Origin of the sequence: Metabacillus sp. KUDC1714 (assembly GCF_014217835.1) — a bacterium.
In the GTDB taxonomy this organism is placed as follows: Bacteria; Bacillota; Bacilli; order Bacillales; family Bacillaceae; genus Metabacillus; species Metabacillus rhizosphaerae.
In genome coordinates this window covers 4,142,987-4,258,329 of the sequence record NZ_CP055263.1, presented here as the reverse complement: position 1 = coordinate 4,258,329, position 115,343 = coordinate 4,142,987, and the positions used below count along the sequence as shown (strand labels likewise).

Annotated in this window: 108 protein-coding genes, 1 pseudogene and 1 other annotated feature (2 of these 110 running past the window's edge); of the genes and pseudogenes, 12 read left to right on the top strand and 97 right to left on the bottom strand. The window is 35.9% G+C overall.

Annotated elements, in window-relative coordinates:
* The 13 genes from pknB to HUW50_RS19510 all read right to left on the bottom strand — a co-directional run.
* Positions 1-697 carry the start of a Stk1 family PASTA domain-containing Ser/Thr kinase gene (pknB, locus tag HUW50_RS19570; protein WP_185653127.1) on the bottom strand. It extends 1,298 nt beyond the left edge of the window, so 697 of the gene's 1,995 nt are visible here — the first part of the coding sequence; its start codon is at positions 695-697; its stop codon lies off the left edge, out of view.
* Positions 691-1,449, bottom strand: a complete 759-nt coding sequence (locus HUW50_RS19565) for a Stp1/IreP family PP2C-type Ser/Thr phosphatase (protein ID WP_066338025.1) — start codon at positions 1,447-1,449, stop codon at positions 691-693. Before HUW50_RS19565 ends, pknB begins: the two co-directional genes overlap by 7 nt.
* Before the next feature lie 5 nt (positions 1,450-1,454).
* Positions 1,455-2,543 carry a dual-specificity RNA methyltransferase RlmN gene (gene rlmN, locus HUW50_RS19560; protein WP_066338021.1) on the bottom strand — a complete coding sequence of 363 codons (1,089 nt, stop codon included), beginning with the start codon at positions 2,541-2,543 and terminating at the stop codon, positions 1,455-1,457.
* An 11-nt stretch (positions 2,544-2,554) separates the two neighbouring features.
* Positions 2,555-3,904, bottom strand: coding sequence for a 16S rRNA (cytosine(967)-C(5))-methyltransferase RsmB (rsmB, locus tag HUW50_RS19555; RefSeq protein ID WP_066338024.1), 1,350 nt, complete (start codon positions 3,902-3,904; stop codon positions 2,555-2,557).
* Entirely contained in the window at positions 3,885-4,838 is a 954-nt protein-coding gene (gene fmt, locus HUW50_RS19550; RefSeq protein WP_066337882.1) for a methionyl-tRNA formyltransferase, read from the bottom strand. Before fmt ends, rsmB begins: the two co-directional genes overlap by 20 nt.
* 5 nt (positions 4,839-4,843) lie before the next feature.
* Entirely contained in the window at positions 4,844-5,326 is a 483-nt protein-coding gene (gene def, locus HUW50_RS19545; RefSeq protein WP_066337888.1) for a peptide deformylase, read from the bottom strand.
* Positions 5,327-5,516: 190 nt separating this feature from the next.
* On the bottom strand, positions 5,517-7,931 hold the full coding sequence (priA, locus tag HUW50_RS19540) for a primosomal protein N' (protein WP_066337891.1): 2,415 nt from the start codon (positions 7,929-7,931) through the stop codon (positions 5,517-5,519).
* Positions 7,931-9,142, bottom strand: coding sequence for a bifunctional phosphopantothenoylcysteine decarboxylase/phosphopantothenate--cysteine ligase CoaBC (gene coaBC, locus HUW50_RS19535; protein ID WP_066337894.1), 1,212 nt, complete (start codon positions 9,140-9,142; stop codon positions 7,931-7,933). The genes priA and coaBC overlap by 1 nt, the downstream gene beginning before the upstream one ends.
* Before the next feature lie 221 nt (positions 9,143-9,363).
* Positions 9,364-9,564 carry a DNA-directed RNA polymerase subunit omega gene (gene rpoZ, locus HUW50_RS19530; RefSeq protein WP_066337896.1) on the bottom strand — a complete coding sequence of 67 codons (201 nt, stop codon included), beginning with the start codon at positions 9,562-9,564 and terminating at the stop codon, positions 9,364-9,366.
* A gap of 1 nt (position 9,565) precedes the next feature.
* The gene (gmk, locus tag HUW50_RS19525; RefSeq protein WP_066338026.1) at positions 9,566-10,180 is read right to left on the bottom strand and encodes a guanylate kinase; all 615 of its coding nucleotides are present in this window, start codon (positions 10,178-10,180) and stop codon (positions 9,566-9,568) included.
* Positions 10,181-10,195: 15 nt separating this feature from the next.
* Positions 10,196-10,459: an extracellular matrix/biofilm regulator RemA gene (remA, locus tag HUW50_RS19520; protein ID WP_066337900.1), complete on the bottom strand. Its 264-nt coding sequence runs from the start codon at positions 10,457-10,459 to the stop codon at positions 10,196-10,198.
* A gap of 74 nt (positions 10,460-10,533) precedes the next feature.
* On the bottom strand, positions 10,534-11,409 hold the full coding sequence (locus tag HUW50_RS19515) for a YicC/YloC family endoribonuclease (RefSeq protein ID WP_066337902.1): 876 nt from the start codon (positions 11,407-11,409) through the stop codon (positions 10,534-10,536).
* A gap of 153 nt (positions 11,410-11,562) precedes the next feature.
* Positions 11,563-14,253, bottom strand: coding sequence for a calcium-translocating P-type ATPase, SERCA-type (locus HUW50_RS19510; protein WP_066337904.1), 2,691 nt, complete (start codon positions 14,251-14,253; stop codon positions 11,563-11,565).
* Positions 14,254-14,572: 319 nt separating this feature from the next.
* Here HUW50_RS19510 and HUW50_RS19505 point away from each other — a divergent pair, with 319 nt between their 5' ends.
* Entirely contained in the window at positions 14,573-16,288 is a 1,716-nt protein-coding gene (locus HUW50_RS19505; RefSeq protein WP_066337906.1) for an Rqc2 family fibronectin-binding protein, read from the top strand.
* 146 nt (positions 16,289-16,434) lie between these two features.
* A complete protein-coding gene (locus tag HUW50_RS19500; protein ID WP_066337907.1) occupies positions 16,435-17,346 on the top strand; it encodes a DMT family transporter in 912 nt (303 codons plus the stop codon).
* 81 nt (positions 17,347-17,427) lie between these two features.
* Here HUW50_RS19500 and HUW50_RS19495 read toward each other — a convergent pair whose 3' ends face one another.
* The 7 genes from HUW50_RS19495 to HUW50_RS19465 all read right to left on the bottom strand — a co-directional run bounded on the left by HUW50_RS19495 (position 17,428) and on the right by HUW50_RS19465 (position 25,451).
* Positions 17,428-20,136: an SH3 domain-containing protein gene (locus HUW50_RS19495; RefSeq protein WP_185653126.1), complete on the bottom strand. Its 2,709-nt coding sequence runs from the start codon at positions 20,134-20,136 to the stop codon at positions 17,428-17,430.
* Positions 20,137-20,390: 254 nt separating this feature from the next.
* Positions 20,391-20,891, bottom strand: a complete 501-nt coding sequence (locus tag HUW50_RS19490; protein WP_066337911.1) for an NAD(P)-dependent oxidoreductase — start codon at positions 20,889-20,891, stop codon at positions 20,391-20,393.
* Positions 20,872-21,660, bottom strand: a complete 789-nt coding sequence (locus HUW50_RS19485; RefSeq protein ID WP_066338027.1) for a sirohydrochlorin chelatase — start codon at positions 21,658-21,660, stop codon at positions 20,872-20,874. Before HUW50_RS19485 ends, HUW50_RS19490 begins: the two co-directional genes overlap by 20 nt.
* Before the next feature lie 192 nt (positions 21,661-21,852).
* Positions 21,853-22,458 carry an adenylyl-sulfate kinase gene (cysC, locus tag HUW50_RS19480; protein WP_066337917.1) on the bottom strand — a complete coding sequence of 202 codons (606 nt, stop codon included), beginning with the start codon at positions 22,456-22,458 and terminating at the stop codon, positions 21,853-21,855.
* A 13-nt stretch (positions 22,459-22,471) separates the two neighbouring features.
* A complete protein-coding gene (gene sat, locus HUW50_RS19475; protein WP_066337919.1) occupies positions 22,472-23,611 on the bottom strand; it encodes a sulfate adenylyltransferase in 1,140 nt (379 codons plus the stop codon).
* A 57-nt stretch (positions 23,612-23,668) separates the two neighbouring features.
* A complete protein-coding gene (locus tag HUW50_RS19470) occupies positions 23,669-24,736 on the bottom strand; it encodes a sulfate permease (RefSeq protein ID WP_066337921.1) in 1,068 nt (355 codons plus the stop codon).
* A gap of 13 nt (positions 24,737-24,749) precedes the next feature.
* Entirely contained in the window at positions 24,750-25,451 is a 702-nt protein-coding gene (locus HUW50_RS19465; protein WP_066337924.1) for a phosphoadenylyl-sulfate reductase, read from the bottom strand.
* Between the two features lie 472 nt (positions 25,452-25,923).
* On the opposite strand from HUW50_RS19465, the gene HUW50_RS19460 reads away from it, so the two are divergent.
* Positions 25,924-26,199, top strand: a complete 276-nt coding sequence (locus HUW50_RS19460; RefSeq protein WP_066337926.1) for a hypothetical protein — start codon at positions 25,924-25,926, stop codon at positions 26,197-26,199.
* 323 nt (positions 26,200-26,522) lie between these two features.
* Here HUW50_RS19460 and HUW50_RS19455 read toward each other — a convergent pair whose 3' ends face one another.
* The 46 genes and pseudogenes from HUW50_RS19455 to HUW50_RS19225 all read right to left on the bottom strand — a co-directional run bounded on the left by HUW50_RS19455 (position 26,523) and on the right by HUW50_RS19225 (position 77,242).
* Positions 26,523-27,095, bottom strand: a complete 573-nt coding sequence (locus HUW50_RS19455; RefSeq protein ID WP_066337927.1) for a thioredoxin family protein — start codon at positions 27,093-27,095, stop codon at positions 26,523-26,525.
* Between the two features lie 191 nt (positions 27,096-27,286).
* Positions 27,287-27,919 (bottom strand): orotate phosphoribosyltransferase, encoded by a 633-nt coding sequence (pyrE, locus tag HUW50_RS19450; RefSeq protein WP_066337928.1) that lies wholly within the window; start codon positions 27,917-27,919, stop codon positions 27,287-27,289.
* Positions 27,916-28,632: an orotidine-5'-phosphate decarboxylase gene (gene pyrF / locus HUW50_RS19445; RefSeq protein ID WP_066338033.1), complete on the bottom strand. Its 717-nt coding sequence runs from the start codon at positions 28,630-28,632 to the stop codon at positions 27,916-27,918. The genes pyrE and pyrF overlap by 4 nt, the downstream gene beginning before the upstream one ends.
* A 2-nt stretch (positions 28,633-28,634) precedes the next feature.
* The gene (locus tag HUW50_RS19440) at positions 28,635-29,546 is read right to left on the bottom strand and encodes a dihydroorotate dehydrogenase (protein WP_157094489.1); all 912 of its coding nucleotides are present in this window, start codon (positions 29,544-29,546) and stop codon (positions 28,635-28,637) included.
* Positions 29,543-30,322, bottom strand: coding sequence for a dihydroorotate dehydrogenase electron transfer subunit (locus HUW50_RS19435; RefSeq protein ID WP_066337932.1), 780 nt, complete (start codon positions 30,320-30,322; stop codon positions 29,543-29,545). Before HUW50_RS19435 ends, HUW50_RS19440 begins: the two co-directional genes overlap by 4 nt.
* On the bottom strand, positions 30,319-33,531 hold the full coding sequence (gene carB / locus HUW50_RS19430) for a carbamoyl-phosphate synthase large subunit (protein WP_066337935.1): 3,213 nt from the start codon (positions 33,529-33,531) through the stop codon (positions 30,319-30,321). Before carB ends, HUW50_RS19435 begins: the two co-directional genes overlap by 4 nt.
* A complete protein-coding gene (locus HUW50_RS19425; protein ID WP_066337937.1) occupies positions 33,531-34,616 on the bottom strand; it encodes a carbamoyl phosphate synthase small subunit in 1,086 nt (361 codons plus the stop codon). The genes carB and HUW50_RS19425 overlap by 1 nt, the downstream gene beginning before the upstream one ends.
* The gene (locus HUW50_RS19420) at positions 34,613-35,899 is read right to left on the bottom strand and encodes a dihydroorotase (RefSeq protein ID WP_185653125.1); all 1,287 of its coding nucleotides are present in this window, start codon (positions 35,897-35,899) and stop codon (positions 34,613-34,615) included. Before HUW50_RS19420 ends, HUW50_RS19425 begins: the two co-directional genes overlap by 4 nt.
* The gene (locus tag HUW50_RS19415; protein WP_066337942.1) at positions 35,883-36,800 is read right to left on the bottom strand and encodes an aspartate carbamoyltransferase catalytic subunit; all 918 of its coding nucleotides are present in this window, start codon (positions 36,798-36,800) and stop codon (positions 35,883-35,885) included. The genes HUW50_RS19420 and HUW50_RS19415 overlap by 17 nt, the downstream gene beginning before the upstream one ends.
* A gap of 157 nt (positions 36,801-36,957) precedes the next feature.
* A complete protein-coding gene (locus HUW50_RS19410) occupies positions 36,958-38,193 on the bottom strand; it encodes a solute carrier family 23 protein (RefSeq protein WP_066338035.1) in 1,236 nt (411 codons plus the stop codon).
* A 227-nt stretch (positions 38,194-38,420) separates the two neighbouring features.
* On the bottom strand, positions 38,421-38,966 hold the full coding sequence (gene pyrR, locus HUW50_RS19405; RefSeq protein ID WP_066337944.1) for a bifunctional pyr operon transcriptional regulator/uracil phosphoribosyltransferase PyrR: 546 nt from the start codon (positions 38,964-38,966) through the stop codon (positions 38,421-38,423).
* 232 nt (positions 38,967-39,198) lie between these two features.
* Positions 39,199-40,113 carry an RluA family pseudouridine synthase gene (locus HUW50_RS19400; RefSeq protein ID WP_066337946.1) on the bottom strand — a complete coding sequence of 305 codons (915 nt, stop codon included), beginning with the start codon at positions 40,111-40,113 and terminating at the stop codon, positions 39,199-39,201.
* The gene (lspA, locus tag HUW50_RS19395; protein ID WP_066337949.1) at positions 40,114-40,581 is read right to left on the bottom strand and encodes a signal peptidase II; all 468 of its coding nucleotides are present in this window, start codon (positions 40,579-40,581) and stop codon (positions 40,114-40,116) included. It lies immediately after the preceding gene.
* A gap of 189 nt (positions 40,582-40,770) precedes the next feature.
* Positions 40,771-41,133, bottom strand: coding sequence for a TraR/DksA family transcriptional regulator (locus tag HUW50_RS19390; protein WP_396652550.1), 363 nt, complete (start codon positions 41,131-41,133; stop codon positions 40,771-40,773).
* Positions 41,134-41,415: 282 nt separating this feature from the next.
* On the bottom strand, positions 41,416-44,178 hold the full coding sequence (ileS, locus tag HUW50_RS19385) for an isoleucine--tRNA ligase (protein ID WP_066337951.1): 2,763 nt from the start codon (positions 44,176-44,178) through the stop codon (positions 41,416-41,418).
* A 193-nt stretch (positions 44,179-44,371) separates the two neighbouring features.
* Positions 44,372-44,601: a binding site (T-box leader), on the bottom strand.
* A gap of 241 nt (positions 44,602-44,842) precedes the next feature.
* Positions 44,843-45,349: a DivIVA domain-containing protein gene (locus tag HUW50_RS19380; protein WP_066337955.1), complete on the bottom strand. Its 507-nt coding sequence runs from the start codon at positions 45,347-45,349 to the stop codon at positions 44,843-44,845.
* A gap of 136 nt (positions 45,350-45,485) precedes the next feature.
* Entirely contained in the window at positions 45,486-46,262 is a 777-nt protein-coding gene (locus HUW50_RS19375; RefSeq protein ID WP_185653124.1) for a YlmH family RNA-binding protein, read from the bottom strand.
* 83 nt (positions 46,263-46,345) lie between these two features.
* Positions 46,346-46,609, bottom strand: a complete 264-nt coding sequence (locus HUW50_RS19370; RefSeq protein ID WP_066337959.1) for a YggT family protein — start codon at positions 46,607-46,609, stop codon at positions 46,346-46,348.
* A 7-nt stretch (positions 46,610-46,616) separates the two neighbouring features.
* The gene (locus tag HUW50_RS19365) at positions 46,617-47,063 is read right to left on the bottom strand and encodes a cell division protein SepF (RefSeq protein ID WP_066337961.1); all 447 of its coding nucleotides are present in this window, start codon (positions 47,061-47,063) and stop codon (positions 46,617-46,619) included.
* A gap of 1 nt (position 47,064) precedes the next feature.
* Entirely contained in the window at positions 47,065-47,751 is a 687-nt protein-coding gene (locus HUW50_RS19360) for a YggS family pyridoxal phosphate-dependent enzyme (protein ID WP_185653123.1), read from the bottom strand.
* Between the two features lie 18 nt (positions 47,752-47,769).
* A complete protein-coding gene (gene pgeF / locus HUW50_RS19355; protein WP_066337968.1) occupies positions 47,770-48,591 on the bottom strand; it encodes a peptidoglycan editing factor PgeF in 822 nt (273 codons plus the stop codon).
* 93 nt (positions 48,592-48,684) lie between these two features.
* A complete protein-coding gene (locus HUW50_RS19350; RefSeq protein WP_066337972.1) occupies positions 48,685-48,942 on the bottom strand; it encodes a YlmC/YmxH family sporulation protein in 258 nt (85 codons plus the stop codon).
* A 345-nt stretch (positions 48,943-49,287) separates the two neighbouring features.
* A pseudogene (ltrA, locus tag HUW50_RS19345) lies at positions 49,288-50,541 on the bottom strand (group II intron reverse transcriptase/maturase).
* A gap of 590 nt (positions 50,542-51,131) precedes the next feature.
* Positions 51,132-51,953 (bottom strand): RNA polymerase sporulation sigma factor SigG, encoded by an 822-nt coding sequence (gene sigG / locus HUW50_RS19335; protein WP_185654080.1) that lies wholly within the window; start codon positions 51,951-51,953, stop codon positions 51,132-51,134.
* Positions 51,954-52,055: 102 nt separating this feature from the next.
* Positions 52,056-52,775 (bottom strand): RNA polymerase sporulation sigma factor SigE, encoded by a 720-nt coding sequence (sigE, locus tag HUW50_RS19330; RefSeq protein ID WP_066335840.1) that lies wholly within the window; start codon positions 52,773-52,775, stop codon positions 52,056-52,058.
* A gap of 261 nt (positions 52,776-53,036) precedes the next feature.
* Positions 53,037-53,969: a sigma-E processing peptidase SpoIIGA gene (gene spoIIGA / locus HUW50_RS19325; RefSeq protein WP_066335843.1), complete on the bottom strand. Its 933-nt coding sequence runs from the start codon at positions 53,967-53,969 to the stop codon at positions 53,037-53,039.
* Positions 53,970-54,396: 427 nt separating this feature from the next.
* On the bottom strand, positions 54,397-55,542 hold the full coding sequence (gene ftsZ, locus HUW50_RS19320) for a cell division protein FtsZ (RefSeq protein WP_066335849.1): 1,146 nt from the start codon (positions 55,540-55,542) through the stop codon (positions 54,397-54,399).
* 41 nt (positions 55,543-55,583) lie between these two features.
* Positions 55,584-56,870, bottom strand: coding sequence for a cell division protein FtsA (gene ftsA / locus HUW50_RS19315; RefSeq protein WP_066335852.1), 1,287 nt, complete (start codon positions 56,868-56,870; stop codon positions 55,584-55,586).
* Positions 56,871-57,038: 168 nt separating this feature from the next.
* On the bottom strand, positions 57,039-57,401 hold the full coding sequence (locus HUW50_RS19310; protein ID WP_066335864.1) for a small basic family protein: 363 nt from the start codon (positions 57,399-57,401) through the stop codon (positions 57,039-57,041).
* Between the two features lies 1 nt (position 57,402).
* A complete protein-coding gene (locus HUW50_RS19305; protein ID WP_232329060.1) occupies positions 57,403-58,131 on the bottom strand; it encodes a DUF881 domain-containing protein in 729 nt (242 codons plus the stop codon).
* Positions 58,132-58,193: 62 nt separating this feature from the next.
* Positions 58,194-58,898 carry a DUF881 domain-containing protein gene (locus HUW50_RS19300; protein WP_066335969.1) on the bottom strand — a complete coding sequence of 235 codons (705 nt, stop codon included), beginning with the start codon at positions 58,896-58,898 and terminating at the stop codon, positions 58,194-58,196.
* Positions 58,888-59,676, bottom strand: coding sequence for a cell division protein FtsQ/DivIB (locus HUW50_RS19295; RefSeq protein ID WP_066335869.1), 789 nt, complete (start codon positions 59,674-59,676; stop codon positions 58,888-58,890). The genes HUW50_RS19300 and HUW50_RS19295 overlap by 11 nt, the downstream gene beginning before the upstream one ends.
* Positions 59,677-59,984: 308 nt before the next feature.
* Positions 59,985-60,893, bottom strand: a complete 909-nt coding sequence (gene murB / locus HUW50_RS19290; RefSeq protein WP_066335872.1) for a UDP-N-acetylmuramate dehydrogenase — start codon at positions 60,891-60,893, stop codon at positions 59,985-59,987.
* Between the two features lie 19 nt (positions 60,894-60,912).
* Positions 60,913-62,007, bottom strand: a complete 1,095-nt coding sequence (gene murG, locus HUW50_RS19285; RefSeq protein ID WP_066335875.1) for an undecaprenyldiphospho-muramoylpentapeptide beta-N-acetylglucosaminyltransferase — start codon at positions 62,005-62,007, stop codon at positions 60,913-60,915.
* Between the two features lie 231 nt (positions 62,008-62,238).
* Complete coding sequence (gene spoVE / locus HUW50_RS19280; RefSeq protein WP_066335881.1) at positions 62,239-63,339, bottom strand: stage V sporulation protein E; 1,101 nt, start codon at positions 63,337-63,339, stop codon at positions 62,239-62,241.
* An 88-nt stretch (positions 63,340-63,427) separates the two neighbouring features.
* Positions 63,428-64,783, bottom strand: a complete 1,356-nt coding sequence (gene murD, locus HUW50_RS19275; protein ID WP_066335886.1) for a UDP-N-acetylmuramoyl-L-alanine--D-glutamate ligase — start codon at positions 64,781-64,783, stop codon at positions 63,428-63,430.
* Positions 64,784-65,758 (bottom strand): phospho-N-acetylmuramoyl-pentapeptide-transferase, encoded by a 975-nt coding sequence (mraY, locus tag HUW50_RS19270; RefSeq protein ID WP_066335890.1) that lies wholly within the window; start codon positions 65,756-65,758, stop codon positions 64,784-64,786. It abuts the gene before it with no gap.
* A gap of 245 nt (positions 65,759-66,003) precedes the next feature.
* The gene (locus HUW50_RS19265; RefSeq protein WP_066335899.1) at positions 66,004-67,473 is read right to left on the bottom strand and encodes a UDP-N-acetylmuramoyl-L-alanyl-D-glutamate--2,6-diaminopimelate ligase; all 1,470 of its coding nucleotides are present in this window, start codon (positions 67,471-67,473) and stop codon (positions 66,004-66,006) included.
* Positions 67,474-67,800: 327 nt separating this feature from the next.
* The gene (locus tag HUW50_RS19260; RefSeq protein WP_066335905.1) at positions 67,801-69,744 is read right to left on the bottom strand and encodes a stage V sporulation protein D; all 1,944 of its coding nucleotides are present in this window, start codon (positions 69,742-69,744) and stop codon (positions 67,801-67,803) included.
* 159 nt (positions 69,745-69,903) lie between these two features.
* Positions 69,904-72,093, bottom strand: a complete 2,190-nt coding sequence (locus HUW50_RS19255) for a penicillin-binding protein (RefSeq protein WP_066335910.1) — start codon at positions 72,091-72,093, stop codon at positions 69,904-69,906.
* 114 nt (positions 72,094-72,207) lie between these two features.
* The gene (ftsL, locus tag HUW50_RS19250) at positions 72,208-72,576 is read right to left on the bottom strand and encodes a cell division protein FtsL (protein WP_066335916.1); all 369 of its coding nucleotides are present in this window, start codon (positions 72,574-72,576) and stop codon (positions 72,208-72,210) included.
* Between the two features lie 78 nt (positions 72,577-72,654).
* Positions 72,655-73,593: a 16S rRNA (cytosine(1402)-N(4))-methyltransferase RsmH gene (gene rsmH, locus HUW50_RS19245; RefSeq protein ID WP_066335920.1), complete on the bottom strand. Its 939-nt coding sequence runs from the start codon at positions 73,591-73,593 to the stop codon at positions 72,655-72,657.
* Between the two features lie 74 nt (positions 73,594-73,667).
* Positions 73,668-74,099, bottom strand: a complete 432-nt coding sequence (gene mraZ, locus HUW50_RS19240) for a division/cell wall cluster transcriptional repressor MraZ (protein WP_066335924.1) — start codon at positions 74,097-74,099, stop codon at positions 73,668-73,670.
* A gap of 124 nt (positions 74,100-74,223) precedes the next feature.
* Positions 74,224-75,852, bottom strand: a complete 1,629-nt coding sequence (gene bshC / locus HUW50_RS19235; RefSeq protein ID WP_066335928.1) for a bacillithiol biosynthesis cysteine-adding enzyme BshC — start codon at positions 75,850-75,852, stop codon at positions 74,224-74,226.
* A 114-nt stretch (positions 75,853-75,966) separates the two neighbouring features.
* Positions 75,967-76,338, bottom strand: coding sequence for a DUF3397 domain-containing protein (locus tag HUW50_RS27610; protein WP_396652648.1), 372 nt, complete (start codon positions 76,336-76,338; stop codon positions 75,967-75,969).
* Between the two features lie 13 nt (positions 76,339-76,351).
* Positions 76,352-77,242, bottom strand: a complete 891-nt coding sequence (locus HUW50_RS19225; RefSeq protein WP_066335943.1) for a 2-dehydropantoate 2-reductase — start codon at positions 77,240-77,242, stop codon at positions 76,352-76,354.
* Between the two features lie 268 nt (positions 77,243-77,510).
* Between HUW50_RS19225 and HUW50_RS19220 the strand changes: the two genes are divergently transcribed.
* Positions 77,511-77,975 (top strand): N-acetyltransferase, encoded by a 465-nt coding sequence (locus HUW50_RS19220; RefSeq protein ID WP_066335948.1) that lies wholly within the window; start codon positions 77,511-77,513, stop codon positions 77,973-77,975.
* Between the two features lie 129 nt (positions 77,976-78,104).
* On the opposite strand, the gene HUW50_RS19215 is transcribed toward HUW50_RS19220, so the two are convergent.
* The 4 genes from HUW50_RS19215 to HUW50_RS19200 all read right to left on the bottom strand — a co-directional run bounded on the left by HUW50_RS19215 (position 78,105) and on the right by HUW50_RS19200 (position 80,627).
* A complete protein-coding gene (locus HUW50_RS19215) occupies positions 78,105-78,719 on the bottom strand; it encodes an RsfA family transcriptional regulator (protein WP_066335951.1) in 615 nt (204 codons plus the stop codon).
* Between the two features lie 148 nt (positions 78,720-78,867).
* A complete protein-coding gene (locus HUW50_RS19210) occupies positions 78,868-79,635 on the bottom strand; it encodes an enoyl-CoA hydratase/isomerase family protein (RefSeq protein WP_066335961.1) in 768 nt (255 codons plus the stop codon).
* A gap of 222 nt (positions 79,636-79,857) precedes the next feature.
* Positions 79,858-80,031 carry a 50S ribosomal protein L32 gene (gene rpmF / locus HUW50_RS19205; RefSeq protein ID WP_066335963.1) on the bottom strand — a complete coding sequence of 58 codons (174 nt, stop codon included), beginning with the start codon at positions 80,029-80,031 and terminating at the stop codon, positions 79,858-79,860.
* A gap of 77 nt (positions 80,032-80,108) precedes the next feature.
* On the bottom strand, positions 80,109-80,627 hold the full coding sequence (locus HUW50_RS19200) for a YceD family protein (RefSeq protein ID WP_066335964.1): 519 nt from the start codon (positions 80,625-80,627) through the stop codon (positions 80,109-80,111).
* A gap of 394 nt (positions 80,628-81,021) precedes the next feature.
* Here HUW50_RS19200 and HUW50_RS19195 point away from each other — a divergent pair, with 394 nt between their 5' ends.
* Positions 81,022-82,239 carry a nucleotidyltransferase gene (locus HUW50_RS19195; protein ID WP_066335966.1) on the top strand — a complete coding sequence of 406 codons (1,218 nt, stop codon included), beginning with the start codon at positions 81,022-81,024 and terminating at the stop codon, positions 82,237-82,239.
* A 91-nt stretch (positions 82,240-82,330) separates the two neighbouring features.
* On the opposite strand, the gene ltrA (HUW50_RS19190) is transcribed toward HUW50_RS19195, so the two are convergent.
* From ltrA (HUW50_RS19190) to HUW50_RS19180, 3 genes are all read right to left on the bottom strand, one after another.
* A complete protein-coding gene (ltrA, locus tag HUW50_RS19190; RefSeq protein WP_185653122.1) occupies positions 82,331-83,590 on the bottom strand; it encodes a group II intron reverse transcriptase/maturase in 1,260 nt (419 codons plus the stop codon).
* Between the two features lie 581 nt (positions 83,591-84,171).
* A complete protein-coding gene (locus HUW50_RS19185; protein ID WP_066330460.1) occupies positions 84,172-85,197 on the bottom strand; it encodes a SepM family pheromone-processing serine protease in 1,026 nt (341 codons plus the stop codon).
* A complete protein-coding gene (locus HUW50_RS19180; RefSeq protein ID WP_066330461.1) occupies positions 85,187-85,987 on the bottom strand; it encodes a patatin-like phospholipase family protein in 801 nt (266 codons plus the stop codon). Before HUW50_RS19180 ends, HUW50_RS19185 begins: the two co-directional genes overlap by 11 nt.
* Positions 85,988-86,308: 321 nt before the next feature.
* Between HUW50_RS19180 and ylbJ the strand changes: the two genes are divergently transcribed.
* Positions 86,309-87,532 carry a sporulation integral membrane protein YlbJ gene (gene ylbJ / locus HUW50_RS19175; protein WP_066330462.1) on the top strand — a complete coding sequence of 408 codons (1,224 nt, stop codon included), beginning with the start codon at positions 86,309-86,311 and terminating at the stop codon, positions 87,530-87,532.
* A gap of 41 nt (positions 87,533-87,573) precedes the next feature.
* Here ylbJ and coaD read toward each other — a convergent pair whose 3' ends face one another.
* On the bottom strand, positions 87,574-88,059 hold the full coding sequence (coaD, locus tag HUW50_RS19170) for a pantetheine-phosphate adenylyltransferase (protein WP_066330463.1): 486 nt from the start codon (positions 88,057-88,059) through the stop codon (positions 87,574-87,576).
* 2 nt (positions 88,060-88,061) lie between these two features.
* Complete coding sequence (gene rsmD / locus HUW50_RS19165) at positions 88,062-88,631, bottom strand: 16S rRNA (guanine(966)-N(2))-methyltransferase RsmD (protein ID WP_066330464.1); 570 nt, start codon at positions 88,629-88,631, stop codon at positions 88,062-88,064.
* Positions 88,632-89,101: 470 nt separating this feature from the next.
* Between rsmD and HUW50_RS19160 the strand changes: the two genes are divergently transcribed.
* On the top strand, positions 89,102-89,491 hold the full coding sequence (locus HUW50_RS19160) for a DUF7147 family protein (RefSeq protein ID WP_066330466.1): 390 nt from the start codon (positions 89,102-89,104) through the stop codon (positions 89,489-89,491).
* Positions 89,492-89,760: 269 nt separating this feature from the next.
* On the opposite strand, the gene HUW50_RS19155 is transcribed toward HUW50_RS19160, so the two are convergent.
* From HUW50_RS19155 to ylbD, 5 genes are all read right to left on the bottom strand, one after another.
* Complete coding sequence (locus HUW50_RS19155) at positions 89,761-90,033, bottom strand: YlbG family protein (protein WP_066330470.1); 273 nt, start codon at positions 90,031-90,033, stop codon at positions 89,761-89,763.
* Between the two features lie 145 nt (positions 90,034-90,178).
* Positions 90,179-90,628, bottom strand: a complete 450-nt coding sequence (locus HUW50_RS19150) for a YlbF/YmcA family competence regulator (protein WP_066330472.1) — start codon at positions 90,626-90,628, stop codon at positions 90,179-90,181.
* Positions 90,629-90,702: 74 nt separating this feature from the next.
* Positions 90,703-91,131, bottom strand: a complete 429-nt coding sequence (locus HUW50_RS19145; protein WP_185653121.1) for a hypothetical protein — start codon at positions 91,129-91,131, stop codon at positions 90,703-90,705.
* Between the two features lie 377 nt (positions 91,132-91,508).
* Positions 91,509-91,748 (bottom strand): YlbE-like family protein, encoded by a 240-nt coding sequence (locus HUW50_RS19140; RefSeq protein WP_066330477.1) that lies wholly within the window; start codon positions 91,746-91,748, stop codon positions 91,509-91,511.
* 61 nt (positions 91,749-91,809) lie between these two features.
* Positions 91,810-92,202, bottom strand: coding sequence for a YlbD family protein (gene ylbD / locus HUW50_RS19135; RefSeq protein WP_066330482.1), 393 nt, complete (start codon positions 92,200-92,202; stop codon positions 91,810-91,812).
* A 212-nt stretch (positions 92,203-92,414) separates the two neighbouring features.
* Between ylbD and HUW50_RS19130 the strand changes: the two genes are divergently transcribed.
* Positions 92,415-92,903, top strand: a complete 489-nt coding sequence (locus HUW50_RS19130) for a PaaI family thioesterase (protein WP_066330483.1) — start codon at positions 92,415-92,417, stop codon at positions 92,901-92,903.
* Positions 92,904-93,321: 418 nt separating this feature from the next.
* On the opposite strand, the gene HUW50_RS19125 is transcribed toward HUW50_RS19130, so the two are convergent.
* The 3 genes from HUW50_RS19125 to safA all read right to left on the bottom strand — a co-directional run bounded on the left by HUW50_RS19125 (position 93,322) and on the right by safA (position 95,915).
* Entirely contained in the window at positions 93,322-94,398 is a 1,077-nt protein-coding gene (locus tag HUW50_RS19125) for a CAP domain-containing protein (protein WP_066330485.1), read from the bottom strand.
* A gap of 449 nt (positions 94,399-94,847) precedes the next feature.
* The gene (locus HUW50_RS19120; protein WP_066330487.1) at positions 94,848-95,273 is read right to left on the bottom strand and encodes a CBS domain-containing protein; all 426 of its coding nucleotides are present in this window, start codon (positions 95,271-95,273) and stop codon (positions 94,848-94,850) included.
* 18 nt (positions 95,274-95,291) lie between these two features.
* Positions 95,292-95,915: a SafA/ExsA family spore coat assembly protein gene (gene safA / locus HUW50_RS19115; protein ID WP_066330489.1), complete on the bottom strand. Its 624-nt coding sequence runs from the start codon at positions 95,913-95,915 to the stop codon at positions 95,292-95,294.
* A 296-nt stretch (positions 95,916-96,211) separates the two neighbouring features.
* Between safA and HUW50_RS19110 the strand changes: the two genes are divergently transcribed.
* On the top strand, positions 96,212-96,568 hold the full coding sequence (locus HUW50_RS19110) for a YugN family protein (RefSeq protein WP_066330491.1): 357 nt from the start codon (positions 96,212-96,214) through the stop codon (positions 96,566-96,568).
* A gap of 156 nt (positions 96,569-96,724) precedes the next feature.
* Here the strand turns inward: HUW50_RS19110 and HUW50_RS19105 are convergent, their stop codons facing one another.
* The 9 genes from HUW50_RS19105 to cyoE all read right to left on the bottom strand — a co-directional run bounded on the left by HUW50_RS19105 (position 96,725) and on the right by cyoE (position 105,434).
* Positions 96,725-97,900 carry a GNAT family N-acetyltransferase gene (locus tag HUW50_RS19105; protein WP_185653120.1) on the bottom strand — a complete coding sequence of 392 codons (1,176 nt, stop codon included), beginning with the start codon at positions 97,898-97,900 and terminating at the stop codon, positions 96,725-96,727.
* An 89-nt stretch (positions 97,901-97,989) separates the two neighbouring features.
* Positions 97,990-98,505, bottom strand: a complete 516-nt coding sequence (locus HUW50_RS19100) for a GNAT family N-acetyltransferase (protein WP_066330495.1) — start codon at positions 98,503-98,505, stop codon at positions 97,990-97,992.
* Positions 98,506-98,655: 150 nt separating this feature from the next.
* Positions 98,656-99,123 carry a DUF420 domain-containing protein gene (locus HUW50_RS19095; protein ID WP_066330496.1) on the bottom strand — a complete coding sequence of 156 codons (468 nt, stop codon included), beginning with the start codon at positions 99,121-99,123 and terminating at the stop codon, positions 98,656-98,658.
* 104 nt (positions 99,124-99,227) lie between these two features.
* Complete coding sequence (gene ctaG, locus HUW50_RS19090; protein ID WP_066330497.1) at positions 99,228-100,130, bottom strand: cytochrome c oxidase assembly factor CtaG; 903 nt, start codon at positions 100,128-100,130, stop codon at positions 99,228-99,230.
* 325 nt (positions 100,131-100,455) lie between these two features.
* The gene (gene ctaF / locus HUW50_RS19085; protein ID WP_066330498.1) at positions 100,456-100,788 is read right to left on the bottom strand and encodes a cytochrome c oxidase subunit IVB; all 333 of its coding nucleotides are present in this window, start codon (positions 100,786-100,788) and stop codon (positions 100,456-100,458) included.
* Between the two features lie 4 nt (positions 100,789-100,792).
* Complete coding sequence (ctaE, locus tag HUW50_RS19080) at positions 100,793-101,419, bottom strand: cytochrome c oxidase subunit III (protein WP_066330504.1); 627 nt, start codon at positions 101,417-101,419, stop codon at positions 100,793-100,795.
* On the bottom strand, positions 101,419-103,284 hold the full coding sequence (ctaD, locus tag HUW50_RS19075) for a cytochrome c oxidase subunit I (protein WP_066330505.1): 1,866 nt from the start codon (positions 103,282-103,284) through the stop codon (positions 101,419-101,421). Before ctaD ends, ctaE begins: the two co-directional genes overlap by 1 nt.
* 32 nt (positions 103,285-103,316) lie before the next feature.
* Positions 103,317-104,402, bottom strand: a complete 1,086-nt coding sequence (gene coxB / locus HUW50_RS19070; RefSeq protein ID WP_066330506.1) for a cytochrome c oxidase subunit II — start codon at positions 104,400-104,402, stop codon at positions 103,317-103,319.
* Between the two features lie 102 nt (positions 104,403-104,504).
* Positions 104,505-105,434: a heme o synthase gene (cyoE, locus tag HUW50_RS19065; RefSeq protein ID WP_066330508.1), complete on the bottom strand. Its 930-nt coding sequence runs from the start codon at positions 105,432-105,434 to the stop codon at positions 104,505-104,507.
* A gap of 583 nt (positions 105,435-106,017) precedes the next feature.
* On the opposite strand from cyoE, the gene HUW50_RS19060 reads away from it, so the two are divergent.
* Entirely contained in the window at positions 106,018-106,968 is a 951-nt protein-coding gene (locus HUW50_RS19060; RefSeq protein ID WP_185653119.1) for a COX15/CtaA family protein, read from the top strand.
* A 43-nt stretch (positions 106,969-107,011) separates the two neighbouring features.
* Here the strand turns inward: HUW50_RS19060 and pyc are convergent, their stop codons facing one another.
* The 3 genes from pyc to HUW50_RS19045 all read right to left on the bottom strand — a co-directional run bounded on the left by pyc (position 107,012) and on the right by HUW50_RS19045 (position 112,202).
* Positions 107,012-110,458, bottom strand: a complete 3,447-nt coding sequence (gene pyc / locus HUW50_RS19055; protein ID WP_185653118.1) for a pyruvate carboxylase — start codon at positions 110,456-110,458, stop codon at positions 107,012-107,014.
* A 90-nt stretch (positions 110,459-110,548) separates the two neighbouring features.
* The gene (locus tag HUW50_RS19050; RefSeq protein WP_066330515.1) at positions 110,549-111,772 is read right to left on the bottom strand and encodes an FtsW/RodA/SpoVE family cell cycle protein; all 1,224 of its coding nucleotides are present in this window, start codon (positions 111,770-111,772) and stop codon (positions 110,549-110,551) included.
* Positions 111,773-111,920: 148 nt separating this feature from the next.
* Positions 111,921-112,202 carry an Fpa/YlaN family protein gene (locus HUW50_RS19045; RefSeq protein WP_066330517.1) on the bottom strand — a complete coding sequence of 94 codons (282 nt, stop codon included), beginning with the start codon at positions 112,200-112,202 and terminating at the stop codon, positions 111,921-111,923.
* Positions 112,203-112,437: 235 nt separating this feature from the next.
* On the opposite strand from HUW50_RS19045, the gene HUW50_RS19040 reads away from it, so the two are divergent.
* Complete coding sequence (locus HUW50_RS19040) at positions 112,438-112,935, top strand: molybdopterin-binding protein (RefSeq protein WP_066330521.1); 498 nt, start codon at positions 112,438-112,440, stop codon at positions 112,933-112,935.
* Between the two features lie 67 nt (positions 112,936-113,002).
* Here the strand turns inward: HUW50_RS19040 and HUW50_RS19035 are convergent, their stop codons facing one another.
* The gene (locus HUW50_RS19035; RefSeq protein ID WP_066330522.1) at positions 113,003-114,331 is read right to left on the bottom strand and encodes a PhoH family protein; all 1,329 of its coding nucleotides are present in this window, start codon (positions 114,329-114,331) and stop codon (positions 113,003-113,005) included.
* A 209-nt stretch (positions 114,332-114,540) separates the two neighbouring features.
* On the opposite strand from HUW50_RS19035, the gene HUW50_RS19030 reads away from it, so the two are divergent.
* On the top strand, positions 114,541-115,146 hold the full coding sequence (locus tag HUW50_RS19030) for a YhcN/YlaJ family sporulation lipoprotein (protein ID WP_066330524.1): 606 nt from the start codon (positions 114,541-114,543) through the stop codon (positions 115,144-115,146).
* A 133-nt stretch (positions 115,147-115,279) separates the two neighbouring features.
* Here the strand turns inward: HUW50_RS19030 and HUW50_RS19025 are convergent, their stop codons facing one another.
* On the bottom strand, positions 115,280-115,343 hold the 3' end of the coding sequence (locus HUW50_RS19025; protein WP_066330528.1) for a pyridoxamine 5'-phosphate oxidase family protein. 395 nt of this gene lie beyond the right edge of the window; only the last 64 of its 459 coding nucleotides appear in the window; its start codon lies off the right edge, out of view; it ends in the stop codon at positions 115,280-115,282.

The following is a 115,343-nucleotide window of genomic DNA, read 5'->3' as shown; positions in this document are numbered from 1 at the left end:
ATCTTTTCGGTGATGGTGTCTCTGATTGCAAATGCTTTAAGGCAATCGAAATAGCAGATTCACCATCGAATGGCAAACGTCCAGTTAATAACTCAAATAATACGATTCCAATTGAATAGATATCAGATTTGTTATTTGCTAATCCACCTCTAGCTTGTTCAGGTGATAAATAGTGGACAGACCCTAGTACAGAATTGGTTTGTGTGATTGTTGTTGAGCTAAGTGCCATCGCAATTCCAAAATCTGTTACTTTCACATTACCATGATGGTCAATCAATATATTATGTGGTTTTATGTCACGATGAATAATATGATTATCATGTGCGTGTTGGATCGCTGATACAATCTGTACCATTATGTTAACCGCTTTTCTCGGGTGAATAGGAGCAAACTGCTGTATGTATTGCTTTAAGGTTTGACCATCTACATACTCCATTACAATATAGTAAATCCCATCTTCTTCTCCGACATCATATATGCTTACTACATTAGGATGGGCCAAGCTTGTTGCAGATTGTGCTTCTCTTCTAAATCTTTTAATAAATTCGTCATCGTTAGAAAAGTCAAATCGCAATACCTTCATTGCAACTTCTCTTTCTAGAATCATGTCCTTGGCTAGATAGACGTTTGCCATTCCACCTCCGCCAATAACTTCTAGAATTTTATAACGACCACTAATTCTTTTACCTATTAGCACGGCGCTTCACCTAATTCAAGATTTGCCGTCTTTTTTATAATGACTAGAGAAATATTATCCTCTCCACCGTTATCATTTGCTGACTTAACAAGCGAATTCGCAATTTCCGGAAGAGAATGACTTTTTAAAAGTTCTTCTTGCATTTCTTCATCAGAAACTTTGTTTGACAACCCATCAGAGCATAATAAAAGCACATTATCTTGTTCAAATTCAATCGTGGAAAGATCAAGTTCTACTGTTTGTTCTGTGCCTAATGCCCGTAAAAGGACATTTTTCCGAGGATGATGTTCAGCATCTTCTTTTGAAATTTGTCCTGACCGTACCAATTCATTTACGAGTGAATGGTCTTGGGTCACTTGCTTGTAACCACTGTGGTTTAATAGATAACACCGACTATCTCCAATATGACCAATGGTCGCGAAGCTTGGGGTTATAATTACACCAACAATTGTTGTTCCCATGCCTTGACATTCTGGATTCGATAAAGAATGGTCATAAACAGCTTTGTTTACCTCTGAGACCTTCTCAATAAACCAAGCCTCAGCATCTTTAGGGCTATCAATATGCTTCACTTGCTCCCATAATCCTTTAAAGGTAGAGATGGTCATTTGACTAGCAACATCTCCAGCCAGATGACCTCCCATTCCATCAGCAACAATCGCCAACACACCAGCTTCGTTTTCAAAAACACCAACACAATCCTCATTATGTTGTCTAACTCTTCCCCTATCTGACAAATAGAAAGTATCCACCTTGGTCACCTCGTCTCCTCTTTACGCTCCTTAGCTCGAAGTTGTCCACATGCTGCATCAATATCATGGCCTTGTTCTCTTCTTACTGTTACATTAACTCCATACTTTTTAAGCGTATCTTCAAATAACTTAATCTGGTCTTTCGGTGTACGTACATAATTTCTTTCAGGTACGTAGTTTACAGGAATTAAATTAATGTGGCACTTTAAACCCTTAACTAATTTTGCTAATTCTTCGGCATGTTCAACTTGATCATTTTCTCCACCAAAAAGTCCGTACTCGAAGCTAACACGTCTTCCTGTTTTATCTACATAATACTTTACAGCCTCCATTAGATCGGGCAATTTATATGCTTTATTAATAGGCATAAGTTGAGTCCGTAATTCCGAATTTGGAGCATGTAATGATATAGCAAAATTGATTTGTAACTTTTCATCAGCAAACTTATAGATCTTCGGAATGATCCCACTTGTTGAAACAGTAATATGGCGAGCACCTATATTCAAGCCTTTATCATGATTAATAATTTTTAAGAAAGACATCATCTCATCATAATTATCAAATGGTTCACCAATTCCCATTATAACAACATGACTTACTCGCTCATCAAATTCATCAAGTGCCTGTTGTACTTTTACGACTTGAGCAACAATTTCTCCTGCTTCTAAATTTCTTTTTAATCCTCCTAATGTTGAGGCACAAAATGTACAACCAATCCGGCAACCTACCTGAGTTGTTACACATACAGAATTACCATATTCATGTCTCATTAAAACCGTTTCAATCGAATATCCATCATGTAATTCAAAAAGAAACTTAATTGTTCCGTCTTTTGATGTTTGTTGAATAAGAGTATTAAGTGTTGTTAAAGTAAAGTTTTCACTCAAAAGCGTTCTAAGGTTTTTTGAAAGGTTTGACATGTCCTCAAAACTAGTTGCACGTTTTGTATATAACCATTCAAATATTTGATTTGCTCGGAATGATTTTTCTCCATTATTCTTTAACCATTCTTCTAACTCATGAAGTTCTAATGAGTAGATAGACGGGTTACTCTTCTTTTCTTCGCTGTCTTTTTTTGTCCTAGTTGCTTTCATCTGTTCCAATTTTAACCCTTCTTTCGTAAACATGCTATATAAAAACCGTCTGTTCCAAAGTAATGTGGCAGCAACTGTACTTCCCCATTTTGAAAAATAGGCTGAAGTTTTTCAGGTAAATATTTTACTGAAGCTTGATCCCGCACGAACTCTGGATGGCTTTCTAAAAACGTCTGAACGACGTCGCTATTTTCTTCTTTATCAATTGTGCATGTACTATAAACTAACACACCATCTCTTTTTAATAAAGGGGCAACAGCCTGTAAAATATTGTGTTGCAGGTCGGCCAGCTTTAATACATCTTCTTGATTTTTCGTATACTTGATATCAGGCTTTCTTCGAATAACTCCAAAACCAGAACATGGAGCATCAACTAAAATTCGATCAAAGCTCTCCTTTTCAAAGCGGTTACCGGCCAACCTGGTATCTAATGCTTCAGGTATAATATTTTCTAGCTGCAATCGGTCTGCTTGTTGTTTAATAAGCTTTACCTTATGCTCATGTAAATCAAGGGAATGAACAGTACCTGTGCCTTTCATACGTTCAGCTATATGTGTAGATTTTCCTCCAGGAGCTGCACATGCATCTAAAACCTTCTCACCTTCTTGTGGATTTAATGCTCTAGCAACTAACATTGAGCTTTCATCTTGGATGGTAAGTAGTCCTTTTGAAAACGCCTCAGTTAAGGCTAAATTTCCTTTCATACCCTTTATTGCATCCTCAGATAAATCTCCATGCTCAACCATTATCCCTTTGTTTGTAAGGTCATGAAAAAGCTCATCAACAGTTGTTTTCGTTTGATTAACTCGTGCTGTTTGCGAAGGTGGCATTAAATTTACTTCACACATTTTTTCGGTTTCTTCATAACCAAATTGTTTTACCCATTTGTCAACTAGCCATGAGGGGTGACTTGTTTTAATTGCTAGTCTCTCCACAGAATCAGATATATCATCAAATGTAGGTAGACCTTCTCGTTGAACAGATCTGAGCACGCCATTCACAAAAGCAGCAATCCCTTTATGACCTCGTTTTTTCGCAATTTCTACTGCCTCGAAAAAGATTGCTCTTTCTGGGATTCGATCAAGATAAACCATTTGGTAAATGGAGATCCTTAATAAAATTTGTACCCAAGCCTCAATTTTTTTTGCCTTTTTTAAAAAGCCTGCTAAAAAATAGTCGAGTGTTTCACGTCTTTGCAATGTTCCGTAAACGATTTCGGTGAGTAATGCTATATCCTTCTCATTTACTTTATGTTTTTTTATCATTGAGTTTAAAAGCAAATTACTATATGCTTGATTTTTCTCAACTTGTAATAAGATTTCTACTGCTACATCTCGTACACTATTTGGTTGTTTTTTCATCATCATCGCCTAATTTATTCCCTACGGAAATTGTTGTCCCTCTCAAATAGTCTTCTCCACTCATTTTCTTTTTACCAGATGGTTGAAGTTCAGTGATTTTTATCGCTGTTTTATTTCCAGTTGCGACAACAAAACCATCCTGATCAATTCCGATAATTGTTCCCGGAGATGAATCGTTTTTACTCGGCATCTTTTCTCCCCACCATACCTTGAGAGGTTGATTCTCATATGTGGTAAACGCAACAGGCCAAGGATTAAGACCTCTAATTTGGTTATAGATTTCTTCCCCTGTTTTGGTCCAATCAATCTTTTCTTGCTCACGTTTAATATTAGAGGCGAAGGTTGCTTTTGAATCATCCTGCTTTTTTGGTGTGAGCTTTCCTGCAAGTAATTGAGGAATTGTTTCAGACAAAAGCCTTACTCCTGCTTCGCTGAGCTTGTCATGTAATGAACCAACTGTGTCTCGCTCCTCAATTCTAATCTCGACCTGAGTAAGGATATCACCTGCATCAAGTTTTTCTGCCATATACATGATCGTGATTCCTGTTTTATCTTTCCCTTGAAGAATAGAATAATGAATTGGTGCACCACCTCTTAATTCCGGTAAAAGTGAAGCATGTACATTTATACAGCCAAATTTAGGCGCTTCTAATAATTCCTTTGGTAAAATTTGTCCAAAAGCTGCCGTGACAATAAGGTCTGGCTCCAATGAAAGAACATCCTCAACCTCATTTCGAATCTTTTCAGGCTGTAACACTTTAATACCATGATTCTCAGCTTCTACTTTTACTGGTGGCGGAGTAAGAGTTTTTTTACGCCCTTTTGGTCGATCTGGTTGGGTTACAACACCAACAATATCATAGCCTGCTTTTACAAGACTCCGTAAAATCGGCACAGAAAAATCAGGTGTTCCCATAAATACGATTTTTGTCATACGTGTCATCCTTCCGCACTTTCTAAATCATTTTCTTCTAAGTATTTTTCTACCTTTTTTGTGAATAACACTCCTTCAAGATGATCCATTTCATGTTGGATCGCTCGAGCAAGAAATCCTTCAGCTTCAATGATTTTCACTTTTCCTTTTCGATTAAATGTTCTAACCTTTACATAGTTTGCTCTCGTTACTTCACCGTACAGACCAGGAAAGCTTAAACATCCCTCAGGTCCAGTTTGTTCACCACGTTCTTCAACAATAACTGGATTGATTAATTCTATTGTTCCATTATGATCATCAATATCAACAATAGCTATTTGCTGTGAAATTCCTATTTGTGGTGCTGCTAGTCCAACACCATCATTTTCAATCATCGTATCATACATATCTGCTAAAAGCTTTGTTAGCTTCCGATCAAAAATAGTTACCTTTTCACAAGGTGTTTCTAAAACATCTGCCGGAAACATAACGATTGGTTTTACCGCCAAAAAGACTCCTCCAAACATACACTAAAGCGCAATTGCCTTGTTCAGCCTCGGGCAATAAGACACTAATGAATAGAATACATTCTTTACCTTCAATTCATTAGTGAGACTTATGACCTCGAGAGGCTAGGCATTGAATACCGAGCGCTTATACAGTATAAAAATTTTATTATTCATTAAACAAAAGTCCAACTCACATCATCGTATTTGGACTTAGATCAATTGCGATGATTAAGTCATTTGAACTCATTTCTTGTTGAAAGTGTTCAATGATTTTTCTTAATGTTTCATGTAAGTTTTTTTCCCGTTTGTATTTTACCATGCATTGGTATCGATATCTATCTTTAATCCGCGGGATCGGTGAAGCTACAGGTCCTAATATCTTTGTTTCATTTTCAACATTTCTTCTTAAAAATTGAACTATTTTCTCTGTCACAGAAACAACCTTTGTTATTTCTGGATGTGAGACCGTAAGTAAGGCTAGATAGTAATAAGGTGGATAAGCATGATTTTTACGAAGCTGCATTTCATGATTATAAAATGAGTCATAATCATATTGACTTGCCAATTGAATACTATAATGCTCAGGAGTATAAGTTTGAATGATAACCTCACCTGGAAGCTCATGTCTTCCTGCTCTACCACTTACTTGTGTTAATAGCTGAAATGTTTTTTCAGAGGCTCTAAAATCAGGTAAGTGAAGCATCGTATCTGCTGTTAACACACCAACAAGGGTGACATCTGGGAAATCAAGACCTTTTGCAATCATTTGAGTTCCCAATAAAATATCAGCTTCTTTGTTACCAAATCTTGTTAAAAGCTTTTCATGCGCACCTTTTCTCCCTGTCGTATCCACATCCATTCGAATGATTCTCGAATGCGGTAATACCTTGACTAATTCTTCTTCTACTTTCTGTGTACCTGTTCCAAAAAAACGAATATGTTCACTTTGACATTCCGGACATACATTTGGCATCTGTTCCTCGTGTCCACAGTAATGACATTTAAGCTGTTGCCCATGTCTATGGTAGGTTAATGAAATGTCACAATGTGGACATTGGATAACAAAACCACAATCTCGACACATAACAAACGAAGAATATCCCCTTCTGTTAAGGAATAAAACCGACTGTTCCCCTTTTTCTAGTCTTTCGGTTAATTTCTCAATTAACGATGTTGAAAACATACTCCGATTGCCACTTCTTAACTCCTCTCGCATATCGATTATGTCAACTTGAGGCATTGATCTTTTGTTCACTCGCTCCTTTAATGTAAGTAGCTTATAAACATTTTTTTTAGATCGTGCAAACGATTCTAGGGTTGGTGTTGCACTCCCTAACACAACCGGACATTTATGAAGTTTCGCACGGTATATAGCAACATCACGAGCGTGATAACGTGGGTTCTCTTCTTGTTTATAACTCGATTCATGCTCCTCATCGATAATAATCATACCTAGATTTTCAAATGGAGCAAAAATAGCAGATCTTGCACCAACGACGAGTTGAACCTCTTTTCTTTGGATTTTTCGCCATTCATCATATTTTTCACCAGTAGAAAGTCCACTATGTAGGACAGCCACTTTTGATCCAAAGCGACCTTTAAAACGATGAACCATTTGCGGGGTAAGAGAGATCTCTGGCACGAGGACGATTGCTTCTTTACCATTATTCAACACTTCTTCGATTGACTGAAGATAAACCTCTGTCTTTCCACTTCCTGTTACCCCGTACATAAGAAATACATCATGTACATTTTCGTTGATTGTTTTTATTAGTGGTGTTATCGCCTGCTGTTGCTCATTGTTTAATATTAGTCTTTTAGTTTTCTCAAAATGACGATCTTGATAAGGATCACGATAAACCTCTTTAATCTCTTCTTTTAAAATTCCTTTAGATATAAGTGCTTTAACAGATGCATCTGACGTATTAGCTTCTATTAATAAGTCCTGTAAAGCTATTTCATTTATTTCATTGGTCGTAAAATAGGAAATGATTTCAATTTGTTTTTTTGCATTCGCAGGGAGTTCTTTTATAAGCTCTGTAAGCCTTAATAACGATTCATTCCGTTTAATGATTTTGATCGTTTTTTTATTTCCCTTTTGTTTCACTTTGTAGATGACTTCTAAATGACCTTGTTCAATTTCCTTTTGTATCATCTTTAATGAAACAGTTTGTTCAAGCTCTTTTAAATCGACTTGATTGCCGTTCTTAAAAAAAGGCTGTAGTTGTTCTACTAATTCCGTTACATCATCTGTAGTAAGTCCTAATGCTTTTTCATATTTTGCTTTCATTGCAGCCGGTAACATTGCTTGAAATGCAGATATTTTAAAGCATAATGTTTTCTCTGTTAACCATTGTCCTAGCTGTATAAGCTCACTAGTCAAACATGGAGTTAAATCTAATAATTCTGAAATAGCCTTTAAGCGTTTGAACTCTGAGTGATTTTTTATCTCAATCACAAATCCTTGGATCTTTCTAGGTCCAAATGGAACAATTACTCTCATACCTGGTGTTACTAACTCTTGCCACTCTTCTGGAATTTTATAATCAAACGCTCGATCAGTTTGCATAGCAGGAACATCAACAATAACACTTGCGTATTTCATTATCTTGCTCCCTTTAATAGCACATGGACTTTTTCTAATAGATGTTTTGCTACTTCCTGTTTAGTCAAAAGTGGTAGCTCAAGACTTACTTGATTACGGTCATAAATCGTCACAATATTCGTATCTGTTCCAAACCCTGCACCTTCATAGGTTACATTATTAGCTACAATTAAATCTAAATTCTTCGTCGCTAGCTTTTTCTTTGCATATTCCTCAACATTGTTTGTTTCAGCTGCAAAGCCTACTAGAAGTTGATGTGTTTTCAGTTTACCTAATTCCTTTAATATATCCGTTGTTCTTTCCATTTTAATATGTAAGTCATCATTTTGTTTCTTTAGTTTTTGCTCATATGTGTTAATTGGTCGGTAATCTGCTACTGCAGCAGATTTGATCACTACATCCGATTTTGGGTATAGCTCGATGACGCGATCATACATTTCTTGAGCTGACTCTATTTGGATAGTTGTAACAAATTCTGGTGGGGTAAGCGAGGTTGGACCTGTAATTAGCGTTACATTAGCACCAAGCTTTTCCGCCATTTCTGCGATCGCATATCCCATTTTCCCAGAAGAATGATTGGTAAAATAACGAACTGGATCAATCTTTTCTCTAGTTGGACCTGCAGTAATTAGTATTTCCACATTGTTTAGCGGTCTCCCTAACGCATTTTTTTCAAAATAATGATTGAGCAAGTTGACGATTTTTTCTGGCTCTTCAAGCCTACCCTTTCCAACATAACCACAAGCTAAAAACCCTTCACTTGGCTCAATAAACTGATATCCAAAGTCAAAAAGTGTTTGGATATTTTTCTTTACTGCTGGATGATCATACATATGTACATTCATGGCTGGAGCTATCCAAACGCCTGCAGTTGTTGCAAGTAACGTTGTTGTCAGCATATCGTCTGCAATACCATTAGCAAGCTTTCCAATAACGTTAGCTGTGGCTGGGGCAACAAGGACTATATCTGCCCAATCAGCCAAATCAATGTGGGCAATCACTTTTGAATTTTTCTCATCAAACGTATCATAAAAAACATCATTACGGGAAAGAGCTTGGAAGGTTAAAGGAGAGACAAACTCCATCGCTGAATCGGTCATAATCACCTTTACTTCAGCTCCAGCTTGTACTAATTTACTAGTTAGGATACACGCTTTGTAAACTGCAATTCCGCCGCTAACACATAATAATATTTTTTTCCCTGATACCATATTCTCCACCCACTTTGAAAGATCTTTTTTAAGGTAAGCGGACGAGATCCGCTTACCGTTTCTGCATTACTGACTCTATAAAGACTAAAAATCTATTTTAACTGTTTTTTTGTTGATGATTGTAATTAATAAATCTTTGGAGGTTATATCATTTATTGTACCAATAAATGTTTACATTGAAAAAAATAACAACCTATAACCTAGGTTGTTATTTTAAGGCATTATTTCTCTGGTCTTTGATAATTAAGAAGGCCTGCATTTATTTCTTCTAATGCTTTTCCAACATATTTAAACGAAACAGGTTTTGCAATTTGTTGATCACTAAGTTCCTGCATTTCACGTGCACGTTTAGCAGCAACTGTTACAAGTGTATATTTTGAATCTAATTTATTCATTAGTACATCAATAGATGGGTATAACATATTATTCAACCTCCAGTATTTTTTTATATCGTGGTGCTACTCTTTCGCGTCTACAATGCTCTGCAGTCACGATTGCCTTAATACGATCACATGCGAATAGAACATTTTCGTTTTCAACAACGTAATCATATGCATCCATCATGACAATTTCCTCTTTTGCCACTTTCATACGATTATTAATTAATTCCTCTGTTTCCGTTCCTCTTGTAACGATACGGTTTTTCAGTTCATTTAAACTAGGCGGGCTTAGGAAAATAAACAATCCTTCAGGGAACGCATTGCGGACTTGAAGTGCACCTTGGACTTCGATTTCAAGAAATACATCCTTTCCCTCGCTTAATGTCTTCTCTACATAATCAACAGGTGTACCATAATAATTTCCAACGTATTCAGCCCACTCTAGAAGTTTATTTTGTGAAATCAATTTCTCAAATTCTTCCCGAGATTTAAAGAAATAATCGATCCCATCAACTTCTCCTTCTCGCGGTTTTCTTGTTGTCATTGAAATCGAATATTCAAATGCAGTGTCTTCTTGTGAAAATAATTCTTTTCTTACCGTGCCTTTTCCTACACCAGAAGGACCCGATAGGACGATTAACAATCCTCTTTCTTTTATCAACGTTTCTACTCCCTACCCTTCATCTGATAGATCATCTTTATTTGAAAGCCTCTGAGCCACTGTTTCAGGCTGTACAGCTGAAAGAATAATATGATCACTATCCATTATAACAACAGCTCTGGTACGACGACCATATGTTGCATCTATTAACATGCCTCTGTCTCTTGCGTCTTGAATGATTCTTTTGATTGGAGCTGATTCAGGACTAACAATCGAAATTATACGGTTGGCTGATACTATGTTGCCAAATCCGATATTGATTAGTTTAATGCTCATATGTATGCTCCCCCTAATAAAGGACAAATCTATTTTTGCCTTATAAGCCCTTTTATAATCAATGGTATGTTAACCTATTCAATATTTTGGACTTGTTCCTTTAATTTTTCAATAATACTTTTTAATTCGACAACATTTTTTGCAATATCTCCATTATTTGCTTTCGAACCAATTGTGTTTGCCTCCCTATTTAGCTCTTGTACTAGGAAGTCTAGCTTACGACCAATCGGGCCACTAGCTTTTAGGGTTTCGCTAAACTGATGGTTATGGCTATGTATTCTTGTTAATTCTTCACTGATATCAGCTTTTTCAGCAAACAGTGCAACTTCGGTTAAAATGCGATTTTCATCGACTTTACCTGACACGTATTCTGCTAATCTTTTCTCAATTCGTTCACGGTATTGTTCAACAACAGAAGGTGCTAACTTTTCCAGCTCAACCGTTAAAATACTAATATCCTCGAGCCTTTGTTTTAAATCAACAGCAAGTTGATCGCCCTCTATTTTTCTCATTTCTACTAATTGTTTAATCGCAGCTTCCACAATAAGAAGGAGTTTGTTTTCAACATTCTCACTTGAAATTGACTCTTCAAGAATATCAATTCCCTGGCTTAGTCCAAGAATTTGATTTAAGGTAACTTCATCCTTAAGAGAAAAACGTTCTTTTATTTGGTGAAGTGAGTTCACAAATTGCTCTAATAATTCCCAGTCAACATGAATTGATTTATCAACTAATGACTCACCTTCTAAATTGACATAAATCTCAATTCGCCCTCTACTCACAGATTGAGAGATAAGTTTTTTTATCTTATCTTCGCTACTCATGAACTGTTTTGGCATTTTTAGACTAACATCTAAAAATCTGTGGTTCACTGATTTCATTTCAACTGTAAGAAGACATGAATCAATTTGCCCACTTGCACGACCAAATCCAGTCATACTTGCTACCACTATGGATCACATCACTTTCTTTCTATAAGCTTAATTGTTGTGAGACGTCTATGTAAAATCGATATACAAATAACTATAATGCTTCTTTTAAAAATATCATGATCTTGATCCAACAAGCAAAAGGGATGACTTTGTGGGTCACCCCCTTCTGGATTATACCATAGTCTTCGTTGATTTTCTTGTTAAAAGTGATCCTGCTAGTAAAAAAGTTGGAATTGCAGATAATCCTAAAATTAATAACCAATCTCTAAGCAGGATTGGAATTGTATGGAAAATCGGTTGAAGTGGTGGATAATAAATAACAACAAGCAATAACAAGACCGATGAAATGACCGCACCAATTAAATATAAATTCTCAAATGGATTTCGTTCAAATATCGACTTTTCACTTCGACAATCAAATACATGGATAAGCTGAGCCATAACCAGAGTTGCAAATGCAATGGTTTGTGCGTAAGCAAGATCATCAGGATTACGATAATACACAATCATAAAAGCAGCAAGTGTGGCAATACCAATTAAAAAGCCGCGCGAGATTACTTTCCAGCCTAGACCTCTAGCAAAAACTCCTTCTTTAGGATGACGTGGCTTCCGTTTCATTAAGTCACCTTCTGGTTGATCCAAGCCTAATGCCATAGCAGGTAAGCCATCAGTTACTAAATTCACCCAAAGGATTTGAATTGGAACTAATGGTAATGGCAATGCAAGTAACATTGCAAAAAGCATCACAAGAATCTCTCCAACATTTGAAGCAAGAAGATATCGGATGAATTTTCGAATATTTTCATAAATATTTCTTCCTTCTTTTATTGCGGATTTAATGGTCGCAAAATTATCATCCACTAAAACTAATGAAGAAGCTTCCTTTGCAACATCTGTACCAGTTATTCCCATTGAAATACCGATATCAGCGGCTTTTATAGCTGGGGCATCATTAACCCCGTCACCAGTCATTGCAACAATATGCCCTCTATTTTGGAGTGCCTTTACAATTTTTAATTTATGTTCTGGTGAGACTCTTGCAAACACATAAACTTCATCTACAATTTCCTCTAGCTCTTCAACAGTAAGTGCTGATAGGTCTTTCCCTTCCATCACCTTGCCGTTCGTTGGTAAAATATTTAGCTGTTTTGCGATTGCCTCTGCCGTTATGATATGGTCCCCTGTTATCATAACAGTCTTAATACCCGCATCTCTACATTCCTTAACAGCTTGTTTTACCTCAGGTCGTGGTGGATCAATCATCCCTTGTAATCCAATAAAGACTAATTCCTTTTCAGCTTCAAAGCTAGTATTGACTTTTTCCCTTTCTTGCAAAGGTTTAAAAGCAATTGCAATCGTACGTAGAGCTTGAGATGCAAGTGATTCTATTGCATTTTTCACTTTGGTTTCATAAACACTACTTAGGTCTTCTTGTCGTTCATTCCATAAAATGCTTTTTGAAACACCTAGTAGTACATCTGGTGCTCCCTTTGTTACAACAAAGCGTTTACCTGCTTTATCTTTTACAACTACACTCATCATTTTCCGTGTAGAATCAAAAGGGAACTCTTCAACAACTTCAAAATTCCGAAGCAACGATTCCTTTTTCAGCCCCGCTTTCATTGCGGCCACAATTAGAGCTCCTTCAGTTGGATCACCATCTAAAATAAATTGACCATCTCGTTCAACAATGCCTGCACTATTACACAATGTACCAAAGGTTAGGATTTGTTGTAATGTTTTTGTTTTTGGTACATCAACTACTTTATCTTGATGTAAAAATTCCCCGTGTGGATGATAACCGGCACCACTTACATTCCATAGTTTATCACCAGACCAAACTTGTGTTACAGTCATTTTGTTTTGTGTTAATGTTCCTGTTTTATCAGAACATATTACTGAAGCACAACCCAGTGTTTCTACTGCAGGTAATTTACGAACAATTGATTTTTGCTTGATCATTCGTTGTACACCGAGTGATAATGCAACGGTAACAATTGCTGGCAGGCCTTCAGGTATCGCTGCAACCGCAAGTGATACACCTGCTAAAAACATATTGTAAATGTCATGACCTTGTAACACACCGATGCCGACAACCAGTACCGTTAAGAAAAGAGCAACAACGATCAGTATTTTACCCAGCTGTTCCAAACGCCGCTGCAATGGCGTATCCATTGTCTCTGCATTTTGCAGAAGGTCTGCAATTTGTCCCATTGCTGTATTCATCCCAGTTCCAACAACAATACCAATACCAGATCCTCTTGTTACTAATGTTCCCATGAAAACCATATTTGTTAAATCGCCTATTCCAACATCCTGAGCTACAATAGGTTGAACAGATTTTTGCACAGGGAGAGATTCTCCAGTAAGAGCAGATTCTTCAACCTCTAAGCTTTTTGTTTCTATCAAACGCATATCTGCGCCAATCCGATCACCATTTGTGAATTTTACAACATCTCCAGGGACAAGCTCTTTAGAAAGAATCCTCATCCAATCTCCGTCCCTTAAAACCATTACTTGAGGTGCTGAAAGCTCCTTTAAAGCCTCTAATGACTTTTCTGCTTTTCGTTCTTGGAAAAATCCTAATACTCCGTTAACGATCACAATCGCAATAATAGCGATAGCATCAATATATTCTCCCAATAAACCAGAAATTAGAGTTGCTGCTAATAATACTAGAACCATAAAGTCCTTAAATTGACTTAAAAACACCAATATCGCGGAAGGTCGATCAGCCTCTTTTAATTCATTATATCCGAATTTTTGTTCGCGCTTTTGAACCTCCTTACTTGTAAGTCCTGAATCTGCATCCGTATTAATTGAATTCATTACCTCTTCTGATCTCATCTCATGCCATTTCATGAATCACCTACACACCCCTTAAACAGAAAAAATTTTACGTTTGATTAACGGCTATATCTCGCTAGAAGTCTTGCTCCTTTTCCTTTTCACTCCCCGTAAATGTCCGATAATTCTTTCTAACCAACTGTGGGGAAAAGTTCACTCCACTTGTTGGAAGTTTCGCTATAACACAACTTATTCAGACTCGTCCTAAAACATGCTATAATCAGATAGAAAACTTACCTAGTGATCAGGAATCTTAAAAAAACAATTCGAGATTGGTAAGCTATATAAATATTTCATACACTAAAGGTGCATGTTGACAGAAGGAGTTTATGCCATGTCGTTTGATGGTTTATTTACATACACAATTACACAGGAATTAAAAAGAGCACTTTATAACGGAAAAATCGCAAAGATTCATCAGCCATATAAATATGATCTTATTTTCCAAATACGATCAGGAGGAAAAAATCACCGTTTGTTTCTTTCTGCCCACCCAAGCTATGCAAGAATTCATTTAACAAATGAGAGCTATGAAAATCCAAGTGAGCCACCGATGTTTTGCATGCTTTTAAGAAAGCATCTTGAGGGTGGTGTGATCGAAAACATTCAACAACTCGATATGGAAAGAATAATTATCATTGATGTAAAAAGTAGAAATGAACTTGGAGATTTAACAGAAAAGCGGCTAATGATAGAAATTATGGGCAGACATAGCAACATTGTACTCGTCGATAAAGAACGCAATATGATTTTAGATAGTGTGAAACATTTATCACCAGCGGTAAACCGCCATAGAACTGTTCTTCCCGGCCATACGTATGTATTGCCACCCGGACAAGGTAAAGTGAACCCTTTTGAAGCTGATGAAGAAACAATTCTAAAAAAGCTAGACTTTAATTCAGGTAAGCTTGACGGACAGCTTGTCGAACAATTTGCAGGGATATCTCCGCTTTTTGCAAAAGAGGTAATCCACCGTTCAGGGCTCGTTAATCGAACAACTTTACCAAAAACATTTTTAACAATGCTAGATGAATTAAGAAATGAACAGATTGAGCCGCAAATTTTCTATCAAGCGAAAAGAGAAGTATTTTATATGATGAATCTCACACACCTAGATAGTAAAGAGCGCAAAATCTTTACAACCATCTCTGAATTGCTAGATCGTTTTTATTATGGAAAATCCGAACGAGATCGTGTAAAGCAGCAAGGTAATGATTTGGAACGTTTCATTATTAATGAAAAAAAGAAAAATGAAACCAAAATAAAAAAATTAGAAGCGACATTAGATCAGGCTGAAAAAGCCAATCAATTTCAGTTATACGGTGAATTGTTAACAGCTAATTTATATGCTGTAAAAAAAGGAGATAAAACGGCAGAGGTTGTCAATTATTATGATGAAAATAACACGACAATCACCATACCGTTGAATGTACAAAAAACTCCATCTGAAAATGCGCAAAAGTATTTTTCTAAATACCAAAAGGCAAAAAATTCAATTGAAGTTGTACAACAACAAATTGAACTAGCAAGAAATGAAATTGTTTATTTTGAAGGATTGATACAACAAATAGAATCTGCTTCACCTAGAGATATTGAAGAAATTCGTGAAGAATTAATGGAAGGCGGCTACTTAAAGCAAAGACAATCAAAAGCACTTAAAAAGAAAAAGCTACAAAAACCACAATTAGAGTACTATGTTTCAAGCGATGGTACTGAAATTTTAGTTGGCAAAAACAATAAGCAAAATGAATTCCTAACAAATAAATTGGCTGCACGCGATGATGTTTGGTTTCACACAAAGGATATCCCAGGTTCTCACGTCGTGATTAGAAGTAAAGATCCTTCAGAAAAAACGATTTTAGAAGCTGCAAATATTGCCGCCTATTTTAGTAAAGCAAAAAATTCAGGCTCTGTACCTGTTGATTTCACAGCTATAAGACATGTTAAAAAGCCTAGTGGGTCAAAGCCTGGATATGTCATTTATGATCATCAGCAAACCGTATATGTAACACCGAGTGAGGATTTGATATTCCGATTACGGAAAGGATAAATTTCTATTTGGAATTTATTCTTAATGAGGATGACTTAGGATAATCACCCCTTTCTAAGCCATCCTCATTCTATTAACACTATAAACTAAACTTTTCAATATAACTTTTTCTTATAAATTTAGGTCTTTTATGTAGGAGTGGAATTATGGATAAAAAATTAGCCTATCTATATATAGTTACAGGTGCAGCTTTATGGGGTATGATTGGTTTTTTTGTAACCTATCTTTATGAAATAGGATTTACACCAACACAAGTGGTCGCGATCCGTGCTATGTCTGCAATGTTCTTCCTATTTATTTTTGTCTTAATTAAGAATCCACAAGCATTGAAAATAAACATTTCAGATAGTAAGTATTTTATAGGTACAGGAATTTTTAGTATTGTCCTTTTCAATTGGTGTTTATTCCAAGCAATTCAAGAAACCTCTATTTCAATAGCAAGCATCCTTCTCTATACAGCACCTGCATTTGTAACAATTTTTTCAAGGGTCTTGTTTAAAGAATTACTAACACCTAAAAAGGTTATATCTTTAATTACTACTTTTATAGGTTGTTCATTTGTTATTGGTATCTTACCAAACTTAAATGGATCTATTACATTATATGGAGTAATGCTTGGTATTGGATCAGGTGTGTTTTATGCCCTTTACAGTATTTTTGGGAAATTTGCTCTAGTAAAGTATGACACTTTAACAGTTACAGTATATACCTTTATTTTTGCAGCCGCTGCAATAACACCCTTTAGTGGTCTATGGACTGTTTTACCATTATTCAGGAGTTTAGATGTCTGGCTATACATATTAGGTCTAGGATTACTTTCAACAATGCTTGCGTTTATTTTATATACAAAAGGGCTGAATTTCATAGAATCAAGCAGAGCATCAATTATCGCTACTATAGAACCTGTAGTAGCAACAATTGTAGGTATTTTGCTTTTTAATGAAAAATTAAGTATTTGGCAATACTTTGGCATTTTGTTGGTTATTTTAGCGGTCTTTATTGTTCAGGAAACGACTAAACAATCCACTAAAAATATGACCATTAGTAAATCTATTTAAACTATTTCAAAACAATAGACCACTAAATAGAGGGTGACTCAATCTAAGGGATATCCTATCCTGAGTCACCCTCATTCATAATTAATTTTTAAAAGTTGGAACATCTAATACTAATTTATAGGAGTCTATTAAACTATATAAATTATGTATTTGTTTTACTTGCTTTGCTGCCCAGCCTATATCTGTTGCATATTGATTAGAAGCATAGCCATTTGAAGCACTAGAGCTAGGATTCCATCTCATTTTATAAAGGGTATCTTGCCCTGCATTAATATAACCCTGCGCGATAAACTTTGATCCACCAATAATTGCAGCTTCAGGAGTAAACCATCCAGCATTATAAGCATACTGAGCACCACTTGATAGAGCAGATCCATCATATGCACCTATTCCATACATATTATAAACAGTTTTCCCGTTTATTTGGACTCCTGTTGAAAGCTGGGAGGTACCATTACCAGTTTCTAGTAATGCATGTGAGATTAAATAAATTTCATTCACATTATACGCTTTCCCTGCTGTTATAAAAGCAGAAGCTAATCCTTGCAAACTACCTTTTCCAGAAAGGATTTTCTCATTTACCTCAGTTGGATTAAGATTAGCCGGAAGAGATAATTTCAAATATTGAAGTGAATCAACTGGCGTACTTAGAAAATTATTGGGATCTAAGTAATATGTTACATCTTCAGGACTAGCATTTACCCAAGATTTATTATAGCTAACTTGGTACCAATCATATCCATCATTACCCTTTACTTTTGACAAGATTTGCAAAGGTTGTCCTTTACTAACAGTGCCAACTACCCAAAAATTAGTTCCCGCACCTCCACGAACATTCCATCCAGCACCTTTAACTGTAGCAGAAGTAGAATTGTTTATGGTTAAAGCATCTTCCCTAATATAAGTATTATATTTCTTATCTGTTTGTGGATTAACAGCCATTTGAATATCCGTTAATTCGCTCAAAGGAATGTCATAGTAATTTGTTATTTTTTCAGCATCAACATCATTAGGTGTGCTTGGATTATACGGTTCTGTCAATGACAAATATTGTGAACTTACATAGCCTGTTTTCCCGTTAACTGTAACCCTAGCCCAATCATTTTCTTCAGAATAAACTGTAACAATTGTACCTCGAGAAAGTTTCGTTACGATAGACCCACTAGTGGAAGCCTCTGTTCTTAGGTTTAAAGCTGATCCATACATAACATTTACATACTTAGAAATCATTTTGTTCTCATTGGTATCATTTACATCAGATTGTTCACCCGGAACAGCATCAAGTTCTGATCCAGCACTCGGCTTATAGGTAGAGAGGTATTGTGAACTTACATACCCATACTTCTCGTAGGCTTTAACTTTTGACCAGCCATTTGCTTCCGAGTATACAGTTATCTCGACACCTCGAGCAAGTTTAAGGATAATTGATGAATTTGTTGATGCACTATTCCGCATATTCAAGCTGGAACCAAGGTTAACATTAACAAATTTCTTTTCCTCAATTTGTTTAGGCTTTACGATTGTTTCGGAATTTGGTTTTATTACAGTGAGATAAGCGGAACTTACATACCCTTCTTGTCCATTTTCTTCAATCTTCGACCATCCATTTGCCTCAGAATAAACTGTTACTTCTGTTCCCTTTGTTAATTTTGTGACAACCGTTCCACTCACCGAGGCTTTATTTCTTACGTTCAAGCTCGACCTTTCACTTACAATGACATACTTCTTGGTAGGTTGTTGAGCCGAAGAATTTGGTTTAGTAACTTTATCTTTATTTGATATAGATGCAGTTAGGTATTGACTACTAACATAGCCTATTTGTCCAAAAACTTCGACTTTCGACCAGCCATTTGCTTCTGAGTACACCTTAACTTCTTTTCCGTTTGTAAGTTTTAAGATAATAGAAGCATTGGTTGATGCACTTTTCCTCATATTTAACGATCCACTATTTACATTTACATACCTAATTGTTGGTTCAGATGTATGTACTGAGCCAGATCCTGTATCAGAGTTTTTGTTTGTTAAGTAAGCGGAACTCACATATCCGACTTTTCCATTTGCCTTAATTTTCGACCAGCCATTTGCTTCCGAGTAAAAGATCACTTCTGTTCCCTTTTTTAAGGATGTGATTATTGTAGCACTCGTTGACCCACTCTTCCGCAAGTTTAACGAACCGCTGCTTACATTTACATATTTTGTTGTTGATCTCGCAGTTGGTGTTGCTTCGGGTGTTGAACTTGTGCTTTTTTCCAAGTTTTCAGAAGTTAAGTATTTGGAACTTACATATCCTTCTTTCCCATTTGCCACTATTTTCGACCAGCCATTGGCTTCCGAGTAAACAGTTACTTCTGTTCCCTTTTTTAGGGATGTGACCAATTCTGCACTCGTTGACCCACTTTTCCGCAAGTTTAACGTACCACTGTTTACATTTACATATTTTGTTATTGATTCAGAGGTTTGTAGTGTACTAGTGCTTTTGTCTAAGTTTTTCGATGTTAAATATCTAGAACTTACATATCCTTCTTTTCCATTTGCCACTATTTTCGACCAGCCATTGGCCTCCGAGTAAACAGTTACCTCTGTCCCCTTTATAAATGTTGCAATAACCTTTGAACTAGTCGACGCACTTTCTCTTAGGTTTAAGAAACCACTGCTTACATTTACATATTTTGTTGATTTATACACACTTTCGTTATCTATCGTTTCACTTTGTGCAGCAAAAACTGTTTCTTCAAAAGCAATTGTTGATAATACTGCAAAACAAAAAGTAGGTAATAATGCCCTTTTCATAATTCCTCCTTACTAATCTAATATGACTAAATTATGTATCCAAAACTCTATAACTCTATTAAAAAAGTGGTCAATATCATCTTAGCATATATTGTAAATAAAAATGGCGAAATATGTATCAATTAGGTAATATTAACTATAAATATTCTTGAATTTACCATTAACAACATTTACTTTCAGTTTATATTTCTTAGTTTGTTTATATACAAAAAAATGGATGAACTAAGATTAGTCCATCCATTCTCCAAACTATGCTAATTTTTGCGTTTTTTGTTCATACGTATTTTATACATTTGATCTAACTCTTCTATAAACTGATCATCAAACTGCAATGAGAGCTGTTCACAAATTTGTTTGGCAAGTACTGGACTTGCCCCATTTGTTGAAACAGACATGGTTAATCTACCTTTTTTTATAGATTTCGGAACTATTACATTCCCTTTTTCGGCATTACTAGCAACGTTTATTAATTGATTTATTTTAGCATTTTCAGCAATCCATTCATTTATTGCTGGGGCGTTTGTTGCTGCAATAATTATAAACGCATGTTCTAAATCAGATAACTCAACCTCTTTTTCTAGCCAAAGTAGTTTTTTCTGATTGCTTAAATTTTTAATTTCTACAACTACCTCTGGACTAACAACAATGACATTTGCTCCTTCCTCTAAAAAAAGAAGAAGTCGTCTAAGCGCGATCTTGCCTCCACCAACTACAAGTACGTTCTTATCTTTTACATTAATGTGGAGTGGTATCATGGCTTAAACCTCTAGTAAAAGTATATTCACAATCTTTGTTGTCAATTGCTTCATTTACTCGTTCTATAAATAACTCAAGTAGGATTGGGTGAGGACCAAGATATGAACATACCTCGATTTGTCGGTCTCCCCAATCATACTTATTAATCGTTTGGTCGATTTCTCTCTTTAATAAACCTGTAAAGATTAAATAAGGAATCACAAATATCGAATGTTCATTAGAATGGTAAAGATCATCTATCATTTGATCAAATCTTGGACTTGCTGCTGTTAAAAAGCAAGTATGAACTTGTTTTAAGTTTGATTTACCATAAAGTACAGATGAAATTTCATTTAAATCACGAACAACATCCATATCACTACTACCTCTACCAACAAGAATCGCAATTGATGAATTCTTGATATCTGCTTTTTGAATCATTTTGTCAACTAGCATATGTGCTAATTTGTTGTCTACACCTATTGGTCTACCGTATGTTACGAAAACCTTAGGATACATGGCCCTCACATGAGCAAGCTCATCTGGAATATCACTTTTCGCATGGGCAGCTGTTAAAAGAAGTAACGGGACTACTGCAATATGTGTTGCACCTTGATCCACACATGATGTAAAACCTGCCTCGATTGATGGCTCTGCTAATTCCAAAAAGCACACCTCTTGAATTTGTGCTTGTACCTCTGGTTTTACTTTATCAATAAATGCAAATGCTTCCTCGCGAGCCTTTGGAACACGACTTCCATGACAAATATACAATACTGCTTGCTTCATAATGTTAATGCCTCGCTTTGGGTAGTTTTCATTAGCGTAACCTCCCACCAGTCAATCTTATCCATTAATCCATCAGTGAATAATAATAACCATTAAGAAGTAATGCCAGATGTGAAAAAGTAGCAATCGTATAATCACCGATTGCTACCTTTATAGTCTATATACTTACCGAATAATCTTGTGACCTTAACGTTAATTTACCATAATCAATTGTTTTTGGACAAGGTAATCTACAATTTGTTTCACAGATTCTTCAACAGTTTGAGTTTCCGTATCTACTATTATAGCAGGGTTTTCTGGTTCCTCATATGGTGAATCAATTCCTGTGAAATGTTTTATTTCATTATTTCTCGCCTTTTTATATAACCCCTTCGGATCGCGAACTTCACATTCATCTAATGAACATTTAACATACACTTCAAAAAATTCATCATCTGAAAGAATATCTCTTACCTGTTGTCTATCTTCACGAAATGGTGAAATAAAAGCAGTTAACACGATTTGACCACTGTCAACAAATAATTTTGACACTTCGCCAATACGACGGATGTTTTCTTTACGATCTTCATCAGTAAAGCCCAAATCTTTATTTAATCCGTGTCTGATATTATCCCCATCCAAGACATATGTTTGAATATTAGCTTCAAATAAATGTCTTGCAAGCGCATTTGCTAATGTTGATTTTCCTGATCCCGAAAGACCTGTAAACCAAATACACATGCTTTGATAGTTATTTTTCTTTCTTCGTTCTTCTTTAGTGACAGATGAGTCATGCCACACAATGTTGTTCGTTGCCATGTGGGTGACCTCCTTATGAATTTACTGTTTCTTTCATTCCTTTAATCAACACTTCAACAACTTCTTTACGGCTAAACGTGCTTGGTGGTAATTCTCCATTCCGAAGCATTGCACGAACCTTTGTTCCAGATAAAATCACGCGATCTTCATTACCATGTGGGCAAGTTTTTGATGAAGCCATTGCTTCACATTTTGTGCAATAGAAGCTGTGTTCAAAAAATAGCGGTGTAATGCCTAATTCATCTGCAGTAAAGTTAGAGAAAATTTCCTGTGCCTCATACGTACCGTAATAATCACCAACACCAGCATGATCTCTTCCAACAATGAAATGTGTGCAACCGTAGTTTTTACGAACCATTGCATGGAAAATTGCTTCACGTGGACCTGCATATCTCATTGCAGCTGGGAACACAGCTAAATGTACTCGATCTTCCGGATAATAGTTTTTCAGTAAAACCTCATAGCTTTCCATGCGAATATGTGCCGGAATATCATCTGATTTTGTTTCTCCCACTAGAGGATTTAAGAATAATCCGTCAACCGTTTCAAGTGCTGTTTTCTGAATATATTCATGTGCACGGTGCACTGGGTTACGAGTTTGGAAGCCAACAATCGTTTTCCAGTTTAATTCAGCAAATTTCGCTCTTGATTCTTTAGGATCAAAATAATATTCCGCAAATTTCTTTTCTGGACGTTGAACAAGTGTGATTTCTCCTCCAACATAGACATTCCCGCGTTCAAACATTTTTTTAACACCAGGATGTGCAAGCTCATTTGTACGATATACATTTACTGCCTCTTTTTGTTTATCAGGTGTGAAAATGTCTGAAACGTTGATCGTCCCATATGTAACATTTCCTGAAACAAGTCGAACCTCGTCACCGATTGCAAGGGTAGCCGCTTTTTCTTCAGTTATTGGTAATGTGATCGGAATACTCCACACATGACCGTTTTTTAATTTCATATTTTCAACAACAGACTCGTAATCTTCTTGTGTTAAAAATCCTTCAATTGGGCTATAAGCACCAATAGCAATTAACTCTAAATCACTCAATGAAATTGCATCAAGCTCGATCTCTTGTAGAATATGTGAAACATTTGCTCCTAAAGATAATTTTTGAATTAATTTTCCTCCGTGTGGAAGTAAGCTCATTTTAATATCCTCCAATTCAAATTCTGATAAATACAATATATTTAATGGGGATTATAATTAAATCCCCCCACCCTCTTCATGAACAGTACTTCTTTCTTGTTTGCTAGCCTTCATTAAACTAAGAGCTCCAACTGTGGCAAGCAAAAGACTAGCCAAAACAAAAATCGTATATAAATCTGCTTCAATAAACAACTTAACTAAAAAATATGACATCGTAAGTGATATTAGTGGAGAAATCAACCAAACCATTAACATGTTTTTAACAATTTTTTGCTGAAACACATTTGTACCTGATTTTGCGATTCCAATTCCTAAGATTGAAGATGTTGTAATTTGAGTAAGAGGTACTGGGATTCCAAAAATCGATGCGATGGTTACCAAGGTTGCACCAGTACTAGAAATAAGAATACCTTCAATTTTTGAAAAACTAGTAATCTTCTTACCGTTAGTTTCAAGTACTCGACGACCTAACAGAAGTGCACCTAACGCAACAAATAATCCCCCAATCAATGTTCCTTTAGAAACTGATAGGATTTCTGCACTTACTAGAGGTCCGACTGCATTAGCTACATTATTCATTCCTGCTGAAAAGGCCTCGAAAAACCCTGCGAAAATAAGAAGATACGTTATAATCTTTCCTTGAAAAGCATACTTTTCAGTTATTTTAAAGTAATGTAATATTTTTATAAAAATAAACGCGATCCCAAAAGCAATAATCGGAATGATGACCCAATAAAAAACAATCCAAAACAAATTGTTCTCATATAATGCTTGATTAGCAATTCCTACACCAACTACAGAACCAACTGTTACTTCACTTGTTGATAGAGGTATACCTAGTAAATTAGCTAAAAAAAGTGAAAAAGTTGCTGAAAAGAGGATGATGACAACAATTTTTATTGAGATAAGTGACGATGGAATAATTCCTGAACTTATCGTCTTGACAACTTCTCCTCCGCCAATAACTGCTCCTAATATAATGCCTAACGCACATAAAATAAGGGCATTCCTAGGGCGTAAAATCGCTCCTGAACCATATGCGACACCCATTGAAGCAGCTGCGCCACTTGCACCTATATTCATCGCAAAAAAGAAGCTGATCACAATTGCAATTATCTCTAACATCGTTCATTTCCCCCTATTGATGGAGGCCACATTCTGTTTTCATTTGCCCAGACCATCTGCCAGATCTTAAATCATTTTCATCAAAAGCAGGCTTTGTGCAATGAAAACAGCCAATGCTCGGATATCCTCTGTCATGTAATGGATTGTAAATTAAGTCATTTTTATGAACGTATCTCCATACATCCTTCCACGACCAATGAATAAGCGGGCAAATTTTAATTGAATGAAAGCGATCATCCTTGTTTATATAATTAACGTGTTTTCTCGTTTCTGATTGTTCACGTCTTAGACCCGATATCCATGCAGTAGAACCTTGTAGTGTTTCATTTAAAGGAGCAATTTTTCGGATATCACAGCATTTATTTGGAGCAGTTTCCCAGAGCTTATCACCGAATGTTTTAGCTTGCTCTTCTAATGTTAGCTTTGGTTTTTTTAACTCAATATTAAGTGTTGGATATTTCTCCTTCACTTTCTCTATTAGTTCATATGTTTCTTTAAAATGAACATCTGTATCCAAGAACACAATTTTAGCATTAGGCTTTACCTTTGAAATTAAATCGATTAAAACAATACCTTCAATTCCAAAGCTACAAGCATAAACAATTTCTTCTCCATAATGGTCATATGCCCATTTTAATACATTCAAAGCACCTTTATAGGTGTCGTCTACTTCAAACTCCTCGCTCACTTCATTCCAATTCTGAAAAGTTAGCATACTATTCACCTCTTTCTTTCATACTATTTAACTTGGTTTTAAAACCCGTATATTCTTACGTTAATAGTCGGGATTAAAACCAAAAACCAACCATTACAGTATGAATTATACATGTAAGTTTCATTTTTTCAATCATTTAGTATAGTCATCTTAATTTTAGCTGCTCACCAATAAACTTCTTTTATCAGTAAGTTGCTGGGCTTCCTTGGGCCAGTTCCCTTCACCACTATTGATAAGAAATATGCTATTGATTCAAAATTTTAACACAATTCTTTCAAATGTCAACCCGAGTTTATCCATCGGATTAATAATTTTACTAAGAATTATTTTTTTCTTAACAATTTGGACAATTATTAGATTATGCATCACATGAATAGTGATATTCAAGGGTAAAACTTGTTTTGCAATAAGCATATTCCTTTTTGCACCTCGTAAACTAGTACTAATAGACAGAATTGGGAGTGAAGCAAGTATGTGGGGGATCATTCTGAATATTTTATATTCAATTGTTGGTTTTTATCTTTTTTGTTTTTGTATAGCATATGTGTTTATGTATAAACCAAACAGACACTTTTTAAATGAAATAAAATCCACGAAACACGCCTACATTTTTTCTTTACTTGGGCTTGCGTTGTTCGTTGTTTTAGAAAAAGTGAAAATTCCTGATAAATGGTTTAATCTCGTTTACAAAGGATGCTTTTTGACAGGTGCGGTTGCTGCGTTTATTTTTATGGTTTCAAGTTTGTAAAATCACTCTTTACTAAAATAGCAATTTTTTCTGTTCCAAAAAGGCAATCCTCTTTAATTGATTGCCTTCACCCACGCAAATTAACTGCCTATCTGATTTCCCCAAACCATGATAATCAAGACCAATACAACTGTAACCAAGCTTAGGAAAATGGTTAAACTGATATTCAAACATTTTATGATTAACAGGGCATCAATGTAAAAATAAAATTGTTTTCCCCTCTTCAGTTATGTTAAAAAAAGTCAATCACCATAAAAAGCAGTGCATTTCATCTCGTGAAATCCACTGCTCTTCGATTTTGACCTATTATATATTTATCAAATTTATTGATGATGAAGATCCTTACCTTTAAGTAGTGTAATAATACTATAAGAAATCGTTTCCCAGATTGACTCATCATTTAGATAAGAATTCCGGAGCTTTTTATACATCTCCATTTGCTTATCTTTGAAGTCTGGTGAATCGTTTGCTGGTAGTGCCCTTCTTTCAAGATCAACTAAGTTTTGTATCTTCTGTGCTCTTGGTCCCCAAACAGCTTGTTCATCTCCATTTTGATCAATAAAAATAAAGATTGGAATCGCACGAGAAGTACCATTTGTCAAATATTGATCCATTAGCTCAAGATTTTGATCTCTTAGTAAAAATCGCACCTCCATATTAGAAGCTTCTGCAATTTTTAACAAAATAGGATTATTAACAAGTGCATCACCACACCAGTCTTCGGTCAAAACAATTACTCTAAGTTGTTTCCCTTGAATCTTCTCTAAAAGGACATCATCATCTTCATTTAAAATAAAACGGTCATAGATAGAAAGCAACTCATTTTTATTTACAGTCATCTGATTTTTATATTGTTCAAATGTAAGCCCTTTAAAAAACCAATCATTTAAATTCATCTTCATCACCTCAGCATAGAATTAGCACTTCTTTTCATTTTATTAAAGTTATCAAAATTAAATGAGATAATCCAATTATATGCTTAAAAACAAAGTTGTGCTGGCATTAGCGGAGATATTCACAAAAGACAAAGAAAGCCACCCTCTATCACTCAAGAAAATGGCCTTCTAACAGTTTTTTTCTTATGCTTTTAATTTTCTAACCAAGCTTCTGATGAGGGATTTTCTCTCCACATTTTTAACTTGTTAAGCTCTTGTTCACTTACATATCCTTCTTTAGCGGCAACTTCAATTAATGTATCATAATCACATAATGACTTTGCTGCTACGTTTGCATCATTAAGCTTTTCTTCTCCAACTGCAAGACCATAAGTGAAAATCGAAACGATCCCAAGTACTTCACAACCTGACGCACGAAGAGCCTCAACAGCCGTAATTGCACTTCCTCCAGTTGAGATAAGATCTTCAACAACAACAACCTTTTGGTTTTCCGATACTTGGCCTTCGATTTGATTACCTTTACCGTGTCCTTTTGCTTTACTTCGCACATAACACATTGGCAAGTTTAATTTATCACTTACCCATGCAGCATGTGGAATACCAGCTGTTGCAGTTCCAGCAATTACCTCTACTCCTGGAAAATGATCTTTTATTAAGCCGGCAAGGCCTTCTGCAATTTGTGTGCGGATTTCTGGAAATGATAATGTTAGGCGATTATCACAATAAATAGGTGATTTTATTCCACTAGACCATGTAAAAGGTTCATTTGGTTGGAGATAGACTGCCTTGATTTCTAATAGATGTTTTGCAATTGATTGTTTCATGATTCTATTTCCTCCCAAGAATTTTTCACTTTCAGATATGCTTTATATGGATCTTGTTGTTTTGTAATACTTCTTCCAACGACAATTGCTGTAGAACCTAGGCGACGAGCTTGATCTGGTGTTGCGATTCTCGTTTGATCATCAGCAGAATCCTCTCTCATACGGATTCCAGGTGTAACCGTCATAAATGACGAACTGAGCTTTTCATTTATTGCTACAACCTCATGTGTTGAACAAACGACACCATCTAAGCCACTCTCCTTAGCCATATTGGCATAATGAAGAACAACGTTATCTATCTTTTCATTAATTAACAATTCTGTTTCAACCATTGCTTGGGATGTACTTGTTAGCTGTGTAACAGCAATACATGCTGGACGCTGTTTTCCTGCAGGTGTTCCAGCTTCTAAGCCTTCAATTGCTGCTTCCATCATTTTTTTCCCTCCTGCTGCATGTACATTCACAAGATCAACATCAAGTTTAGCTAAACCTCGCATCGCTTGTTTTACTGTGTTTGGAATATCATGTAGTTTTAAATCTAGGAAAATATCATGTCCACGTTGCTTTATATGGGAAATAATCGCAGGGCCTTCTTGATAAAATAGCTCCATTCCTACCTTTACGAAAAGCTTTTCATCATGAAAATGATTCAAAAATTCATCTACTTCTGCGTGATCCTTGAAATCAAGTGCAATAATTAGAGGTCTTTCGATCATTACTTCCAGCTCCTTCCGATACATTCCGTTACATGCTCAAAACCTAGCTCTTTTAATCTGCCAGGTAGTTGATTGATAATTTCTGGGCATACAAACGGATTCACAAAGTTAGCTGTCCCTACTGCTACTGCACTTGCACCCGCATATAAAAATTCGATTACATCATCAACCGTTTGAACGCCACCCATTCCGATAATTGGAATGTTTACAGCTTGGCTTACTTCATAGATCATCCTTATTGCAACAGGTTTAATTGCAGGTCCTGATAAACCACCTGTTTTATTCGCAATAACAGGTTTACCTGTTTTTATGTCAAGCCTCATACCTATTAACGTATTGATCATTGTCAATCCATCGGCACCTGCTTGTTCAATAGCTTTTGCCATGTCAACGATGTTCGCAACATTGGGTGAAAGCTTTACATATACAGGTACATTTGAAACCTCTTTTACTGCTCTTGTTAATTGAGCAGCAATTTCCGGTATCGTTCCGAATGCAATTCCACCAGTTTTTACATTAGGGCATGAGATATTTAATTCAAGCGCATGAACATTTTTTGACTGACTAATCTTATCCGCAACATAGACATAGTCTTCAATTTGCGAACCAGCAACATTTGCAATAATTGGTACATCATATTGTTCAAGCCAGACAAGTTCACTAGAGACTACTTTTTCTACGCCTGGGTTTTGAAGCCCAATTGCATTAAGCATACCAGCTTCTGTTTCAGCTACACGTGGTGTTGGATTTCCAAAACGTGGTTCTTGAGTACTTGCTTTAATCATTATCGAACCAAGTTGACTTAAGTCATAAAGCTTACTATATTCACGTCCAAAGCCAAAGCAACCGGATGCTGGCATAATCGGGTTTTTAAGCGATAACCCAGGTAAGTTAACTTGTAACATGATTATAAAACCACCTCTCCGGCCTTAAACACAGGGCCATCACTACATACCTTTTTATAGCTTGTACCAGTTGGATCATCACCCGTGTGACACACACATGCAAAACATGCACCAATGCCACATCCCATTCTCTCCTCTAGTGACAAAAATAACGGTTTATGTCCATGAAGCCTCTCAAGGGCTTTAAGCATTGGTGTTGGACCACAAGAAAACATCGTATCAAATTGTATGTTATGATCTTTAATCGCATCCGTGACAAAACCTTGATACCCGTAAGTACCATCATCTGTTGAGATTATCGTTTTTCCGAGCATAGTAAATTCTTCTTCAAGAAAGACAGCAGATTTTGATTGAAACCCTAATACATGTTGAACATTTACACCTTTTGCAACCAATTGTCTCGATAATTCTAGTAAAGGTGGAACACCAATACCGCCACCTACTAGTAAGGCCGTTTGACCTTTTTCGATTTCGCCAATTGGAAATCCATTACCTAAAGGACCTAATACATCAACAACATCTTCCGTTTTCTTTTTAGAAAGGAGCTGTGTGCCAGCCCCTTCTGCTCTGTATATCATAGTGAATTGCTTTTTTTCTAGATTAATTTCAGAAATACTGATTGGTCTTCTTAAGAGTGGTGTAGACCCCTCTGTTACCTTTAGATGAACAAATTGACCAGGATTCCCCATTTCTGATACAAGTTCACCTTGAAGTGTTAGCTGAAAAATATGTTCTGCGATTTTCTCTTGTTTAGTAACGACCATCAGCTCTTGTTTGATCACGTTAAGCTCACCTCTAGCTGTTTGTTAATCTTAGGCATTGTGTCAGTAGAGAATGTCATTGACTCAAGGACACGTAAAATAGCTACAGCTGTATCTAATGATGTTAAGCATGGAATACCGTTTTCAACTGATTCACGACGAATTTTAAAGCCGTCTCTTGCAGGCTGCTTGCCTTTGGTTAGCGTGTTGATGACAAACTGTGCTTCCCCTTTACGGATTACATCAAGTAGATTTGGCTCTTCTACGCCAATTTTATTAACAACTTTTGCAGGAATATTGAATGATTTTAAATGTTCTGCTGTTCCGCTTGTTGCAAGAATTTGATAGCCGATTTGATGGAATCTCTTTGCAATCTCCAAGCCTTCTTCTTTATCTTTATCAGCAATTGTTAGAAGAACAGAGCCATGATTTTTAATTTGAATTCCTGATGCAACTAAAGCTTTGTAAAGAGCCTTTTCTAAAGTGCTGTCTTTCCCCATTACCTCACCAGTTGATTTCATTTCAGGTCCAAGCGTAATATCTACGTTGCGAAGCTTTGCAAATGAGAACACAGGTGCCTTAACATAGACGCCTTCACTCTCAGGATAAAGTCCTGTTTCATAACCTAATTTCTCAAGTTTTGCACCTAAGATTACCTTTGTTGCAAGGTTAGCCATTGGTACACCTGTAATTTTACTTAAGAATGGTACTGTACGGCTTGAACGAGGATTTACTTCTAGTACGTAAACCTCCCCCTTGGATAAGACAAATTGAATGTTTAACAATCCAATGATATTTAAACCCTTAGCAAGTTTGATTGTATAATCAATGATATTATTCTTTACTTCTTTTGATAAAGATTGTGGTGGATATACTGCAATTGAATCTCCAGAGTGAACACCAGCACGTTCAATATGTTCCATGATCCCTGGAATAAGTACTGTATTTCCATCAGAGATTGCATCAACCTCAATTTCTTTACCTGTTAAATATTTATCGATTAATACTGGGTGTTGTGGGTTTATTTTTACCGCATTAGTCATGTAATGTAAAAGTTCTGTTTCTTGGTACACAATCTCCATTGCTCGACCACCTAATACATAGGATGGACGTACTAATACCGGATAGCCAATATTACTTGCTATTTTAACTGCCTGCTCAACAGATGTTGCTGTTTTACCAAGTGGCTGTGGGACACCTAAACTCACTAATGTTTGTTCAAATTTATCACGATCTTCCGCACGATCAAGATCTTCAAGCGAAGTTCCTAGGATTTTAACACCTCTAGCCTCTAATTCACTTGCTAAGTTAATTGCTGTTTGTCCTCCGAATTGAACGACAACACCTTTTGGTTTTTCTAAATCAATAATGTGCATAACATCTTCAACAGTTAACGGTTCAAAATATAGCTTATCCGAAATACTAAAATCTGTTGATACTGTTTCAGGATTGTTGTTTACAATAATTGCTTCATAGCCAGCTTCCTTAATTGCCCAAACCGAGTGAACAGTTGCATAATCAAACTCAACACCTTGTCCAATTCGGATTGGACCAGAGCCTAATACAACAACACTTTCTCTATCTGTTACGATTGATTCGTTTTCATCTTCAAACGTACCATAGAAATATGGTGTTGCAGATTCAAATTCAGCTGCACAAGTATCAACCATTTTGTACACAGGGATGATATTTGCTTGCTTACGAAGCTCATAAACTTCACGTTCATTTGAATTCCAAAGGTTGGCGATTTCAGCATCTGCAAATCCCATTTCCTTTGCTTTTTGTAAGGTAGTTAGTTCATAAGGATTCTCTTTAATAATCTTCTCAAATGAGATGATTTTTTCTATTTTCATTAAGAAGAACAAATCAATTTTACTCCACTCATGTATTTGCTCTTTTGTTACACCTCTTCTAAGTGCTTCTGCGATATAAAATAGTCGCTCATCACCTGCTTTGCGAATCCGTTTTTCAACTATTTCATCTGAGAATGTTTCCGCGTCTTTTAAGCGTAAGTACTCTACATCAGACTCTAATGAACGAACTGCTTTTAGAAACGATTCTTCAAGTGTACGTCCGATTGCCATCACTTCACCAGTTGCCTTCATTTGCGTTCCTAAATGACGGTTTCCAGACTCAAATTTATCAAAAGGCCAGCGCGGAATTTTTGATACGATATAATCAAGTGCTGGCTCGAAGCATGCATATGTTTTTCCAGTTACAGGGTTTTCCATTTCATCTAGTGTTAATCCTACTGCAATTTTCGCAGCAAGCTTAGCAATTGGATAGCCTGTTGCTTTCGATGCTAGTGCAGATGAACGACTTACACGTGGGTTTACCTCAATGATGTAATATTGGAAGCTATCTGGATCTAATGCTAACTGAACATTACAACCACCTTCAATTTTTAGCGCACGAATGATTTTTAATGAAACATTACGTAGCATTTGATATTCACGGTCACTTAATGTTTGACTTGGCGCAAAAACGATTGAATCACCAGTGTGAACGCCTACAGGGTCAAAGTTTTCCATGTTACAAACCACAATCGCATGGTCGTTTGAATCGCGCATTACTTCATATTCAATTTCTTTAAAGCCAGCAATACTTTTCTCAAGTAAACATTGTGTAACTGGACTGTTTTTTAATCCACTAGTTACAGTCTCAATTAACTCCTCTTCATTTTCGCAGATTCCACCGCCAGTTCCCCCTAATGTATAGGCTGGTCTAACGATTACTGGATAGCCAATTTGCTTAACAAATGCAAAAGCTTCTTCAAGATTGTGAATAATATCACTTTGTGGTACTGGTTCATTTAATTCATTCATTAAGGATCTGAATAGATCGCGGTCCTCAGCTTGCTTGATAGCAGAAAGCTTAGTTCCAAGAATCTCTACATCACATTCTTTTAAAACACCTGATTCAGCAAGTTCAACAGCAAGGTTAAGTCCTGTTTGACCACCAAGTGTTGGGACAAGTGCATCTGGGCGCTCTTTGCGAATAATGTTACTTAAAAATTCAACAGTAAGGGGCTCAATATAAACTTTATCTGCAATTTCCGTATCAGTCATTATTGTTGCTGGATTTGAATTCACTAGAACAACTTCATAACCCTCTTCTTTAAGAGCGATACATGCTTGTGTTCCTGCGTAATCAAATTCTGCTGCTTGACCAATTACAATTGGGCCTGAACCGATAACAAGAATTTTTTTGATGTCTGTACGTTTTGGCATTATAGAACCCCTTCTTTCTTATTAGCTTCAATCAGATTTAAAAATTGATCAAATAATCCGTTCGCATCCTCTGGACCTGGTGAAGCCTCTGGATGGTATTGTACTGAAAATGCTTTAGCATGTTTATGTTTTAGACCCTCAACAGTTCCATCATTTAGTGCTACATGTGTAATTTCCAATTCTGTATCTTTAATTGAATCTATTTTAACTGTATAGCTATGGTTTTGGGATGTGATGTCAACTTTACCAGTGCTAAGTTCTTTAACTGGATGGTTTGACCCACGATGGCCAAACTTCATTTTTTCTGTATCAGCTCCACAAGCTAAAGCAAATAGTTGATGGCCTAAGCATATACCAAAAAATGGAACTTTCCCAATAATACCTTTAATCATTTCAATTGCTTCTGGAACATCCTTTGGATCCCCAGGGCCGTTTGAAAGCATAATTCCATCTGGTTTAAGCTGCAAAACTTCCTCAGCCGTTACCGAATGTGGAACAACAACGATATCGCAATTTCGTTTATTAAATTCTCTAAGAATGCCGTGCTTCATCCCATAATCGACTAAAACAATACGAGGACCTCTACCTGGACTTGGATAGGCAGTTTTCGTTGATACAACTTGCACTTGGTTGTTTGGAAATTCAGTGCCTTTTAATTTATTTATAACTTCCTCTGGATTTGCATCTGCCGAACAAATGGCACCTTTTAGCGTTCCATGCATTCTAATAATTCTTGTTAATTTACGAGTATCAATCCCTGCAATACCAGGAATATTTTTCATTTTGAAATATTCATCGATTGAATACTCACTTCTCCAATTAGAAGGAAAATCACAATATTCTTTTACAACAAAACCATTAATAAAAGGAGTGATTGTTTCAAAATCATCTCGATTAATTCCGTAGTTCCCGATTAATGGATAAGTTAATGTTACAATTTGCCAGCAGTATGAAGGATCTGAAAGAATTTCTTGATAACCTGTCATACCTGTATTAAATACGACTTCTCCAAATTTTTCTTCATTACTACCAAATGCTTCACCTAAAAATACTGTACCATCTTCTAAAATTAATTGTCTTTTCATACTGTGATGCCCCCTATACTCCAAACTATGTTTCCATCTACGATTGTTAGTGTTGGCCAGCCTTTACAAGCCCAGTCAATAAACGGTGTGTTCTTTCCTTTTGAAAGAAATTCTTTTGGATCAATTTTTGCTTCTGTTTCTAAATCAATCACTGTTAAATCTGCAACCTCACCTACTTGTAATCTTCCACCAGATAATCCAAATGCTTGAGCAGGTTTTATAGTTAAGAAATCAACGATTTGTTTAAGCGAAAATTTCTTGGTTTTTACTAAATGTGTATACAATAACGGAAATGCAGTTTCTAAACCGACAATCCCAAATGGGGCTAATTGCATCCCTTCGGCTTTTTCTTCTGCAGCATGTGGTGCATGATCTGTTGCGATAAAATCAATTGTTCCATCAAGTAAGCCTTCAATCAATGCTTCCTGATCTGCTTTCCCTCTTAAAGGAGGATTCATTTTATAGTTAGGATCTAATCCTGGAATATCATCTTCACACAATAGGAGATGATGTGGTGTTACTTCTGCTGTTACTTTAATTCCTGCACGTTTCGCGTCTCTTACCACACGAACAGATTCCTTTGTACTAATATGACAAACATGGTAATGACAGCCTGCAGCTTCAGCAAGAAGAATGTCTCTTGCGATATGTACAGACTCACATACAGAAGGTATTCCATTGATACCATGTTTCTTTGAAAACTCACCTTCATGTACTGAACCTTTATTGATTAGGGTATTTTCTTCACAATGCGCAACAATTGTTGCGCCAATTGCTGCAGCTTGCTTCATCGCTTCTAGCATTTTTGCAGCTGATTGAACACCAACACCATCATCTGTAAATGCGAACGCACCTGCTTCTTTTAGTGCGGAGAAGTTTGTTAATTCCTCACCAAGCTGTCTTGTTGTAATTGAAGCATATGGTAGCACCTTTACAACCGCTGTTTCTTTAATTCGATTTTGTAACCATTCCATTTGCTTCTTAGTATCTGGAACAGGTCGTGTGTTTGGCATTGGTGCAATCGTTGTAAATCCACCTTTTGCCGCGCTTTTTGTTCCAGTGGCGATTGTTTCTTTATGTTCTCCACCAGGCTCTCTTAAATGGACATGTAAATCAATGAATCCAGTTGATACTAGCTGTCCATCCACAGGAATGACTTCGTAGCCTTCTGTTAGAAGATTTTCTCCGATCTCTGTAATCTTTCCGTTTTCTACTTTTACATCTGCCTTTTTCAACTCACCAAGCTCATCTAAAATAAAACCATTTTTAAGAATAAATAACATTATTGTTTACCTCCTGATTTTGCTCAATTTGTTGTAAAGCTCTTTTTAAAACAGCCATTCTTGCGAAAACACCATTTTCCATTTGCTTAAAGATTCTTGATCGATCACACTCAATAAGATCACCAACGATTTCAACATCTCGATTAACAGGTGCAGGATGCATGATGATCGCACCTTTTTTCATTTGTTTTTCTCTATCTTTCGTTAGTCCATATTCTTGTAAATAATTTTCTGCATTTGATTTTTCATCGTGTCTCTCATGTTGAATTCGAAGTAGCATGACAACATCTGATTTTGCAATTGCTTCATTTACTCCTACATATTGTCCGAATGTGTTTAGTGGGTCACGCCACTCGGAAGGACCAGAGAATAATACGTTTGCTCCAAGCCTTGTTAATACTTCAGCATTTGAACGTGCGACCCGGCTATGTCTAATGTCCCCGTGGATAGATATGGTCAACCCTTCGAATTTACCAAATTCTTGTTTAATCGTTAAAAGGTCTAGGAGTGATTGTGTTGGATGGTGTCCACATCCGTCACCAGCATTAATAATTGGAATCGATACCTTACCAATCAAATCCTCAAAAAAGTGATCCTCTTGGTGTCTGATTACAACTGCATTTGCACCGATAGATTCTAACGTTTTAACTGTATCATATAAGGTTTCACCTTTTTGAACACTTGAATGTTCAGCAGTAAAATTTAGCACCTGAAGCCCTAATTTCTTTTCCGCGACTTCAAAACTGAAACGCGTTCTAGTACTAGGCTCAAAAAAAAGATTTGAGACAAACACCATGTTTGTTGGTGTCCACCCTTTTCCTAATCTGTATTGCTCGGCATCTTCTAGAATCGCGTGAATTTCTTCATTTGATAGCTGATTCATCGTAAGAAGGTTTTTCATACCTTAACCACTCCTTTAATCCTTTTTAGTAAAAAACACCCTGATTCATATCCATCAGAGTGTTTAAAGGTAGAGCAAATTCAGGTATTGGTATACCTTACATTGCCTTACACCCTTCCAAGCCTCTCTGGACTTTCTTTAAAAGATCTAAGCAAATTTATGCTATTTCATTATTATTGATTGTTTCTTCTTTATCATAAGGTAAAACAAGATTTAGGATGATTCCAATGATTGCCGCTAAAGCCATTCCATGTAAATCAAGGTTTCCAATCTTTAAAGTTGCTTCACCAATCCCAATAACTAGAATAACAGATGCGATGATCAGGTTTCGTTTACTACCTAGGTCAAGCTTGCTGTCAATCATCATTCTAAGTCCAGATGAAGCAATTATTCCGAAAAGAAGTATCGATACACCACCCATAACTGGTGTAGGGATTGTGCTAATAAAAGCAGATATTTTTCCGATGAATCCAAAGATGATAGCCAAAACTGCGGCACCTGCTATGATAAACACACTATAAACCCTTGTAATAGCAAGTACGCCAATGTTTTCACCGTATGTCGTATTTGGAGGTCCACCTATTAACGCTGCGATCATTGTTGCGACCCCATCACCTAAAATCGAACGGTGTAAACCAGGATTTTCGATATAATCTCTCCCCACAACTTTCCCTAAGACCAATTGGTGTCCGATATGCTCAGAAATTGTGACAACTACCACTGGTACCATTAATAGAATGATTTCAAATGATATTGATGGAGTGTAGTCGACAAATGGGATAACAAAGTTTGGAGCTTGTATCCAACCAGCAGCAGTTACTTTTGAAAAGTCTATAATGCCAATTGCTAATGAGTATAAGTAACCACCTGTGATCCCTATTAGTACAGGTATTAAGTTGAAAAATCCTTTTAAGAAGATCGAACATAAGATTGTGATTAGCAAAGTTACTAACGCTACTGAAAAGTACTGTAAACTATATTCACCTGTTGGATCATTCGTTGCCATTCCAACTGCAGTGCCAGCTAATCCTAAACCGATAACGATAATAACAGGTCCTACTACAACTGGTGGAAGTATTTTCATAATCCATTTATGACCAGTACCTTTTATAATCAAGGCGATAATCCCGTAAACCAATCCAGCTAAGAAGCTTCCTACCATCGCGGCTCCAACACCACCTGCAGCCTTTGCAACAATAATTGGTGTAATGAATGCGAAAGATGAACCAAGATATGCAGGTACTTTTCCCTTTGTAATAAGTAAGAACGCAATTGTACCTAACCCACTTGAGATAAGTGCCACAGCAGGATCTAATTCTACGAGATATGGTACTAATATAGTCGCTCCGAACATCGCGAATAAATGCTGAAAGCTTAATGCTAACCAAGTCATTGGCTTAGGTGTATCATTTACATCTAGTATAATTTGTTCTTCTTTCACGATTAGGACCTCCGTAATGAGTTTTCATGTTGTTAGAATGTGTGAAGGGTTTACTTTTAAATCAAAAAACCTCTTTGCAAAAAGGTGCAAAGAGGTACAAAAAGATCGTCATTCGCATACTGCGACCTGAGCCTTTTTGTTCCCCTTTGTAGCCTCTCTGGACTATTCTTTAAAGGGTTCTATTCGTTTTCATGGATTGTTACTTGATCATTTTTGTCTGCTTCATGAAGCTCTACTACTATTTTTTCAGAGCCAGATGTTGGGATGTTTTTCCCTACATAATCAGCACGAATTGGTAATTCACGGTGTCCTCTATCAACTAGAACTGCCAATTGTATATTGGCAGGTCTTCCAATATCAACTAATGCATCCATTGCTGCTCTAACTGTTCTTCCTGTATATAAAACATCATCAACTAGAATAACCTTTTGATTTGTAACATCAACAGGGATGTCTGAGCCTTTTACTAGTGGCTCTTGACTGTTTGTCTTTTTTGAAAGATCATCTCGATAAAGCGTAATATCCAGCTCACCAATGGCAATTTTTTTTCCTTCAATTTGTTCAATACGCTCTGCTAGTCTTTTTGCTAAATGGATACCTCTAGTTTTAATACCTACTAAGACGCTATCCTCAATACCTTTATTTCTTTCAATAATTTCATGAGCTATTCTTGTTAAAGCTCTGCGTATTGCCTGCTCATCTAAAACAACTGCTTTTTGAGTCATTGTTCGAACTCCTTTCGTTACTTGTGTCTCCAACTTCATTATGGATTAAAAAGTAACCTTGAAAAACGAAAAACCCTCTCACCGTTTTGGGAGAGGGTTTACGAAGACATAGATAGACTAATGGCATAAATATGACCATAGTCATCATTTCCGTTTTCCTTCTCAGCCTCACGGGACTGTGTTAAAGGTTCTTATTAAGTTAAAACTATTATGCCAAACATGTAGAAATGTGTCAACGATTATTTTTTATTTGATCTAAAACTTGCTCAAATTCATCTGGTAAAGGTGCTTCAAATTCAAGGTATTCTTTAGTGCGCGGGTGTTCAAAGCCTAACACACCGGCATGAAGTGCCTGTCCATTAATAGGCAACGTCTTTTTCGGACCATATTTCGGATCTCCAACTAATGGATAGCCTATATATTTCATATGAACACGGATTTGATGGGTTCTTCCCGTTTCAAGCTGACATTCTACAAAGGTAAAGTTCTCAAAGCGCTCAATTACATGAAAATGTGTTACAGCATCTTTACTGCTCACATTTGTAACAGTCATACTTTGACGATCAACCTTATCACGACCAATTGGAGCATTGATTGTTCCATGGTCATGCGGAATACTCCCATGAACGATTGCTTTATATCTTCTTGTTACAGACTTCTCAACCAATTGCGCAACCAATGATTCATGTGCCATATCATTTTTTGCAACCATTAACAAACCAGAGGTGTCCTTGTCAATTCGATGTACGATTCCTGGTCTAAGTACACCATTTATACCAGAAAGATCCTGACAATGAGCCATTAACCCATTTACAAGTGTCCCACTTAAATGACCAGGTGCTGGATGAACAACCATCCCTTTAGGCTTATTTACAACGAGTACATCTTGATCTTCATAATAAATATCGAGGTCCATATCCTCAGCAATAACGTCTAATGGTTCAGGTTCTGGGATTGATACGACGATTTTATCAGCAAGTTGACATTTATAATTCGTTTTTATTTCCTTATCATTTACTTTAACTGAACCATCTTTTATCCAGAGTTGAACTTGAGAACGCGACCACTCGTCATTGTATGTTGACAAGAATTTATCAATCCGTTCATGTTTATGCTCTTCACTAACTTGTAATTCAATGATGTCCATTTATGCTTGCTCCTTCTCTTGTTTCCCTTCAAAAAACAACATATGAATAAATAACAATACAACACCCACACATAATGCAGAATCGGCAACATTAAAGATTGGGAAGTCATATGAAAAGATATATGTATTTATAAAATCGACAACTTCTTTACGGAATAAACGGTCAATGAAATTACCAATTGCTCCACCTAGCATTAAACCAAGCGCTATTCCCATTACCTTATTTTCCTTTGTATGTTTTTTTATATAATAGATGATACCAACAATCACTATTGTTGTGATGATATAAAAAAACCACATTTGTCCTTGTAAAATTCCCCATGCTGCTCCCCGATTTCGATGGGATGTAATATATAAAAAATTTTCGATTACGGTTATGTTCTCTCCAAGCTGCATATTTTTGACAATAAACCATTTCGTTACTTGATCAATCAAAATTATTATTGCTGCAATTATGTAATAGAACACGAATTCCTCAACTCTCCTCTTTCCTTTTTTGCTAAATGTGACATTTATCCTTATGAATTGTATCATATATTGAGGTTTTAAGCACTACTTGGATAGTGCTAGCTTGTTGCTACTATTTTTTTATCAAAAGTAAAAGCCCAAACCTACTCCTCTTACAGAGAAAATTTGAGCCCCAACGTCGACAGTGACTTAAAAATCACTACCAGTAATATATGTTTCTTCATGTGTATAATCGTATTGTGGGAGAGACTTACGTTCAAATAATTCCTGGAAATAAAAATCATATTTTGTCCTAGCTGTTGGGAGTATCCTTAATTTCTCAAAAGGAATTTCTTCACCTGTTTCTTCGCAATATCCGTAAATACCTTTATCAAATTTCATTAAGGCACGTTCTACATCTTGAAGTTCCTCTTTAATATGATGCATCAAAGTAGTATCTTTTCCTTGATGATCATCACAAGTCATTTCAAACAAACTGTGATCAAACAACCTAGTTCGCAGTTCTTCTCTCATCACTTGCAATTCATAACGGATCCCAAAAAATTGATTCAAGATGGACAACTCCTTATCCTTCTCATGATGTATCTATAGTTTATCCCGAGAAATCCATGCTCACCCTATTAAGAATTTTCCTGTGATTGAAATGCATGCTAAAAAAATTTCGAATAATTTTGGTGAATGGGTATTTTTTACCCTTTGTTTTTATTGTTTAAACATTTTTGATTAAAAATGGGCTTGTTAAACAGACAGGGTCAGACCCCTATAAAGTGTAGACTAAAATACTTAGCACTACGCTCTGAAGGGGTCTGACCCTCGGTCAAAACTAGTTAATACTTAATAATGTTCTTTCACAATCCCTGCACAACGTGGGCAAAGGGTTGGGTGTTCTGAAACCTGGCCTACTTCTGGTGTTACAATCCAACAACGGTCACATGTTTCACCTTCAGCTTGTGTGATGACAATTTTCACTGAATCGAAGCCTTCTGCATTTTCTGGTGCTTCTTCATACGCACCAGCAATTTCAAAACCTGAAACAATAAATAATTGTTTTAAGTCTTCTTCTACAGATTCAAGCAATTCTTTTGCTTCAGCATTAGGATAAAGTGAAATACTCGCAGTTAATGACTTCCCAATTACTTTTTCATTACGAGCTACCTCTAATGCCTTTAAGACATCATCACGTAATGCCATAAATGCATCCCACTTTTTCTCCAGCTTTTCAGCTTGTGGATAGCTTTTAACCTCTGGCATATCAACTAATTGAACACTTTCTTCTGTTACTGAGTCAATATGCTCCCAAACTTCATCAGCTGTATGTGGAAGAATAGGTGTGACTAATTTAACAAGAGACAACAGTGTTTCATAAAGCACAGTTTGAATAGCACGACGTTCTTGGTTTTCTTTTGATTCAATATAAAGTACATCCTTAGCAAAATCTAAGTAGAATGAACTTAATTCAATTGTACAGAAATTATGAACTGCATGATAGATTGCAGCGAATTCATACTGGTCATATGAGTCTTTTACACGCTTTGTTAGCTTATTTAACTTCACAAGCATATAACGGTCGACATCACGGAGATTTTCTAGGCTGACTTTATCTGTAGCCGGATCAAAGTCTGCTAAATTACCAAGTAAGAAACGGAAAGTATTACGGATCTTACGATAAACCTCTGCAACTTGTTTTAAGATCGCATCAGATACTCTTACATCTGCTTGATAATCAACTGATGCTACCCATAATCGTAAAATATCTCCACCTAGTTGTTTCATTACTTTTGAAGGTAATACCGTATTTCCAAGTGATTTACTCATCTTTCGTCCTTCACCATCAAGCGCAAAACCATGGCTTAATACGCCTTTATATGGTGCTTTACCAGTTACAGCAACAGCTGTTGATAAAGAAGAGTTAAACCAACCACGATATTGGTCAGATCCTTCAAGGTATAAATCAGCTGGTCTTTGAAGGTCATCTCTTTCTAAAAGAACTGCTTGATGTGATGAACCTGAATCAAACCAAACATCCATAATATCATTTTCTTTAGTGAATGTACCATTTGGACTTCCTTCATGTGTAAAGCCCACTGGCAGGAGATCTTTTGCTTCAAGTTCAAACCAAATATTTGATCCTTTATCACGGAAAAGGTTTGATACATGTTCAATTGTTTCATCAGTAATAATTGGTTCACCATTTTCAGCATAAAATACTGGAATTGGTACTCCCCATGCACGTTGACGTGAAATACACCAGTCTCCACGATCACGTACCATATTATAAAGTCTAGTTTCTCCCCATGCTGGAACCCATTTTGTTTCATTAACAGCCTTTAATAGATCATCACGGAAATCTTTAATTGATGCAAACCATTGAGCAGTTGCACGGAAGATCGTTGGTTTTTTTGTTCTCCAATCATGTGGGTATGAGTGGGTAATGAATTGCAGCTTTAATAATGAACCAGTCTCTTTTAACTTTTCAGTAATTGGTTTGTTTGCTTCGTCATAGAATAATCCTTCGAAGCCTTCAGCCTCTTTTGTCATATATCCTTTTTCATCAACAGGACATAAAACATCTAAACCGTATTGACTACCAATAATAAAGTCATCTTCCCCATGACCTGGTGCAGTATGAACACAGCCAGTACCACCATCACTCGTTACGTGTTCTCCAAGCATGACAAGAGACTCGCGATCATAAATAGGATGTTTAGCAATCACACGATCAAGCGCTGCACCTTTAATTGTACGATCAACCTCATAATTTTCCCATCCAATAGTGTTTGCCACAGATTCAACTAGGGCTGAAGCAACAACGAATTTTTCACCATCTACAGCTACAACACTATAATCTAATTCTGGGTGGACGGAAATACCTAAATTTGCTGGAATTGTCCATGGTGTTGTCGTCCAGATGATGATTTTTTCATCATTTGTTAAAACACCTTTCCCATCTTGAACTGGGAATGCCACATAAATTGATGGAGAGCGTTTATCGGCATATTCGATCTCAGCTTCCGCTAGAGCAGATTCACTTGAAGGTGACCAATAAACTGGTTTAAGGCCTTTGTAAATATAACCTTTTTTAGCCATCTCACCGAATACTTTGATTTGCTGAGCTTCATACTCAGGCTTTAACGTAACATATGGGTTATCCCAATCACCACGTACACCAAGACGTTTAAACTGTTCACGTTGCCCATTAATTTGTTCCCAAGCATACTCTTCACATAGCTTACGGAACTCAGCGACCGACATTTCTTTTCTTTTTACTTTTTTATTTTTAGTCAATGCAGTTTCAATTGGTAATCCATGAGTGTCCCAACCTGGAACATATGGAGCACAGAAGCCTGTCATTGATTTATAACGAACAATAAAATCCTTTAAAATTTTATTAAGTGCATGCCCCATATGAATATCACCATTTGCGTAAGGAGGACCATCATGCAAAATGAACAGTGGTCGATCTTTCGTTCGTTCTTGTACTTTATTGTAAATATTCATTTGCTCCCATTTTTCTTGCATTAGTGGTTCTCTGTTTGGAAGGTTTCCACGCATTGGAAATTCCGTCTTTGGCATTAACAAGGTATCTTTATAATCCATTTTCATTCCTCCAGCTTTTAATAGTTAATTTTTTCCGAAAAAGTTTGCTGCCTTGTAATAGTGTCTTCACTTCAGGATGAATTTTATTTTTTTGTGAAAGGTCGAAGAGAGACTAACAAGAATCTGACAATTTCCCAATTACCTGTTTTGTGGTACAACTTTCTTTAGAAAACACAAAAAACCCTCTCATCCCACAAGGGACGAGAAGGTTTATCTCGCGGTACCACCCTATTAGATTAATTCATTAAAACTAATCCACTCAAGCATTCGTAACGAGAATGATTCGCCTGTGCTTACTTACAAATATGTTCAGCATGGAACTCTAGGGTGATCTTCATCCTTTTTCCTTATGTCGAGCTTACACCATCCTCGATTCGCTATATAAGAATTGTAAAGGATTACTATCCCTTTCACCGTTTTACTATAAGGTTGTTAATGAACAAAAGCGCAAGCGCCTTGATCAGCCCCGACAAGCATAAGATGATTTAGGATAGAAGGCGTTCTTTGCCTTCAATTCTAAATTAGCTTATGACCTCGAGGGGCTAGGCGCTGGAGCTGGATGTCGTGCGCTTATCCTAAGTTCAAGAATTTTATTATTTCTTAAACGATAAGAAAAACCTCTATGTTTTCGTATTATATGCGAAAAAAAATGAAAAAGTCAAGTTTAGCTTTTAGTTTCTTCTGCTTCACCAAAAATTGGTTCTACTTCATACTCTAATAAATGATCCCAATCATCATTTTTCAATAGATCAAGTTGTGCTTCAATTAACATCTGGAATCGCGTTCTAAATACTTTTGATTGCTTTTTAAGCTCTTCAATTTCCATTGCAATTTTCCGAGACTTCGATAATGATTCATTAATTATACGATCCGCATTTTTCTCAGCCTCTTTAATTATTAGCTTTGATTCTTTCTGGGCATTTCTCTTAACGTCTTCTCCTGCTTCTTGAGCTATGATAATTGATTTATTCAATGTCTCTTCAATATTTGTAAAGTGACCTAATTTTTCAGTTAGTTCTATAACGCGTGATTCAAGCTCTTTCTTTTCGCGGATGATCATTTCATAATCTTTTATTACTTGATCTAAAAATTCATTTACTTCGTCTTCATCATATCCACGAAATCCTTTATTAAACTCCTTATTATGGATATCTAACGGTGTTAAAGGCACGGATGCCACCTCCAATATGTAGTTAAATAGTTAATCCTTGTCAACATTATAAATCATAATTCGACAGGTTTGTTGAAAATCCTGTTATTTAGGCAAAAATATTTTACTTTTATAAGGATAAGGTCATGTAAACTTATTATTTTTGTTTATTAACAATTAATCTCCACTTGTCTTTTTTCGTTTTCCCTTCAACAGCTGTTATTTCACTGCGACCATATCCACGTACGGAGAGTGTATCTCCATCGCGACATTCAAATGATACGGAATCAACCGTTTTCCAATTTACTTTAACAAGTCCATTTGTAATAAGTGGCTGGATTTTTTGCCGTGAAATGTTATAAACCCCTGAGCATACAACATCAAGTCGCAGTGATGATACCGTCATAATTAGCTCTTGCATCTCTTCTATTTGGGGGATTAATTTGTTCAAACATATTTCCTTCAAACTAATTTTAGCTCGACCAATTTCTTGGAAGTTAGCTTTTAAATATTCTGCAATCTCACTTGCACATACTAGCTGCACAATGTCTTGATTAATACGAATATCACCAAATTTTGAACGTTTTAGTCCCAGACTCATAAGCGATCCTAGAACCTGACGATGCTGAAGATTGATAAATTTGCTAGCATATTGTATTTCAAAAAGAGTTAACTTAAAATCCTCTTGTTCTGGCAGAAAATAGTCCGGGTATATTAAAGCTCTTTTTCGTTCAGTGACTTCTACACCACCTAAAAAAGAAACCTTTACATCTGAATTTTCACCAATTACTGAAGCTACAATTTCTTGTTCTCGAGGATCTAAAAAATCTGATAGCTTTGGACTATATTGATTTTGCACGGTTTCCTTCCATTCTAGAACCTGATCGATAAAATGTCGTTCTTCACCACGAAAATGTTGATATATTTGATCCATAGGTTACAACTCCAGTTACACTATATTGCATGGTTAAAATATGTATTATGTTATGTATGAAAAAAGAGGGACCAAAAAGTCCCTTAGCCAATCATTCTAAAAAGTGCAGCCACGCCAGACTGTGCAAATCTCAAAGCCAAAATTGCTACGATTGGAGAGATATCAATCATTCCTAATGGTGGTATTATCTTGCGAAAGGGTTCTAAATATGGATCACATATTTTAGCTAAAAATTGTCCAAAACCAGATTCTTTCGCACCTGGGAACCAGGACAATAAAATGTACACAATAATCGCATACGAATAAAACGTTAACAATGTAACAATTAAATTAAATAATATATTCATCTTGTGATTACCACCTTTGATGTTCTTCTTCTGATACTAACTCTGAAATAGATCCTGATACATCTACATTATCAGGTGTACATAAAAAGATATTCATACCAATTCGTTGAATATCACCACCGATAGCATAGACGGTTCCACTAAGAAAATCAACAATTCGTTTTGCCTGATCTCGTTGAATACTTTGAAGATTCACTACAACAGCTCGGCGATTTTTTAGTTGATCTGCAATTTCTTGTGCTTCCGCATACACTCTTGGTTCACATAAAATAACTTTAGAGGACTTTTGAAGACTTTGCAAACTAACAACATTTTGCTTTTGTGTTTGTGATTGCGGTTTATGTGCGATCTGTTGCTGTTCTTCATATTCGTTTTGCTGATCTTCATTTTCTACATATTCATACTCTTCATCATCTAATGCAAAAAAACTCTTAAATCTATTTTTAATCGACACATTAAACACCTCCGTTTTCATTTCCAACGAGTGAAGTACCTATGCGAATAAAGGTAGCTCCCTCTTCAATCGCCAGTTCAAAATCGTTTGACATCCCCATTGATAGTTCATGACAAGGTGCAAAAGGGAGTTGTAAAGCTTGTACTTCTAATTGGAGATTTTTTAATTGTTTAAAGCATGTCCTAATAAGTTGTCTATCGTCAGTAAATGGCGCCATTGTCATTAATCCTACAATTTGTATATTATTTAAGGACTCAAGCTCTGTTACAAATCTTATGACATCTTCTGGAGAACAACCATGCTTTGATTCTTCTCCAGATACATTTACTTGTACAAAGCACTTCATGGGCTTTTGGGCACGTTTATCAATTTCCTTAGCAAGAGAAAGACGGTCTAATGAATGTATGTATTCTACCTTGTCGATGATATTTTTCACTTTTCTAGTTTGGAGAGAACCAATAAAATGCCATATAGCCTTGTTTTCTATCTCTTCATATTTGTGATGAAGTCCTTCTTCACGGTTTTCACCTAAATGATAAACACCAGCATCAATTGCCGCTTTTGCTCGCTCTACACTCACATATTTTGTTACAGCAATCACTTTAATCTCTTTCGGATTTCGTCCAGTACGTTCACATATGCTGTCAATATTTCTTCTAATGGTTTGATAATTGTCCTGCACGTTCATTTCAAGAGTTAATCCTCCTTAATTTATTCCAATAAAGCTTAACATTCGACCTGTTTTTCCTTTATCTCGACGATGGGAGAAAAACACATCTTCTTCACAGCTTGTACATTGCTGTGAAACCGTTATGTTTTCTTCTTTTACTCCAGATTCAAGTAGTAAGTATTTGTTAAGCTGTTTTAAATCTAATTTATATTGACCTTCAGATACCAAGGTATAAGGTAATGGATATTTCTCAACAATATTTTTATTAATTGCTGAAATTACCCGGTAATCTACAGTGTAGCAGCATGCTCCTATTGAGGGCCCTATCGCTACTCGAATTTCTTTAGGATTAACGCCCTCATCATGAATCCATCTACTAATCATCAAGCCCCCTATATCATTTACTGTTCCTTTCCAGCCAGCATGTGCAACACCTATTAATGACTTTTCGGGAGCAATAAAAAAAAGAGGGACACAATCTGCAAAACATAATGACAGCATAACGCCTACTTCATTTGTATAGAATCCATCACAATTTGAAAGACCATCATCATAAGCTGTTAAACCTCTACCACAATCAAGTTTTGATACTTTTTCAATATGTGTAGAATGAGTTTGTTCAGCAAATACCCAGTTGTTTATCGGAAAGGAAGTTTTTGCAGCTAAAATCCCTCTATTTTTTACAACTGTTTCTTGATGATCATTTACATGAAGGCCAAGGTTTAGAGTGGAGAATGACCCACTGCTAATTCCACCCGTTTTTGTTGAGAATCCAACAGTTAGACCATCTATAAGTTTTTCCCATTGTGACAGTGTTAAAAAGGATGTGTCTATTTGTTGAAATGGTTCTGCTGTCATTTAATATTCAACCCTTTGTTTTCGACATTAAAAAACGATCTTTCGCACTTATTTTACCACATCTTACCCATTACGTTTAGCATGATTGACAAATTATTCATCAGAACTCTCAATTTGTCGATTCATTCTAACAAGAATGACATCTTCACCTATCTTCACTATATTTCGCCATGGAATGACGAATTCCTCGTCTTTTCCGAAAAAACCTAACATTTTTCCATGACCATTAATAATGATTGCTTGTATTTTTCCTGTAGTCACATTTATATCAAAGTCACCTATATTCCCTAGCTTTTTACCGTCAGAAACGTTTACAACATCCTTAGTTTGAAATTCAGATATATACATCAGTCTGCCTCCTTTACCTTATACCCAAAAACGTCACCTATTACATATCTATGTTTAAGGAAGTATAAACTATTCAAATGAATCCAAAAATTTTTATTTGGATGTAAGTACAAAAGCGCAAGCGCCTTGATCAGCCTCAGGAAAATAAGATGATTTAGAATAGAAGGCGTTCTTTGCCTTCAATTCTAAATTAGCTAGACCCTAGAGGGGCTAGGCGCTGGAGCTGGATGTCGTGCGCTTATACACAGTTTAAAAATTTTATAATTTACGCTAATCGAGTAGGAGGGGGTGACTAACCCCCGACCTCTCACACCACCGTACGTACCGTTCGGTATACGGCGGTTCAAATTAAGTGTGACGTAAAGTTTCGTATCGTTCAGATAGACTTTTGAGACCCTCTTTTCTCCAGAAAGAGTTATTGAGGGCACGGTGAAGGATTGGACTACTGGTTATTCGCCAGTAGCCCTTTCTGCTATTTCCCCATTCATATGCTTTGTGTTTATCAATTCCTAGTCCTATAAGTTTCCTTATCCTTGTTTTAGGAAGTTTCCACTGTTTCCAGTAACACAATCTCAGTCTTCTTCGAATCCAACTTTCCAAACCTTTAAAGATACTTGGAGTATCTGCCAATGCGTAATACCCACACCAACCCACTAAATACTGATTTAATTTCTTTATTCTTACATCCATTGGTATCGGTGATTTTCTTGACGTTATTTCCCTAACCTTCTGTTTAAATCTCTTGATACTTTGTTTGGATATACGTATTTTCGGCTCTTTTCTGTTAGTAAAACTAAAGCCTAAGAATTTTCGGTTCCATGGTCGATCTACGGCTGATTTCTCACGATTTACCTTTAAACTAAGCTTCTTTTCAATGAAAGACGTTACACCCGCCATTGTTCGTAAGCCAGCTTTCTTAGATTTCACGTAAATATTACAATCATCCGCATACCTCACGAATTTATGCCCTCTATTCTCTAATTCTTTATCTAACAAATCTAGAATGATATTTGAAAGTAGTGGACTTAGCGGACCTCCTTGTGGAGTTCCCTCTGTATTTTGTGAGACCACGCCACCCATCATAATCCCGACATTGAGATATTTTCGAACAAGATTTAGTAGAACTTTATCGTCAATACGCTTTGACAGTAGCCCCATGAGTTTGTCATGGTTCACTTTATCGAAGAATTTCTCTAAGTCTATGTCGACTACCCACCTATAACCATCTTCGATGTATCTTTTCGCTTTCCGTACAGCGTCATGCCCTCGCCTTTGTGGACGAAACCCATAACTGTTTTCAGAAAATGTTGGGTCATAAATTGGGGTTAATGTTTGAGTAATCGCTTGTTGAATGAAACGGTCTATCACGGTAGGGATTCCTAGTAATCTAACTCCGCCGTTTGGTTTCGGGATTTCGACACGACGAACGGGTTGAGGTTCATAGGTTCCCTGTTGGAGAGACTTTCTCAATTCGTCCCAGTGCTAGACAATATACGAACGCAGGTATTGGGTCGACATCTTGTCTACACCGTGACTGCCTCCGTTACGTTCCACTCGTTTAAGAGCGTTCAGTAAGTTTTCTCGTGATAGAATTCGTTCCATTAACATTAAGATATATCCTCTCTACGTGAATGAGATGTTCTATTTGTGCCATTAGTAGCTCCACCCTCTTGAAGTCCCCTGTGTATTCACCACTTCTTCCTTCAAGTAAGTCTCGTAAGAGATTGTCTGCTTCTACACTACTTATGAACGCCTAGTTCTCATCCTTCCTAACTTGTTCAGTCCTTCCCTTTCATTCTCGAGTTTGAAAGGTACTATGACCTCTGCTGACTTCTGACTGTTCAGCTATCTATCACTAGATAGGTTACCAAGAGTGCTTGGCTTATCAGTCAGACCTCCCCAGGTAAGAGTACAGTCTTTCACTCCATCTATCTGCTTCATTTACTCTATACCACCTTCGGCAGAAAGGACTTTGTTTTGTTAAGCAAACTCATCCAATGGTATCTAGCCTTATATGAAGTTCGTGTTCCTCAGACCGGAGGTTTGCCGCTCGCTTCCTTCAGATTCTGCGTCACCACAGACACCCTTGCGTTAAGCTACTGCTACTTCTGCCTTCACAGTTCGGGACTTTCACCCTATAGACTGCACCCATGCTGGGCACACTTAAAAAAGACCACTCACAAGGAGCAGTCTTAGTTTTGAATATTTTTATTCATTTGTTTAATAGCAGCCTTTTCTAACCTAGAAACTTGAGCTTGAGAAATTCCGATTTCTTCGGCAACTTCCATTTGTGTTTTTCCTTGAAAAAATCGTTTTCTAAGAATTAGCTTTTCACGACTATTAAGTCGTCTCATTCCTTCTTTTAAAGCTAATTCTTCAATCCATTGAATATCACGATTTTTTTCATCACTTAGCTGGTCCATCACAAAGATTGGATCTCCCCCATCATTATAGATAGGTTCAAATAATGAAACGGGATCTTGAATGGCATCAAGCGCAAAAACAATTTCTTCATGTGGAACCTCTAGCACCTTTGAGATTTCCTCAGCAGTTGGTTCTCTTGATGTCTCACTCATAAGTCTTTCTCTAACCTGAAGAGCCTTATAAGCGATATCACGAAGTGAACGGGAGACACGAATTGGATTGTTGTCCCTTAAATATCTACGAATTTCTCCGATGATCATTGGTACAGCATATGTTGAAAATTTGACATTCTGGCCTAAGTCAAAATTATCGATTGATTTCATTAATCCAATACAGCCAACTTGAAACAAATCGTCAACAAATTCTCCTCTGTTGTTAAATCGCTGGATTACACTGAGTACCAATCTTAAGTTGCCATTCACCAGCTCTTCTCTTGCTGATAAGTCTCCGCTTTGCATTTGCTTAAATAGCTCTCTCATTTTCTCGTTCTTAAGGACTGGAAGCTTTGAGGTATCTACTCCACAAATTTCGACTTTATTTCTTGTCACTTCTTTCCCTCCTAACAGGAGTTGCTGTACAGTGTTAAGTATCTCCTCGAGAGGAAAAAATATGCACAAGCTATTCGAGTTAGGAAGGATAGAAATGCGAATTTTAATTGATACAATAAGGAAAAGTTAGGTTAAAATTTTTTTTTAAACCATTTTATTAAATTCCTTTTGTAATCTTTTTATTATCCGTTTTTCTAACCTTGAAATATACGATTGTGAGATGCCAAGCATGTCAGCAACATCTTTCTGTGTCTTTTCTTCACCACCCTGCAATCCAAAGCGAAGTTCCATAATTTGTTTTTCTCGATCATTAAGTTGTTGAAGAGCTTTCATTAATAATTTACGATCGACATTTGCTTCAAGGTCCTTTGTAATAATGTCATCTTCAGTTCCTAATACATCTGATAAAAGTAATTCATTTCCATCCCAATCGATATTCAAAGGTTCATCAAAAGAAACCTCTGATCGCAATTTATTATTTCTTCGTAAATACATGAGAATTTCATTTTCGATACACCTAGAAGCATACGTAGCAAGCTTGATTTTCTTTTCCGGATTAAACGTATTTACAGCCTTTATTAAGCCAATTGTTCCAATACTAATTAAATCCTCGATATTAATACCCGTATTTTCAAATTTACGAGCAATATACACAACTAGGCGTAAGTTTCTTTCAATCAGAATCGCTCTAGCTGCCTGATCACCTGTAGGCAGCTTTTGTAAAAGTACTTCCTCTTCATCCTTTGAGAGAGGTGGTGGTAAGGCTTCGCTGCCACCGATGTAATAAACCTCATCTGATTTGAGTCCTAGCTTGATTAATAGCTTATACCATAGGTAAGTAATGTGTAATTTTAACTTTTTCATTTTCCTCCCCCTTCTTAGAAATGCGGAAGTGCCTAGACTAAGCCCCGACTAGCATAAGACGCTCATGAATAGAAGGTATTCCTTACCTTCCATTCATGAGTGGCTTATGACTCGAAGGGCTAGGCACTGGTGCTAGACATTAGAAATGCAGAAGTGTCTCGCTCATAGTGGTGGAACTAGACACAAACTAAAGTAAAAAAACTTATAATTTCTTAACTTCTAAAATAAAAGAATCAGAGTAAAATAGAAGAAAGTGTTCTTTTAAGATACGTGCTCGATAGATTGACCTTGAAGCATCTTTGGATGGACAATACATTCATATTCATCTTCAGAGGACAATTTTGTTCGATTCAACCCTACAATCGTTTTATGTACCTTAATTTTTTCGTTTTTCGTTTCTATCCACACTTCATCAGGTTTAAAACCTAATAAGAATTGATGCTCACTCCCAACAACTCGATATGGAATTATTCTCACTCGATGTTCCCAAGGGTGACTTTCATTGCCACTCTCACTCATCGATTTCATTACATCATCTTGGATGGCTTGATTTACCAAAGGCTTTGGTATGTAGTTCTGAGCCTTCAAAGTATCAATAATCATTACTGGACTTCTTGTTATCGGATCAAAAAGCTGATTCCCACTATCAACCAACCCATTTAATGTAAACTGAGTTGATTCCACTCTTATCGTAACAGTCACCAATTGATCGAAATGGATTTTTTTTGCCTCTAAACCTTCAAGGCGATTTCTTGAAAAGATCCATACAACTGGAAAACCTATAAGTACAAACAACCAGCTTATTGGGTGTCCGAATCCAGTTGAATTTGTCATTAAAACCCCATCCAAGTAACTCATTTCTGCCTGCAAAAAATAATGTGCACCTATCATGCCGCCACCTACCATAAAAGTGACAAAATAAAAGGTTAGCAAGCTTTGAAAAAAGTAACGAAATCGTTTAAAACCAAATGCTAGTAAAACCATCATCATTGAAATGATCATTTTCCCTATTGGATGTGTAGCTATAAAAGCTAATGGTGAAAACATCATAAGGACAATGCTTGAACCTAAAAGAGCTGATAGAAGTATTCGTAGTTTGAATATTTTCCTTTTCAATGCAATGGCTGTTAATAAAAGCAGAAACAAATCAAAGGAAAAGTTTAAGAGCCAAATAACGTCTAAATAGATAGACATCTGTTACTCCTTTCCCTGTTATAAAAGCGTAAGCTCTCTTGATTAGCCTCGTACATTATAACGCTTATGACCTCGAGGGGAGAGACGCTATAATTAGACACCCAAACTAAGTATTAAACCAATTCTTTTAATCCTTTCAAAAAGCCCAATTAGATTCGGTCATATAAGAGGACCTGTTAGAATTTAGTATAAATCGTCACAGCCATGAAGTCTGTCACTTACTGCCGAGAAAGTGTAAGTATTTTTGATAGATTATTAGAATTTTTGTCGAGTCGTTTGTAAGGAATAAACAGAGACAAAAGTAGAAAAAGTTAAATTTAGAATAAGGAAACTATATTATTCAGCCATTTTCGATAACTTAGCAAATCACATAAAAAAAGAGTGCAATTCATCATTGAATTAGCACTCTTTTTTTATTCATAATCGATTATCGTCGTTTGTTACGATTTCTTAAAAATGTAGGAATATCTAAAGCTTCATCCGATTGTTGAACATTATTACGAGATGTTGTTTCATGAAGTGGTTCTTCACGCTTTATCTCACGTTTTGGCGCTGGGTTTGTACCTGTGTTACTCCCTCCACCAAATTGACGCGTTTGTTGTTTTAAAGGGTTAACATCTTGTTCTGCAAATCCAGTTGCAATCACGGTTACAATAATTTCATCCTTTAGGTTTTCATTAATAACAGATCCAAAGATCATATTAACTTCCTGGTCTGAAGCAGATGCAACAATATCTGCTGCTTCTTGAACCTCGTATAAGCTTAAATTATTGCCACCAGTAATATTCATAAGAACACCTTGAGCACCATCAATTGATGTCTCAAGTAATGGACTTGAAATAGCCTTTTTAGCAGCCTCAGTAGCACGACTTTCTCCAGTAGCTACACCAATCCCCATTAGTGCAGAACCTCTATTAGACATAATTGTTTTGACATCTGCGAAATCAAGATTAATAAGTCCTGGTTTTGCGATTAAGTCTGAAATACCTTGAACACCTTGACGTAATACGTTATCTGCTTCTCTGAAAGCTTCGAGCATTGGTGTATTTTTGTCAACGATCTCAAGTAATCGGTCATTAGGGATTACAATAAGTGTATCAACAGATTCCTTCATTGATGAAATTCCACCCGCAGCTTGCATCGCACGTTTACGACCTTCAAATGTAAATGGTCTTGTAACAACACCAACTGTTAGCGCACCTAAATCCTTTGCAATTTGAGCGATTACAGGTGCAGCACCAGTTCCTGTTCCTCCGCCCATTCCAGCAGTAACGAATACCATATCCGCGCCTCGTAATGCTTCTTCAACCTGCTCTCTACTTTCTTCAGCAGCTTTTTTACCAACCTCTGGATTTGCACCTGCTCCTAATCCACGAGTAAGCTTTGAACCGATTTGCATTTTAATTTCTGCTTTAGATAAATTTAAAGCTTGTGCATCAGTGTTGACAGCAATAAACTCAACACCTTGAACACCATGCTCTATCATTCGATTAACAGCGTTATTACCACCGCCACCTACACCGATTACCTTGATGGTAGCTAAGCCGTCAATATTTGTATCAAACTCCAACATGCGAAATCCTCCTAATCCATCAAATAACTAATTGATGTGAACTATTCAAAGAAGTAGCCAAAGAACTTCTTTACTTTGTTTACTTTTTTATCTTCTGGCTGTTGCTTTTGTGTTGTACGTTGTTGATGTGATGGTTCCTTTGCAGCTGCTACTTCAACAGCATTCACTGAAACGTTAGAACCAATCTTTCTCCCTTGAATTTTAGCATTTTTATGTGCAAATTGTATTAAGCCTACACCAGTCATATATTGAGGTTCTCTCACTCCAATATAATCCGGACTAGCTATTCTTACACTGTTTTGAAGGACAGCTTGTCCTAATTCAAGGACTCCAGACATTCTAACTGTTCCACCAGTTAATACAAACCCACCTGGTAACTCACTTACACCTAGTCTTTTTAATTCATATAGAATTAACTCATATATCTCTTCAAGTCTTGCTTCAATAATATCAGCTATTTCTAATTGATTAAAGTCTCGCTTTTGATCTGATCCAATAATAGTAGCTTCAAACACTTCATCTTCAGATGCATGATCGTAAAAAGCGTGTCCATATTTAACTTTAATTCGTTCGGCTTCATCTGTTGTTGTACGAAGACCGATTGATAAGTCCTTTGTAATATGTTCTCCACCAATTGGAAGAACAATCGTTGCAAAAAGGTGATTTTGCTCAAACACAGAAATGGTTGTAGATCCACCACCGATGTCAATAAGAGCTACTCCAAGATTTTTCTCATCCTTAGACAACGCTACAGAACCAGCAGCTAGTGGTTGTAAACAAATATCAGTAATTTCTAAGCCAGCGCGTTCTACACATCGTAACAAATTATGTAATATCGTTTTAGAACCTGTAATAATTGTGCCTTCCATTTCCAAACGAACACCTAGCATTCCTCTAGGATCATTGATTTCATCTAATCCATCAACAATAAATTGTCTTGGGATTACATCAATTATTTCTCGTTCTGGAGGAATGGAAATTACTTGAGCTGCCTCGATTACTCTTCTTACATCTTCATTAGATATTTCGCGATTTTCGCTTGAGACCGCTACGACTCCATGGCAATCTTGCAAATGCACATGATTCCCTGTTACTCCTACAACTACTCTCTTTAAGGAGATTCCTACCATTCTTTCAGCTTGCTCTACCGCTTTTTTTATAGAATGAACGGTTTCATCTATATCAACTATAGATCCTTTTCTTAAACCTTCTGATTTTACATTACCTACACCTATAATGTTTAAAGCATCATTCGTCATTTCACCAATAATTACTTTAACACTGGATGTACCGATGTCAAGACTTACAAATAATTCATTGTTGTTCATTCTAAGGCACCTCCTTATCTATCAATACTTTCTATTCTATTCGTTGAAGAACAACATGACAATGAATCTAGTTTTACATGTTTGTAACAAAATTATTTTTTGAATATTTTCTTGATTTTGCCTTAATAGTGTTTATTCGTCAAATACTTGATATTCCCTTTTAAATATTCAATTTTTTTTCAACTTTCCTCTAGAAATAGACCATTTTGATATCAAAATTCTTCTAATAACCGCAATATTTTGGAAAAGTCTTACACCAAATGCAAAGACAGCTACTAAGTATAAGTCTACACCAAGATGAACACCGAGAAAAGCTAAACTTGCAGCTAAAATAATGTTAAAGAAAAAACCTGAAACGAACACCGTTTCATCGTAAATATCTTGAAGATGTGCTCGGATTCCACCTAACAATGTATCAAGTGCAGCTAATATAGCTATTGATAAATAATTTGAGTACTCTGGGGGAATACGCATCTCTGATATCAATCCTAAAAAGACACCAAGAATAAGACCTAATATAGGAAGCCACATTTTATTTTCCCCCTTCTTCGATTTCTAATGGCTTCATATTTTTAACACGAATTGTATCTTCATATGCAGGTATTGTCATGCTATCAATTGGGTTAGAAACGGATAGACTCAAGTTATCAATCGCAAAATCTTCGTCAGTTGTCGAAGCGTTCATCCGATTATAGAGCTTATCAGCATTTTCTGAGATTACTTTAATCTCAATTGGATATGTATGTAAGCTATAGTTGTCCATTTTCGTTTGTCCATTAATATCTCTTATCACTGTAGAATTAATTACTCGCCTTCCTTGAATCGAAATTTCTTCGGCATCATAAGAATTTAATTCATTTATTAAGCGTTTTAACAGTTCAGGTGAGATATTTGGTAACGGTTCACCAATCAATTCTTCAGAAAACAATCTGTTAATTGTAATGATAATACCAGGTCCGGTAACTTCAGTTAGACCTGCCTCTTCTTTTAATACATTTAATGTTTCTTTTAAAGCTACTTCTGGATTTTGATTTTCTTCTGCTTCATATGTTTCGATAATTTCATTATATTTTCTTATTTCAGAAAGCAGTTCAACTTGCAATTGTTGTTCCTTTTTTAAGTCTTCCCTAAGCTGCCACATATCACGTGTATCTCGTACAATAGGTTCTTTAATTGTTTGAAATTGAATCGCAAGCATTAATCCAAATATCATCGTTAAAAAAGAAAAACTCATACCCTTTTTCCAATTCGTTTGCTTCAAATCATCCACCTATCTGTCTTTACATGTATTCTTTCTCTCTTTAAAACAGTATGTAGATACTCCTATGACTGGGTCTTTTGCTCTTGTAATAAAGGATCCATTTTAATTTCCTCATTTTTTTCAACTGTTACCACAATATGATCATAAGCTAATTGATCGATAATACCACCAGCAATATTCAACGCTGAGAGTAAGACATTAGGATCACCTATTGCAGAAATAACAAAAGGAGCGGGAAATTGATTTCCATCAACAGTTACAACAGGTCCATTACAATATATATAGGAATCACTTGATAATCTTTGGCCGTTAATGGAGATAGCATCTGCACCTGAAATATAAAGTTCGTTAATAACATTAAATATATGACTCTCATGCACGATATAATTATTAACATTATCGCCTTCAGGTATATAAGATGCATCCTCTAACGTCACTTGCACTCCTTTTCCAACCACTGGTAAATCGCCCACATACATACGATATTTTTCTACATCTTCTACAAGATTATAATAAACCTGCTTTTGATCCTTTAATGATTCTTCAATTTGCTTAACTTCCTCTTGTTTTGCATATAATTCCTTTTGTAAATCTCGATTTATTTCTTCATTGTTAATAAGTAAAGATCTTGTTTCATACTCTTTATCCCATTGTTCAGCAGATATTGTTCGATTTTGATTTCTTTCTTTTGTAAGCTGATATGAGTAAGAAATTAAAAACCCTAAAACGAGAAGGACAAGGGATAAAATAACATAACTACCCCTCAGTTTCATTTTCACTTTCAGCTTCCTCCTCTGTCTGTAGCGGTTTATAGGATTCAAAGTAAGAGCCTACTTCCAAATGAATAACTCCTATGCTGTTTTCATCAAGTTGACTAACAATAGAAGGGTATGCGTCCATTTTCTTTGAAAAAGTACGAACTGAAGCAATCACTTCATAACCATCATTCATATAAAGTCGAACTAACCAAGGATCGGTTTTCCCAGGAGTATGATGGATCTCAGAGATTGAATTAAAAACGCCTGGTGATAGTTTTTTTAATTCACTTATCATAACCTGTATATCTTCATCACGTTTCCAATCAATTAAAACAGGAGCATCTGCAGGAGCTGTCTCCTTTTTATCCTTTAATACTTGTCCATTTTCAAGAATAGGTAAATAGGAACCTTCCTTTTCAAGATAAGCAATACTGTCATGCTCTTCAATAACTAAAACAATATCGTTAGGTAATTTCTTCTCTACCTTTACATCTTTTATTTGTAAAAGACTCTCGACAGCATTTGTTACTTGATCTGTATTGATACTCCAAAAACCAGATGAGGTGGTTATTCCACTCAATTCAATGATCTTTTCCGAATCAACCGTTTTATTTCCTTTAACAGATATACTCGCAACCTTACTTAAGGGAGATTGAAAGTAGATTACAAGCAAAATCAAGAGAAAAAACACGGATAAAAATGAAATTAGTCTACGGTTTGTCTTCTGTTTTCGCTGCTGCTGTAACTTTGGTATGCGGTCCTCTAACGAAACAACTTTTTTTTCCAATCATTTTCACCCCATCCTAGCAGACACTCTAGGCAATCTTTGATTCAATTTTTTGACATTGTCTTTCATAGCACTCGTTTTGATTACGGAAAAAAACAACTTAACAATTGGTTATTTTTTTTCGAAAACATACGAAAAGTCGCTATATATGTTAAACGATAAAACAAACGGCATTTTATATGCCGTTTGTTTTATCTATAAAAAAGTCATTTTTAACGACAAAATATATCATTTTAACGTAACTCATTGACCAATGGATCTTAATGGTTATTATAACACAGGAAATGAAATTATTGGGAGGTTTGTGCCTATTTAAGACCTATTATTTCAACTTCTGTTTCCATCGATACCTCATATTTTTCATAGATGGTTTTTTTGACAAAATCAATAAGATCTAACACATCTTGTGCTGTTGCTCCACCTGCATTTACGATAAAGTTTCCGTGCATTTCTGAGATTTTTGCACCACCGATTTGATAACCTTTCAATCCAGCGTCCTCCACTAGTTGACCTGCATAATTCGGTAGGGGATTTCGAAAAATACTTCCTGCACATGGATAATTCCAAGGCTGAGTATCTCTCCTGTAATCTTTATTTTTTTGCATAACAGCGACAATATTTTCTTTTTCCCCTTTTTGCAATTTTAAAACCGCACCGATGCATATTCCAGGTCTTTCCTCTTGGAGAATAGAAGTTCTGTAGGAAAACTTCATCTCTTCATTTGTTAACCATTCCAACGTACCATCTTCAAACAAAATATGTGCTTTAACAAGAATTTTTGACATATCGGCTCCGTGTGCCCCAGCATTCATGTACACGGCACCACCAATTGATCCTGGTATTCCACTGGAAAATTCTAAACCTGATAAACCTTTTTTACTAATAATTGTTGCAAGTTTTATGATAGAATATCCACCGCCAACAGTAAGGGTATCTCCATTTAATTCAAAATCATCCATTCCTAAACCAAGCTTAATTACAACACCCTCAATTCCCTGGTCTGCAACAAGAAGATTTGATCCCCTGCCAATAGCTCTCCACTTTACATTATGTTTTTTTATAATGCGGAAAGCTTTAGTTAGGTGTTCACTGTTGCTCGGTTCTATAAAAATCTCTGCAGGGCCACCAATTTTCATCGTTGTATGCTTTGCTAAAGGTTCATTCTCAAGGACCTTTCCGATATTCGCTTCAATTAAATCTTGATATAAAGTAGACATAACAACCTCCTAAATGCGTTTATTTCATTGAAATTTCCTTCATTACTTGATAAACTCGCAAAGCAGCATCTGGAATTCCCAATTCTTTTGATGCTCTTTTCATTTCAGTTAATTTCATATCGTTTAGTAAAATTCCTTCAATTTTCGATAGTAATAAGTTTCCATTTAGTTCTTGTTCGCGAAGCATAATTGCAGCTTCATGATCACTTAATGAGCTAGCATTTTTTTCTTGATGGTTAGCTGTTACATACGGACTAGGAATTAATATACTCGGTAATCCTAATGCTGTTATTTCTGCTAATGAGGTCGCGCCCGCTCTAGAGACAATTAAATCAACAGCTGATAAAACCTCTGGCATGTTGTGGATAAACGGTTTAATGATGACATTTGATGAATCCTTTAATGACCTCATTTCCTCCATTACTTTATCATAATGGACCTCCCCAGTGACATAAACGACCTGGTACGGCTTTTTTGCAAGTGCCGGTATCATTTGTAAAACAGCTTCATTAATTGCTTTTGCCCCACGGCTTCCTCCAAAAATTAACACTGTTTTAAGATTGTCTTTTAGACCTAACGATCGTCTCCCTTTTTCTGGGTCTTGACCTAAAACTTCTGAAGCTCTTGGATTACCTGTTAATACTACTTTATGCTCTGGAAAATACTTTTTTGCATCTTCAAAACAGATTGCAATTTTATTGACATAACGTGCTAAAAATTTATTTGTTACACCTGGTAGGCTATTTTGTTCGTGAATAACCGTCGGGATGTTCAGTTTAGATGCTGCATATACAACAGGACCACATACATAACCTCCAGTCCCAATGACAACATCTGGCTTAAAATCTTTTAAGTATTTTTTACTAACTGAGACGCCCTTTAAAAACCGCGTTACTGTTTTTACATTTTCAAATGAAAGCCTCCGTTTAAAGCCCGTAATTTCAATTGCTTTAAAGTCAATTTCTGACCGCTCAACAATGCCTTTTTCTAACCCATTTTCAGTCCCTATATATAAAAATTCAACATTAGAATTATGTTTCTTTATTTCATTTATTAATGCAAGCGCAGGATAAATATGCCCGCCTGTTCCTCCACCACTAACAACTACTTTCATGATAGCTCCCCCATTTTAATGGAATTTTTTTAGTATGTATATCGTTTGACGCCAATGCTTTTCACATGGAAACGTGATTAAGGCTGACTATGAAGATACTAACTAAAGGCATAGATATTAGCCTAAAGTCTGTCTCTTCGCTATCGTCAGCCTCATTATGTCATTATTAAGTGAATCCATACATGAAGGTTCCTTAGATAAATGATAAACCCTTGGTGATTGTTTCTGAAATTAAAATTTAGAGTACCTACTTACATTTAATAAAACACCAATCGCCATTAACATTAAGGTAAGCGATGATCCTCCATAGCTTAGGAATGGCAACGTAATCCCCGTTACTGGCATTAGCCCTGTTACAACCCCCACATTGATCATAACTTGGATTGCGACCATTGTGATAATTCCGATTGCTAAAAAGCTTCCATATAAGTCAGGAGCACCGAGCGCAATTCTCACTCCTCGCCAAAGGAGCAAGCCAAAAAGTAAAAGTACGAGAGATCCTCCAATAAACCCTAGTTCTTCAGCTAATATTGCAAAGATAAAATCAGTTTGTGGTTCTGGCAGGTAGAAAAACTTCTGTCTACTTTGCCCTAGACCTAAACCAAATAATCCACCAGGTCCTATTGCATACAAAGACTGGATGATTTGAAAACCACTACCAAGTGGATCTTCCCAAGGATCTAAAAATGATGTAATCCGTTTAATCCGATATGGAGCAGATAATACAAGTGCAACAAATCCTGCTACACCTAATAGTCCGAGCCAGACAAAATGAATGACTCTTGCCCCTGATACGAAAATCATAACAATACAGGTTCCGACCATAACTGTTCCTGTACCTAAATCTGGTTGCAACATAATGATACCAAACGCAGTAAAAACAAGTCCTAAGGAAGGCACTAGCCCTTTTTTAAATGAAGTGATTTTCTTTTGGTTTTCCGACAAAAATTTCGCTAAAAAAGCGATCATCGCCAGTTTCATAAACTCTGAAGGTTGGATAGAAAATGCACCGACCCCTATCCAACTTCTTGATCCATTTCGCTCCATGCCAATTCCTGGGATCAAAACGGCAATTAAGAGAAAAAAGCAAATAATGATTAACATTTTCGCCCACGATCTCCATGTCCAATAATCAACATTCATTAAGAAGAACATTGCGATGACACCAACCCCGGCAAATAAAAGCTGACGCTTAGCAAAAAAGAAAGAATCATCGAATTTATACGTCGCCCACACCGCACTGGCACTGTACACCATAATGAGACCGATTGTTAAAAGAAGCAACGTAAGGATAACTAATATAAAGTCTGGTGTAGACCTTTTTGCTGTCAACGCCGAACACCCCTGTACCTTTTATTTAAGGGCTATTAAGAAAAGTGCAAGCGCCATTTTCATTGTCTAAAAAAAATTGTACAAGCCCTTACTTAAGCTTATGCACGGCATGAATAAAAATGTCTCCTCTTTCCTCAAAAGTTTTGTACTGGTCCCAGCTTGCACATGCTGGAGATAAAAGTATGACATCTTCTTCTTCGGAAATTTGAAATGCCGCAGATACTGCTTGTTCCACATTATCGACACGTTTGATGACTTCTATTCCACTTTCATTTGCTATTCTTTCTAACTTAGGTGCAGTTTCCCCAAAGAGAACCATTGCTTTCACGTTATCCAAGTAAGGCTTCAGCTCATCAAATTCATTTCCGCGGTCAAGACCACCTGCTAGTAAAATAGTCGGCATAGAAAACGCCTGTAGTGCTTTACTAGTTGCTAGAATATTTGTTGCCTTTGAATCATTATAAAAACGGCGACTTTCAATTGTATCTACAAATTGAAGTCTGTGTTTTACACCTGTAAATGACGTAAGAACCTTTTTAATTGATTCATTTGAAACACCTTTTAATTTGACGGCGGAAACAGCAGCTAATATATTTTCTAGATTATGAACACCTGGTAAAACGATATCTTTTAAATAAATTACGCGTTCATTTTTAAACCAAATACTTTCATCCTTGATATATGTACCACTTTCGAGTTCTCTTGTTGTCGAGAAAAACAGTTTCTCTGCATGAGATTTTTCAGAACGCTCACAAACCTCCTGATCATCTAAATTAATTATTGATACATCAGACCCAGATTGATTCTGATAAATTTTCCCCTTTGCAAACACGTACTCATCTTTCGTTCCGTGATAATCTAAATGTGCTTCAAAGATATTTAAAATAATGGCAATAGCAGGTTTAAATTCAATTGTTCCTAATAGTTGAAAGGATGACAATTCCATCACAATAACATTGTCGCTAGTAGCATTTTGTGCAACTTCACATGCAACTGTCCCAATATTCCCTGCAATTAAAGGTTGTTTTTGATCTTCTTTAAGCATTTCATAAATTAATGTTGTTGTTGTTGTTTTTCCATTTGAACCAGTAATAGCAATAATATCAGCTTCTGATATTTTATAAGCTAACTCCACTTCAGTAATAACTGGGAGATTTTTTTCCACAGCAAGAGCTACCAAAGGGTTTGAATATGGTATTCCAGGGTTTTTCACGACTAAATCAATCGTCTTATCCTTTATTAATGAAAGTGGATGATCTCCACAAACAACCTGAATTCCAAGGTCTCTTAACTCCTCGACCGCTGCATCTGTATCAGTTGCTTTCAAATCATTTACTGTTACATTTGCACCAAGCTGATGTAATAATTTAGCGGACGCTAAGCCGCTTTTTGCTAACCCTATAACTAATACCTCTTTATGTAAATAATCACTAATCCTTTTCACTTACAACCACACCTCGATATAGATTCCAAGCACTGCGAAGACAAGCCCAATTGTCCAGAACGTAACAACTACTCTCCATTCTGACCATCCAACTAATTCGTAGTGATGATGCAGTGGGCTCATTTTGAATACTCTTTTACCTGTTGTTTTAAATGATATAACCTGAATAATAACCGATAATGTCTCAATTACGAACACGCCACCGATTAAAACAAGCAATATTTCTAATTTTGTTAAGATTGCAATCGTTACTATTGCACCACCTAGTGCAAGTGAACCCGTATCCCCCATAAATACCTTAGCAGGATGTGCATTAAAGACTAAAAATCCAAGTACTGCACCAACTACCGCAACTGAAAAAATCGCAACATCATATTGAGATTGATTCCATGCTAGTACGGCAAATGCCCCAAACGCTACTGCAGAAGTTCCTGATAATAAACCATCTAATCCATCAGTTAGGTTAACTGCATTTGATCCACCTACCAGCATAAAGATGACAAGTACAACATAGCCCCAACCTAAATCAAATGAAAGTGAGGTACCAGGTAAACCAATCTCGGTTGAAAATCCATATTGTGTAAAGATAATATAGAAGATGACTGCAATAATCACCTGGCCGAGTAATTTTTGTCTTGAGGTTAACCCAAGGTTTCTTTTCATGACAACCTTTATAAAATCATCTAAAAATCCTAGTAAACCGTAACCAACAGTTACAAACAGTAATAAATACATCTCAACACTTAGTTGAGAAAATTTCCCTGTCATCACAATTGTTGTAATGATAATCGAGAATATGATCATTACTCCACCCATTGTAGGAGTTCCTGATTTCTTTTGATGTGATTTAGGTCCTTCTTCTCTAATACTCTGGCCGAACTTCAACCTCCTAAGAAAAGGAATAATGATGGGAGATAATAGTACACTTATTAAGAATCCCATTACGAGTGTAATTAATATAACCTGCTCTAGCATGTAGGCTCCCCCCCATCTTTATTCGTTTTTCCCCAAATTACGTGTAGGTAATTTACGAGAATATCATATGAGCTATTTTCTTTAATATGTTTCTCAAATCTAAAATCATTCATTTTATCAACTTCTCTTTCTATCCTTTGTTACCTATTCTATGAAAGAAATGAGGCCTGAACTACATCATTTTATTCATTTCATTTCATAAATAGATTAGTTTTCTTGGGTATGAGCACCAGTTTTGCTATTTTTCACTTATTTTGATTATTGATTGCCTTTAACGCAATCTCTTTATCATCAAAATCGAATGTTTCGTTGCCAATGATTTGGTATGTTTCATGCCCTTTCCCTGCAATTAAGATTACATCTCCCTTTTTAGCATGTTCAACTGCGAAGTGGATTGCCTTTTCACGATTAGAAATCAAATGATAATGTTCTCCACTAACTCCAGCTTCCATATCTTTAAGAATCATGGATGGATCTTCACTCCTCGGATTATCAGAAGTGAAAATTGGCTCATCACTATATTCAGTAGCAATTCTAGCCATAAGCGGTCTTTTCGTTCTATCTCTATCTCCTCCACAGCCAACAACACAAAAGATTTTGCCTTCTACAAATTGCTTTATCGTTTGTAAAACATTTTCTAGACTATCTGGAGTATGAGCGTAGTCAACGATAACAGTAAAGTCTTGCCCTCCATCAACAAGTTCAAAACGCCCTCTAACACCCTCCATTACTTCAATTGCTTGGATAATTGTATCTAAGTCAATAGATGATGCTAAACAAGCCGAAACTGCTGCTAGAACATTATAAATACTAAATTTTCCAACCATATTGATCGTTACTTTTTTTGTACCTACTGGTGTAAACAAGTCAAATTCTGTACCTTTTGACGTCATTTTAATTTCTTTTGCCATCACATCTGCAGAGGTTTCAATTCCATACGTCAAAATTTTTGCAGCAGTCATTTTTATAAATTCTTCAGATGCCTCTTCATCGGCATTTAAAACGGCAATTTTTACATCTTCATGATCAAAACGATTACCTAATTGAGCAAAGAGAAGGCCTTTAGCATACTTATAAGATTCCATCGTTTTATGATAATCTAGATGGTCCTGGGTTAAATTTGTAAAGACTGCAACATTGAAATCACAGCCGTGAATTCTTCCTAAATGAAGCGCATGAGAGGAAACCTCCATTATCGCATGTGTTACCTCTTTCTCTCTCATCTCATGGAACGTTTTTTGAAGAGTCAAGCTTTCCGGAGTCGTGTTTTTTACATTTTTTAATTCATCTGCTATTTTTATGTACATGGTTCCGATTAACCCTGTTTTTTTAGTTGCTTCATTAAGTATTTTTTCAATTATATGTGTTGTTGTCGTTTTTCCATTCGTTCCAGTAACACCAATAAGATGCATATTATGTGTAGGCTGACCATAATAAATATCCGCCAACACAGCCATTGCTCTTTTTGAATCTTTCACTAAAACTACTGGAATTTGTAAATCGTCCAATGGTCTTTCAGCAAGAATCGCCACCGCTCCACTTTCTTGAGCTTTTCTGGCATAATCATGACCATCAACTGTATAGCCGTTAATACAAATAAATAAGCTACCCTTCTTAATTTCCCTAGAGTCCATCTCAATTGATGTGATCATCGGATTTTCTTTCGTAACAATTTCATGTTCGTGTAAATATGTAAGCAATTCGTTTAATTTCATTATTATTCCTACTTTCACTACAAGGTCTATGCACGTTTAATTGAATGTAGATAAGAATCATTAACTTATGTTACCATTCATTCAACTTTATAAAGAAAACGAGCTATTTACCAAAGCTTTTTGGTTGATTGAAGCATATACAGAATGTTCTCCGTACTTATTTTATCTTACTTATAAAAAAAGAGCCATCCTTCGTTTCATTTTCTTTTGAAAAAGCAGGTCTATATTTAGAAGTTTTATTATTTAGAATATTAATGCTTAAGAAAATGAAAAACAGAAAGAAAGCGTGACATCTAGAATCAAGCGAATGTCATGCTTTCTTGCAATTTATTCTTTATCATCAAATTTCTTTTCACTTTCACCTAAATAAACACGTAATGTCGAACCTTCTTTCACTTTTACACCAACATTTGGGGATTGCTGCACAACAACATCTCCTTCTCCTGCTACATCAAGCTTCAAATTAACAAATTGCTCCGATAGTTCTTGTTTAGTCAACCCTATAATATTCGGTATTTCGACTAATTTTGTGTCCAGCCATTTATATTCCTTTTCAATTTGTTCCTTTCTAGGTTTTACACCTAGCTCTGGTAATGCATCACGCATAATATTACCTACAATTGGAGCAGCAACAGTACCCCCGAATTGGATCGTACCTTTAGGATTATCAACTGCTACATAGACAACAATTTGTGGATCGTCAGCAGGAGCAAATCCAATAAATGAAACGATATGGTTGTTCTCCATATATCTTCCATCTTTAACCTTTTGGGCTGTACCTGTTTTCCCACCAACTCGATAACCGTCTACATATGCATTTCTCCCTGTCCCAAGTGCAACTACACTTTCAAGTGCATAACGAATCTCTTTCGATGTTTCCTCAGAAATGACTCGTTTCTTCGCTTCCGGTGTTTGTCTACTAATCACTTCATTTGTTACGGGATCTACCCATTCCTTAGCAATATATGGTGTATATAATATCCCCCCATTTACTGCTGCTGATACAGCCGCCACCTGTTGAATCGGGGTAACAGATACCCCTTGTCCGAATGCGGTTGTCGCAAGCTCAACAGGTCCAACTTTTTCCGGATTAAACAAAATACCTCTACCTTCACCCTGTAAGTCAATACCTGTTTTTTGCCCAAAGCCAAAGTCTTTAATGTACTTAAAGAGTGTTTCTTCTCCAAGTCTTTGTCCTAGTTCAACAAAACCAGGGTTACAGGAATTTTGAACGACTTCTAGGAATGTTTGGTGACCATGTCCCCCTCTTTTCCAACACCGTAATCTAGCACCATCAACCTCAACAGATCCACTATCATTAAACGTGTCTTTTTCAAGATTCACCTTTTCTTCTTCAAGTGCTGCCGCTAAAGTAATAATTTTGAATGTAGAACCAGGTTCGTAATTACTCCAAACAGGTAAATTCCGATTGTATACTGTTGGATCAACTTCCTGGAATTTAGCAGGATCAAAATCTGGCCGACTTGACATCGCTAAAATCTCGCCATTATTAGGATTCATTGCAATGGCTATAATACCATCAGGATTATACGTTGCCTGCACATTATCTAATTCACGCTCAATAATTGTTTGGACTCGAGTATCAATCGTAAGCTTTAAATTGTTGCCATCAACTGGTGCTGTATAGTCATCCGCTTCACCTGGCATCCTTTGGCCTTTTGCATCTGAGAAAAATTTCACATATCCTTTTTCACCTTTTAACTGCTTATCATAATAGGATTCTAAACCTAATAAACCTTGGTTATCAATCCCAGCAAAGCCAAGAACATGTGATAAATAGCTACCAAACGGATAGTAGCGCTTGGAATCCTCAGCTATGTAAACCCCTTTTAAATTTAACTCTCTTACTTCATTTGCCTTTGCATGAGATATTTTTCTACCTTCAGGATTAATCCATTCAATCGATTCTTTTTTAGTGACATGTTTATATGCCTTCTCCTCCGACATATTTAACACGGCTGCCAGCTTTTTAGCGGTATCTGCAGGATTTTCAATTTGTCTTGGGACAACATATATGGTAGGAGCACTCATATTTGTTGCAAGTTCAACACCGTTACGATCTAAAATTTCCCCACGCTCAGGTTCAAACGGTATATTTCTACTCCATAGATCTTTTGCACCAGAAGTTAATGAAGATCCAAGAAAAAATTGAACATACCCTAGACGTATATCAATCACTAAAAAAATTAACAAACCGAATAGCAACGTTAATGCAAGACGCTTTCTAACGGTTACATTCGAAACACGCATATCCTCTACTCCCCCTTGTCTAGGCTCGTTCAAATATATGCTTGTACGACAGGAGTTAGAACAATAGAAATAAAGGAAACTCTGGTGTCTTAAAGTCTAATAAACACTTCTAAAAAAAAAGGATTGACCTTATAGTAGGCCAATCCATAAAATCACCATTTAGTCCTCTTCTTTTTCTTCAGTTTGTTTCTTAACTATAGTTGTCTTTAAAGTTACGGATAATACATCGCCTTTTTTCAATACACTATCCTTCTTTATACTTTGCTTAGTAACATAGCCAGAACCTTCGGAATTAACTGATAAATCTATCAGATTACCCAATTTCATTACATCTCTCTTAGACCAACCAGTCATATTAGGCATTTTTACATTTTCAGAAGTTTGCAGTAACACTTTCTCATTTACGATGATAGGTGTTTCTACCTCGGGGTATTGAGCGATAATCTCTTGTCCGTTACCAAGAATGATCGGCTCTAGCCCTAATTCCTCTAACTGGTGTTCTGCATCAGTAGGCTTCATTCCTACCAGTGTAGGAAGCTTGATTCCTTCCTCTACTGTTTTGCTTTTATCTGCGCTCTCCATTTCTTCAGTTGGATCAATTTGCAAATACTGTAAGCTATTCTTCATGACAGTATTGAAAATCATTGAGACAGGAACTGAACCGGCTTTCCCTTCTAATTTCGGCTTTTGCACTGCCACGTAAACGATTAATTCAGGATCATCTTTTGGAGCCATTCCTAAAAATGAAAACACATGATTATCATTTCCTGATAAATACCCACCTGATGGTGAATAAATTTGGGCAGTTCCTGTTTTTCCAGCAACTTTATATCCTTCGATGCGAAATGACTTTCCTGTCCCCTTTTCAGAGCTAACAACGGTTTCTAATATATCTAATACTTCTTTTGCTGTTTTTTCTGAAATAGGCTGACCTACAGCTTTAGGTTTCGTTTCTTTCACAACTGTATCGTCATCTGGGTTAACAATTTTTTCAATTGCATATGGTTTCATCATTTTTCCATTATTTGCAATCGCAGTAGCAGCCTGAATTTGCTGAATCGGCGTAACTGCTGATGCTTGGCCAAATGCTGTTGTTACTTTATCACGATGCATATTATAGTTTATTTTGCTAGTAGCTTCATTCGGAAGATCAATTCCAGTTTTTGATGTGAAACCAAACTTATTTAAATATTGATATAAGCGGTCGACTCCTAGTAGCTTATCGGCAATAATAGAAAACGCGACGTTTGAGGAGCGCTGAACTCCTTCGTTATAGGTGATCGGTCCCCATCCACGCCCACTGTTATGGTCATTAATATCTGGTCCTTCTACATCGTAAGATCCTGACTGGAACATTGCATTCCCATTATAAACGCCTTCTTCAATGGCCGCAGCAAGCGTAAAAATTTTCATTGTTGAACCAGGTTCAAAGGCATAGGATATCACATCATTAGTATAAGATGTAATATTCCTTATATTTGGATCAAAGCTCGGTCGTTGAGCCATAGCCAAGATTTTTCCCGTTTTTGGATCTGCAACAACACCTATGATTTTCTCTGGTGAGAATTCATCAACAACTTGATTCATAGAGTCTTCTAAAAAGGTTTGAATCTTTTGATCAATTGTTAAATAAACATCTTTACCATTTGTCGGAGCAATGATTTCATCATTACTATTTGGCAACTTCCAATTATAATGATCCTTTTCGTATTTTACATAACCGTCTTCTTCTTGTAGGTATTTCTCAAGGGTTTTTTCAAGTCCCATCATCCCTACTGTTTCGCCCGTGTCCTCTTGTTTTTGAGCATATCCTATTAAATGAGAGGCAAATAAACCATTAGGATAAAAACGTTGTGTATCCCGAATAAAAGAAATACCAGGAAGCTCTAATTTAGCTATTTCTTCTTTCATTGTATGACTTATATCACGACCTGCTGCTCCAAATTCGACTTGATCTAAATCCTTTGAAAGAATCTCTTCTACTTTACTAACTTTCATTTCAATTAAAGGAGCAAGCTTTTGAGCAGTTTCCTGTATATCAACAACATGCTGTGGTTTTTTTGGATTAGTTGTCATTTTATCATCAAGAATTGCGACAAGCTTATATGAGGCTTTATCCTCAGCTATAACTTCACCTTTGTTATCTAGTATTTTTCCTCGTTCAGCTTCAATTGTTCGTTGACTTTCATATAATTCCTCTGCTTTTGCCGCAAGGGCTTCACCATGGACAGATCCAGTTGCTTGTATGTAAAAAAAGCGGATAAAAATTGTGAAAAAGAGCAGTGCAAATAGTAAAGATAGAAATGCTGCCCCTCTGTTCATATTTGTGTTTTTCTCTGTTAGCTTCATAAGGACCTCCTACTCGTGTGTTTATTTTACCACATAGAAACAATCGAGTGATGAAAAAAAGCTGGTTACACGTTTATAACTAGTGTAACTCAGCTTTTTCCCCTTATATCTGTGTTATTCTTGTACACTTTTCACATTGTTTTGATCTAATTTCAAACCTAACTCTTTAGCTTTTTCCCAAATTCGATCATATGTACTTAACTCTTCAACCTGTACGTGGAGGTCACTATTTAGCTTTGTTTGTTCTTCTATTTTAGCTTCGGTTTTCTGTATTTCAATATTCGCTTGATATACTGTATAGCTTTTAGTAACAATATTTACTGCAGCTATAATAAAAAGACCAACAACTAAGATCATCAGTATTTTTTCCCCATTTGTTATTGAAGCTCTTCGTTTAATAATAATTGGTTCTGATACAGGCATATGTTGCTGCTGTTGTTTTTCCTGTCTTTGCTGTTCTAATTTCATCGCTAAATTACTCATACATGCAACCTCCTTTTATTTTACTACAATAATATTTGGGGTTTTACCAGCTCAAAAGTCATATTCGACTATGGTGCTTCAGTTTTTAATTTTTTCAGCGATCCTTAACTTAGCTGATCTGGCTCGGTTGTTTTCTTCTAATTCTATTTCAGATGGAACGATTGGTTTTCTTGTAACAATATTTATTTTAGGCTCGTAACCTTCAGGTAAATACGGCATGTTACGGGGAAGCTCAGGTGGAGTTGCCGCTTCCTTGAAGGCTGATTTGCAAATACGATCTTCTAAAGAGTGAAAAGTAATGACACTTACTCTTCCTTCTGGTTTAAGTAATTCAATTGATTGTGCAATTGCCTCCTCAAAGACCTTCAATTCATCGTTTACAGCAATCCTAATTGCTTGGAAAATACGTTTTGCAGGATGTCCACCTTTTCTGCGAGCCGGAGCTGGTATCCCCTCTTTAATAATCTCTACTAGTTCTCCAGTTGTACGAATTGGCTCTTTTTCCCGATGTGCTTCAATTTTTCGCGCAATTTGTTTTGAGAATTTTTCCTCACCATATTTAAAAAAGATTCTTACTAAATCTTCATAAGACCAGTGATTCACAACATCATAAGCAGATACATCTGATTGTTGGTCCATTCTCATGTCCAATGGAGCATCATGATGATAGCTAAATCCTCTTTCTGGATTATCCAATTGTGGTGAAGAGACACCTAAATCAAAAATAATCCCATCAACCTTTTCAATACCATGCTCTGCAAGTTTTTCTGTAAGGTATCGGAAGTTACTTTTTATAAATGTTACCTTTCCTTCATAAGATGATAATTTTTCTTTAGCATTTGCTAATGCGATATCATCCTGATCAAATGCAAATAGGTGCCCATCTTTCGATAATTTAGAAAGAAGATAGCTACTGTGACCAGCACCACCTAACGTACAATCAACATATGTACCATCTTCCTTAACTTGTAAGCCGTCGACTGTTTCCTTCAATAGAACGGTTGTATGTTCAAACATAAGTTGTACCACCTTTTCAAATCAATTTTCTATTAGCTTGTCCACTCTGCTACTCATTTTTGCTTAAGTGAAGATTATATATCAAAATCAATCATATTTTCAGCAATTTCCTCAAAAGAATCTTCTTGTTCAGCAACATAACTTTCCCAGTTGGACTTGCTCCATAGTTCAATTCGATTTGAAACGCCGATCACAACACACTCTTTCTCTAATTTTGCATATTGCAGTAATGGTGTAGCGAGATTGACACGACCTTGTTTGTCTAATTCACATTCAGTCGCACCTGAAAAGAAAAAACGGGTGAATGCACGAGCATCTTTTTTGGTTAGCGGGAGAGCTTTAAGTTTTTCTTCAATTTGCTTCCATTCACTCATTGGGTAACCAAATAAGCATTGGTCGAGGCCTCTAGTGATAACGAACGTTTCTCCTAGTCCATCTCTGAACTTAGCTGGGACAATCATTCTGCCTTTTAAATCGATGGTGTGATGGTATTCTCCCATAAACATGTTCGTTGCCCCCACTTTCTCCCCTCAACTCACCACTTTCCCCCACTTATCTCCACTTCCTATTTTACCTTTGTTTACACAAAAAAAAAACCCTGTAATAACAGGATTTTCAAAAAACTTTTATTTAAATTTTGACAATTTTATGTTTATCATTAAAGGAATATGACAATTTTAGCAATTCTCCAACAAAATCCGGTCCAAATTTATTTAAATAGTAATATACATTCCACATTCTTTCTTGTGGATTTAAATTTGGAACCAAAGATAATTCAATCGCTTTAAACTTCGAAAGCTGAACCTCATGCTGCTGTTGTTTTCTTTTCTCTACGCTACGATTTAAAAAATCTAGTTGTTCTTGAATAAATGCACCATTCTTTTTCAACATCGGTTCTAAGCTATTATCAATTTTTAGAGCCGACTTTATTAGCTTTTCATGGATGTCTGAAACCTGCTTTTTGGCCTCTTCAACAAGCGGATTCATATCAACCGGTGATACTGACTTTAGGTAAGTCTCGATTGATTTTTCTACTCCATTATGTAAAACATCATCTAGCGTCAATTCAGCTTCTGCCATATTTCTTTCAATAGAACGTTCAAGTAAAGTGATCATTATTCGTGGTAAAACAGGTGGCATCTTCAGTTCTACACATGAAAATACACGTTTTAATTCTGCCCAGTATGTAACCTCTCCTGGCCCTGCAATAAATGCGAGTGTAGGAAACAAGTATTCCTGCATAATAGGTCGTGTAACAACATTATTGCTCAGCTTTTGAGGATATGTTTCTATGATATCGTTTAATTCTGCTTTTGATAATGTTAAACCAATACCAGGTACGACAAACTCTTCATTATTTTTTCTTTCTATAAGGAAACGCTCTCCTTCATGATGATAAAAAAGATTTGCACTATTTTCAGGCATTTCTATGATTGGACTGTAGCTTTGTAAGCGCATTTCTTCTTGCTGGATTTTAACTGCATCATACAAACTGCTATTGTTATCGATAATTGATTGAAAACAACACTTCTCCAGCTGACGAAGACCCGAATCCCCTGAATTAACAAGAACTAATCCTTCATTTCGAAAAAGCTTCATAATTACATGTTCAAAAAATTCTACATACGTTGTGGAGCGTTTCACACAGTTTATTAATTGATCTAGTAAATTGTTTGAATAATCTGTTTCTCCAAATGCTTCAAAAACTTGTTCAAGCCAATCCAAGGTCTTAGACTGGTTTAATGTCAAATCACTTACAGATTGTTTTTTAAGAGGAGAATCTTTAATCGCAAATTTCTTAGGAACATGATCCTTAGCAGCGAATATATGATTAATTTCTGCAAAATCATGATCCTCTCCAGCAATCCAAAAAACAGGAATAACAGGAATCCCAAGTTCCTTTTCTTGGTTTTTAGCTAATACGATAATCGAGATAATTTTATGTATTGTATACAATGGTCCGGTTAAAAGCCCTGCTTGTTGACCACCAATCACAACAACACTTTCAGGGTGTTTTAATCTCTCAATATTTTCTAATACTTTCTCATTATTCTCTGAAAATCGTTTTGCGTAATGCTTCAAATAAGCTGAAATCTCTTCACGCTGAAAGGAACGATTTTTTAAATCCGCAACTCTATTATGAAAAACCTCTTTAGTATGAATATTATAATCAAAGAATGTTTCATTGTTTAATTTCTGATCGTTAAAGTCATTCATAAATTGATTTGAAGAGCGCAGGGAGAGTTCAAGAATCTCCATATATGTAACTTCCTTTCTAGGTTAATATTATAACAGGATGAGTATAGCACTTATGTTGCTGAAACGAAAAAACTTTGCTTACAAATCCCCATCAATTTCCTAATTTTTTTACACTTAAATAAATGCATTTTTAATAATTTCAGCTGCAATACCGTATATAGTTAAAAAAAGGTAACTAATAAAAAAGAAGATAAATGAGAGCCGCCATACCTTTTTTGTAACAATGGTCATTGAAGGAGGCTTCGATCTATTGGATTCGAGATAATAAACAAATATGGATAAACATAATAATCCTAAAATGATATAAATTAGAAATGATTGCTCAAATATGGTTATTAAATGAAAATGGACAGATACAATAAAGAATAGGGTTGATAAGTCTAAGGTCAACAAAATGGATTTCTTTTTATTCTTAACAACTATTCGTAATATTAAAAAGAATAGAACGAGATTAACTAAAGGTATAGCAAATGCAAATGAGATCATCCATTTCATTATTTCAATCATTACCTATCTCAATCCCTTTAATAGCATGATATAAAAATGTAATGTGTGGAATTGGTTTTTGAGTGTTAGTTGCTTGCTGAATTAAATAACCTAGAATTGCATCAATTTCCGTCTGACGTCCGTTTTGGATATCTTTATACATTGATGATTGATTCTGTGCGGTGTTTTCACAGATGTTGTATACATGCTCCCAAAGTAGTGCTTCATTCGACAGTCCCAATACTTGTATGACTTCATTAAAAAGTACTTTTAACAATTTCATAAAATGATCGTTTTCGATTAATACACCATTTCTCACTTTTAATACAGATGTTAATGGATTTATTGTAGCGTTAACTACCAATTTTTCAGAAAGCATCTTCCTCCAGTTATCTTCCATTTCAATCGGAAATAGTGATTGTTGATTGATTTGCAATTGTTGAATCAATGAGTTTTGACTGTTATCTCTATTATAATAAGCGATTTTTGTCTTACCTACTCCAGTATGTTGGACTGTGTGATCATCAAGTCGTATTGCACCATGTTCAACGATACCTAATATAATGTGATGCTTTAATAGAGCTGACAAATACGGTAAATGCCCCATACCGTTTTGAAGGAACAATATCGTTCTTGGTGTAAGATTGTTTATTTCTGCAATAATAGAAGCGATATCGTATTGCTTTACAGTCACAATTAAGAGCTCTTCTTTATAATTCCTTGTTGAATCAGCATTTATCATTACCCTAGTGTTTATTCCATCCTTTACCATCAACAAACCATTTGAATTTATCTGATCAGCCTGTTGCTTTTGATTCGTATAAAGGGTAACTGTATGGTTCTTACTGAGATAATAACTATAAAGCAAGCCTAATGAACCCGCACCAATAATTCCTATATCCATTGTTCCCACCTACTATTTACTTTGCTAAGTTTTACATTTATCAGCTCAATCATATCAAATGAAACGTCGAATGTACCACACTTTTGCTTTTTTCCACTAGAAAAAGCAATTGAATCCATTTGTAAATTAATTTACTGGAAGCGGTTAACTAAAAAACTACATGAACAACATTTGTCATGCTATAATAATTGTATTGTTATTATCATTAAAATCAAAATATTCTTTACCAAAACGATATAATTTGATGTGCATCAAGGGGGAATTTGCTATGTTAAAAGTTGAAAGATTGTTAGTTAATTATAAAACCTTAGAGGAATTTAAGAAATTTAGAGAATATGGAATACAAGAGCTTTCTATGCTTGAGGATCTGCAGTCAAATATAATTGAAAATGATAGCGACTCACCGTTCTACGGCATTTATTACGGTGACAAGCTAGTCGCACGAATGAGTCTTTATCGTGTAAACAAGAGATTCGATCAATATTTTAGCCCGCAACAGGACTTTTTGGAGCTATGGAAGCTGGAAGTTTTACCAAATTACCAAGGTAAAGGCTATGGAAGAGCACTTGTCGACTACGCAAAATCATTTAATTTACCTATTAAAACAAATCCACGAGTTAAATCAGGAGACTTTTGGTCTAAAATGAACTTTGAACAAGTTAAATACGAAATGGAACGTGACAAAGGAGAAAACCCATTAGTCTGGTATCCTTCAGGTGTCAGTGAACAATAATATATCCTAGTGCTTGCGAGCTTCTGACAAGTAAATAGCTTCGGAATTGCATATATTGGCAAAATACTAAGTGCTTTTTTATGACAAAGGGGCTGACTTCTACTTGAGAGTCAGCCCCTGCTTAGCCCTTTATTTCTCAACTCTTTCTAAATTTCCGTTTTTATCCATTTGAAATTTCACTTTTCTATTTCTTTCATCCTCTTGAAGAATAACCATCTTTCTTGCACGATCCATAATTTCAATTAATGCATGGTAATCTTCTTCAATTACTTCTAAGTTATTTATGAGTGATTCCTTTTCATGTTGTAATTTGGCCACTTCTTCTTCTAATATCTTAATTTTACCTGTTAATTGTCTATTTTCTTGTTGAATCTCTTGCATAGATGGTGCTTCTTCATATTGTTGGAGAAACGTGATGAGATCCTTAATTGCATTTTTAGATTGTACACTAGGCGATTTGCTTTCTTCTTGAGCGATTGGCTCCTTAAGTGGCTCCTCTTCTTGTTGAGGAACAGTCCTAAGCTCTTTTCTTTGTTTCTTCGCTACCTCAATGCCTGTTTTGTATTGTTTGCGAACATGAGAATTCCACCTAAACCCACAAGCAGCAGCGGTTCTTGATAACTTTCGACCAACCTCTTCAAAGGCAGCAAGCTGTGTTGCACCTTCTCGAATGTGCCTTAGTACAACCTCAGCCAACAATAAATCTTCATCATGAGTCCAAGCATCTTGACGCGTAGTAGTCATCTATAATCCCTCCAATAGTCACTTTTTTTCTATACATATGCAACTAGTAGAATAGATAGACTAAATACAATCTATTACTTTTAAAAAAGACTCTAGATAAGCGAGACTAAGACAAGACCAAAAACACTTTGTAAACAAACTATTTAAGTTACTTCTTTCTATTTAAAAATAAAGTAGCAGCACTAAGATGGTCTTCCATCTCCCATAGTTCAGCACATCTATTGATTTCAGACATCATTCTTACATGTAATTGAGTATTGATCCACTGATTTACTTTTACAGATTTATATGCTCTTAGTACATTAGGGTGATCAACTAATGACTCATGTATAAATTGATATGCCTCGATTCGAGCATTTGTATCTGAAACAATCTTTTGGATAAACCCTAAAGAATGCGCTTCCTCAGCAAGCATTGTTCTTGCAGATAAAAGCATTGTCATTGCCTTATCATATGCTAATTTTTCATGTAACATAGTGGATCCTCCCCACCCTGTCGTTATTGCTAAAGAACCTTGAATAAACCCAAGTGAAATACCTTGTTTTGCGATGCGAAAGTCACAAGCTGTAGCAATTTCACAGCCGCCACCTAAGGCAATTCCATTCATAAAGGCAAAGGTTGGAATTGGAAATGTCATAATTTGATAAAGTAATTCCCCCATTTTCGAAAGCATATGGTAGGCTTCGTCCTTTGTTTTCAAATGATGAAAGGCTTCTACATCACCACCTGAACAAAATGCCTTCTCTCCTTCTCCTGTTATAACCATTGCTTTTATATCGTTTCTTTTATATAAAGAATTAAGACTAGCTTTTAATTCATCCATCATTTCCAGGTCTACAGCATTATACTTCAAAGGCCGATTAAGCTTAAGTTCGATAATTCCTTCTTCATATTCATTCATCACAAGTTTATTCATACATATCCTCCTCTCCATTTACTGATTTTCACAAGAACAAAAGCGCAAGCGCCTCGTTCAGCCTAGGGCAAATAAGACGAATTAGAATAGAAGGCGCACTTTGCCTTCTATTCTAAATTGGCTTATGAATACCCACAGTTCAAGAATTTTATAATTTTCATTAACAATAATAAAAGCGTGAAGATCGATTGATCCTCACGCTTCATTAGCTGTAACAAATAATTATTTGCTTACAACGTCTCTTCCTTTGTATGTTCCACAAGCTTTACATACACGGTGAGCTAGTTTGCTTTCACCGCAGCTTGGGCATTCTACCATACCAGGTACTTGTAATTTAAAATGTGTACGACGTAGTCTTTTTCTTGTTTTAGAAGTTCTTCTAAAAGGTACAGCCATTATTCCCACCTCCTTAAAGAGCATTGCATTGTGAATCCGGTAAAACCGGTTCATTCTGTGCTATAAGCTATAGTATATTAACTTTCTTCATTTTCGAAGAATTTTGCTAATCCAGCAAGTCTAGGGTCAATCTTGTTATTCTGATCTTCCTCAGTAATAACTTCCCAATCTTTCCCTGATTGAGGAGCAGCTCCTTCTTCATTTGCACCATCATCACAGAATACCTGGATCGGAATTTCTAATATAAGGATTTCTTTGATAATAGGTGTTAGATCAACAATATCACCCTCAGCAAGATGAAAATCCTCTTCCGTATCATAGTCTGCTGGTTTTAATAAAAATGTTTCTGTTGTATCAATTGAAAATGGATATTGTACATCCACTAATGTTCGAGAACAAGGCAGAACCATTGAACCTGAAATTGATAAATGGAACGTTACTTTACTTGAGCTAATGTCGGCTCTTCCACTAACGCTTACAGGAGAAATATCACGAATGTCTTGATGACTAGTGACAAGCTCACTTAAATCGATTTCTTCTTCAATTTTCAAACCCTTGCTTTGCAATTGATTTAGTTGACTAATTGTCCATTTCAATGTGTATCACCTCAAGGCAACAAAGGTAATTATAGCCTTCGCAATAATATTTGTCAATATTTTTTCTTTACAGTATAAGTATACATGATTATCGCATTTTTACAAAACGAATATCTTGTACCACTCAAATACGGCTTATTTAGCATGTCTTATTTTAATCATCCTATGACTGCTTTGCAAGTTCTTTCTACAATTTTATTAAAATAAATAGCACTATTAAACTTGGTTGTTGATTTCCGCTGTATGCATTATGCACCAATCGACAAAGTGCCAAAATCAACAGTGAGCTTAAAAAGAGTTAATAAATAATGAGATACAAAGTGTTTATAGTTATCATCGTTTAACCTATAATGGATATCAGCATCTATATAAAATTCTAGAACGTGGTGATCATATGAATGCCTTAGGCCTTATCGTAGAATATAATCCTTTTCATAATGGACATTACTATCATTTAACACAATCCATTAAAGAAACAAATGCAGATATTGTTATTGCTGTCATGAGTGGGAACTTTCTGCAAAGAGGAGAACCTGCTATTGTCTCAAAATGGGATAGAACGAAAATGGCTATACATAGTGGAGTAGATTTGGTTGTTGAATTACCTTATGCATTTGCTACACAAAAAGCGGAGACGTTTGCAAATGGTTCCGTTTCTATCCTAGAGGCCTTACAATGTCAATCACTATGCTTTGGTAGTGAATCTGGAGACATTTCTTCCTTCCTTCTTGCAAATGAATTTCTTATACATAACAAAAAGCAATATGAGGAGTTAATCCAACACCATATTAAAACTGGTGTGAGTTACCCTACAGCATTAACTCTTGCATTCCAATCCTTATCTAACGGACATGAAATTTTAGATTTATCTTTACCCAACAATATCCTTGGATTTCATTATGTAAAATCAATTCATCAACAGCAAGCGAAAATAAAACCTTATACAATTAAACGGTCATCAGCCGGTTACCATGAACAAGATTTTGTCTCTTCTACCATAGCTAGTGCGACAAGTATTCGAAAAGCAATATTTGCAAACAAAGATCAGGTAGCAAATTATGTTCCTAAGGAAACGGTAAAAGTCATGGACAAATACAAAGACCAACAAGATCTCTTACACAATTGGGAATATTATTTTCACTTACTAAAGTATTCTATTATGACCATGAGTGAAGAGGATCTACTCACGATTTATGAAGTAGAAGAAGGTTTAGAAAACAGAATCAAAAAAAACATACATTCTGCTGTTAGTTTTCAAGATTTTATGGAACGTATCAAAACGAAACGGTATACATGGACTAGACTACAAAGGTTATGCACACATTTATTAACGAAAACAACCAAACAACAGATGAGTTATATCGACCAGAGCGAAACATCACCATATATAAGGTTATTAGGTATGTCTTCAAAAGGTCAGGGATATTTAAACTCTATAAAAAAACAGATTGAACTTCCGATTATATCTAAGCTATCAACCTTTCAACATCCTTTGCTGGAGTTAGATATAAAGGCTGCAGCTACATATAATATGATATTTCCTGAACCGCTTCGCTCAAAGCTCTTAAGAACTGAATATGCCACTCCACCGATTAGATTAGAAAATAACTAAATAAAAGTCACTGCAAATCGAGTAGGAGGGGGTGACTAACCCCCGACCTCTCACACCACCGTACGTACCGTTCGGTATACGGCGGTTCAAATTAAGTGTGACGTAAAGTTTCGTATCGTTCAGATAGACTTTTGAGACCCTCTTTTCTCCAGAAAGAGTTATTGAGGGCACGGTGAAGGATTGGACTACTGGTTATTCGCCAGTAGCCCTTTCTGCTATTTCCCCATTCATATGCTTTGTGTTTATCAATTCCTAGTCCTATAAGTTTCCTTATCCTTGTTTTAGGAAGTTTCCACTGTTTCCAGTAACACAATCTCAGTCTTCTTCGAATCCAACTTTCCAAACCTTTAAAGATACTTGGAGTATCTGCCAATGCGTAATACCCACACCAACCCACTAAATACTGATTTAATTTCTTTATTCTTACATCCATTGGTATCGGTGATTTTCTTGACGTTATTTCCCTAACCTTCTGTTTAAATCTCTTGATACTTTGTTTGGATATACGTATTTTCGGCTCTTTTCTGTTAGTAAAACTAAAGCCTAAGAATTTTCGGTTCCATGGTCGATCTACGGCTGATTTCTCACGATTTACCTTTAAACTAAGCTTCTTTTCAATGAAAGACGTTACACCCGCAATTGTTCGTAAGCCAGCTTTCTTAGATTTCACGTAAATATTACAATCATCCGCATACCTCACGAATTTATGCCCTCTATTCTCTAATTCTTTATCTAACAAATCTAGAATGATATTTGAAAGTAGTGGACTTAGCGGACCTCCTTGTGGAGTTCCCTCTGTATTTTGTGAGACCACGCCACCCATCATAATCCCGACATTGAGATATTTTCGAACAAGATTTAGTAGAACTTTATCGTCAATACGCTTTGACAGTAGCCCCATGAGTTTGTCATGGTTCACTTTATCGAAGAATTTCTCTAAGTCTATGTCGACTACCCACCTATAACCATCTTCGATGTATCTTTTCGCTTTCCGTACAGCGTCATGCCCTCGCCTTTGTGGACGAAACCCATAACTGTTTTCAGAAAATGTTGGGTCATAAATTGGGGTTAATGTTTGAGTAATCGCTTGTTGAATGAAACGGTCTATCACGGTAGGGATTCCTAGTAATCTAACTCCGCCGTTTGGTTTCGGGATTTCGACACGACGAACGGGTTGAGGTTCATAGGTTCCCTGTTGGAGAGACTTTCTCAATTCGTCCCAGTGCTCGACAATATACGAACGCAGGTATTGGGTCGACATCTTGTCTACACCGTGACTGCCTCCGTTACGTTCCACTCGTTTAAGAGCGTTCAGTAAGTTTTCTCGTGATAGAATTCGTTCCATTAACATTAAGATATATCCTCTCTACGTGAATGAGATGTTCTATTTGTGCCATTAGTAGCTCCACCCTCTTGAAGTCCCCTGTGTATTCACCACTTCTTCCTTCAAGTAAGTCTCGTAAGAGATTGTCTGCTTCTACACTACTTATGAACGCCTAGTTCTCATCCTTCCTAACTTGTTCAGTCCTTCCCTTTCATTCTCGAGTTTGAAAGGTACTATGACCTCTGCTGACTTCTGACTGTTCAGCTATCTATCACTAGATAGGTTACCAAGAGTGCTTGGCTTATCAGTCAGACCTCCCCAGGTAAGAGTACAGTCTTTCACTCCATCTATCTGCTTCATTTACTCTATACCACCTTCGGCAGAAAGGACTTTGTTTTGTTAAGCAAACTCATCCAATGGTATCTAGCCTTATATGAAGTTCGTGTTCCTCAGACCGGAGGTTTGCCGCTCGCTTCCTTCAGATTCTGCGTCACCACAGACACCCTTGCGTTAAGCTACTGCTACTTCTGCCTTCACAGTTCGGGACTTTCACCCTATAGACTGCACCCATGCTGGGCGCACTTAAAAAGAGAAAGGATGATCATTAATCATCCTTTCTCTTTAAGTTTCGTTAAATATTCTACTGCTTCTTCAAATGTATCAATCGGAATTATCTTCATTTCTGTTTTGATCTTTTCTCCAACTTCTATAGCCTCTTTATAATTTGATGTAGGGCTGTCATTTTCATTTGGTGCAAAGAAAATTTCTATCCCTGCTTTGTCTGCGGCAACAATTTTTTGTGATATCCCTCCGATTGGACCAACTTCTCCTTCTGTGTTAATTGTTCCTGTACCTGCGATATCATAGCCTTTCGTCAAATCCTTTTCTGTTAGCTGGTTATATATTTCAAGTGAGATCATCAATCCTGCTGAAGGCCCTCCTATTTCCTTTGTATTTAGTTTAATATCCGGCTCTACTTCTATTTGTCGATCCGTGATTAGTGAAATTCCAATCCCTACCTTTTTAGGATCCTCTGTAAATGGTGCCAGCTTAATTTTTGCTTGTTTTTGCTTTTCTTCTCTTTCAAAGGTAATTGCTAGTTCATCTCCGGCTTTCTTTTTACCAACATACTCGATAAATTCTTCTGCCGTTTGAAAATCCTTATTGTCCACTTTATAAATTCGATCTCCCACTTTTAGGACATCTGCAGCAGGCATGTCTTTTACAATTCCATCAACATATATACCGTGGAATGTATAATCAACTTGTTTATTTGCTTTTTTATAAGCAATAGTAATCGCTGATTCCTGTGATGCTTCCATCATATGTAATTGTCTATTATAGTACTCTTCATCTGTCTCATCTTCTCTTTTAATTTCCTCTAGAGGATGGATGTAATAATAATCATGTAGCTTTGCCCACATATAAGTTAACGGATTTGCTCTTCCAAACCGAACAGTTGTTAAAGAAAAGCTTCCCTCTTCATCTTCAAATCCATTTTGAACCTCCACGATCGGCTCTAGTTCTGAAGCCATTCCTGGTTGTGTTACGTAATAAGGAAGCTTAATAAATGTCATGATTAGTACAATCATTGCTAACAAGATAAGAGAACGAAATATAGTTTTACTTTTCATGACTGTTTGTCTCCTTCCACTGTGCTATAAGCCTATGTATTTTTTCTATATGCTGAATAGCTTCCTTCTCACCTATCTCAATAATTTCCTTTATATTTGTAAAAGCTCGAGAATTATATTGTTCGACATGAGGACGTATCATAACATCTGATGCGATTTCCCGATGATGAACAAGCTCATCCTGCATAATATCGAGACTTTGCAAAATCACATCAAATATTGACGTTATATCCTCATTTCGCTTTACATGTGAAACATCAACTGCGATCACAATATCTGCCCCCATTTCCTTTACAACCGAAACAGGTACTCTGTCAACAACACCTCCATCTACTAATAGTCTACCATCAATTTTTTCTGGAACAAAGATACCTGGTATAGCAATACTAGCTCTAACTGCATCTGCTACAGGTCCATCTTTAAATATAACCTTTTTTCCATCATATAAATCCGTAGCGACAACAGCTACTGGAATATCTAATTCAGCAAATGTTTTTCTATGTGTAAATAAGCGAATTAATTCCTTTACACGATTACCTGCAATAAAACCCATTTTTGGAACTGTAAAATCCAAGTAATACTTCCTCTTAAAAGCTAAGGCAAATTGATACAATCTGTCTATACTTATGCCTGAAGCATAGAAGCTACCAACTAGTGCTCCCATACTGCTTCCAGCGATTAAATCAATAGAAATTCCTTCATCATGTAATACCTTTAATACCCCCAAGTGTGCAAACCCTCTTGCACCACCTGATCCAAGCGCTAGTCCAATCTTTGGCTCCTTTGTCAAGGAGATACCCTCCTTTTAGTTCATTATTAGCAAATTTTATAAGAGATTGTTGCGTTGACCCTATAAAATACAACATTAAGATTTAACAAAGTCTTACGATAAAAATATTTTTTTATAAAGATATGAGTAAAATAGCCGATTCATCCAATTCTTTGCACTTTTATTTTTCAAAACAATGGTATAGCTCATTCTTATGGTCTAAAATGTGCACCTATTCTCGTATATTGAACTAAAGAGGTTTGTACAACAACTTGGAAAAGTGCTTCATCCACATTTGTGCGTATACCTATTATGACCCGTATGTTTAGGAGGCATCACAATTTGAGTCTTTCAAAACTTAAAACAATTTTTTTTGCTACTTTTATAGGTGGACTAACGATTGCAATCATCCTTAATCCTAAAGAATCGCTAGAAGCATCCATCAGAGGATTAACAATTTGGTGGGAAGTTGTTTTTCCATCTTTACTCCCCTTTTTTATTGTATCAGAATTACTCATTGGTTTTGGAGTTGTAAAGTTTATTGGTGTATTACTTGAGCCTCTAATGCGACCGATCTTCCGTGTACCAGGTGTTGGTGGCTTTGTTTGGGCGATGGGAATGGCATCTGGCAATCCAGCAGGTGCAAAGCTTACTGCTAGAATACGGCAGGAAAAACAAATAACGGCATTACAAGCAGAACGATTAGTCTCTTTTACAAGCTCATCTAATCCCCTATTTATTTTCGGAGCGGTAGCTGTTGGCTTTTTTAATGATGCTTCCCTAGGCATATTATTAGCTGCTGCACACTATTTAGGTAATTTATGTGTAGGTCTCACGATGAGATATTATGGGGGAATTGACTCATCACTAAAAACTGAAAAAAAGCACATGATTTTTCCACCGTTAAAATTAGCCTTTAGAGAGTTACATTTAACTAGAATAAAGGAATCTCGACCTCTTGGAAAAATGCTTGGGGATGCTGTGATCTCTTCTATCCAAACACTGCTTATGATTGGTGGATTTATCATTCTTTTCTCTGTTTTCAACAAAATATTATCACTAATCCATGTAACTGAATGGATTGCGATCGTTTTTTCTGGAGGATTAACTTTATTACATATTTCTACTGATCTAAGTGTACCACTTATTACAGGAATCTTTGAAATCACTTTAGGTAATCAGTTTGTTAGTGAATCTACAGCAAATTTATTAGATAAAGTAATGGTTGCCAGCTTTATATTAGCTTTTGGTGGTTTATCCATTCAAGCACAGGTTGCAAGTATATTAGCTGATACAGATATTCGCTTTCAGCCATTTTTCATAGCGCGAATTTTGCAAGGTATTTACTCTGCGATTATTGCATTCTTTTTATTTAAACCACTTTATTTAAATTTACAATCTTATCATTCTAATGAATTACCCGTCTTTTTTATGAGACATAGTCCTAAGTGGGCTATTGACTATTGGGAAACAATTTTACATGTAGGACCACTTATCACCATTCTTTCATTATGTGTTTATGTTTACTTATATGGTAAACGCAATGTGTTTACTAAAACGCCATAGTGTTTCAACAATGTAAAAGGTGAGGGTTCTTCCCTCACCTTTTACTCATCAATGAATTTACTTTTTAATGCCTTTTCAACCACTTCAGGAACCAGCTCTGCTATATCCCCTTTATATTTTGCGACTTCTTTAACTATGCTGGAGCTTAAAAATGAATATTGATTATTCGTCATCATAAAAAATGTTTCAATATTATCATCTAAAACTCTGTTCATTGAAGTTATTTGCATTTCATATTCGAAATCTGAAACAGCACGAAGTCCTCTTAAAATCGTTTGAGCTTTCTTTTCCCGTGCATAATCAATGAGCAATCCCTTAAAGGTCTCAACAATGACATTTGGAATATCCTTTGTTACTTCACTAATTAATTCACATCGCTCTTCAACCGAAAATAAAGGTTGTTTGGAGGAATTGTTTAATACACAAACATACACTTGATCAAATACCTTTGCCCCCCTTTTAATAATATCTAAGTGACCATATGTAATTGGATCGAAGCTTCCAGGACATACTGCTATGCTTCCCATCTTTATTCCTCCCCTAAACTACTTTTATATCCATATACGGTAATAGAGGTCATTCCGTATGTTTCATACTTTATTTGGATAAATTGGTCGATCTCTACAGGCAATTGAACTTCTGATCCATGCTCCGTAACAATAAATCCACCCTCTTCTAGCAAATTATTTTCACTAATTGAGGTTATAAGCGCTTTCAACTTTTGTTGCTTATACGGTGGGTCTAAAAAGATTAATTCAAATCGAAGTTCGCGTTTAATTATTGCTTTTATTGCTCGTTCAGCATCATTTCGATATACTTCAGATGCCTCAACTGCAAGGCATGCTTCTAAATTTTTATGTATCGTTTGAATAGCCTTTGCTTCTCGATCAACAAAAATACACCTTTCAATCCCACGACTCAAAGCTTCGATACCTAACCCTCCGCTACCTGCAAACAAATCCAAGGCATTTCCACCATCAAAATACGGACCAACCATATTAAAGATCGCTTCTTTTACCTTATCAGTTGTAGGTCTTGTGGTCACCCCTGGTACTGCTTTTAATTGTCTACCTTTATAATTACCTGAAACTACTCTCATATCTGTCACCACTACTTTTTTATTTACATCTCTACAAAGGATTTTCTATGGATCTCTATGTATGTGAAAATCTCTATACTTGTAGAAGATTCACTTTATCCTACCATAGCACTTCTATATGTTACAATATCTGATCATTGTGAAAGAAGTTTAGAAAAAATTTTTTCTTTTATGTATATGGAAAAACCATTTGGTGATAATGAGTAGTAACAACATCGATTCGTTGATGTTGTTGCCAACCGCGGAGAAGACTTACGTTTCCCCATAAGTTCTTCCTCCGGTTTCTCCTCTCCCTTTGCCTTCAACCTTTTACATGTGAAAAGGTTTTGAAGGACCCTACAGAGTATATCTGTAGGGTTTTTTTTCGTACAAAACTATGATTTTTACTATACTTCTCATTTTAACATCTTCATGTTATAGTGAAAATTCAGTTTAAAATGGACGTATATAATATTTTAGGGGGAAGTTATATGATTCAACGATTTATTGAGTTAGGTGAAGGCTATTCTGATATTTATGAACTTATTGAAACAGCAAGAGCTAACAAACATCGTGTGTCTAAGCTAATTGCCTTACATACAAAAGTTAATGAAAAAGCGGTTACTTCCTTAGTTGTAATTATGCAACCGACTGATCAAGGGAAATTCCAGGCTCTTTATATTTGTCGTGAAGGGATTCCAAATCCACACGTTAAGGAAAATAAACGCTATGAGTTATTTGAAGTTCTTTCAGCTTATTTAAACAAAGACATTATTCAAATTGATGTTAAACCATCAAATATGTTTAATGAGCTTGAACTTTATTATCAGCATTTGATTGGGATATTAAGGTTAAATCATTATATCCCACCAATGCAATAGGAAGCTGAAAAAACAAATAGCAAAAGCACGTCCTGTACTTCATATATTGCTGCAGTTCAATTAAGATTTTATTTGTTTCCAATAACGTAAAAAGGGCTGTCCTTTAGGAAAGAAAGACATTTACATGTAATTCTTTCTGAAGACAACCCTTTTTATCGAATCAGAATTTATAACTTTTCTTACTCAGTTTTGGTTTTATGTTCCAGCACTTACACCCTTGGGAACTGATCAAGAAGCCTTGCGCTTTTCTTAAATGTTTATTTCACAAGTTATAAACCTATCTTATAATCATATTCCTTCGCTTTATCCACTTTAGATTCAAATTCAAGTTTTAAATGAGGCTTATAGGATGGTTCTGCATGTTTCACAAACGAGTAGGAAGTAAGCTTTTGTACAGTTTGCTCCACCATATCCATATTGCAATATAAAACAACATATTTTAATCGTTTTGAAACATAGTGAACGTTTCCAAATTTCCTAAGCATTTTTATATGCTTTAATGAGTGAAGCCAAACGACTATACCTTGACGTTTTTCAAACATATTGATTCTCCCTTATTTATATAAAAGAACTTTTCCCTTTAACTATTTATCGCTCCACTTTAAAAGTCTAGCAAAAATTTTCAATTCTAACAATATTCCTTCATGGAATTTTCAAAAAAAATAAAACGAGTGTATTTAACTCGTTTTATGACACCTTACAGCCACACCCTCCACCAGAACCACAACCTCCTCCACAGCTTGACCCAGTGTCAAAGAAGGGATTACCTGTCGGAACTTTAATATTCACAGAAACGGCTTGGCCAACTTGAACACTTATTTCATCAAGTAATGCTTGCAGTTCATTTTCTGCTTTTTTAAAATTGAACACACTCTGATTTAAATCGAGTTCTCTTTTTATATCACGCATATCCTTTGATATCTTTCGATAATCCGGATGGTATTTACCAAAGCGCTGGACATCTTCATATAAGTCCTTCGTTTTCGCAAATTGAGAAATGAGCTGTTGAGCATCTTTGTCATTTTTTAATCTATAGAAACTACGACGATATTCTTCTGCCGGCACCGACTTGAGAACCAAGCTTGCAAGTTGTTCCGCTTCATCTAGTAGTAACATGCTTTCAATAGTAGCAAACATAGAGTATTTGCACCTCCAGCATTCATTTTACCATGAATAGAAGAAAATGAAAATCATCTACCTTGTCACATATATTATTGGATCGAAACCGTCCATATTTTTTTTAAATCATAAGTTGTTGAATCATTGTGAACAACCTCCACCATCATTTCATGTACACCTCTGTTTAATCCCTTTACAATAAAGGCTGCAGTATTCATGTCATCAATCTTTTTCCCATCTACAGATACTTCAATATGACCTTCTCCACTTACTTTATTACCGCCCTTTTCTTTAAAAGAAAAATTAGGAATATAACATTCTACATATACATCTTTATTTCGTACATAATGTTTTATATTCAAGGAAGCCAGTTGACTTTGACTTACAACCTCAACTACATCATTAGAAACATTCGTCACATGGAGAGGGACTAATATTACATTTCCCTCAGGACGTGGCTTGTCTTCTACACAACCTGTCATTCCAATTAATATGAATACAAGAGCTAATAACCGTTTCATTTTATCGCCTCCTTTTTTGTATTGTTTACAAATAAGGATAAAATCATGAATATTTCTTTTGTTTTGGCTCTCTTCTAAAAGATTGTTGTTTTTGAACAAAACTGATTAGGTTGATTGGAACGGATATGCGAGACTCCTGTGGGAGTAGCGGGACAGATGAGACCCCGCAGGCGCTTCGCGCTGAGGAGGCTCACCGCCCGCCCCACGGAAAGCGAGCATCCTCTCGCTGCAATCAACCAACCCAATACTATTTTAAAAGCAACAAAGTTTGCGAATCAGCCTTTGTTTTTAACTTTAATTGACTAAAACAGTTTTCGTTTTAAAAGCAACAATCTCTTAGATAAGAGCCATAAGAAAAAACGACTTAAAAAAGCCGTTTAATCCTGTTGTCTCATTGTTTGAAACATCGCAATCATCATTTGTGCCATTTGAACTGAATTAGAAAATTGCTGTACTTTATGAGGAATTGTTTTTTGATAATAGTTCATCATTTCTATTTCTAATGACTCTAGGTCATTAGGATTTCTAGACAGTTTACGAAACCAATGTGGCTGTTCTCGGATAAATGTCTGTCGTTCTTTATTAGCGCGAATATGTTCCTGAATTTCTTTTCTCATCCAACCCCTCCTACATGTGCCTCGGTTTTATTTCCTGACACACATTAATTAGGCGTGCCTATTAATCCTTTCTAAATGAGAAGGGTTGTTGATTACTACCTGATGATTTTTGCCCTGAACTTTTTGATAGTCCAAATTGATCAAACAATCCTTGAATCGTTGATATCGTACTACTCATATTTGAAATATGATGGTTAACTGTGTTCATATCCATATTTTTTACCGCTGAAAACATTTGAGACATAAAATCAGCTTTTTTTTCTTCTGATTGCTCCTCGCTATTTTCATCTTTATATTGTTTCCATACAACATCTTTCTCACCAAGTAAATACCAATCCTCAAATACTTCCTGCCATTCCTTATTTCCCTTTCTTACCTCTTGTACAAGCTTTGGATGTTCTTTCACAAATTCTTTAAATTTTTGAACAGATGGATGTGGTTTTTTTGATGCCATTATCTTCACCTCATTGATACATTTGCCTATAATATGTTATTGAAAAACAGCAATAATGTTCGCCCATTTTAGAAAGGCAGATTTCGGAGTTTTCTCATGAAATACTTAAAGCAGGTTTAAAACAAACAAATAGAAAAGAGTCTTTAGAAACAATTGCTACAGCAAAGAAAATTTTGGTAAACTATCACTAGCAAAAGGAGAGGGTTAGCCATATGACAAAGGACGAGTTAATACAATTAACAAACGAGGTATTACAAAATGCAGATAACGAGGATCTATATGTACTAGAACTTTTACTTAGTGGATTAAAAAGGAAGCAATATCATGAAAAGGGCTCTTATATCGGTGCGTTACTTCATGCAGAAGGCGAGTTTAAAGACAATCAATTTACAATAAGGATTCCAAATACACCTATTATTCAAAACTCATTAAACATTGTCCATGGTGGTATTACAGCAACGTTACTTGACTCAGCAATGGGTGGACTTGTTCATCATTTACTACCTCCTGACAAAACTGCTGTAACAACAGAAATTAAAATAAATTATGTAGCACCAGGTGTTGGAAAAGAATTAATATGTAGGACTAACACAATTCATAAGGGAAATAAAACAGTTGTAACTGAAGGAAAGGTTTTCCGAGACGACGGAACCCTTATCGCACATAGTACGGCAAGCTTTTTTATTATCAATAGAAGTTAATTGGGGATATTAAAACAAGAAAATTTTTTATAAAGAAACAGAGTAATGTTTGTAAAAAAAAGACGAAATTCGGTAAATTCTATCTGAACGATAAAAGAAAAAGGGTATTTGTCTGCTTTCTTTGATTAGCATATGCAAAAACGACGTGCCTATCTTAAGCTAAAGTGAGACTTGATTCAGTGGGATTCTCCATTGAATGGCTGCGTAACTTTTCACTCTTAAAACGCCAGATTCTGTGAACTTCGACTGACTTTGATAACCTGTCCATCGACGTAGATTTTTAAGAGTAGTTTCCCCCTCACCCCAACTTTCTCCTTAAAAACTTAATCGTGCTTCGATTTACTGCTCGTTAAGTATTGGGGTAATTGGTTTCCTAAACACAAAAAGGATGGCTACATTGTTGTAACCACCCTTTTCTTCACTCCACTTGTTCCCATTTTTTTATAAAGTTTTGCGTATAATATAGCCCGTCAACACCAACACCTAAGTGCGTAAATTCCTCATTTAGCAATGCTTCACGGTGACCTTTACTATTCAACCAGCCTTCTGAAGCTGCAATCCCGTCCACATATTGTGCAGCAATATTTTCTCCTGCCATTTCATATTTCACATTAAATTCAGCAAGGCGATCAACCAAGGTTCCTTCAGTTGGAGATTCATGGGAAAAATAATTATTTAACTTCATATCCTCACTGTGTAAAAAAGCAACTTGTGATGTTACATCGTCCCAATTAACCAATGGAATCCCATGTCTTGTACGAATCACATTTGTAATCGATAATATTTGTTGCTCTGAGCCACTCTCAATTCTCTCCCATTTTTCTTCACTGTTTTCTTTAGCTTCAATTAATTCACCACGATATGTTACTTCATATGAGCGCTGTTTAATAAACGTTTCTGGATCCAAAACCCGTATACTTGATAATATCCCATCAAACTTATCAATATATAATTGCACAAAGACATCTCCGAGTTTAACTGTAGGTCTCGTATTCATATCTTCTTCTGAAAACTCAAAACGATAAGAGTTTCCTACATATTCTAGTGACAAACTTGGCGAAACTGGCGCGATTTTAAATACCTCTTGAACAGGTTGTCCAATTTTAAAAGGCTTGGCATTTACCTCACTACCGATTCCATACACAGTAACAACCTTTTGATCTAAGATTCCTATTTGCATATACTTGTCATTTGCTTGTTCATAAATCCACCAATCATAATCATATGCTGAAGGATCGATTCGATCTGGCTCACCAAATAAAGCTGTTATTTCCTCAGATGATTTATTCATTAAGGACAATATCCCGTCAGCTGGAAGGTTAGCTGTTCCATCTTTTGTGACAGCTTCTTTTTCCTTTGATAATTCTTCATTTGAAATTTGGACATTTTCTTCCTCGTGCTGTTCGCTGGGAGTGTATTGTCCGAAATAGATAAATAACGTATAACTTATAAATATAATAAAAAATATGACAACCGTTCGAATGATAATCCGCAGTTTAAGCCCCTCCTAACTACTCTTCTTTCTATCATTATATGAAAACTTCTTATTGATATACTTTTTATTTGACATGTAAAGTAGTATTACTAATATTCCCGATAAAAAGTCTGTTAAACAAAGTATATTATATGATTCCGTAATTTCCTAACATATTGAACAAAATAGTTCCAAATTAACAAAACTTTTCTAAAAACGAAATTAATTTCTAACGAAAAAGCTGTTTTCGCAAACTTTGTGGGTATTTACCAAGTAATACGGTGTGGTTATTGCAGCGAGAGAAGCTCGTTTTCCGCGGGGAAGGCGGTGAGCCTCCTTAGCGTAAAAGTCTGCAGGAGTCTCACAATCAGTTCCAATCAACCTGAATTAGTTTTTGTTTTAAAAGCAAATCTCATAGAAAAAAACCAACTAAAAAAATAGACACCCAAAAGAAGGTGCCTATTTCAACTTCAATTACTTTCATATGATTCTGATATATCTGATAAGGCATCGCCAGCTTCTTCACCTGTTGTATAGTTTTTTGAAAGGTCACCTAATGAAACGATTCCAACCAGCTTTCCATTATCCACGACAGGCAATCGTCTAACTTGATGCTTGGCCATCATATGTGCAGCCTCATCTAAAGATGCATTTGATTCAATCGAGTAAATATGATCACTCATAACATTTGTCACTTGATTAGATCCTGGATGTTTCTCTGCAATGCCTCTAACAACTAAATCTCGATCTGTAATCATGCCGATTAACTTTTGATCTTCTACAATCGGAATTGCTCCTACATTTAAATCCTTCATTTTCACAGCTACTTCATATACATTATCTAATGGTGTACAATACTCAATATTTGACGTCATAATATCTTTCACGGTTTGCATCGATTTTCCTCCTTACTATTACCTTCCTATAAACATCTGAGTCCAATAATGTCCATATGACCCACCTTGTACATACCCAACACCTATTTCAGTTACGTCACGTTTTAAAATATTTGCCCGATGACCAGGACTATCCATCCAAGCTCTAACTACTTCATCAGGAGTACGTTGCCCCGCAGCGATATTTTCAGCTGCTGTTCTGTAAGAAATTCCGAAGTTTTTCATCATGGTAAAAGGAGATCCATATGTAGGTGAATCATGACTAAAGTAATTTCGGTCTCTCATATCCGCTGATTTAAAGCGAGCAACTCTTGATAATTCCCAATTGTTTTTTAACGCTGGCAATCCAGCTTTTTGTCTTTCAACATTTGTTAGCGAGATAACTTGTTCTTCTATTGATTTTGTTCCACTTATTTGTGGGATGTAAACCTTCTGACCTGGATAAATTAAATTGGGATTTTTAAACTGTTGGTTCGCACCGATTATCTCAGATAATCCAACTTGGTAACGTTGTGCAATAATCCATAACGTATCACCACTTTTTACTGTATGAGTAGTAGTTTGTCCAAATGCATGTTGAGGAAACGTGAATAGCCCAATTAATAAAAATAAAAGCACAAAACGCTGTATGTACTTTTTCATATAACCTCCTCCTTTCACAGATAGTTTTACCAGAAAAAGAATTTTAACTCTAAAATAACTTTGCTAACTTAATATAATAAAGAAGACTGCATATTTATTTGAGGTAGGGATATCTTGCTGGCTATTAAGAATGAAATATCCATTGTAATACTCTTTTTTATTTTGTCTGTCTTAATCTACAACTAAGCGTTGCAAGTTAAGGGCATTCATACTATTATTAAAAATGGAGATATTATCTTTTTAAGAGAATTAAGCTATAATATAAATGGTGAAAAGGCTTTAGGAGGGACATACATATGAGAATAGAAGGCACAGGTTTAGAAGGAGTAACAATTGATTTATCTCGTTTAAATGAAATAATGGATGAGAATGGGCTTGTATTGGCAGGTCAATGGGATTATGAACGAGTTACTTACGACCGCAAAATCGAAGCTAAAGGCGAGGTTTACTATCTTCGTGTTCAAGGCTACTCTGTAGAAGGTGATATTGGTGGTCGGCATGCAGTGGTTAAATTAATCACCCCACTTTTAGGTAAACATTATTACCCACACGGTGTTGAATATGGTGAAGGCGAAGACTTTCCAGCTGGTGTTTTAAACACTAGTAAAAGTCTATTAAAACAAGTATCCGAGGAAATTCAAAAGGTACAATAACAAAGCAAAGGACTTAATTCCTTTGCTTTTTGTTTCCATATTTTCGGTTCATTACACCATTCTATCTTTCAGCTTGTGCTGCTATAAAAGCAAAAAACTCTATAAATGAGGCTTTGCTTTTTACCATTATTGGTTAATTTTAATCGATATTTTGGATTAGAAAAAATCAAACAGTAAAGATGATCCTAAAGGAGGTATGATGTCTATTAATAATTTTAGTTGTTGTTCTTCTCCTTGTATCGTTCCTAGCTTATAAAGCTGAATCGGGTCTTGATGACCAAGTAACACTGCTGTCAAAATTCCAATATCCATTCTTAAACCTTTCCTTGGTGAATTATTGCATATACCTTTCTCTTTTTGAAAAATCTTAATTGCCTCACCTTCGAGAAAGAAAGATCCATTGTTCCAGTTACAGACTGGATCTGACACATGAAGAATTAGTGGCTTTTCCCCTTGAATAAAAAACGGATACTTCTCTAAAAACCTTTGTACGTTAACAATTCTCCCCATAAAATATGGATGAATATCGGTTTGAACTCTTGGATTTGGTAGAATCAAAGTCAAAGGGTCTCCCTCATATGATTTCCATTTAACTGTTGATACCATTGAATCATGCTGACATATAAAATTCCAGAAATCCTTTTTCATAGATTCATTTAAAACAATCACTTCATGAACAATTAATTCACGATTCTCTAATGAATAAATCATGTAACCATCTGCTTCATTTTCTTCATTAACATGAAAAACAACATGTTCTCCCTTGTTTAAAACGACATCTGTCCACCAGCTTTTATCTCTTATTAACATGCTATTATTGTTTTCTGTAAACGAACGATACAGGCTCATTAAAGAAGGAAGAGCCTCTTCTTTTGACTTTCTAACAATATTCCCACTTTGACTATGTAAAAACATCAAATCTTCTTTTTGGATCGTATATGTTTTATCAGTACAAATTAGTTCCCAACCAAATTTTCTATAAAAAGGAACATAAAACGGATGCAAATACGAGATATCAAATTCCTTCATATTCATCCAGTGGAGTCCCTCTTCTATTAACTGTGTAACCTTTCGAGTTCTTCTTACTTCAGGCCATGTCGCAACCGAAGCAACTCCTCCCATTTTAAATACTCTATTTTTAATATTAACTTCTAGAGAATAAATATGAAGTTTTGCTTTTAGGTCATCTTTTTCAAAGTCACCTATTATGTACTGCTTATCCAGTTTTTTTATTGTACTCTCTAGTTCTTGCTCAGATATAGTATATTGAAACGCAAATTCAGATAGTTTTAAAACGTTTTCGTAGTCTTCATTAGTAATAACTCGTATCAATGAACTTCACTCCTAATTGGTGGAGAGGGGGAATATGCCCACAATCCACCTGTGTCTCTGCTCATACATTTTCATTGAATAACAGTTGTTTATTCCAAATCCTTTTTTTGAATTTCCCATTTTAAAAAACGACCATCTTTTTTCGTGCAGACCATTCCTAATTTATCAAAAAGTCTAATTGAGAGATCTTGTTGTACATCACACTCCATTACAACCTTTTTAACTGATTTTTGATACGTTAACCAATCAATGAAAGCATCTACAGCTTCATAGGCAATGGTTTCATCTACAGACTTATCCTCCACATGATAACACAATTCTACCTCTCCTTCCTTAGAAGGCTTACCTAGCAATAAAATATCACCAATTATTTTCTTCTCTTCGTACAAAATAATTAACCAAAGTCCACAATCATTTGCCTTTTCCTTTGTTTCTAAGCATTCTATATAGTAAGGAAGAAAGCCCTTTACAAAAGAAGAAGGCCAACCAAATGGGAATTCAATTGGAGAACGTTTATCTAGCTCCTTTCGATGAAACACTAATGATTTGGCAATATCAAGTGAACAAGGTATGATCATTAGCCGATTCGTTAAAATTTCAATCAAAACATTCTCTCCCCTCTTTTTGATTTTTGGTCATCATCAATAAGAGATACGATTGAACCTATACACAAACTTTTGTTTACTTAATTTAGATCCTATACAAAAAAAAAGGTGGTTTAGAACAGTTTATTCTAAACCACCTTGAAAATATGTTTAAAACCCTAAGATTGCTTTAATGACTGATGTTGTTTCCCCACCACTATAAAAAACATACAGTAATAAATAAACAGCAACACCTGTAATACCAGTAAAAAACCAAACAACACTTGTAATCGGACCTAACTTACGATGTGCCTTCAAGTTTTTCTTATACCCAGTTACCAACGAAATGATACCAAATACCGCACCCACAGTTGCTAAGGTTATATGAAAAATTAGAAAAACTGTATAATATATTTCAATATCAGCAGGGCCTCCGAAAGCAGTGTTTCCAATAAAAATCGTTCTAGAAGCATAGATTATGAAAAAGATTAAAGCAAAAATTGCCGCAACTGTCATGGCCTTCATATGTGCTTCAATTTTCCGTTGCTTAATTAAGTACCAACCAATTGCTACAGTTATTGCACTTAACACAATAAACGTTGTACTAATGGTTGGTAATATAGGTAATGTTGTATTCATTTTTAGTCCATTCCTTCAATAAAAAAGTTTATGTAGCGTTTTTATTCATTAAAATGAGGGTGATAAAAACTGGCTGACCATTGTTTTGACTCACCCTCAAAATTTTATTTAACTGGTTCAGGCGAAAAGTTTTTTTTCAAATCAAGCTCATCTTTTTGACGTTCCTTACGAGCCCATTGGAAAAAGATATAAGCAAGGATTGACCCGTAAACGATTTCTTGAATAATCTTCATGAGTACTCCACCAAGCTGTTGATCCTCGACTGTTGGTAATGTATTAAACATTTCAGGACCTGTTAAATTAAGACCGGCAAGCATATCAGCTGGAACACATAATTGTAGTGCATTTAACCATGCTTGTGGTTCAGAGTATGTTGCATACATAGGATCAGTTGCAAAAATAATCAAAGCACATGCAGGTGTCAATAAAATTCCATTAGCAAAAATATACCCTACTTTTTTTATTCCTGTAAGCGATTTCCAATCTGGGAGTGTGCTTAGTAAAGGTAACCACATAAACATCGCTGTAATAAAGATAAAAGTCGTCATTGCTGCATGGTATAAAGGATCAGTTTTTACAAAGTCAAATACCATTGGGATATGGTAAATCGAAAATATACTATTAAAAAGTATCAATGCAATAATTGGCTTAGTAAATACTTTGATTAAAGGCTTAATAAAAGGTCGATAAATAATTGCCTTCCATAACCAATCTGGGATACCTAGGATAAGTAAAGGTGGTACAACCAAATATAAAATAGCCATTTGAGTCATGTGTGCACTAAACATAATATGGCCCAACAAGTCAACTGGACTTCCTTTACTTACATATAAAGCAATAATACCTGTTACAAACAAAATTTGTTGTTTTGTCGTTACTGGAGTATGATCTTTAAATTTTGAACGCCATGGTCCAATTATCATAAAGTATAATACCATTATTAAAATCATTACAACCAAATAATATGGACTCCATAATGCACGAAATCCAAAAATTTCAAAGCTCATACAAATCAGCTCCTTTAGCTAGTCCTTCACGACTATTATACACATCCAATTATCACGTATCAATGAACGTTCTATGACAAATAAGAAAGCACAAGTGTCTTTATCAGACGCGACGACAGGCATAAGTTGCTCAGGAATAGAAGACGTTAAGACGTTCTTTATCTTCAATTCCTGAATGGCTTATTACTCCGAGGGTCTAGGCGCTGGAGCTAGACACCAAAACTAATAAGATAAGCTATAAATTCTGATACTTGAACAAAAGCTTAGAGCCAAGAATTCAAAAAAGAGCAATCAGCATATAGCTAATTGCTCCTTTTCATTAATATTACCACCAAATTATTGTAACAAATGTTAATACTGTTAATGCAGCTACACCAATACCTGAGTATAAAAATAACGCTGCCGTTTCATGTCCTTTATGACTCATATGCATGAAGTAATAAAGCTGAAAAATAACCTGTATCACTGCTAAAAGGATAATAAATGGAACTTTAAACCATTCACCAACTCCTTCATAACCAACAGCGATAAATGCAACAATTGTAAAGAAAATCATCATTGCAAACGTTACTACCTGATGCTTCATTTCCTCTTTATTTTTCTTACGACGATAGGCTAAGTCTACTCTTGGGTTTGCTGAATTTTGATTATTTGCCATCAATTTATCCCACCATTCCCATTAAGTATACAACTGTAAAGATAAACACCCAAACTACGTCAATGAAATGCCAGTACAGACTAGCTACATAATATTTAGGAGCATTGTACAAGCTTAATCCACGTTTTGCATTACGAACAATTAATGTTGTAATCCATAATAGACCGAACGCAACGTGTAATCCATGTGTTCCAACTAATGTATAGAACGCTGAGCCAAGAGCACTACTAGTAATTGTAAACTCATAATGATGAATATAGTGATTAAACTCATAAATCTCCAATATGAGGAAGGCTAATCCAAGAAGAACTGTGATCACTAACCACAACTGCATTTTGCCAAAGTTAAAATTCTTCATATGATACATAGCGTAAACACTTGTTAAACTTGATGTTAAAAGTAACATAGTAGCAACGAATGTCAGTGGTATTTCAAATAGTTCTTGAGTAGTTGCTCCTCCAGCTGTTGACTCTCTTAATGCTAAGAAAGTGGCAAAGAGACTAGCGAATAAAACAGTCTCTCCACCTAAAAACAACCAAAAGCCAGTAAATTTATTTTTACCTTCGAGGGTAGCTTTTTCAGGCGACGCAGGAAAATTTTCTGCTGTTAATTTCTCTTCAACATGTGCCATTATGCTTTCCCTCCTTTATCTTCATTAAGTAGATCCTCTTTATGAATATGATACCCATGATCATCGATAACAGAACGGAAGAACATTGCAGCAAATGTAATAATGAACCCTACAATAATAGCAGGTAACGCCCAGCCATAGTCTTCGCGATATAGTAATCCGAATGATACGATGAATAATCCAAATGACATGATAAACGGTAAAATTGAACCGTTCGGCATATGAATGTCACCCAGAGGTTCTGCTGGTGTCATTTCTTTATTGCCTTCCATTTTTTCAACCCATAGTGCATCTAAACCACGAATAAGTGGTGTTTGTTTAAAGTTGTACTCTGGTGGTGGTGATGAAATCGCCCACTCAAGTGTACGACCTTCTCCCCATGGATCTCTACCAACTTTTTTCCCTTTTACAGATGTATAAACAATATTAATCAGTAAAACAATTGTACCTGCAGCCATTAAGAATGCACCGATTGTACTAACAAAGTTACCTGTTTCTAAACCTTGACCAGGTAAAAATGTGAAAATACGACGAGGCATACCCATTAGACCTAGGAAATGTTGGATAAAGAATGTTAAATGGAAGCCAGTGAAGAATAGAGCAAAAATGATCATATTCAGCTTTTCGTTTAACATTTTTCCAAACATTGTTGGCCACCAATAAGTAGCACCGGCAAATAATGAGAATACAACCCCACCTACGATTACATAGTGGAAGTGAGCAACTACGAAATAGCTATCATGATACTGATAGTCAGCTGCTGCTGCCGCTAACATTACACCTGTTACTCCACCCATTACGAACGTAGGAATAAAAGCAACCGACCAAACCATTGGAGAAGTGAACTTTACAGAACCGCCCCAAATTGTAAATAGCCAGTTGAAAATTTTAATCCCAGTTGGCACAGCAATTGCCATAGTCGCAACTGCAAAAATGGCATTTGCAATCGGTCCTAAACCAGTTGTGAACATATGGTGAGCCCATACCATGAATCCTAAGAAACCAATTAAAACTGTTGCGAATACCATTGAAGAGTATCCAAACAAACGTTTCTTAGAGAATGTAGGTAGAATATCTGAGAAAATACCGAATGCAGGTAAAATCAAGATATATACCTCAGGGTGTCCAAAAATCCAGAATAAATGCTCAAAAATCACTGAGTTACCACCCAATGCTGGGTCAAAGAATGCTGTACCGAATAAACGGTCAAACATAAGTAACGCTAATCCTACGGTTAATGCAGGGAAAGCAAATAAAATAAGTGCTGATGCTACAAATGTAGTCCATGTAAATAATGGCATACGCATGTAAGTCATTCCAGGTGCACGCATGTTGATAATTGTTGCAAGGAAGTTAATCCCCGCTATAAGCGTTCCTAAACCCGAAACCTGTAATCCAAGTAAGTAAAAATCAACACCATGTCCAGGTGAATTTAATGCCAATGAGGCATAAGAAGTCCAACCTGCGTCAGGTGCTCCACCTAAAAACCAACTTAAATTAAGGAAGATTCCTCCAAAGAAGAATAACCAAAATCCTAATGAGTTTAAAAATGGAAATGCTACGTCACGAGCACCAATTTGTAATGGTACAACCGCATTCATTAATGCGAATATTAAAGGCATTGCAGCTAGGAATATCATCGTAGTTCCGTGCATTGTTAATACTTCATTGTAAAGACCAGCACTAACAAAGTCATTATTCGGAACTGCCAGCTGAATGCGGATCAGCATTGCTTCTAATCCACCAACAAGGAAGAAGAAGCCACCGGATATCAGGTAAAGGATGGCGATTTTTTTATGGTCCACTGTTGTTAAGTAGTCCCATATAACCGCACCGACCCCTTTTTTCTGAGTTAACGTGCTCACAGTGTTACCTCCCTTTTCATTTTGCTCAATAGTTAATTGCTTGAGACTTTTAGCCCCATTAAGTATTCTGTAAGAGCATCTAGCTCTTCATCAGCTAATTCTGGATAAGTACCAGTCATCTTGTTACCAGGCTTAAAGCTTTCAGGATCTTCTAACCATGCACGAACATTTTCCTCATTATGTTCAAGAATTCCTGCAACTCGTGCACGTTCTCCAAATGTAGCTAAGTTAGGAGCAGTCCTTGCAGCTGCTGGTCGCTCATCAGTAGGTGATACTGCGTGGCATGAGATACATCCCTTTTCTTCGAATAATTGTTCGCCTTGCTTTGCTAAATCAGTTGAAGCAACAGCATTTGAGTCTTTCATGTCAGAGATCCATTGGTCAAAATCATCTCTTGAAATCGGTTTAACTTTAAAGTCCATTAAACCATGTGAAGGACCACAAAGCTCAGCACATTTACCATAGAAATATTCTCCTGCTTCAGCTTGATCCATTCTTTCTGAATCAAATTTCAACCACATTTGGTTTACGTTTTCAGTGTTAGTATCCATCTTACCGCCTATAGAAGGAATCCAGAATGAATGCTTAACATCAGATGATATCAAGTTAAAGTAAACTTTCTCATCAGTTGGAACAACTAAGTCTTGGCTAGTTACAACACCATAGTCTGGATATTCAAATTCCCACCAGTATAGATTTGCACGTACATTTACTACGATTGCGTCTTCTGGCTTACGGTTCTCATCCTCAATTGCATCCACTTCTGCAAGTTTAAATGTTGCAGTTACAACTGGAATTGTTAAGACAAGAAGTAAAAGAATAGGAATAACAGTCCAAATGATTTCTAGCTTATGATTCCCCTCAACTTGAACAGGAATGTTGTTTTCTTCACCTTTACGTCTACGGAATTTAACGACAACATAAATGAAGATTACAGTTACGACTGCAATGACCACAACCATGATAAGAGTACTTAACACCATAAGGTCGTACTGCATATCCGCTACCTCACCAGCAGGTTTAAGCGTGGAAAGAAACGGTTCACCACAGCCGGCTAAGACAAGCGTCATAACTGCGAATAATGAAAATAGACGCCATTTTGTCAGCCATTTTCTCATAGCTAAATCAAACCCCTCTTTCAGTAATTTAAAAGTCCTATCAGTATCTCATTTAAGGAACTCTTTTTATAAATAAATTCTTTTTAAGAAAGAATTTCAGCATTATACAATGGTGAAAAGCACCATTGAAACAAACAAGATTGTTAAATAGTTGATAGAGTAAACGAACATCTTTGTAGCCCATTTCATCTCTAAATCTTTATTGTTAAACCCTTTAAACCCAATGACAATCCATCCAACATTTAAGGCTGATGCTAAAATCAGAAAGCCTGTACCTAATTCATAAAGATAGAATGGTAATGGAAGTAAGCATGCAATCCATACCATTATTTGACGTTTTGTTATGTCAAACCCATGTACAACTGGAAGCATAGGAATGTTTGCTGCACGATATTCCTCTGTTCTACGCATTGCTAGAGCTAAAAAATGTGGTGGTTGCCAGATAAACATTATTAAAAATAGTACCCATGCCATCACGCTTAAATTGGCATCAACAGCCGCCCATCCAATTAAGGGTGGTACAGCACCAGAGACACTACCTATTACAGTATTAATTGTATACAGTCGTTTTGACCACATCGTATAAAGAAAGATATATGTAACAACTCCAACTAAAGAAATAATTGTTGCTGTTAATGTTGTCATTAACATAAATACAAACCCTACAGTTAGGAGAAAAATCCCAATCCACAATGCCTGAAGTGGATTCATTTTACCAGTTACAGTTGGTCTTTCCTTGGTACGTTCCATCAAGTGATCGATGTCACGATCATAATAGTTATTGATTGCACATGAACCTGCAATAACTAAGGAAGACCCAATTAACGTATATAAGACAAGATCGATATTAGCTAGAAACCCTTTATCACTAAAATAAAGCGCTAGCCATATACCAGTAAATGTTGTTATTGCATTTGAATTAACAATTCCTACTTTTATTAAAGAAAGAAAATCTTTCCAAAGCGTTGTTTCGTGTATATCGTTTGAATGATGCTTTATTGCGGCTTCATCCAAAACTTTTGTATTTGCCAATTATAGTACCTCCTAACTTTCATATCATTCTGCTAAAACTCTATTATCATGTATTTCCTATTTATTTGGCAAGGAGATGAAGGCGGTTCCAACATGCTAATTTTCTATATACTATGATACTAAAAAAACGACAAATTAAAAACGGTCTACTTGATATTAAATCATAATTCCACACGAAATTGTGAACAATTCATGAAGTAATTTTGTCGAAATTGTGAAAGGGTAACATCAAGATGGATTTCCTTAAATCCAAGCCTTCCTATTTTATCATAAATTTAGAAGTAATTCTTAAGAAATAAAAATCAATATGGAACAAAACTTCTTGTATTTCAATTAATGACAATACTTGTAATATATCCCCTTTTTATTTCTAGCAAACTCCAACTGAATATTCAACCCTTTTTAACAAATCATTTTTTATTAAATTTACAATCTCTGTTCATAAAGCTCGTAACTTTCTTAATATCGTATAACTTTGTGAACTTTTTAGTTAATTTATTGTCTTTTTCTTTTACATTGTGTACTATCGATGAGTATTTACCATTACATTTTTATCATTTTAGTATATAAGTAGGTGAACATTTTGCAACGTGCTCTTAAATGGTTTGCTGTTTTAACGACAATAATTATGTTATTTGTCTTAATCGGCGGTGCCCTTGTTACAAAGACTGAGTCAGGTGCAGGATGTGGAAATTCTTGGCCTTTATGTCATGGCGAGTTTGTGCCAAGTGAAATTACATTTGAGCTTGTTATAGAATTAAGCCATCGGTTAGTTAGTGGACTTGCTGGGATTACAGTTTTAATCCTTTCTATTTGGTCATGGAGAAAGATTGGCCATGTTAGAGAGACAAAATTCTTAAGCTTACTCTCGACATTCTTTTTAGTCCTACAAGCATTGATTGGCGCAGCTGCAGTTAAGTGGGGTCAGTCAGATGCTGTACTCGCTCTTCATTTCGGAATATCGCTTATTTCCTTTGCTTCTGTCTTACTTTTAACATTATTGATATTTGAAGTAGACAAAAAGTTTGATGCAAAAACGATAATTATCGATAAACAAATGAAGTCTCACATGATTGGTATTATTCTCTACTCTTATGTAGTTGTTTATACAGGTGCATATGTGAGACATAAAGGAGCTAGTCTTGCTTGTCCTGATTGGCCGCTTTGCAGTAGGCGTGCTGGAGGTATGCCCGTAACCTTGCATGAATGGATTCAAATGGGGCATCGTCTTGCCGCTGGTGTGATCTTCATTTGGATTGCATATGCAACTTGGCGAGCAATAAAACATCATAAGCATCAAAAAGTCATTTATTGGGGATGGATCATTGCGTTTATTCTAGTATGCTTACAAGTGACGACAGGTGCACTTGTTGTTATTACAGGATTGAATCTTTATATTGCTTTGTCCCACGCATTAATTATCTCTTGTTTATTTGGGCTATTAAGCTATTTCATATTGTTAGTAAGTAGAAACAAACTGAATTTAGAAAATCAAGCTGTTCTTGATGAGTCTAATGAGAAAACTAATTTTTAATAAATGAAAAGGGACTGACAATTATTTGTCAGTCCCTTTTCATTTAACCTTTCACTACTTCAATCAATAAATCACCGGTTTGAATACCTTCGCCATTTGATACATGAATTCCTTTTACAGTTCCCGCAAAAGGCGCTTGAACAGTTGTTTCCATTTTCATTGCTTCAGTAATAATGAGATGGTCACCTTTATTTACCTTCTCACCCTTTTCAACAAGAACTTTTATTACTGTTCCTGGCATTGTTGCTCCGATGTGTTCATCATTTCCACTATCCGCCTTTATCTTAGTAACTACAGTAGATTTGACGCTTTCATCCTTTATGACAACTTCACGAGGTTGTCCATTTAGTTCAAAGTAAACAATTCTTGTACCATCTGCTTGAGGCTCTCCAACTGAAACAAGTTTCACTATCAGTGTTTTTCCTTGTTCTATTTCAACCTCGATTTCTTCACCCAATCTCATACCATATAAGAAGGTAGGTGTATCCAACACCGAAATATCACCGTATGCATCACAAGTTTTAATATATTCTGTAAATACCTTTGGATAAAGTGCATTTGCTATTGCCTCAAAGCTTGTTACAGGTCTTCCCAAACTATGGAAAAGATCTTCTTTCATTGCCTGGAAATTAACAGGCTCAAGTCGTTCACCTGGTCGTTCAGTTAATGGGGAACGACCTTTTAATATAATCCGTTGCAACTCTTTTGGAAATCCACCATGTGGTTGACCTAAATAGCCTTCAAATAATTCAATGACTGAATCAGGAAAATCTAATGATTCTCCTCTTTCAAAAATATCATCTTCATTCAGTTTGTTTTGCACCATAAATAATGCCATATCTCCTACAACCTTTGAAGATGGTGTAACTTTAACAATATCTCCAAAAAGATCATTAACACGACGATACATTTCTTTAACGTCATTCCATTTGTCACCTAGCCCAACTGCTTTAGCTTGTTGCTGTAGGTTACTATATTGACCACCTGGCATTTCATGCATATATATTTCTGAATGAGGTGCATTCATACCGCTCTCAAAATCAGCATAATACTTTCTTACACCTTCCCAGTATTGTGAAAGCTTCTCTAGTGAATTTATATCAACCTTTGGCTGACGTTTGATTCCTTCTAGTGCATGGTATAGAGAATTAGCACTTGGCTGTGATGTTAAACCTGCCATCGAACTTACCGCCACATCAACAATATCTACCCCTGCTTCGATTGCCTTTGCATAGGTAAATATACCATTTCCGCTTGTGTCATGAGTATGAAGATGGATAGGTAAATCAACTGTTTCTTTAAGTGTTGAGATTAAGTTATATGCAGCTTGCGGTTTTAATAGTCCCGCCATATCTTTAATCGCTAAAATGTGGGCACCAGATTGTTCAAGTTCCTTTGCCAAATCCTTATAATAAGTAAGGTCATATTTTTGCCTAGTAGAATCAAGAATATCTCCTGTATAACAAATTGCAGCTTCAGCAATTTTGCCATTATCTCGAACAGCATCAATGGCCAAAGTCATACCTTTTACCCAGTTAAGACTATCAAATATTCTAAAGACATCAATGCCTGCGAAAGCAGACTTTTCTACAAATTCTTTAATTACATTATCAGGATAATTTTTGTATCCTACTGCATTTGATGCACGAAGCAGCATTTGTAACAGCACATTTGGAGCCTTTTCTCTAATAGTTAACAGACGCTCCCATGGATCTTCTTTTAAAAAGCGATAAGCAACATCAAACGTAGCTCCTCCCCACATTTCTAAGGAGAATAAATCAGGAATCAAACGTGCAGTCGGTTCAGCAATATGCTTTAAGTCAGTAGTACGTACACGTGTAGCAAGTAAGGATTGATGCCCGTCTCGGAAAGTGGTGTCTGTTAATAAAACTTGCGATTGATCCTTAATCCAGTTGACCAGTCCATCAGCACCATGAGTATCTAATATTTGCTTTGTTCCACTAGGAATTTCCTCAGTGTATTTGACCTTTGGAATAACAGGCTTATCAAAAACTGGCTTCTTCTTTTCCCCAATTCCCGGAAATCCATTCACAGTTACATTCCCTATATATGTAAGCATTTTAGTTCCGCGATCCTTACGTTTTGGAAAGACAAATAATTCAGGAGTTGAATCAATAAATGATGTATTATATTTTCCAGATAAAAAGTCTTGATGCTTAACGACATTTTCTAAAAACGGTATATTTGTTTTAATGCCACGAATTCTGAATTCCCTTAAGTTTCTGACCATTTTAGATGCAGCTTGCTCAAATGTTAGTGCCTGAGTTGAAAGTTTAACCAATAATGAATCATAATGTGGTGTAATTACTGCACCTTGAAAGCCATTCCCAGCGTCTAGTCGTACGCCAAAACCACCACCCGAACGATAAGCCATAATCTTACCTGTATCTGGCATAAAATTATTAAGAGGATCTTCAGTTGTTACACGTGATTGAATAGCATAACCATTTATCTTAATTTGTTCTTGAGATGTGATACCGATTTCCTTACCAGTAAGCAAATGACCTTGAGCGACCATAATTTGCGTTTGAACGATATCAATTCCGGTTATCATTTCAGTAATAGTATGCTCAACTTGAACACGTGGGTTTACTTCTATGAAAAAGTATTCCTCACCTGAAACTAAAAATTCAACTGTTCCTGCGTTTAAATATTGAACATTTTTCATTAATTTCACAGCTGCTTCACATATCTCAATTCTCAATTCCTCAGATAGAGAAACACTTGGTGCAACTTCAACAACCTTTTGATGACGTCTTTGAACAGAGCAATCCCTTTCATAAAGGTGTACAATATTTCCCTCATGATCACCAAAAATCTGCACTTCAATATGCTTAGGGTTTTCTATGAATTTCTCGACATATACCTCATCATTACCAAAAGCGGCTTTCGCTTCAGATTTAGCCCGTTCATATGATTCTTTTAATCCAGATTCACTACGAACGATGCGCATCCCTCTTCCACCACCACCTAAAGAGGCTTTAATCATGAATGGATAACCGAAATTTTCACCAAATTGGATCGCTTCGTCCAAGTTTGTAACTGGTCCATCACTTCCAGGAATAACTGGAATACTCGCTAACTCAGCTTGTGTACGTGCCTTTACTTTATCACCAAACATGTCTAAGTGTTTTGATTCAGGTCCAACAAAAGTAATCCCTTCCTCTTCACAGCGTCTAGCGAAATGAATATTTTCAGATAAAAATCCATAACCCGGATGGATAGCGTCTACTTTATTATTTTTTGCAATTTCGATAATACCTTCAATATCCAAATAAGCATCGATTGGCTTCTTACCCTCGCCTACAAGATATGCTTCATCAGCTTTATACCGATGATACGAACCAGAATCCTCTTTAGAATAAATCGCAACTGTACGAATATGTAATTCTGTACATGCGCGAAATACACGGATCGCAATTTCGCCTCTGTTTGCAACTAATAATTTGCTAATCTTTCTTAACGACATAATAATCCCCCTTTTGACAGTGCAATATGTTATTCTTTATCGAAAAGTATAACATATTGTACTAATTACGTAACACATTTAATTGTTTCTTTAACGCATTGAAGAGTTGTTTTTTTGTTGTAATGGCTTGATAACTGCAGCAGGCTTGACTTCTTGAGTTGTTGGCTTTTGATACGTTTCTCGATATGTGGTAAACATTGAAACATTAACTAGTAGTCCCATGGAAATGAGCAATAAAAGGATCGAGGAACCTCCATAACTAATAAAGGGAAGCGGAACACCAGTAATCGGTATAAGCCCTGTTAAGCCGCCAAGGTTAATCATTGCTTGAATAGCTATCATACTTGAGATTCCGACCGAAAGTAATGTACCAAAAGGATCCTGACATTTACGAGCAATGGAAAATCCTTTTAAGATAATAAATGAGAGAAGAATTAGAACAAACATGACACCAAAGATTCCTAATTCCTCAGCAATTACTGCCATGATAAAATCTGTGTGCGATTCAGGTAGGTATCCGTACTTTTGTACACTTTGACCGAGTCCTAATCCTGTTAAACCACCAGATCCTATGGCGTAAAATGAGTTTACTAGCTGATAACCAGCTCCACCTTCATGAGCAAAAGGATCTGCAAAACCAGTGAAACGACTTAACCGTTCCTCACTAAAAATTTGATCAGCTTTAAACATGATTATAGGTGACATAAGAATACCGAATAATAAAACGAGAGAAATAAGTTTGCCTATACTTTTAATCGCCATTCCAGAGCAAAGGATCATACAAATCGCGATCATTCCTATTATAAAAGCAGTCCCAAAATCCGGCTGAATAATCACAAAAAAACAGATGATCCCAGTAAAAATCAATGGTGGTAAAACCCCTCTACCAAATTCATCTATGTATGATTGTTTCTTATCATAAACTGCTGCTAAATAAATAATCACACTAAGTTTTACAAATTCACCAGGCTGAAGATTCATTCCACCTAGCTTAATCCAACTTTGTGCATTTCCTGCAACGTGACCAATAAAAAATAAAGAGACTAACAAACCAATAGAACCAAACACAATTAACTTCAACATTCCACTTGTTAGAAAAGCTCTATATGGAAAAATCATCATCACGATAAAGGCTAAACCACCAGCAATTAAAGCTAGTTTTTGACGCTGAAAAAAATAATCAGCTTCCACCTCATAGCGAGCAACAGCTGTTATCATACTAGAGCTATAGACCATAACAAGTCCAAATGCGCATAATAAAACCACAGCTAATATTAATGAATAATCATAAGATTTTAGTATTTTCTTAACCATTATTATCTCTTCCTTATCTAATCATGGGGTTATTCTATGTTGCTTTTATTTTACTATATCTTCGACCTAGAAAAATGAAATTCCTTTAAAAACTTGTTAAAAATAAAAAAACTCAAACTTACTTAAAGTTAGTTTGAGTTTTGGTTAATTATTTGGCTGTAAATGCATCATGTAATGCAGACAACTCTCGCTCAAGTGAATCAAGCAGGTCTTTTCCTTCACGTTCCTCAATTAAGCCTAGCCTTACAGCAAAGTCTATTTCTCTAGATAAACCAAACATTTGTGTATCTAAAACCTCTTCATAAAGAGGACATTGAGGCATCGTTAAATTGTCCATTTGGACTTTAATCAATTTCATGATTTTGTCAGCATCTGCCTTTAATATAGCAAGTGCCTTTTCTCGATGATCAACAGCAATCTCAGACGCCAAATTAATCCCTCCGTTTCCGAGCGATTACCCTTTTCTATGTATTAATATTAAATCCAAATCGTTGAAAAAGCAAGGACAAACAGCCTAAACATGAACTTTTACTTTCAATGAATTGTGATTTCTATAAGAAGCAGGTAATTTCAGCTCAAGTAACACAGTTAGAATGTGCATTTTTCATATAGTGTGACAAATTTTCTTGAAAAGCTTATACTTGCGATGTAAAGGAGTGTTTATAATGGAAGCAATCGTCATGATAAAAGGCAAGGTGGATTATGAAATAACATTAGATCCTGGTGTGTGGATCTTCGATGATAGAAAAGTTGATTTAACCACTTTTTTTATCACAGAGCAAGAAACAACAGATGAACTCGAAGAATATACGAAGTCAGTATCAAAGCATTGGGAAAGAGAAATTAGAGAAGGAGCAATTTACCCTCCTACACTAAAAACTGAACGTACATACGAAAAACAAAGAGTGTTAAATGGTTCATTTGGAGTTCCATTAAAGCCCTTTCTTCAAAATGCAGGAATTCAAGATGATGCATTAAAAGTTGAATTTGTTACTAATGAAAAACCTTTCATAATATCGATTGAGGAAGCAAATGAAGTCATATTAGGATTTAGTATGCAAGGCAAGCCATTAAAGGAAGATGGACCAATCTACGTTTATTTAGGAGACGGTTCAAATGCATCTGATCCGGTAAAGCATATAAAACAAATCAATGTTCTTTAATGTTGGTTCATCATCTGTAAAAAGGGGCAGACAGAGCTAAACCTTCTGCCCCTTTTTAAACCTTCACTTAAAGCAAATCTGCTGCAAGCTGTGCCAAACCTGATCGTTCACCTTTTACTAAGCGCACATGTCCGGCGATTGGCTGATCCTTAAATTTTTCAACTACATACGTGAGCCCATTGTTATACTCATCTAAATACGGATGATCAATTTGTTCGGGGTCACCCATTAAGACGATTTTACTTCTCTCACCAACACGGGTCAAAATCGTTTTAACCTCATGCTTTGTTAAGTTTTGCGCTTCATCGATCAGAATAATTTGTTCAGGGATACTTCTTCCTCTAATATACGTTAGTGCCTCAACTTCGATTGAACCCATCCCCGCTAATATAGCATCAAGCTCTCCTGGTTTTTTCGTATTAAATAAATACTCTAAATTATCATAAATTGGTTGCATCCAAGGTCTTAGCTTTTCTTCCTTTTCACCTGGTAAAAATCCTAAATCTTTCCCTACAGGAACGATTGGTCTTGCAACAAGTAACTTTTTATAAGTACCTAAATCCTCTGTTTGCATGAGTCCCGCAGCAAGAGCCAGTAATGTTTTGCCGGTTCCTGCTTTGCCAATAAGAGTTACTAATGGTATGTCGGTTCGTAGTAATAGCTCTAATGCCATCGTTTGCTGAACATTTCGAGGTCGAATTCCCCAAATATGATCATGATCAAATACAAGTCGTTGAATCTTCTTCCCAGAATGATCTACCTTGCCTATTGCTGAAGCGGAGCCGCCTAACGCATCCTTCATAACGACAAACTGATTGGGGTAAAATGGATGATTTGTTATCTCAGAAAGAATTAATTCATTTTTTTCATAAAAACGATCTAATTTATCACTACTTATATACAAATCAAGAAATCCTGTGTAAATATGATCAATTTCTACTACACGGTCACTGAGAAAATCCTCTGCAATTAGCCCAATTGCATCTGCTTTAACCCGAACTAAAGTGTCTTTACTGACTAATATTACAGCTCGGCCATTTTCCTTCGTCTGCTCCTCTAATGATAAATTTTTGGCAACTGCTAAAATACGGTTATCATTTGTTTTTTCTACAAAAATTTCTTGAAGCTGATGAAATGAACGATGATTTAATTCAATCCTTAATGATCCACCGTTTGGCAAAGGAATTTTCTCATGTAATTTTCCTGATTCCCTTAGTTGATCAATCAGTTTTGATACTTGTCTAGCATTACGGCCTATTTCGTCCATGTAGCGCTTTTTTGAATCCACCTCTTCTAATACTACTGCGGGAATAATTACCTCATTTTCTTCAAAAGAAAAAATTGAATTCGGATCTTGCAACAATACATTTGTGTCTAGAACATAAATCTTCCTCAAACCTCCGCCTCCTACTCCGTTGCTATTTTTTTATGGAGTGAAACAATTAGGTAGTGAAAAAAAGTCAAGCTGTGAATGAAGCGTTGCTAAAATATATGAAAGGATGAATAAAGATAGAAGGTTTATTAAACAATAAAGTTAAAAAGCAAGGAAAAAACCTTCATTCAGGACCTTCATATATGTGATCCTAACTTTTAAGGAGTGATTTCATGAGATATTTATTTACTGTTTTACTACTAACAGCCATTGCTCTTACCGGTTGTACTGTAAATCAAGGTGCACCGAAAACAGATCAAGAAAATGATGATGGCACACCAATTAATGTTAAAAATAGTGTTGATGAAAATATTGATCGTAAAACTGGTCAACAAATTTCAAAGCATTTAGTTGAACTTGCCAATGAAATTCCACAAGTGAATGATGCAACAGCAGTAGTTATAGGCAAATTTGCTGTTATAGGTATTGATGTAAATTCAGAATTAGATCGAAATAAAGTTGAATCGATAAAATATACTGTTGCTGAAAGCTTGATGCATGATCCATATGGTGCAAGTGCTGTTGTAATTGCTGACGCTGATACAAATGTCAGACTCCGTGAGATGGGCCGTGAAATCAGCGAAGGTCGCCCTATTGTCGGTATACTTGATGAGCTAGCAGCTATTGTAGGACGCGTTGTTCCTGAGATACCAAATGAAATCCTTGACAACCAACAAAAACAGCCTACTAATCAAAATAATGATCAATTATCGAATGATGAAGAAAAATTGTTAGAAAAAGAACAACAAGATCAATCTAACAACCATATGAAGAAATAGGTTAAAAAGTCTTACAAAATTTCAAAAGGACTGCCCCCTAATTGATGAATAAATAAGAATTAAAGTATGACCATGTATTTGAATACATGTAGTACTGTTCTTTAGAATTCATCAGCTTAGTAGCAGTCCTTTTCTATGCATTATTCTTCATAGCAATTAATACTTGCTTATCTAGTTTAGCAGCAGCTTTCTCATCA

What these genes read in the sequence shown, in the direction of transcription:
- pyrE (WP_066337928.1), bottom strand. Translation starts at nt 27,919, where the DNA reads ATGAAACAATCAATTGCAAAACATCTATTAGAAATCAAGGCAGTCTAT.
- ylbD (WP_066330482.1), bottom strand. Translation starts at nt 92,202, where the DNA reads ATGGCATCAAAAAAACCACATCCATCTGTTCAAAAATTTAAAGAATTT.
- HUW50_RS19130 (WP_066330483.1), top strand. Translation starts at nt 92,415, where the DNA reads ATGACAAAGGACGAGTTAATACAATTAACAAACGAGGTATTACAAAAT.
- HUW50_RS19265 (WP_066335899.1), bottom strand. Translation starts at nt 67,473, where the DNA reads ATGAAATTAAACGAATTGCTTACATATTTACACGAACATGAAATTGTT.
- HUW50_RS19505 (WP_066337906.1), top strand. Translation starts at nt 14,573, where the DNA reads ATGTCGTTTGATGGTTTATTTACATACACAATTACACAGGAATTAAAA.
- HUW50_RS19140 (WP_066330477.1), bottom strand. Translation starts at nt 91,748, where the DNA reads ATGAGAAAAGAAATTCAGGAACATATTCGCGCTAATAAAGAACGACAG.
- ctaG (WP_066330497.1), bottom strand. Translation starts at nt 100,130, where the DNA reads ATGAGCTTTGAAATTTTTGGATTTCGTGCATTATGGAGTCCATATTAT.
- HUW50_RS19470 (WP_066337921.1), bottom strand. Translation starts at nt 24,736, where the DNA reads ATGTTAGAGATAATTGCAATTGTGATCAGCTTCTTTTTTGCGATGAAT.
- HUW50_RS19110 (WP_066330491.1), top strand. Translation starts at nt 96,212, where the DNA reads ATGAGAATAGAAGGCACAGGTTTAGAAGGAGTAACAATTGATTTATCT.
- carB (WP_066337935.1), bottom strand. Translation starts at nt 33,531, where the DNA reads ATGCCAAAACGTACAGACATCAAAAAAATTCTTGTTATCGGTTCAGGC.
- sigE (WP_066335840.1), bottom strand. Translation starts at nt 52,775, where the DNA reads ATGAAAAAGTTAAAATTACACATTACTTACCTATGGTATAAGCTATTA.
- murG (WP_066335875.1), bottom strand. Translation starts at nt 62,007, where the DNA reads ATGAAAGTAGTTGTTAGTGGTGGAGGAACAGGCGGGCATATTTATCCT.
- HUW50_RS19460 (WP_066337926.1), top strand. Translation starts at nt 25,924, where the DNA reads ATGTGGGGGATCATTCTGAATATTTTATATTCAATTGTTGGTTTTTAT.
- HUW50_RS19145 (WP_185653121.1), bottom strand. Translation starts at nt 91,131, where the DNA reads ATGAAACGGTTATTAGCTCTTGTATTCATATTAATTGGAATGACAGGT.
- ftsA (WP_066335852.1), bottom strand. Translation starts at nt 56,870, where the DNA reads ATGAACAACAATGAATTATTTGTAAGTCTTGACATCGGTACATCCAGT.
- ileS (WP_066337951.1), bottom strand. Translation starts at nt 44,178, where the DNA reads ATGGATTATAAAGATACCTTGTTAATGCCAAAGACGGAATTTCCAATG.
- HUW50_RS19155 (WP_066330470.1), bottom strand. Translation starts at nt 90,033, where the DNA reads ATGTTTGAAAAACGTCAAGGTATAGTCGTTTGGCTTCACTCATTAAAG.
- HUW50_RS19195 (WP_066335966.1), top strand. Translation starts at nt 81,022, where the DNA reads ATGAATGCCTTAGGCCTTATCGTAGAATATAATCCTTTTCATAATGGA.
- rsmD (WP_066330464.1), bottom strand. Translation starts at nt 88,631, where the DNA reads ATGAGAGTAGTTTCAGGTAATTATAAAGGTAGACAATTAAAAGCAGTA.
- HUW50_RS19220 (WP_066335948.1), top strand. Translation starts at nt 77,511, where the DNA reads ATGTTAAAAGTTGAAAGATTGTTAGTTAATTATAAAACCTTAGAGGAA.
- cysC (WP_066337917.1), bottom strand. Translation starts at nt 22,458, where the DNA reads ATGGCAACGAACAACATTGTGTGGCATGACTCATCTGTCACTAAAGAA.
- HUW50_RS19495 (WP_185653126.1), bottom strand. Translation starts at nt 20,136, where the DNA reads ATGAAAAGGGCATTATTACCTACTTTTTGTTTTGCAGTATTATCAACA.
- HUW50_RS19420 (WP_185653125.1), bottom strand. Translation starts at nt 35,899, where the DNA reads ATGTTATTTATTCTTAAAAATGGTTTTATTTTAGATGAGCTTGGTGAG.
- rsmB (WP_066338024.1), bottom strand. Translation starts at nt 3,904, where the DNA reads ATGAAAAAACAACCAAATAGTGTACGAGATGTAGCAGTAGAAATCTTA.
- HUW50_RS19225 (WP_066335943.1), bottom strand. Translation starts at nt 77,242, where the DNA reads ATGGATATAGGAATTATTGGTGCGGGTTCATTAGGCTTGCTTTATAGT.
- HUW50_RS19040 (WP_066330521.1), top strand. Translation starts at nt 112,438, where the DNA reads ATGGAAGCAATCGTCATGATAAAAGGCAAGGTGGATTATGAAATAACA.
- HUW50_RS19510 (WP_066337904.1), bottom strand. Translation starts at nt 14,253, where the DNA reads ATGAAATGGCATGAGATGAGATCAGAAGAGGTAATGAATTCAATTAAT.
- safA (WP_066330489.1), bottom strand. Translation starts at nt 95,915, where the DNA reads ATGAAAAAGTACATACAGCGTTTTGTGCTTTTATTTTTATTAATTGGG.
- HUW50_RS19370 (WP_066337959.1), bottom strand. Translation starts at nt 46,609, where the DNA reads ATGAATATATTATTTAATTTAATTGTTACATTGTTAACGTTTTATTCG.
- rsmH (WP_066335920.1), bottom strand. Translation starts at nt 73,593, where the DNA reads ATGTTTGAACATACAACCGTTCTATTGAAGGAAACAGTCGACGGCTTA.
- HUW50_RS19500 (WP_066337907.1), top strand. Translation starts at nt 16,435, where the DNA reads ATGGATAAAAAATTAGCCTATCTATATATAGTTACAGGTGCAGCTTTA.
- HUW50_RS19030 (WP_066330524.1), top strand. Translation starts at nt 114,541, where the DNA reads ATGAGATATTTATTTACTGTTTTACTACTAACAGCCATTGCTCTTACC.
- HUW50_RS19120 (WP_066330487.1), bottom strand. Translation starts at nt 95,273, where the DNA reads ATGCAAACCGTGAAAGATATTATGACGTCAAATATTGAGTATTGTACA.
- murB (WP_066335872.1), bottom strand. Translation starts at nt 60,893, where the DNA reads ATGTCTACTTTATATCAAGATTTAATTGAAGCGAATATCGGAAAGGTC.
- coaD (WP_066330463.1), bottom strand. Translation starts at nt 88,059, where the DNA reads ATGGGAAGCATAGCAGTATGTCCTGGAAGCTTCGATCCAATTACATAT.
- HUW50_RS19185 (WP_066330460.1), bottom strand. Translation starts at nt 85,197, where the DNA reads ATGAAAAGTAAAACTATATTTCGTTCTCTTATCTTGTTAGCAATGATT.
- coaBC (WP_066337894.1), bottom strand. Translation starts at nt 9,142, where the DNA reads ATGGTATCAGGGAAAAAAATATTATTATGTGTTAGCGGCGGAATTGCA.
- pgeF (WP_066337968.1), bottom strand. Translation starts at nt 48,591, where the DNA reads ATGACAGCAGAACCATTTCAACAAATAGACACATCCTTTTTAACACTG.
- HUW50_RS19455 (WP_066337927.1), bottom strand. Translation starts at nt 27,095, where the DNA reads ATGAATTTAAATGATTGGTTTTTTAAAGGGCTTACATTTGAACAATAT.
- sat (WP_066337919.1), bottom strand. Translation starts at nt 23,611, where the DNA reads ATGAGCTTACTTCCACACGGAGGAAAATTAATTCAAAAATTATCTTTA.
- remA (WP_066337900.1), bottom strand. Translation starts at nt 10,459, where the DNA reads ATGAGCATTAAACTAATCAATATCGGATTTGGCAACATAGTATCAGCC.
- fmt (WP_066337882.1), bottom strand. Translation starts at nt 4,838, where the DNA reads ATGACAAAAATCGTATTTATGGGAACACCTGATTTTTCTGTGCCGATT.
- HUW50_RS19255 (WP_066335910.1), bottom strand. Translation starts at nt 72,093, where the DNA reads ATGAAGCTAACAGAGAAAAACACAAATATGAACAGAGGGGCAGCATTT.
- bshC (WP_066335928.1), bottom strand. Translation starts at nt 75,852, where the DNA reads ATGGAGATTCTTGAACTCTCCCTGCGCTCTTCAAATCAATTTATGAAT.
- HUW50_RS19210 (WP_066335961.1), bottom strand. Translation starts at nt 79,635, where the DNA reads ATGAATAAACTTGTGATGAATGAATATGAAGAAGGAATTATCGAACTT.
- HUW50_RS19160 (WP_066330466.1), top strand. Translation starts at nt 89,102, where the DNA reads ATGATTCAACGATTTATTGAGTTAGGTGAAGGCTATTCTGATATTTAT.
- HUW50_RS19310 (WP_066335864.1), bottom strand. Translation starts at nt 57,401, where the DNA reads ATGTGGCTTCCTATATTAGGTCTTATTCTTGGTGTCTTTTTAGGATTG.
- HUW50_RS19410 (WP_066338035.1), bottom strand. Translation starts at nt 38,193, where the DNA reads ATGACTTGGTTAGCATTAAGCTTTCAGCATTTATTCGCGATGTTCGGA.
- HUW50_RS19375 (WP_185653124.1), bottom strand. Translation starts at nt 46,262, where the DNA reads ATGGATCAAATATATCAACATTTTCGTGGTGAAGAACGACATTTTATC.
- HUW50_RS27610 (WP_396652648.1), bottom strand. Translation starts at nt 76,338, where the DNA reads ATGATCTCATTTGCATTTGCTATACCTTTAGTTAATCTCGTTCTATTC.
- ftsZ (WP_066335849.1), bottom strand. Translation starts at nt 55,542, where the DNA reads ATGTTGGAGTTTGATACAAATATTGACGGCTTAGCTACCATCAAGGTA.
- priA (WP_066337891.1), bottom strand. Translation starts at nt 7,931, where the DNA reads ATGAAATACGCAAGTGTTATTGTTGATGTTCCTGCTATGCAAACTGAT.
- ctaF (WP_066330498.1), bottom strand. Translation starts at nt 100,788, where the DNA reads ATGGCAAATAATCAAAATTCAGCAAACCCAAGAGTAGACTTAGCCTAT.
- mraZ (WP_066335924.1), bottom strand. Translation starts at nt 74,099, where the DNA reads ATGTTTATGGGAGAATACCATCACACCATCGATTTAAAAGGCAGAATG.
- HUW50_RS19465 (WP_066337924.1), bottom strand. Translation starts at nt 25,451, where the DNA reads ATGCTAACTTTTCAGAATTGGAATGAAGTGAGCGAGGAGTTTGAAGTA.
- HUW50_RS19215 (WP_066335951.1), bottom strand. Translation starts at nt 78,719, where the DNA reads ATGACTACTACGCGTCAAGATGCTTGGACTCATGATGAAGATTTATTG.
- ftsL (WP_066335916.1), bottom strand. Translation starts at nt 72,576, where the DNA reads ATGAGTAATTTAGCGATGAAATTAGAACAGCAAAGACAGGAAAAACAA.
- HUW50_RS19400 (WP_066337946.1), bottom strand. Translation starts at nt 40,113, where the DNA reads ATGGACATCATTGAATTACAAGTTAGTGAAGAGCATAAACATGAACGG.
- rlmN (WP_066338021.1), bottom strand. Translation starts at nt 2,543, where the DNA reads ATGAAAGCAACTAGGACAAAAAAAGACAGCGAAGAAAAGAAGAGTAAC.
- rpoZ (WP_066337896.1), bottom strand. Translation starts at nt 9,564, where the DNA reads ATGTTATACCCATCTATTGATGTACTAATGAATAAATTAGATTCAAAA.
- spoIIGA (WP_066335843.1), bottom strand. Translation starts at nt 53,969, where the DNA reads ATGTCTATCTATTTAGACGTTATTTGGCTCTTAAACTTTTCCTTTGAT.
- rpmF (WP_066335963.1), bottom strand. Translation starts at nt 80,031, where the DNA reads ATGGCTGTACCTTTTAGAAGAACTTCTAAAACAAGAAAAAGACTACGT.
- HUW50_RS19490 (WP_066337911.1), bottom strand. Translation starts at nt 20,891, where the DNA reads ATGATACCACTCCACATTAATGTAAAAGATAAGAACGTACTTGTAGTT.
- HUW50_RS19095 (WP_066330496.1), bottom strand. Translation starts at nt 99,123, where the DNA reads ATGAATACAACATTACCTATATTACCAACCATTAGTACAACGTTTATT.
- pyc (WP_185653118.1), bottom strand. Translation starts at nt 110,458, where the DNA reads ATGTCGTTAAGAAAGATTAGCAAATTATTAGTTGCAAACAGAGGCGAA.
- coxB (WP_066330506.1), bottom strand. Translation starts at nt 104,402, where the DNA reads ATGAGAAAATGGCTGACAAAATGGCGTCTATTTTCATTATTCGCAGTT.
- HUW50_RS19360 (WP_185653123.1), bottom strand. Translation starts at nt 47,751, where the DNA reads ATGAACGTGCAGGACAATTATCAAACCATTAGAAGAAATATTGACAGC.
- HUW50_RS19415 (WP_066337942.1), bottom strand. Translation starts at nt 36,800, where the DNA reads ATGAAAAACCTTCTTACGATGAATCAGCTATCAAATGAAGAAATTCAC.
- ctaE (WP_066330504.1), bottom strand. Translation starts at nt 101,419, where the DNA reads ATGGCACATGTTGAAGAGAAATTAACAGCAGAAAATTTTCCTGCGTCG.
- HUW50_RS19050 (WP_066330515.1), bottom strand. Translation starts at nt 111,772, where the DNA reads ATGGTTAAGAAAATACTAAAATCTTATGATTATTCATTAATATTAGCT.
- mraY (WP_066335890.1), bottom strand. Translation starts at nt 65,758, where the DNA reads ATGCTAGAGCAGGTTATATTAATTACACTCGTAATGGGATTCTTAATA.
- pyrR (WP_066337944.1), bottom strand. Translation starts at nt 38,966, where the DNA reads ATGACTCAAAAAGCAGTTGTTTTAGATGAGCAGGCAATACGCAGAGCT.
- HUW50_RS19260 (WP_066335905.1), bottom strand. Translation starts at nt 69,744, where the DNA reads ATGCGTGTTTCGAATGTAACCGTTAGAAAGCGTCTTGCATTAACGTTG.
- HUW50_RS19485 (WP_066338027.1), bottom strand. Translation starts at nt 21,660, where the DNA reads ATGAAGCAAGCAGTATTGTATATTTGTCATGGAAGTCGTGTTCCAAAG.
- HUW50_RS19150 (WP_066330472.1), bottom strand. Translation starts at nt 90,628, where the DNA reads ATGTTTGCTACTATTGAAAGCATGTTACTACTAGATGAAGCGGAACAA.
- HUW50_RS19425 (WP_066337937.1), bottom strand. Translation starts at nt 34,616, where the DNA reads ATGAAAAGACAATTAATTTTAGAAGATGGTACAGTATTTTTAGGTGAA.
- ltrA (WP_185653122.1), bottom strand. Translation starts at nt 83,590, where the DNA reads ATGTTAATGGAACGAATTCTATCACGAGAAAACTTACTGAACGCTCTT.